Raw genomic sequence first — 115,343 nt, forward strand, 5'->3', positions numbered from 1 at the left:
GATTGGCTGAATAGGGTAAACCCAGCAAGGCCTTGAGGTGCGCCTCGACTCCACGCCCCAACGTTTCCAGGTTATAGCCGCCTTCGAGTACCGATACCAGGCGGTTATCCGCATAAAGCGTGGCAATTTCCATGGCCAGGTGGGTTATCCAGTGAAAATCCTCGTCTTCAAGACAGATATCAGCCATTGGATCATCCTTGTGCGCATCAAACCCAGCCGAGATCATCACCAGGTCGGGCTTGAATGCATGTAGGGCCGGTAGCCAATGCCGCTCTATGATCCGCCGGAAAGCGGCACTGTCCGTGCCGACTTCAAGCGGCGTGTTGACGACGTTCTGCCATTCGCTGCGCAGGTAACGCCATGGGTAGAAGGGGTATTGAAAGCTGGTACATATAAGAATATTCGGATCATTCTTGAAAATATCGATTGTCCCATTACATTGATGGACATCGAAATCCAATATGGCGATCCGCCTTGCCCCATACTTATCACGCGCGTGTGCCGCGCCCACTGCAACATTGTTATAAAAGCAGAAACCCATGGCATCAGCCGCTTCGGCGTGATGGCCCGGCGGGCGAACGGCACAGAAGACGTTATCCGCCTGGCGTTTGAAGACCTGGTCTACCCCTTTGACGACAGCACCGGCAGCGACGCGGGCTGCCTGTAAACTGTCTGGATTCATCATGGTGTCGCTGTCCAGCGTCACGATACCTTCTTCAGGCACGCATTTATCTAATGCTTGCAAATGACGCCATGGATGAACCCGGGCCAATGCCTCTTGACTTGCTTCCTTGGCATCAAACTGCATGGTTTGCTGCAATACCCCAGCAAGTGACAAACGAGCACGAATAGCCTCTAGACGCAACGGGCTTTCAGGATGTTCCGGCCCCATATGATGCCGCTGGCAATCAGGGTGGGTAAGGTAAGCGGTGATCATTCAAAGGCTCCATTATGACTAAAGTCACCTTAATCGGGATACGCCCTTGCGCGACACTGGCAATAAGTCTTACATAGACATATATATTTTAGGGAGAAATCCACGTGAGCACCCGTTTTCTACATCATTTCTTTGAACCACGTACCGTGGCTGTGTTCGGCGCCTCCGAAAAACCTAATTCTCTTGGTGGCCTGGTATTACGCAATCTACAGGAAGGTGGCTTTAAAGGAGAGGTGTGGGCGGTCAATTTAAAAGGTTACGACAGTGTCTTGGGTCACGTCTGTGTCAAAAGTGTTTCTCAACTGCCGGAAATTCCGGATCTCGCCGTGGTTTGCTCGCCTATCGGAGGGGTTCCCAAGCTGATTAGTCAGCTTGGCCATTTTGGCATCAAGGCGGCGCTAGTGCTTTCCGGGGGAGCCTATCTTGATCGCGATAGCGACAATAAAGGTTCTATTCGGGCGCGCATGCTGAGTGCCGCGCGCGAGTCAGGCATCCGGGTGCTGGGGCCTGAATGCATGGGGTTGATCGTTCCCGGAAAACATCTCAATGCATCCTACTCCAGCCAGCCTGTGAAAGCCGGGCGCGTGGCGTACCTGGGCCAGTCAGGCATGCTGGCCAATGCCATGATCGACTGGGCGGCAGGGAGGGGCGTCGGCTTTTCCCATTTGGTCACCGTGGGTGACAGTGTCGATGTACTGCTTCCCGATATCATCGACTACGTCAATCAATTCTCTCCCGCCAAAGCTATCTTGCTGCATCTGGAACGGGTCAATGATGCCCAGCATTTCATGACCGCGGTGCGTGATGCCTCACGCAATCGCCTGGTGGTGGCGATCAAGAGTGGACGTACACAGGAATCGGATATTTCCGGCATGGCGCCTACGCCGGGTATTGCCAATCGTGACACGGTGTTCGATGCGGCTTTTTCGCGTGCCGGGGTGGTCCGTGTCAATGATTCCGACGAGTTGTTCGATGCACTCGAAACACTGTCGCGCGTAAAGCCGCTACGTGGTGATCGCCTGGCCGTCGTGTCCAACGGTCTGGGGCCGGCCATGCTGGCGATTGATAAATTGATCAGTGCTGGAGGGAAGCTTGCCGAGTTCAGCATTGAAACACGCGATGCCCTGCGCGAAAGCAATGTGGACATGAGCAAGCCCGGTGAAAACCCCGTTGATCTTGGCGGCAACGCCACCCCTGAGCTGTTTGTCGATACGCTGGAAGTGGTGGCGGCCGATCCTAATGTGGATGCGGTGCTTGTCGTTCACGCGCCCACTCGTTTGGCTCCTTCCAAAATCACCGCTGAAGCGCTGATAACCCATCGCAAGCGTTTTCGGCGCAATTTATTGATCAGCTGGATGGGGTTGCAAGAAGCACTGAAGGCACGTCACGAGTGTAATGTGGCAGGTATTCCTACCTATATTTCTCCGGAAAAGGCCGTGAAAGCCTTCATGCATATGGTGGACTATCAACGGGTTCAGGCCTTGTTGCACGAGATTCCCCCCAGCTTGACGTTTACGACCAGCCAGGAAATTCGGGCACGCTGTCGTATATTGATCGAGCGCGCCAAAGAGCAAGGTCGCCAGACATTGACACACTCGGAAACCGCGCAGGTGCTGGAAGCCTACGGCATTCCTGTGGCTCCCAGCCATTATGTTGCCACGCCGGAGGAAGGGCGAAGTGCTGCGGAGAAACTTCCCGGACCAAAAGCGCTAAAAGTAGTGCATGCCGGCAATTGTCGTCCTTATCGTTATCGCAAGCACCCTCACAAGATTTCCGCTGGTTTATTGCAGGATCTGGAAACCCCCGAACAGGTAGCCGATGCAGTGCGTCAGCTAGGCGAGAAGGTGAAAGAAAAGTTTCCCGAGTATGAAATACGCGAATACTGTCTGCAGCCCATGCAACGAGGCAAGCATTCAATGCAGATCTGTGCGGGCATTACCTGTGACCCGGTGTTCGGCCCCCTGATTGTATTTGGTATTGGCGGTTACAAGGTCAATATCCTGGCGGACCGGCAAGTGGCATTACCACCGCTCAACATGAGCCTGGCAGCGGATATGGTAGGACGAACTCACGCATCGTCGTTGATTCGTGAACATTCCGCCGACCCTCAGCGTGACATCGAACGCTTATGCCAGCTGCTGGTCAAGCTGTCGCAGATGTCTTCGGACCTGAGAGAGTTACGTGGGCTTGAGATCAATCCACTGTTGCTGAATCATGACGGTATTCTGGCAGTTGATTTTGCTATGGATTTAGGCACGCCAGCCCGCTTTGCCATCATGCCGTACCCGGAAGACTTGAGAGAGTGGGTCACACTGAAAAATGGCTGGCAAGTGGAGGCGCGGCCTATTCGGGCGGAAGATGCACCGCTGATCACCAATTTTCACCGCCAGCTGTCGGAAGAAAGCATCCGGTTCCGTTACTTTCACAACAAGTCGAATTTGACTCAGCGAGATCTATCGGTACTCTCTCACATCAATTATGACCGCCAGATGGCATTTATTGCTGAGCATCAACGTGATGATGGCAGCAAGGAGATGCTCGGGGTGGTCAGGGTGTGGAATGATCCAGACAATATTCGTACTGAGTTTTCCGTGATCATTCGCGATGACCTTCAAGGGCTGGGTATCGGCAGCCTGTTGATGAAGAAAATGATCGCCTATTGCACCAGCATCGGCACCTTGGAAATGATCGGCAAGATCATGGTGGATAACCATCCCATGCGCGCGCTAATGAAACATCTCGGCTTTCGTTGTCGCTATAACATGGAAGAGCAGGTGATCGATGCCGTGATGCGGTTGAATGAGCCGGAAAGCGAGTGGCAACGCCATCGCTTAGAAAGCCTGCCGGACTGAAAATCCGGCTCATCACGTTTTCAGGGGGCGAGACGAAACCGGTGCCAGGCGCCGGCATCGCGTCTTTCGTAGCGTATGCGGTCGTGCAACCGACTGGGTTGGCCTTGCCAGAATTCGATCATATCCGGGACGACACGATAACCACCCCAATGGATAGGGCGTGGAATGACTTGGCCGTCATAAGCACGCTCGAAACGTTTCTGGCGTTCTTCAATCCAGTTCCTGTCCGGAATCACTACGCTTTGCGTGGCGATCCAGGCTCCTAACTGGCTGGCACGTGGTCGGCTGCTGAAGTATTCATCCGACTCTTCAGCACTAATCGGCTCTACGCTGCCCTCGATTCGTACCTGGCGTGATAACGAAGGCCACCAGAACGTTAGTGCGGCGAAGGGCACGTTCATCAGTTCACTGCCCTTGTGACTATGGTAGTTGGTAAAAAACACCACGCCCTGTTCATCGAAGCCTTTGAGGAGCACCACTCGTGCATGGGGCCTCCCTTGGCTATCTACGCTGGCTAACGTCATGACGTTAGCATCCTGACCCTCGCTTTCCAGCGCCAAGGTAAACCACTCATCGAACAGAATGAATGGATCCTGCGGCATTTTGCCTTCTTCTAGTTGCCCGCCCTCATAATCACGCCTGATATCGGCAATATTGCGAGTCATCAGCTTGTTCTCCTTGACGTTTTCAGTCATGTTCGCCTGTAGGCAAGTAAAGCTCAACCAGTATACGGGGTTGTTTATCCTCGATGGAATCAGCCTGGCTACACTGTCCAACTCAGTTGCACCATCGTCATGTAAGCACCGGTACCTGACATGATGGATAGCAGTGCGTTACGCCGCCAGAGGTGAAATATTGCCACAAGCCCCGCGGCTAGAAACATGGGAAAACCGGTTTCTCCCATGTTTAGTTGCCAATCGACCAAAGGACGAAAATCACGCAAAGCGTAGATGACCAATATCATCATCACCGCCGGAGGAAGGTAGCGTCCCAGATGGAGGACCAGCGGATGCTCTGCCTGCTCGGAAAAAGCAACAAAGGGTAACGCTCGCGTGGCGAAAGTGGCCAATGCACAGGTAATGATCAATAGCCACAAGGGGTCAGTTAGCATGCTCATGAGGCCTCCTGCTTGCCAAATGATAATGTACCAAAAGCAGTAGACTCGCAGAGCCGATGGCGCCTAGTAATAGGTGCTGTTCCGGCAACCATAAAAGTGCACCAAAGCCGGTTCCCAAAGCGATTATAAACGGCAAGGCTTGACGTAAGCGTCTAGCCTGTTCAAGCGTGAGAACAATGAATAATGCCGTCAAGGCAAACTCGATCCCCTGGCTATCGAAAAGCTTGGCCGACCCGATGGCAGCCCCAAGTAAAGTACCTAGTACCCACCATAATTGATTGAGTAGACCTATCCGAAACGCCAGGGCGTGATTAGTCGCATTAGAGCCGCTCTGGCTGGTCAATAAAGAGTAAGTCTCATCGGTGAGAGCGAAAATTAGATAGGGTTTTCGCCAGCCAGCTCCCTGGAAGCGCTTGAGCAAGGAAAGACCGTAGAATACGTGACGGGAGTTGAGCATCAGGGTGGCGACAGTAACTTCTATCATCCCGGCACCTGACGCTAACAGAGCGATAGCCAGAAACTGGCCCGCGCCGGCATAAATCAGTAATGACATTGCCATAGCGGCGTACCAGGGTATTTCCATTTCGACGGCAAGGATCCCGAATGCCGCCCCCAAGGGCAAATAGCCGAACATAACCGGGAGTGTTTGAAGACCCGCTTCACGCCATGCCTGGCTTATCAAGACAGTACTCCTGCGTTCAGCTTTGCTGACGCTGTTGGCGGCTACGAAAACGCGCGTATCCCGTGCAACCAACGAACAAGGCTAACGACACGATGGCTTCTGTCGCTCCCCGCATTCCTTGGCCGGGCAGGGTGGCGACCATGACGCCTTGCATGAAATACAATAAGCTGACAAATGCCAGCCAGGCATGCCCACGTGGTCGGCGACTGATGATGGAGGGTGAAAACAGCAGCAGCGGCAACACAAAGACCAGCATCGGAGCTACATTGATTGTGTCGCTTTGAACGGCAAAACCGCGGTAGACCATCAAGAGGATCAAGGCAACGAAACTGCCCAGCACTAGTTGCCGTGAACGCCAGGTCAATTTATCAAGTCCCTGCTCGGCTTCCAGACCATCCAGCCACTTTCTCATGAAGCCTCCTTGCGCATGCCGTCCAAAGCCAGAGCCAGGCGTGCCAAACGACGTCCTTGAGCGTAGGCAAGTTCATTTTCTTTCTCATCTAGCAAACGGTCACTGCGTTGCCCGGCAAGGTGAGTTGCGCCATAGGGCGTGCCGCCACTTTGTGTCGTAAACAGGGCCGTTTCGCTATAGGGCAGCCCTGCGTAAACCATTCCATGATGCAGCAGTGGGACCAGCATGGTGAGCAGGGTGATTTCCTGCCCACCGTGCAAACTGGACGTTGACGTAAAAGCACCGGCCGGCTTGTCGATCAGCGCTCCATTCATCCATAGATTGCTGGTGGTATCGAGAAAATGCTTGAGCGGTGCAGCCATGTTACCGAAGCGTGTGGGGCTGCCCAAGGCTAGAGCGCTGCAATGGCGCAGATCTTCAAGGTCGGCATACACCGCGCCTTCCTCGGGAATTTCTGGATCCACCGCTTCGCAAGTAGGGGATACCGGCGGCACGGTACGCAAACGTGCCTGAACCCCGGATACGCTTTCCACTCCTTTAGCTAGCTGCCGAGCCATCGAAGCAGTGGCACCAAAGCGTGAGTAATACAGAACAAGTACGTAGGGCGTCGAATCGCTCATTGGCTTTCCTGGCGTCTGGATAAATTTCGCCTATGGTAACTTTTTCCCGTGCTAACTTCTCTCTGTCTTAACTTCTCTCAGTCCTGACGTCTCACAAGCGCAATTGAGCTAGCGGCCACTTGAGTTGATGAAGCGCACTGGTTTCATGTTCAGGAAAGCGGCGATAGACCCACGCCGAAGTACCGTCCTCCAGTTTGAGTTTGTCTCTCTGATAGCGAATACCCAGGCGTTCGTAGCGGTCCAATCGACGCAGCTCATCAGCGGAGACTTCCAGACGTAGTCCTTCGACCTGGGCGTCGTCATCCGCTTTCAAATCCAGCCCTTCGCGACGATAACCTTCCAATACGGCGGGTTCCGGGGTGCCAGTGCTGCCAATGACCAGCCAGCGCACCGGAGCAAAGCGCAATGTGCCATAGACAAAGACGTTATGTTGCCGATTCTCGATGGGCGCCAACGATTCCGGTCGGTCGTAAAACCAGGGGCTGAGCATCGACAGCCATAGCCAGCCGGCCACACCCACTGCCACGAGACCCAGGATTATCAACCCATTTATCCACCAGACGCTTTTTATTGCGTGGTTTTTTCTTTGCTGGTTTTTGATACCCACCTCCATTCATCCACTTTTCGCCCCATTCTGTGGGCCTCGTCATAAGAAAGAAAGGGTTAACCTGGCGGAACGCAGAACAACTGGCCATGTCTGAAATGTCGATAAGCGCGCGCAGTTTTCAGGCTAAACCTCGAAGCGCTTAAGCTATATCGCTGGCTTTGCTAGAATGCCAGTATTCGTCAGCCGGGAGGAATCCGCCATGAACCAACCGCTTCGTGATGACATGGACTTTCGCGCCCTGGTGGGAGAAGTCAAACCGCTGCCCTCGGGCAATCGTGCCGATACGGGCAAGAAACACAGCACACCTTCGGAGGCGCAGCTCGCTCGCCGGGAATGGGCCGAAGAAAATCACGCTGAGAGCAATTTTCTCTCGGATGATTTTGTCGAACTTATTCCACCCTTCGATCCCATGCAGTACTCCCGTAACGGCATTCAGCAAGAGGTGCTCGACCGTTTGCGCCATGGCGGCTATAGCGTCCAGGCACAATTGCACCTGTTGCGCCGCCCGCTGACAGAGTGCAGGCGGCAACTTTTCCCGTTTATTCAGGAGGCTTACGCCCATGACCTGCGCTCGGTGATGATCATCCATGGCCGTGGCAAGGAGATCGATAGCCCTGCTAATGTGTTGCGCTCGTACCTCGCCAAATGGTTGGCTCAATTTGACGAAGTACAAGCGTATACGTCCGCGCAGCCGTCGGAAGGTGGATTGGGCGCCACTTGGGTGATGCTGAAAAAAAGCGAAAGAGCTAAAGCCAATAACCGCGAGCGCCAGCAGAAGCGTCGCGGTTAGGCTGGGTATAGAAGGTCTGGACTTAAGAAGATTCAGTGGCTTTTCAGACGCCGTTCAAACAACGCAGTGCGCTCTTCGACATCGGGTTGATAGCGCACGCTGAAAGCACTCAAGGCGCGTAACGCATCTTCCGGATCCTGATCGTCACGCAGCGCCATCGCATCGAAACCACAGCGACGCATGTAGTCCAGCTGGTCGACCAGCACATCGCCTACCGCGCGAATTTCCCCCTGATAGCCGAAGCGTTCCCGTAATAGCCTTGCTAGGGTGTAACCGCGCCCATCGGTAAAGGCGGGGAAATCCACCGCCAACCTCGGGCTTTGCTTGAGTTGCGCTACAAGCTCAGCCGTCAGTTCCGCATCACTGGTAAGCAAGGGAGCCAGTTCGCTGTCTTCACGATTTTCCTGCCATAGGGTAAGCGGCACGAAAGCGGGAAGTTGCTCGGGCGGTAGCGCCTCAGGGTCATACGATACGGCCCAGGCATTTTCGTCGGCAAGCTCACCCTGACGAATCAGGTGGTGTGCATGGATCAGAGATTCAGGCATAGACACGCTCCTTGAACGGTTTGAGGCCGATACGGCGATAGGTATCCAGGAAGCGTTCTTCTTCATGACGCTGTTCGACGTACACTTTCAGTACCTTGTCGATAACGTCCGGCACGTCTTCGCGGAAAAACGAGGGACCCAGAATCTTGCCAAGGGAGGCATCGTCGGTGGAATTACCCCCGATCGAGATCTGGTAATATTCCTCGCCTTTCTTGTCGACGCCCAGAATGCCGATATGGCCTACGTGGTGGTGGCCACAGGCGTTCATACAACCCGAGATATTGAGATCCAGCGGACCAAGGTCATACAGGAAGTCGAGGTCTTCGAAACGCTCCTGCAATGCCTGAGCGATCGGTATCGACACGGCATTGGCCAGGCCACAGTAATCCCCACCTGGGCAACAGATAATGTCGTTGAGCGTGCCGACGGTGGGGTTGGCCATGCCCAATGCTTCCAGTTCCTTCCAAAGGGCTTCCAGCTCATCCACGGGGACATCAGAGAGCACCAGGTTCTGCTCATGGGTCACACGCACTTCACTGAAACTGTAACGATCGGCCAGGTCAGCCACGGCATTCAGCTGATCGGCGGTGACATCTCCCGGGGCATGCTCCCGACGCTTCAATGACAGCGTGACCGCCTTGTAACCCGGCACCTTATGCTCGGTGACGTTGTTGGTCATGAAGCGGGCAAAGGCCCGGTTTTCGCTGCGCAGGCGAACGCACTCGGCGATGGCTTTTTCTGCCACCGGGCGCCGCGGCGGCTCGGGAAAATGTGATTTAGCGGCTTCCACCGCAGCCTGGTTGAGCGTCTGAGCACCATCCTTGAGATGCACCCATTCTTCTTCCACCCGCCGGCGAAACTCTTCGATTCCCAGCGCCTTGACCAGAATCTTGATGCGCGCCTTAAACTTGTTGTCGCGGCGGCCGAACTGGTTGTAAACCCGCACGCAGGCTTCGAGGTAAGTGAGCAGGTGCTGCCAGGGCAGGTCTTCCTTGACGACATCGCCAATCATGGGTGTGCGACCCAGGCCGCCACCGGCGAGTACCTTGATGCGCAACTCGCCTTGGGCGTTATGCCACAGGCGCAGTCCGATATCGTGAACCTGGATTGCCGCACGGTCTTGCGCTGCCCCGCTCACCGCAATCTTGAATTTGCGTGGCAGATAAGCGAATTCCGGGTGCAGGGTCGACCACTGGCGAATCAGCTCACACCAGGGACGCGGGTCTTCCACTTCATCCTGGGCGATGCCGGCAAACTGGTCGCTGGTGGTATTGCGAATGCAGTTGCCGCTGGTCTGGATCGCATGCATCTGCACCTTGGCCAGGTCGGCCAGAATTTCCGGTACGTCGTCGAGTTCCGGCCAGTTGAGCTGCAGATTCTGACGTGTCGTAAAATGACCATAACCACGGTCGTAGCGCTGGGTGATTTCGGCCAAGGCGCGCAACTGGTAACCGGCTAACATCCCGTAGGGGATCGCAATACGCAGCATGGGCGCATGCTTTTGAATGTACAGACCGTTTTGCAAACGCAGTGGCCGGAATTCTTCTTCACCCAGGCGCCCGGCACGATAACGCGCCATCTGATCGCGAAACTGGGCAACGCGTTCATCAACCAAGGTTTGATCGTGATTGTCGTAACGGTACATTAGGCACGGTCCTGCAAAAACGAAGTGATCGCGTCCAAACGGGACATCGAGGTTCCCATTACTGTAACGCGGGGTTTATATTCTACAAAAGAATATATAATTATTTTTTTATTTCTAATTTGTCTTTAGGCCAGAATTGCTCATCCATCGCTGACTCTGCCAGGCCCATATAAAACCGCTAGAGTTCAATACACGATAAGCTAGCTGAACCCACCAGATACCCAACAGGCCATAGCCCAGTACAACGCCTACCCACCAGGCCAAGGGCAGAAAGATCAGCCACTGCATTCCCAACGTCAGCAGCATGACAGTGCGTTGAGCGCCGGCACCCAGAAGGGCCTGGGCCAGTACCAGGGCGGCTGCATCGAGCACGATCATGACGCCGGTCAACTGCAAGGGCAGGCGCCCCATTTCAATTAGCGCGGCGGAATCGAGAAACAACCCCAGTACCCATTCCGGGATCAGCAACATGGGCAATGCCATCGCTGCAAGGCTCATCCAGGCAACGCGCAGCGCATCCCACCCCCAGCGGTGAGCGTCTTCCCCGGCATCGCGTCCCAGGGCTTCGCCCACCAGACTCATGGCGGCAATGCCTAGCCCGACGCCTGGCAGGATCAGCAGCAAAGAAAGATTCACCAGTATATGGCCCACCGCAACGCTTGCAGTGTCGAGTTGCCCGAGCAACCAGAACAACACCGCATACCCACCTGCGAACCACAGCTGCTGAAAGGAATGCGGCAAGGCTAGCGAAAGCGTTTTCCTTAAGCTGGCTGGTGAGGGTAAGTTCGAAAGAAAGCCATCCTGGCGAGCGCCACGCGAACTTACCCGAACCCACAAGATAAGTCCCAGCAGTAAGGAAAGAGTAGTACCGGCGCCAGCACCTGCCGCTCCCATCTCGGGTAAACCGGCATGGCCGAAGATCAGCCCGATACTGGCAAGCACATTGAAAGCATGCACCACAATGATGATGCGCAGGTAGACGCCGGTTTGCTGCACGCCATTCCAGTAACCGCGAAAGCACAATGTCATGGCGATCGCGATCAAGGAAAGCATCCGCCAGCGAAAATACTCCACCGCTATCGCCTGAACCTCGGGCGTTTGATTGATCAACCCCAGCAACGCCTGTGCCTGCCATATGCCCAGAATGGTCAGCGGCAGTGCCATGCCCGCCGCTAACAGCAAACCGGCACTGAGAGGCAGGGCGCGAGCATCACGTTGATCAGCACTCTGGCTATTCGCCCCGAAACGTTGAGCGGTCTGGGATTGCACGCCGGAAGACAAGCCGAACACCAGGGCAGTAACCATGAACATGGCGTATCCGCCGACGCCCACGCCTGCCAGCGCCACTTCTCCCAATGACCCCACCAGGGCGGCGTCGACAAGATTGAGCACACTTTGAGAGAGCATGCCGATAATGATCGGCATGGCCAGGCGGATGATCCTGCGATGGCGGGCGGCGGCAGGCAGCACGGTCAACTCGGATCGTAGGAGAGTACCGGTGACAGCCAGCGCTCCAGCTCCTCCATTGTCATGCCTTTGCGTCCAGCCAACACCTCGACTTGGTCGCGGGTGATCTTGCCGGTGGAAAAATACTTCGATTGCGGATGTGAGAAATACCAGCCCGATACCGCCGCCGCCGGCCACATGGCAAAGTTTTCGGTAAGCGCAAGGCCGGTGTTGCGTTCGGCGTCGAGCAAACGGAACAGCGCTGCTTTTTCGGTGTGATCCGGACAGGCGGGGTAACCGGGAGCGGGGCGGATGCCCTGGTATTTCTCACTGATCAGGGCATCGTTATCCAGCGCTTCTTCGGGGACATAGCCCCAGTATTCCTTGCGTACCCGTTCGTGCATGCGCTCTGCAAAGGCTTCGGCCAGGCGATCGGTAAGTGCCTGCACCATGATGGCGTTATAGTCGTCACCGGCGGCTTCATAGGACTTGGCCAATTCATCGACACCATGGCCGGTGGTGACCGCAAAGGCCCCGATCCAGTCCGGCTTGCCGCTGGCCTTGGGTGCGACGAAGTCCGCCAGGCTGTAGCAGATGCCGTCCCGCCCCTTGGTGGTCTGCTGACGAATGTGATGGAGGCGCTCGATGATCTCGCTACGTGACTCGTCGGCATATACCTCGATGATATCGTCATCCACGCTATTGGCCCGCCACAACCCGATGACGCCACGCGCCTGGATCAGATTTTCGTCGAGCAGTTTCTTCAGCATCTGCTGGGCGTCGTCGAAAAGGTTGCGTGCCGCCTCGCCGACCTTTTCATCATTCAATATCTTGGGGTATTTGCCCGCCAGCTGCCAGCTCATGAAAAACGGCGTCCAGTCAATGCGCTCGACCAATTCATCCAGCGGATAGCCTTCGAATACCTTCAGCCCAGTCATCTTGGGCGCCGGTGGGGTGTAGTTCGCCCAATCGGTACGAAAGCGCCGCTTGCAAGCCTGGGCGTAATCCAGATCCGCCGCCTTGGGACGACGCTTGGCGTTACGCTCCCGGACCTTGGCATAGTCTTCGCTAATCTCGTCGACGTAGGCTTGCTTGAGATTCGGCGCCAACAGGCGACTGGCCACACCCACCGCACGCGAGGCATCGGTGACGTAGATCACCAGCTGGTCGTATTGCGGGGCGATCTTCACCGCCGTATGCGCTTTGGAGGTGGTCGCACCGCCAATCAGCAAGGGCAACTCGAATCCCTGACGCTGCATTTCCTTGGCCACATGCACCATTTCATCGAGCGACGGGGTGATCAGGCCGGAAAGTCCGATGATATCGGCATTGACGGCTTTTGCCGTCTGAAGAATCTTCTCGGTGGGCACCATCACGCCGAGATCGATCACTTCGTAGTTGTTGCACTGAAGTACCACGCCGACGATGTTCTTGCCGATGTCGTGGACGTCTCCCTTGACCGTGGCCATGACGATCTTGCCCTTGGCCTGGGTCTCGCCGCTCTTTTCCGCCTCGATATAGGGAATCAGGTAGGCAACGGCCTGTTTCATCACCCGCGCCGACTTGACCACCTGGGGCAGAAACATCTTGCCGTCGCCGAACAGGTCGCCCACCACGTTCATACCGTCCATCAACGGCCCTTCGATGACCTCGATGGGGCGGGGTGCGCGGGCACGAGCCTCTTCGGTGTCTTCTTCAATATAAACGGTGATGCCTTTGACCAGGGCGTGTTGAATACGCTTGTCGACGTCCCAGGAGCGCCACTCCAGGTCTTCCTTCTTGGGACCGCCGCTGCCGTCGCCCTTGTACTTCTCGGCGAGGTCCAGCAAGCGTTCGGTGCTGTCCTCACGCCGGTTGAGCACCACATCCTCGACCGCCTCGCGTAATTCGCTGGGCAGGTCGTCATATACCGCCAGTTGACCGGCGTTGACGATGCCCATGGTCAGGCCGGCACGGATGGCGTAGTAGAGAAATACCGAGTGGATCGCTTCGCGCACCGCATTATTGCCACGAAACGAAAACGACACATTGGAGACGCCACCCGAGATCATGGCGTGAGGCAGGTTTTCGCGAATCCATTGAGTGGCTTCGATGAAGTCCACCGCGTAGTTGTTGTGCTCCTCGATCCCGGTACCGATGGCGAAGATGTTGGGGTCGAAAATGATGTCTTCCGGTGGGAAGCCGATCTCGTCGACCAGCAGGCGATAGGCACGCTCACAGATCTCGGTCTTGCGTGCGAAGGTGTCGGCCTGACCCTGTTCGTCGAAAGCCATGACGATGATCGCAGCGCCGAAGCGGCGACATTTGGTGGCCTGTTCGCGAAAGGCGGCTTCGCCTTCCTTCATCGAGATGGAGTTGACCACCGCCTTGCCCTGAACGCACTTCAGACCAGCTTCGATGATCTCCCACTTGGAGGAATCGATCATGATCGGCACCCGGCAAATATCCGGTTCACCGGCGATCAGGTTCAAAAAGCGCACCATGGCTTCCTGGGACTCGAGCATGCCCTCGTCCATGTTGATGTCGATCACCTGGGCGCCGTTCTCGACCTGTTCCAGGGCGACTTCCAGCGCCGTGGTGAAATCTTCTTCGACGATCAAGCGTTTGAAACGCGCCGAGCCGGTGACATTGGTGCGCTCGCCGACATTGACGAACAGCGAGTCGGCTTGAATATTGAACGGCTCAAGGCCTGAGAGGCGGCAGGCACGCGGACGTTGGGGCACCTCACGGGGTGGCATTTCCTTCACCGCTTCGGCAATCGCCCGAATGTGTTCAGGGGTACTGCCACAACAACCGCCAATGATATTGACCAAGCCGCTCGAGGCGAATTCGGCAACGATCTCGGCCATCTCCTCTGGCGTCTGGTCGTATTCGCCGAATTCGTTGGGCAGACCGGCATTGGGGTGCGCCGAGACGAAGGTGTCGGCCTTGACGGAAAGCTCTTCGAGGTAAGGGCGCAGCTCTTCAGCGCCCAAGGCGCAGTTCAAACCAACCGACAACGGCCGCGCATGACGCACCGAGTTCCAAAACGCTTCGGTGGTCTGACCCGAAAGGGTACGCCCGGAGGCATCGGTGATGGTGCCGGAAATCATGACCGGCAAGCGTTCGCCGCGATCCTCAAACAGCTCTTCAAGGGCGTAGATGGCTGCCTTGGCGTTGAGCGTATCGAAAATGGTCTCGATCATTATCAAATCGGAGCCACCGTCGATCAGTGCTTCGGCGGCCTGGTAATAATTCTCGCGCAACTCGTCGAAAGTAACGTTACGCTTGGCCGGGTCGTTGACATCCGGCGAGAGCGAGGCGGTGCGAGAGGTGGGTCCCAGCACCCCGGCGACATAACGGGGAATGCCGGTCTCTGCGGCGACGTCATCGCACACCTGGCGGGCCAGGCGCGCCGACTCGCGATTGAGCTCCACCACCAACGCTTCCATGCCGTAATCGGATTGAGACAGCTGGGTGCTGTTGAAGGTGTTGGTTTCAATGATGTCGGCACCGGCTTCGAGGTAGTCGCGATGTATCTCGCGGACCAGGCCGGGGCATGTCAGCGCCAAGAGATCATTATTACCCTTGAGATCCGATGGCCAGTCCTGGAAGCGCTCACCGCGGAAATCAGCTTCGTCGAGCTGAGCGTTCTGCAGCATGGTGCCCATGCCGCCATCCAGGATCAGGATGCGTTGAGCGAGGCGTTGGGTCAGAGAAGCAGTCAGAGCACTAGCAGCCATGGTGAGGGTAGATCTCCAGCATGAAAGGGAACATCAAAGGGCTTTTTTAATTCGTCGTTTAACATCTTCATACGTTCGAGCAGCGCTCATGATAGCAAAGCCCGCTACGCGGGGGCAGGTCTATCCGGCGAGGCTCGATGTTCCGGCTGCAAAAAATGCAATAAAACAGCAAAAGAATAGTCTACTAAATTACTCAGGATTGTGTCAGCCCTCAGTTTTGCTTACCATAGGGGCATTAATGTCATGTGAAGTGGCATCGCCACTGACACGGGGAGGAACAATACCTCATGAGCACCACTACAGAACGCAACGAAATCAACATCACCGACAGTGCCCAGGAGTATCTGGCAGAGCTGCTGGAGAAACAGAGCGTCGAAGGCATTGCCGTGCGCATCTTCATTACCCAGCCGGGTACGCCTTATGCGGAAACCTGCCTGGCCTATTGTCGGCCCGGCGAGGAAGAGCCGACCGATGAGCAGCTGACGCTGGAAAAGCTCAATGTGTTTCTCGACAAGAACAGCCTGGCGTTTCTCGAGGATGCAGTGGTCGACTTCAATGCCGACCGCATGGGCGGCCAGCTGACCATCAAGGCGCCTAACGCCAAGATGCCCAAGGTCAACGCCGATAGCCCGCTGGAGGATCGCGTCAACTATATCCTCTACAGCGAGATCAACCCGGGGCTTGCCTCCCATGGTGGCGAAATCAAGCTGGTCGAACTCACCGAAGACAAGCACGCCATTCTGGCGTTTGGCGGGGGTTGCCAGGGCTGCGCCGCTGTGGATCTCACCTTGAAAGATGGGGTCGAGAAAACCCTGATGGAACGCATCCCTGAACTGGGTGGCATCCGTGATGTTACCGACCACACCGACACCACGAACGCCTACTACCGTTAAACGTTTTATTCTCAGGGCTCTGCATCGGCAGGGCTCTGTTCATGTCTAAGTGACTTTATTTCTAAGTAAATTTATTTTCCGGGCCGTTTTCCTCCTCTGAATTTTTCTCGCCCGTACTCTTTTCCAGAGTCCTTTCCTCCATTCTTGCTTGCAGGCCTTCCAGGCTATGCCAGAGTTTGGCTTCCCACCGCTCTTCAATTGCCGTCAGGCGCTTTTCCCGTGCCTCGAGTTCGCATGCCTGAGATTCCAGCTGTGTAGCGAGTTGCTGGTTTTCACGCAGCAGAGCACCGTGCTTTTCCTCCTGACGAGCAAGCGCCAGACGTGCCTCACGGTGCTGAGTTTGCTCTTCGTTCATGGCGGCTTGTTGCTGAGCCTGTTGTTGAGATAGGGCTGCCTGCAAGGAAGACGCTCGCTGTTCAAGCTGCTGGTAGCGTGCCTGGTAGCTTTTTTGTGCGCTGAGCTGTTCCTGGCGATTGGTATCCAGCAAGCCCATCAATCGCGCTTCCGCCGCTTCATGGCGTTTTTCCTCCTGCTCCAGGCGTTGCTGGTATTCCTGCTGTTGCACCGTTTGAATCCGGCGGTGTTGCTCTGCCTGGTGTTCAAGTTTCTGGAACGCTTCGTCTCGTTGCCGGGCAAGGGCGGCGAGCTTGCGTTTATCCGCCTCCGCTTTGGTTTGTTCCTGGCGACGCTGGGTTTCACTTTGCGCAAGTTCGCTACTCAGCTCTTCAAGGCGCTGTTCGGTATGGCGCAGATGTTCCGCCAGGGCGCGCTCGCGCTGCTCGGCATCGGCTGCTTGTCGGCTAGCTTCCTGTGCCTGTTGCTGGGCCTTTTCCACCTGCTGATTGGCATCTTCCCGATAGTGGGCAAGGGTGTCATTGGCCGTCTGCTGTGCTTCGCGCCACATCCCGGTGGCCAGCTCCACAATGACCTCCGGCACTCCCTTGGGCGGCGGCACATCACGATTCAGTTCTCGTTCGCTGCGCCAGTGGCGCAAATGCTCGCTGATAGTGGTGAAACTGCCGGTGCCCAATACTTCGCGGATGCGCTGCACGCTTGGGGTGTCTCCGCGTACAAGCAGGGTATCGATGGCTTCTTGTACATCGGGATATTGAATGCCGTTGCGTGCCATGCGGCTGAGCTCCTTGTTAATCCTGATATGAATGAAGGCTATTTTCGGGCTTTTGCTCAAAATAGGCAATAATTACGTAAAACATAATACGTAATTTTATTTATGAAATAGCTAATAAATTCAAGATTACCCGCCTTATCTTGAGTTTTTAGCCACTACAGGCCAAACTAGGCAAGTTGAATTCAACGAGTGCTGTCATGGCTGAATTTCCCTTGGTATTACCTGAATTTCCGCAACCAGCGCCCCGATCGTCGGCACCGTCCGCATTGCCGAGCCAACCGTCTAACCTGCATATCCGCGCGGCCAGTGATACCGAGGCGGTCATCCAGTGGCTGGAGGAGTACCGCGCCAGCCCGCAGACCCTGCGCAGTTATCGGCGTGAAGCGGAGCGCTTGCTGTTGTGGCTACATGCTCAGAACATGGTGCTTGCGGACATGAATCGAGAGGTCTTGTCGCACTTCGAAGGGTTTCTCAGCGACCCTCAGCCCCGCTCGCAATGGGTGGGGCCTTCAAGGCCACGCCAGCACCCCGAATGGCGGCCTTTTCGAGGCTCGCTGGGGGCGGCCAGCCGACGCCAGAGCCTGGTTATTCTGCAGGGTCTGTTCAGCTGGCTGGTGGAAGCAGGGTGGTTGGCTCACAATCCCTTTCGCTTGATGCGCGACAAATCACGCCGCCTGAACAATCAGGCGCCCGGTATCGAGCGCTACCTGGAGCGCGAGCTGTGGCAATGGTTGTGGCAATGGCTGAATGAGCCTTTGTTAGAACAGGCGACGCCGCGCGAACGCTACCAACAAGCTCGACGGGTATTTCTGTTCGGCTTTGCCTACCTGCTTGCCCCGCGTATAAGCGAAATGGCCAACGCTCGCATGCAGGATTTCCAGCGAACAGAAGGGCGCTGGTGGTGGCACGTGGTTGGAAAGGGGGCTAAGACCGCCCGCATTCCTGTGCCGGATGACATGCTGTACTTCTTGAAGCATTGGCGCGCAGCACTCGGCTTGGCGCCGTTCCCCGAGCACGACGATGACACACCGCTGTTGCGCGCCTTGGATGGAAGGCGTGAGGTGGGGGAAAATCAGCTTTATCGTGTGATTCGAGCCACCTTTCAACAGGCGGCCCAGGCGCTTGAAGATGCCGAGGGTGAGCGTCGCCATATAGAGGCATTAAGGCGAGCGACTCCCCATTGGTTGCGCCACACCGCTATCACCCATCAGGCTCAGTCGGGAGTGGAACTTCGCTACCTGGCGGAAAGCGCGCGTCATTCACGCCTGGATACCACGGCGCGCTATCTGCATACCGAGGATGAGGAATGGCACCGTCAGTTGACCAGCCATACCTTGTCTCATGAGTAAAGTCTCGTGAGTAGGGTCTTGTGAGCAGGGAGGACAGACGTGACGGGGTGCAAAAGGTATAATAGAGGCAGTTTATTGAGGAGGTATCATGAGCGCAGAGTTAACCGCCGAACAGGCCCAGCAAGAGCTGGTTGAAGAATTCGAGATATTCGATAACTGGATGGATCGTTATCAGTACATTATTGATATGGGCAAGCAATTACCGGATTTCCCCGACACCTGGAAAACCGACGAGCATAAAATCAAGGGCTGCCAGTCCAATGTCTGGATGCATCATGAGGTCGATGGCGAGCGTTTGCATTTCGAGGCGACCTCCGATGCGGCGATTGTGTCCGGCTTGATTGCCGTACTGCTGCGCATTTACAACGATCGCCCAGCGGAAGAGATCCGTAATACCGAGCCGCATTTTCTCGCTGACCTAGGGCTGGATAACCACCTGTCACCGACGCGTAGCAACGGCCTGCATGCCATGTTGCAGCGGATCTTTCAGGTAGCGGGCAAGCAGTAAGCCGACACAATATCGGCTCAAGGCGAACATTCCGGGTCTTCTCGACAAAGAACTTCACTGGGGCCGCCGGGTACCGGGTCCATGCCACCCGAATGAGCAGGGTTGCACTTGACGATCCGCTTGATGGCCAGCCACGCGCCTTTCAGCGGCCCATGAACCTGGATCGCTTCTACCGCGTAGTTAGAACAGCTCGGCCAGAAGCGACAACGTGGACCCAGCAGGGGGCTGATTACATACTGGTAGACCTTGAGCAGCGCAATCATAATCCCGCTTGCCAGGCGAGCCAGAAAATGCGCTACCACATGAACCCAGCGTGACAGACAAAACATCAGCGCCCCTTGGCGTACAGCTCGGCCGGGGCGATCAACGGCGTGCTGGTGATGCGCGCACGCTGCGATCCCGGCTCCAGCGCCACATAAAAACAACTGCGCCGACCGCTATGACAGGCCGGCCCAGTTTGTTCTACCTGGAGCAGCAGGGTGTCGCCGTCACAATCCAGGGCGGCACTTTTCAAATGTTGTTGCTGTCCTGAGGACTCTCCCTTGCGCCACAATTTACCTCGTGAACGCGAGTAGTAGCACACCCGCCCGGTATGCAAGGTTTCCTTGAGCGCTTCCTGATTCATCCAGGCCATCATCAGCACTTCGCCACTGTCATGCTGTTGGGCAATGGCCGGCAATAGGCCGTCGGCATTGAAGCGCACTGCATCGAGCAGCTCGGTCAATGCCAGTTGGTGGCCTTGTTCAGCACCTTCCAATTGCTTGAACAGGTTTTGGGAGTCATTAGTTTGGCTCATAAAGGCTCGCTCGTGGTAGGGATGCAGGCTTCGCAAAGGCCCAGAAGCTCTATGGTTTGACGCTCCACACGAAAGCCTTGGCTTGTGGCGTGCTTACTTAGTTTTCGGGTAACGTCATCCAAGTGCAGCTCTTCGACATGGCCACAAAACCGACAGATGAGAAACTGAAAACCATGAGCATGCTCGGGGCAGGCGCAGGCCACGTAAGCATTCTGTGACTCAATGCGGTGCACAAGCCCTTGCCCGATCAGAAACTCGAGAGCGCGATATACCGTAGGCGGGCGCGCCGCAGCATGTTCGGTGGTCAACTGGTCGAGAAGGTCATAAGCCTTGAGTCCACCGCCATTTTCGGCGATAAGCTCGAGCACACGGCGGCGCATCGGGGTAAACCGAACCCCGCGTTCCTGACATTGGTGTTCCGCCTGCTTGAGCAGGGTTGGGGCATGCGGCATGGGTCACTCACTCAAGAAGATAGCCCATAGTCTACGCGGTAGACGTAGGCATGTCAGCGGGGAACACGAGTTCGCTATGCCGCGCAAAATGCTGCTGGGCGAACGCTACCCGAGCCGCTGGGCCCTGGTCTTCGGGTTGAGCTTCTATCATGTCCAGACGAGGCCTGAGCCCCTCACCGTTGGTCATCTGAATGGCAAGCCCAGGCCTGGCATTTAACTCAAGCAACATGGGACCATGCCGACGGTCCAACACCATATCTGTTCCCAGGTAACCAAGCCCGGTCATTTCATAGCAGCCGGCAGCCAACAGTAGCAAGGTTTTCCAGTCAGGTACTGCCAGGCTAGCTAAGTCATGCCCGGTATCGGGGTGGGCATAGCAAGGGCGGTCGAATTGCACGCCACGAAGCGCGGTACCCGTCGCAATATCCAACCCCACACCCACTGCGCCCTGATGCAGGTTCGCCTTGCCATCCGAGGCGGCGGTGGACAGGCGCATCATGGCCATTACCGGGTAACCTTTGAAGATGATCACCCTTATATCGGGCACACCTTCATAGGTGTAAGCCATCAGGCTTTCATCAAAATGAATCAAGCTTTCGATCATGGCCACGTCCGGAGAACCGCCCAGAGAGTAAAGCCCCGACAGGATATTGGACACATGCCGTTCGATATCGGTCAGGTTCAGCACGGCGCCGCTGGGTTTGACATAGGCGCCGTCTTTGCTCTGCTCAATCACCAGAATGCCTTTGCCGCCGCTCCCCTTGGCCGGCTTGATGACAAAGCCTGCATGACCGGTGAGCATGTCGAGAATATGCTTTACTCCGAACTGAGTGGTCACCGTGCCGATAAGCGCAGGACTGGTGATACCGTGCTGCTGAGCCAGCAGCTTGGTTTTTAGCTTGTCGTCTACCAAAGGGAACAGCCGGCGATTATTGTAACGGCCGATATAGCGAATATTACGCCGGTTCATGCCGATAATACCCTTGCTTCGCAGCTTTCCAGGGGAGGTCCAGGAAAGCCACTTCATGGGGTTTTCTCCTCATCGGTGATCGGCTGAAAGCGGCGTAATTCCAGGAGCCGGTAGCCGGTGTAATTGCCCAACAACAGAATCAGTGCCATCAAGATCAACTGCACCCCCAGGAAGTTGAACGTGATATGGCGTACCCAAGGATTATTCATGGCGAGATAGGCCAGCACGGCGGTAACCAGGCTACCCCCCCCCTGAATCAAGACTTCCTTGGGGCCTTCTTCCTCCCACAATATCGACATCCGCTCGATGGTCCAGGCGAGAATAATCATGGGAAAGAAAGTAATGGTAAGACCGGCATTGAGACCCAGCTTGTAAGCCATCACTGAAAATATCGAGATGATCGCAATCACGGTGATAATCACCGCCGACACTCTGGCGACCAACAATAGATTCAAATAGGAAAGGTAGTTGCGGATGACCAGACCGACCGCCACCACCAGCAGAAAACCGATCAAGCCAGTCATCAGTGTGGTTTGAATGAACGCCAGGGCAATCAGCACCGGCATGAAGGTACCGGACGTCTTGAAGCCGACCAGAACACGCAAGAAGACCACCATCAGGGCGCCAATCGGAATCAACAGGATGGTCTGGAATAGTGCCTGTTCTTCCAAAGGCAGGCTGTGAATCGAGAAATTCAGCAAAGTATCTTCGGAAATATGGTTACGCACCGCAGCGGAGGCGGGTTGCGAGTGGGTCATCATGGAAAAATTGACCCGAGAATTGGTGCCACCTGCCACTTCCAATACGGCCTGACCGCCGGCCTCCCATAACAAGAGATTATCGGGTTTGCCTTGTTCGCCGCTAAGGGGATTGAACAGCGCCCATTGTTCCTCACTTTCATCAAAGACTTGAATCCACTGAGTCAAACTTTGGCGACGACGCCCATCCTCCAACAACAAACCACTGACTTCCCGCGCATTGACACCGGCATGGTTCAGCAAGCGAACCGCCAAGGGCACCAACTCATATTGAGTAAGCAGTAACCGGGCATTTTCGCCTTGACGCTCGCCGCCCATGTCCAGCATCAGCTCACGGGCAAATGTATAATTATCGGCGCTGCGAGACCAGGCGCGCTCGACAATATGATTGGCTGCGGTGTCATAGGGGCGCTCCCAGACAATATCGACAAGAGGGGGTGGGGGAGTGAGATCGGGCGCTTGAGAGTCCGGCGAGACCAGCATTTGTACGGAATAATACAGCTGCTGACTGCCTGCGGCATCACGAATCGACCATTCCGCGCGACGGCCGAAATCATCAGCTTTAAAAGCAAGACCATAGCCGGAGGAGGCGGTATTTTCAGTCAAGACTCGAAAACCCGCCTGGTGCGATGGCAGGGCCATGTCGACCATTACCGGTCCGTCCTGAGCATTGAAATTGACCAGTGCCTCTATTTCCCAGACTTTACGCTGCTCGCCGGGCACCCAAGGAATTTCAAATTGAACATGGCGCTGAACGCTCATGGCGATACCCGCCAGCATGAGCACGCCGACAATCAGGTAAAAAGGTAACCGTGACATGAAAATCCTTCAGGTAAATGACGACGAGCAAGACGTCTCATTCGTCGTTATCGAGTTGATCATCAAGCTCATCTTCTTGCGCTTGATCGGCCGGCTTGCCGCCTGGGTATTCCGGGCGGGGATGACGATAGGTTTCGGCAACGTCAATAAGAACAATATCCATCATGAAACGCCGTCCTAGAAGCACGGGATAATCCAGGTGAGTACGGTCCGTAAGGGTGAATTCAACGTTTTCGCGAATTGGACCTAATGTCATCAATAAGCTAATGACAGGCCTGGAGTCATCACCGGACGCTTGAACAACACGTACCCGTCTTTTCACGGGTGCTTCAATCCATTCGTCACGCCGACTGTCTACGACCACATCTTCTTCGGTAAGTGCCAATTTGAAACGCACCCAATTTTCACCATCCCGTTCGAAGCGGCTTATTTCTCTCGCGGAAAGCGACGAGGTATTGGCACCGGAATCCACACGGGCCTTTAAATAGGTGCCAATGCCTGGCAATCCGATCCATTCGCTGCGGCCCACGATCGTCTTGGTATCCAGAATGTCATTCGTCTGGCATTCTTCGCGAATGATAACGGGCGTTCCTTCACGCTGTTCCAGCCGCTGGACATCCTGGCGCAGATTGCGCAATAGACTGCCTACTTCTCGAACGTCGGCGTTCAGCGCTTGCTGTTGATTCAGCTGCGCCTGATGCCAGGCAGGGGCTCGGGAACACTGTGATGCCAGGTTAGTTTCCAGCTGATTGATTCGTGTCTCGAATTGAGAGGCCTCCAAAGGCTGTAATTGCTCGGAAGGATCGGGTGAAACAACGGCACAGCCTGTCAGGGAAACAATAAGGCCCATAGCAAGCCACAAAGAACCTTGGCGCATGACACGGTATCCTGAAAAATGGGAGAGGAATAATACGGAGTCGGTTAGGGCATTGTCCATTCTGGTTCCGGACGGCATGTCATGCTTTCACTTTCAAATGGCTTTTTAAACCACCATTTATTTAACATAATATATATTATGCGAACTTATGGTTGAAAGGTAACATGGCCCACTTGAGCGGTAAGATTCGCGGGCTAAATTGAAAAGAACCCCGATGAATTATCATCGGGGTTCTTTTTACCGCTACGCCGTGCTTTTCACTGGCGATACTGCAGCGTTCAACAGCAACAACAACTTACAACGGCTTATCGTCACTTGTTTCAGGCGGCGCATAAGAACCATCTTGACGGTGCACTTCGTTGCCGGTGATCGGCGGTGTGAAAACACATGCCAGATGCATGGTCTTGGAGGCCCGTAGCAAGTGTTCGTCATGCTGATCCAGAATGTAGATATCACCGGGCTTGATCGGCCAGATCTTGCCATCGGCTAATGTTTCGACTTCGCCTTCGCCTTCAATGCAGTACACCGACTCGTAATGATGTTTGTAGTGAATATGTGTCTCGGTTCCCTCGAAAATGCGTGTGATATGAAACGAGAAATTTCCACCGTCGTTGGCCAGCACCAAGCGCGTGCTATCCCAGTTGCCGTTTTCCGCGGTGACCAAGCGATCTGTCTGGCGAGCTTCTTCAATATTGCGAACGATCATGGAATGACTCCTTCAAATGGCAAGTGGCAGTCGGCCCGGGCCGACTGCCGTGAGGTGCCTCAGTGCTGTTTTCTCAAGTGCATCTCAAGTGCTTTCTGACCTATAACAGTCTTGACAGACGCTTCAAGAATGTCCAGACCTTCAAGCAGGTCCTCATCCGTGATGGTCAACGGACACAAGCATTTAACGACCTCCCCGGCCTGACCACTGGTTTCAATGATAAGCCCATGCTCGAAGGCTTTTGCAGTGATCTTGTCAGCGAGGTCACCATCGACGACATCAATACCGCGCATCAACCCACGGCCACGCTCCGTGGCGGGCATGCCGTTTTCGCTGAGCAGTGCGGCGAGTTTCTGGAAGCGTTCTTCGACGATCCGCCCCTTGCGCTGCACATCGCGCTCGAAGGTATCGTTGCTCCAGTATTTACGCATGGCGGCGGTAGCCGTGACCATGGCCAGATTGAAGCCACGGAAGGTACCGTTGTATTGTCCCGGCTTCCATTTGTCGAGCTCAGGACGCATCAGCACATGGGCGAAGGGCAAGCCAAGACCGGAAAGTGATTTGGAGTTGGTGACAATGTCCGGCTTGATATCAGCGTGCTCGAAGCTGAAGAACTTGCCGGTACGTCCGCAACCCGTCTGGATATCGTCAACGATCAATAGAATGTCATTGGCATGACAGATTTTTTCGAGCCGCCTGAGCCATTCGAGGCCGGCCACGTTGATACCGCCCTCGCCTTGTACGGTTTCCACAATAACGCCGGCGGGAACATCCAGGCCACCGGATTTGTCGCCTAGCAGCTTTTCGAAGTAATCCAGGGTGTCGGCGCTTTCGCCCAGGTAACCATCATACGGCAGAAAACTTGCGCCCTGGGTGGGAATGCCGCCCGTGGCTTCGCGGAACTTACGGTTACCGGTAGTGGCAAGCGCCCCCATGGTCACGCCATGAAAGCCATTGGTGAAGGTGACGATGTTATGCCGCCCTTTGACGACGCGTGCCAGACGAATAGCGGCTTCCACCGCATTGGTGCCGGTAGGACCCGGAAGGTGAACCTTGTAATCGAGTCCTCGTGGTTTGAGGATCAGCTCTTCCAATGTTTCCAGGTAATCACGCTTGGCGGCCGTCCACATGTCCAGGCCATGGATAACCCCATCGGTCGCTAGATAATCGATCATGGCCTGTTTGAGATAGTCGTTATTGTGACCGTAGTTCAGAGTTCCCGCGCCGGCCAGAAAGTCGATATATTCGCGACCGTCTTCGTCAGTAAGACGCGCATTTTTTGCCTTGGTGAAAACTACCGGAAACGAACGTGAATAAGTACGAACGTTGGATTCCATGCGTTCCATCGACTGGGTCTGCATTCAGCGAACTCCTTTAGCAATTACTTTTTTGATGATTGGTTAAATCTAAATCTTGGAAATAAAATCAAGCTCAGTGAAACATTAGATCCGATTGGTTTGAAACGGACCAATGCGCACCAGATTCTCGGGGTCGTGCTCGCCTCCGAGTTGTTCGGTGGAAAAATATTCACGACTATTGAGCGGTGCATGCCAGCGTGCTGCGAGGCGGCGGAACAAGCCCCAGGACGCAAGGTTGTCAGGCGTGATGGTGGTTTCCAGATGATGCACATCGGCAAGTTCGGGACGCGACATGATGGCTTCCACCAGACGCCGGGCCAGGCCGGTACCACGGGCTTTCTCCCCTACCGCTACTTGCCACAGAAAGTAGGTATCAGGCGCATTGTCCTTGACATAACCGGACACGAAACCGACTACCTCACCTTCTTCATTGGTCGCCACGGCACAGGTTTCGCGAAATTGTGTCGCCAGCAGGAGGTACGCATAAGCCGAGTTTACATCCAGAGGAGGACAGGACTTGATTAGCTCATAAACACCCCAGCCATCGTCGGCGTTAGGTTTACGTATGAATAAAGGTGTTTCAGCATGTCCGACGACTGTATCGGCGACGGAAGGACGTGCCAGATCGGCGGAAGGCGTAAAAGGCTGGATAGGGGTACTCATATTTTTGCTTCGCTGTAGCGAATTTAACTGCGATTATACCAGTGGCTTATTAGCAATTCAAAAGTTTGGTTATCTTAGCGACTTCTTGTCATAATATTTTGTTATATTAATTATATTTAGCATTGATGAATGACTAGACGTTAGCCGCTTGTAATAGCGGCTAACGTCATTGGCTATCTGCGGGTTGGGGTGCGTAATGTCACGAATTCTTCGGCGCCGGTGGGATGTATGCCTAAGGTCAAATCGAAATCCTTTTTGGTGAGCCCCGCACGCACCGCGATGGCAATCCCTTGGATTACTTCACCGGCATCATCGCCTACCATATGAGCACCGACAACGATGTCCGTGGCATCATCCACCACCAGTTTCATCAAGGTACGTTCCTGGCTGGCGGAAAGCGTATGTTTCATGGCCTTGAAGTCGGTGCGATAAACGCGAATCGCCGCATATTTCTCTCTGGCCTCTTCTTCCGAAAGCCCTACCGTGCCGATGTTGGGATGACAGAACACCGCGGTGGGAATAGCTGCGTAATCCAAGGGTGCCGGCTCGTCCGGGCTGAAATGATGGGCTACCAGCTGCATGGCTTCAGCCAAGGCCACCGGCGTCAATTCCGGCCCGGCAATCAGGTCGCCCAAAGCCAGAATCGAAGGCACTTGGGTTTCAAAGCGCTCATTGACCGGAATCTTGCCTACCTTATCCAGCGAAATGCCCAATGCCTCAAGCCCTAACCCGGCCACATTGGCCTTACGGCCTGTCGCGGAAAGAATGGCATCCACTTCCATTTTTCGCCCGTCGGTCAGGGTTACCGAGTAGGCGTTTCCCACAGGCTCGATAGTTTCAATGTTGGTATTGAAGTGCAAGTTGACCCCCTTACGGGTCATTTCCGTCCGCGTGAAGTCGCGCACTTCATCATCGAAGCCTCTCAAGAATAGGTTGCCGCGATATATTAAGTGGGTTTCACTGCCCAGTCCGTTGAAGATACTGGCAAATTCCACTGAAATATACCCGCCGCCCAGCACCATGAAACGCTCAGGGAAGCATTCCAGATCGAAAACCTGATTGGAATCCAGCGTGTGCTGATGTCCTGGAAAATCAGGCACCCAAGGCCAGCCGCCAGTGGCCAAGAGTATTTTTTCAGCGCTCACCTCTTGGGTATTTCCTTCGGCTGTTTTCAACAGGACGGTATGCGGATCTTTCAAGCTGGCGCGAGCATCAAATAAAGTGACATCGGCATTTTCCAGCATGCGCCGATAGATCTCGTTGAGGCGTTTGATTTCCCCGCTCTTATTATCTCGTAGTGTGGCCCATTCAAAACGTGGCGGCTCGGGCAGATGCCAGCCAAAACCAGCGGCATCATCGAAGGCGTCATGAAAATGTGCAGCATATGAATATAGCTTTTTGGGAACGCAACCCACATTGACGCAGGTTCCCCCCAAGTAGAGATCCTCCGCTATTGCCACATTAGCACCTGCCGCGGCGGCAGTGCGTGCTGTACGTACGCCTCCCGAACCTGCCCCAATCACAAAAAGGTCATACTCAAATTCTGCCACACCATTCTCCTCTATCTTTATTCATTGCATCTATTGAGTTGATTTTATCTACCGCTGTTTCCCTTCCGTCAAGCATGCAATATTGACCCCGTCCACGCAGAAGGTTAAAAAAGCTTGGCTATTTTTTATCTCCCTGACTCATGGAGTCATTATGACCGACCCTATTGCCACGCTGCTGGAGAACAACCGCAGCTGGGCTGAGCGTATGTGTGAGGAAGACCCGGACTATTTTGCCCGGCTCTCACGGCAACAAAACCCCGATTATCTGTGGATCGGTTGTTCGGATAGCCGTGTTCCCGCCAATCAGATCATTGCCCTGCCTCCCGGTGAAGTATTCGTTCACCGCAATGTCGCCAATCTCTTGCACCACACCGACATGAACGCGCTGTCCGTGGTCCAGTATGCAGTGGATGTGCTCAAGGTCAGCCATATCATGATTGTGGGCCATTATGGCTGCGGGGGCATCAGAGCCGCCGTCACCGGTGGTGAATGCGGTGTTGTGGACTATTGGCTGCACTCCGTGCGCGAACTTTACAACCGGCATCGCGAGTCTCTGGCTCACCTCTCTTTTCAAGATCAGATCGACCGCATGTGTGAGCTCAATGTCAAAGCTCAGGTCAATAGCCTGTGCCGCACCAAGATCCTTCAGCTTGCTTGGCAGCGCGGCCAGAGTATTTCAGTTCATGGCTGGGTGTATGGTTTGGACGATGGCCGCGTCAAGGATCTCAAATGTACCGTCAGCGGACTTGATCAAGTCGCCACTCTCTATCGCATTGACCGTTTGCATCCCGACGGTTGAGCCTCTCTATGCTTGTCGAGCGAGAGATTGCTCAATACTCAGCATTCATCTAAAACTAACGTTGGAATATTCATGGCGCAAAAAGCCCGTGTCATCAGGGTACAGCTACAGATCGCGGATATGGATCGCCATTACTATCAGGACCATAACCTGACCTTGGCGCAGCATCCTTCCGAAACCGACGAGCGCTTGCTAGTACGCCTGCTCGCTTTTGCCTTGAACGCCTCGGAGAACTTGGCTTTCTCCAGCAATCTCAGCGATGAAGGCGAGCCTGAGCTTTCTGAAAAGAATCTGCATGGAGACATCGAGTTGTGGGTGGCTTTTGGACAAGGTGATGAAAAATGGCTGCGTAAAGCCAGCCAAAAAGCCAAGCAGGTGAAGGTGTATGCCTATGGTGAACGCAGCGTACCCATCTGGTGGCAGCAAAATGAAAAAGCCCTGAAGCGCTACAAGAACCTGCAAGTCTGGGAAATCCCTGAAGCTGCACTCAAGGAAATGACCCAATTGACGAGTCGTAGCATGCAGTTGCAGTGCACCATCAATGAACAGCAGATATGGCTGTCAGATGGCAGCACCAGTGTCCCGCTGGAGCTTAGGCTTCTTTGTTGAAGAATAGGCGGATGAAACAGGATCAAGCGAGCGGACAGCTAATCCCCGTGCCTTTCAAACCACAATAACCGCCGGGATTTTTATCGAGGTATTGCTGATGGTATCCCTCGGCGTAGTAGAAGCGGTCCAGCATGCCTATTTCAGTGGTAATGTCACCCTTTCCGGCTTTTCCCAAGGCGTCTTGATAAGCTAGCCGGCTGGCTTCGGCCGCTTCCAGCTGGGCCGGTGTGGTCGCATAAATGACGGAGCGATACTGAGAGCCAATATCGTTGCCCTGACGATTGCCTTGGGTGGGGTCATGATTTTCCCAAAACACCTGTAATAAAGTATCAATATCCAGACGTTGAGGATCAAATACCACCAGCACGACTTCAGCATGGCCGGTACGTCCGCTGCAGGTTTCTTGATAAGTGGGGTTGGGTGTCACCCCACCAGCATAGCCCACGGCAGTGACGTAAACGCCGGGCAACTGCCAGAACAGCCGTTCAGCCCCCCAAAAGCAGCCCATGCCCAGGACGATTTCTTCGTGCCCGGCAGGGAACGGTGGCATCAAGGAGTGTCCGTTGACGGTATGCATGGCACTGGTAGTCATAAGGAGCCTCTCTTTTTCAGAAACGTTTTTTCAAATGAATTTTTCAAGTACGTCGGGTGGTGAAGTGTCGTCATCAGTTAACGTTGCTCGAGAATCTCGGGGTCTCCCGAGCGGGAGAAGGTGTAGACCAGATCCACTGCCTGATTGGCGCCGGAAACTACCTGAACATATAAATTACGCCAGAGCGTATAACGTAGTGTCAGCTCGGCAATCGGCGAGAAGATTCCCACCCCGTAGCTAATACTCAAGTCATCGGTCAATTGGCCGCTGACTGCGATCTGGCTTTCTTCTCCGGCACCGGTAGTTTCCAAGGTCAAATCATCCACCCCGAAAGACTCGCCAATCGACCCGATGGCACTGCCTGTGCGGCCCAGCGACATGCCAATCAGTCCTGTCACCAACGCGCCTTCTACACTGCCGCCATCACCTTCCGGGGGGCGCCCCCGAAGCAGGTAGGAAAGCGCTCGCGTTTCATTCATGGCCGGCTCAGAGAAAATCGAAACGTTCGGTTCTTCCGCACTTCCGGAAACACGCAGCCCTGCGATGACATCATCCTGAGTGGTATCCGGGTTGCGAATCGCCTCGAAATCCAGTATAGGAAGATCCGGTGGGCCACTGAACAACAAGGTTCCGCGGCGAATCAGAAGGTCTTGACCAAACGCCTTGAAACGACCATCGACAAGATTGACATCACCGAACAGCTGAAGTGTTCCTCCCTCCTGACGAACTTCCAAGGTCCCCGACAAGCCGGACTCAAGCCCGTAGGCTGAAATCATCATATCCGGCCCCAGGCTCAATGTAATCAATACATCCACCATGATACCTGTCTGTGCCAGTTCCTCGGAGGTGTCGGGACCCTCATTGCGTGTTGCCGCAGCTGCCGCACGCTCCGCTGCCAACTCGGCTTCGCGTTCATCACGTTGAGTAATGATGATCTCATCCTGGCTAGGAGAAATCGCCGAGGCGGGAATATCACCCACCTCCAAGCGTGCCCAGGGAATATCCACATTGCCTCGAACTTGAAGCAGGTCAGAGGTCACCCGAATACGCAGGTCGGGAGCGGCTTCAAGGCGACCGAACTCAGGTAGTACCACCAAGAGCGGAGATTTCACAGCACTCAGGTCCACCCCGATGCGCCATTCATCGCCCCCCGGCCAGTATGCATCACCGGTAATTTCCAGGCGTCCGCGTTCGGCAGCCAAAAATCCGTTGAGATCGCCTCGATCGCCTTCCAGACGTACTTCAATATTGCCATCCTCGACTTCTACCGGAATATCCATGCCACTTGCCTGGATGCCCTGCAAGCGTAGACGTCCCTGTAAATCAGGCGCTGTGGTGGTACCACTGAGCTGAATTTCGCCACCCAGGTTGCCTTCGAGAACATCCATGCCAACGACCAGGCTACGATAAGGCCGTAAGGATATGTCGTCAGCGCTGATCACGCCGCTCAACCGACCTTCACCGATAGGTTCGTCAATGGTGAGATCCAGACCTACTTCACCAGCGTCTGCCAAGGTTAGCGTGGCCTCCACCCTGGCCTGGGTTTGTGTGGCTTCCACCCGTGTGTCAAGCCGCGTGCGGGGTAATGAAACTGGTTGGCCAAAGTCATTCAAAGCGGTAATCACCAATTCGCTTATCAGGCGCCCATCCGCTTGCCACTGCGCCCCACCCTGACCCCAGGTCGCCAGCACATCCGCTGTGGTATCGCCCTCGAGCTGCCAGCCTTCGGGCAACCCCATTTCCAGCATTTTCATCGGAACTTCGCGTAGCGTCAGGCTAGCCTGGCCTTGCTCGGCGGAAGCCTGGAGCGGCTGGTCGAGACACAGCACGCCACCCTGTTGCCGGCGTAGACAAAATGGCGACAGCTGAGCCTGGCCGGTATTGAGGTCGTAATTCACCGCTACTTCACGATCCAGTCGGATATCACCAACCTCGGCATCGACTTCAAGCGAGTTCAAGTTACCTTGATAACGTCCGGCCTGCTGATTGAAACGCCCATCCAAGGCGAGTTGAGCCCTTGAAAAGGCGGCATTGGGGCCACCTTGTGCCTCCAGACGCAGGCGGTGATCCGAAACCCTGCCTTGCAGGCTCAAGGCAAGCATTTCCAAGCGCTGGCCGGCAGCATTCAAGTTCTGGATATCCAGTTGCAGATCAATGTCCGGATCATCCACTCCCTGTATTCGGCCTTCCAAAGCCAGTGTTTCCAGATTGTTTTCGGCAAAGCGCAAGTCACTGCCGCGCAGATCCACCGTTACATTGGGCTGTAACAGGCTACCTTGCGCCTGTACATTGCCCGACAGCAGGCCGGCAAGCTCGGGATGAAGGCTTTCCAGCTGGCGCAGGTCAATATCGGCATCCACATCCATTTGTTGTTCGCTGACCAGTCCTGAGGCCTGCAAGCGATTCTCGCCCTGCGCAAAGTCGAAACGCTCGAGTTGCACCCGTAAGTCACTGTCCGCTTCAAGAACGGCCTGCAGGGAAAGAGGGTAATCCTGTAAGCGTCCATCAATGGAAAGAGTCGGAATTGAAACTGTCCAGTCGTTATCCTGCTGCGCGAAAGCCAGCTCCAGGTCACCGTTCAACCGACCTTCCAATTCCTCGATGAAAAGAGAAGGGTCGAGTTGATCCAGACGCAGCTGGGCTTGCACCTGCAGAGTGTCGAGCCAGTCTATACGTCCATGGCTGACCAGCGAGCCTTCGCCGAGCGTGAGCGACAGAGGCGTCCAGCGAAAATGCTCGAGATCGCCTTCGCCGGTCAAAGCCACACGGGTACGAGGCACTTGCGGCCCTTCGGCAATTAGCGATAACCCGACCCGATAATCGGTCAAACTGCCGTCCAGATTGGCTACCAGCGATTCCACCACGTAAGGTGCGCTTTCAGCAGTGGCTTCATCTTGTTGCAATGGCCATTGCAGGCGTTCGCTTGAAAAATGCAGTTGGAACGGCACCTCAGGGGCGAGAACATCCATCTCCCCACGCAAGGTGGTATTCAGTGCTCCCCTGGTGTCCAGGGCTAGCTGCAGGGCCGACAAGGAGCCATCCAGGTGCAATTCAATCTGCTGGCCTACCAAGGCTGGATAGGCTTCAAGCAGCTGTCCTTCATTGTCGAGTTGCACGTTGAGGGTGGCATTCAGCGGGTAGTTTTCACTCAGGATCGCGGTCGTTTCCAGCGTGGCTTCGGCATCGGGCGTCATGACATTCAGGCGCTGTAATTCTATTTCCTGGCGTCGTGCCACCGCGCTGAGCGCTAGATGGTTCACGGTATACGCCATGGCTCCTTGCATCCGGAAGTCATCGATACTGAATTCTGGAATCTGGATTTCCAAGGGCAAAGTAACTTCGGGCAACGCCAGGCGGGCACGCTTTTCCAGCGTATCTTCGATTTCTTGAAGAGGCGGTTCTTCAGCGATGCTTGCCTCTTCGGGCTGATGCAGCGCGATAGCGGTGTTGATGGATTGGGCGTCAAGGGGCGTGTCGGTGTGTTCCGTCAGCAACACGCCCGGGGATGGCGGCAAGTAAAGCCGGGGTGCAATCAGCTTGGTGGGCAGTAGCCTTAGCTGGTTGTCTTTGGCGATGACGCCGGAAGAAAAACGCTTCCAGCGAAAGCGCTTGCCACCCGCTAAATGCAGCGCAACGTTTTCAAGCTCGAGGACACGCAGCTCGATAGGGAAAGGAAATTCAATGTCGGGAAGCACAATATCGCCAGTTTCTGCTTGAGGCGCTTCCTCAGCATCATCGGTGGGTAGCAGCCGTACATCCGCACCCTCTATATGCAGCCGATCAATACACAGCCGCCCGGAAAGCAGGCAGTCGTCAGCCCACTTTAGTTCAAACCGGGACACATCCACCTGGGCACTGCCGGCTTCCAGAGAAAACCCTTCCAGCACTAGGTGGCTCAATAAATCCCCTTCATGGTGTTCCAGGTTATAAAACCCTCTTTGCTCACCTTGAGACAATAAAAAGCCCGTACCCCATGGAGATAATGCAAGGCCTGATACAAGCATGATTAGCCCGATCAACCACAGCGGAAACACAATAATCAGGCGTAAAAGGCTCCATCCAAATAACACCCAGCGACGCGACGGCGAAAGGGAGTGACGAGTCGTGGTGCTTTGTGAGGCTTGCGTCAACAGAGAGTCTCCTGGGTTCTGTATGAGAAATCGGCGAGGAAAGTCGGCCAGAGCGAGCGCATGCAGTGCCTGACATCAGCGCTAGAATTCCGGCCCGATGGAAAAGTGCAGCCGCCAATCATCTTCATGATCGAAAGGATGGGCGACATCAAGCCGAATAGGCCCGACCGGGGAGACCCAGCGTACACCGAGACCCGCGCCTGTATTAAGTGAATCAGGCGTCCAGTCATCAAAGGCATCGCCAGCATCGACAAAGCCTGCACCCCACCAGTCACCGATAACACGACGCTGATATTCGACACTAGCGGTGAGTTTTTGTTGCCCACCACGCAGGCGCCCTTCCTCATTGACAGGAGATAAACTTTCAAATGAATAACCGCGCACACTGCGGTCACCACCCGCGAAAAAACGCAGTGACGGCGGTAACTGATCAAAATCATCGGTGGCGATGGCACCAAGGCTTGCACGCCCGACAAATCGGTTGTCGTTCCCCAGCATCCGTATCCATTGAGTATCGGCGGTCAGACGGCCGAATTGAGCATCGGAACCCCAGGCTGTATCCGAGTATTCCAGCGATAACTGCTGGCGATCACCCCAACTGGGGAAACGCTGATTGCGTGTACGTGTACGCGACCATTGGATGCCGGGATAAAAGATCCAGACCTGATCTGCTTCTCCACCCTGGGTAAAGTCTTCGAAGGTGGCACGGAAATACAGGGTCTGTACCCAGCGGTTTTCGAATTCCCACCGCCGCGCTACTTCCACGGTGCTTTCCAAGGTGCGGGTGTCATTGTCATCTTCATGACGAATACCATACTGCAAACGGTAATTGTCGCGTACTGGATCTTCCAAGGGAATATTGTAGGTGCCGGTAAAACGTTGCTCCGGCGCGGAAATGTAGAGTTCATGATCAAGGCTATGGCCTAACCGATTGATCCAGGGTTGTCTCCAACCGAGGCCTAGCCGGGGCCCCACATCCGTGGCATAGCCGATGCCCACTTCAAACTGATGGCGATCGGCAGGTTCGACGGTGACATCCAGAGGCAAGCGATTATCTTTCGGTTGGTACAAGGTCATAGCACTGGTGAGCGCTACCATACTCAGCTGTGGCCGTCGCTCCATCTCGCCGGTCGCCTCAATAAACCAGGGGTCGGGGTCAGGCTCGAAGACAAGCAGTTCCTGTGCCGTTTGTAGTCTGGGCCGGACCATGACCGATTCAAACCAGCCGGTTTGCGCTAACCGTTGGTTATAGCGTGCCAACGCCTGAGCCTCATAGGGCTCTCCCGTGGTAAATGGCTGCATTCGCTGCAGTCTTTCCGGTTCGATATGGCTGCCAATAATACGTACATTGCCGAATTGGTAGCGCGAACCGCTATCAAAGTCCATGTACAGGCGGGCACTTTGCTCGAAGGGGCGCACTTCCATACGGCTGTCGGTGAACTCCCAATCGAAATAGCCACGCTCCAACGCCAAGCCGGATAACTGATTACGCAGCCGATCCCAGGGCGAATGAAAAAGAGGATCGCCTACCTCGAGCGGGAACTCATCGACAGCTTCGCTGAAGGGCGGATCATCGGCGGCTTCACCCCGTAAATTGATATCCAATACTTCGATGGTCACCCTGGGGCCTGAAGTAATATCGACCTGAACGCGTTCTTCTTCCAGCTGTTCGATGGCGATTTGCGGCTCGTAATACCCGTATACTCGCATGGCTTCACGGACACGGCGCTGAATCTCGCCTTTCAGCCGGGCCGCGGTATATTGCTCCGCATCCAAGTCACTGAGATACAGACGCACATTTTTTTTCACGTCGCCTTCGACGCCTTCAATCCGAGCATTCAGCGCCCATACCGGAAGGCTGATCAGGACGGCACTTATCAGTAGAAGGAAGGCTTTCCCCCAACGTGATAATCGCTGACGTTGTGTTGGCATAGTGTCATTTTCCCGAAGCAAGGATTGAAGCCCATCTCTAGACAAGCTAGCTCAGCGTAGCATTTCCAGTTGAGCGCTAAAGGCCAGCTGTGCCTGCCGCACCTGCCGTACTTCGGATTCCAGCGCATCGATGCGTTGCTCCAACTCTTCATCCAAGCCGGTATCCATTTCAGCTAACGCCTGGTCGAGTTCATCCAGACGTTGCGTCATGTCCTCTTCGAGCGCTGTTTGCCTTCTCGTCAACGACTCCTGCAGGGCAGCCATTTCTTCTTCGATGAGCTGAGATCGGCTTTCCAGCAACTGCTCCAGGTGCGTCACCTCCTCCATCAAGCTTTGTCTGCCTTCGATACCTGCACGTTCGAGCGCATCGAGTGATACATGGATGGCTGCCAGCTGGCTATCCCGTACCTGGGCATTCTCACGTAAACGCTCGACCTGCTGGTCTAGCGTATCCAGTGATTCGGCCGATACCCGTTCATCGTTATCGGTCAGAAACCCATACAGCTCCTGACGAGTACTCGATATCGTCTGAGCCAACTGTTCCTGTTCTTGGAATAGCGTAACCACTTGGGCCTGAAGAAAGCTCAAGGTGTCCTCGATATCTGCATCGCCCGAATCAAGTCGGGCATGCATGTTGGAAACCTCTCCACTCAAGCGGTTCATTTCCTGTAACAAACGCTCCCGCTCATACCATGCCACCGCTCCCGCACCGGCTACCGCCACCAGCAGCAGACATATCATCAGCCATATTGGCCATAAGCTCGGACCACGGCGAGGCCGTAGATGCCGACCTGTCAGACTTTGATCCACATCCGGAACGATACGCGATGACGTAGCTGAGTCGGGCATTATGCTTCCTCAAGGTTAAGACGGGTCGGCACGACGCCCAATGCCGCGGTAATGTAAGCCACAGCCAGCCACAAAGCTCGGATCGTAGATATTACGCCCATCCAGAAGGAGATTTTCCTTGAGCAAGCCGGCTAACCGGGCCCAATCCGGGTTCCAGTAAAGCTTCCATTCGGTGACCAGCATTAATGCATCCGCACCTTCACATGCCTGATAAGGGTCCTCACTAAAGGTGAGCAGGTCATCCCGCTGACCTACTTCTTCAAGCAATGCGGGAATAGCCGCCGGGTCATGCAGCCGTACGTTAACCCCTTGCGCCCAGAGCGCTTTCAGCAAAGTCAGCACCGGCGCATGCTCGATGCGTGCGGTACCCGGTTTAAAGGCCGCTCCCCAGATGGCGACGGTACGACCGTTCAGATCACCCTGGAAATGCGCCCACAATTTGCGGAATAGGGTTTCCTTTTTCTTTTCATTGATATCCAGTACTTGCTTGAGCAGTTCGGAATAGCGCCCGCTGGACGACTGAACGTCGGCGAGGCGCATCAGGTCACGCGAAAAATTGGGCCCGCCGAAACCACAGCCGGGATAGAGGTATTCAAACCCGATACGGGTATCCGCCCCCATGCCTTGGCGAACGTATTCGACATCCACCCCCAATGTATCAGCCAGGCCGGCTACTTCGTTCATATAGCTGATACGTGTCGCCAGCATGCCGTTGATTGCCAACTTGGTCAGTTCCGCAGCACGGCGCGGCATGCGCTGGAACACTTCACTGCGCCGGTTGAAGGCACGCAGAAGCTCGCGCACCGTGCTTTCTCCGGTGGCCTCGTCGCAACCTAACAGCCAGCGGTTAGGACGCGTAAACATATCCCAGGCACGGCCTTCTTCCAGCATATCTGGCAATGCAACACTGTAATGGGTATTTGTCCCTACCAGAGATGCCAAGCGCTCGGTTTCTCCTACCGGAAAGGTGGAGTTGTTCACCAACACCAGTCCCCCCGGATGGTTGCGCTCCACTTCATGGACCAAGCTATCTGCGGCGTTGCGTTGGGAGGGGGATAACGACAGCCAGAGTACGTCCGGCACCGCGACCGAGCCAACGTCGCTACAAATTTCCAGGGTGCCGTCGTGGCAGCTCCGGTGGATCTGGTCCAGAAGGTGCGGTTCACGCTTTAGCCAGTCGACTTCCCGCAAGTTGGTCCATGGCATATCGGCATGAGGTAGCCATTGCACCTGGTGACCCACCCAGGAAAGCGCGGCGGCGGCAGTGGCGGCGGTAAGTTCGCTTCCATGAATCAAAACCCGCATCGATCATTCTCCCTGATGATAGCGTGCCAGCAATTCTTTGAACCCATCGCCGAGCTGGGGGTGAGCACGCCCGTAAGCCATAATGGCTTCCAGATACCCCAAGGGATGTCCGCAATCGTAGGTTTTGCCTACCATGCGATAGGCCTGTACCCCTTGATGACTACGCAGGGTTTCCAATGCATCAGTCAATTGTATTTCACCACCCGCGCCCGGTGGAGTGTCTGCCAATAGCGCAAAGATACTCCCAGGCAATGCATAGCGGCCGATTACCGCGAGATTGGAAGGCGCCTGGTCGCGGCCGGGTTTTTCCACCATTCCTTTCAAAGGACCTGATTGACCCGGTGAAGGAATCTTGTCGACAGGTTCGACGATGCCATATTTTTCCACCTGCTCCCAAGGCACTTCCTCGACCATCAGCTGAGCACTGCCGGTGGCATCAAAGGCTTCCAGCATACCGGCCAGATCCGCACCTGTACGGGAATTATTGTTTACCAGCACATCCGGCAACAAGACGGCAAAGGGTTCGTCATCGCCGATGATCGGGCGCGCACAGAGTACCGCATGCCCCAGGCCCAGAGGTTCACCTTGGCGAATGCTGATAATATTGACGTCATCCGGCACGATCGAGCGCAGTGAAGAGAGTAATTCATGCTTGCCTTTTTGTTCGAGGCTCGCCTCCAATTCCACCTGTGTATCGAAGTGATTCTCGATAGCTGTTTTACTTGAATGAGTCACTAATATGATGTCGCGGATACCTGCTGCTACCGCTTCTTCCACCACATATTGAATAACGGGCCTATCGACAATCGTGATCATTTCCTTGGGAATGGCTTTGGAGGCAGGCAAACAACGAGTACCCAAGCCCGCCACGGGAAGTACAGCCTTACGAATCATATGGATGTCCTTTTCATCAAATTGCGCGTTCCGCCTCAGGAGTGGTTAGAATGCCATGATACTGAAGGCGCTGAGGGATGCCACCTTGCTCCTTGCGCTGACTCTCACCGACCATGGAGCCTTGCCATGCAAGCGATACCTCAGGATAGCACTGCTGCGCCCCATTCCGACAACGTGGATGCAGCGGAAATCGCCAAATTCGAAGCCTTGGCCAGCCGCTGGTGGGACCCACACAGCGAATTCAAGCCACTGCACGACATCAATCCCTTGCGCCTTGATTTCATTGACGCTCGTGCCGGGCTCGCGGGGAAGAGAGTGTTGGATGTCGGCTGTGGCGGAGGCATCCTCAGTGAGTCTATGGCTCACCGCGGGGCGGAGGTCACCGGCATAGATCTAGGTGAAGCCCCCCTTGCTGTAGCGCGGCTGCATGCCCAGGCCAGCAGCGTGACGATCGACTATCAATGCATCAGTGTCGAAACATTGGCTACTCAGCAACCGGGTGAATTCGATGTCGTCACCTGTATGGAAATGCTGGAGCACGTTCCCGATCCCAGCTCCGTGATTCGTGCCTGCAGCACCTTGGTGCGCCCGGGCGGCTTCGTGTTTTTCTCGACACTCAATCGCACACCCAAGTCGTATGCGTTTGCCATTCTGGGCGCAGAATACGTGCTCCGGCTATTACCCCGGGGAACCCACGATTACGCCAAGTTCATTCGTCCTTCTGAAATGGCGACCTGGAGTCGGGAAAGTGGTCTGGAAGTACGTGAACAAAGTGGCATGACCTACAATCCGCTGACCCGCCGATACCGCCTGGAAGCCAATGATGTTTCGGTCAATTATTTGATGTATTGCCGCAAGGTGGGGGAACAGACTGCATGAGTACCGCGCCCTTGCCGCAAGCCGTATTGTTTGATCTTGACGGCACGCTGGTGGATACCGCCCCGGATCTAGCCAATGCCACCAATATGCTGCGAAGGCATCACGGCCTTGAGGCCTTGCCGTTCGACGTGATTCGTGGCCAGGTATCTAATGGAGGCAGCGCCTTGGTTACCTTGGCGCTGGCATTGGAAATAGATACACCAGGGCATCAAGAAGCACGTGATTTTCTGTTGCAAGCTTATGATCAGGCGGTAGCCACCCATAGCCGGGTGTTTACGCCATTGGATCGCTGGCTGAAAAATTGGCAAGCAGCTGGGCTGCTCTGGGGAATCGTGACCAACAAACCCCGGCGCTTCACGGTAGCCTTGCTCGACGCTCTGGCCTTACACCCGCACGCACTTTTATGTGCCGATGATCTGCCGGTGAAAAAACCTGCACCACAACCCCTCTGGGCGGCAGCCGAGCAGCTGGGTGTCTCTCCTGGCAACTGTTGGTATGTAGGAGATCACCTGCGCGATATCCAGGCGGCACGCGCCGCCGGAATGACCGCGGTGGCGGTAGGTTATGGCTATATCGCTGAAGGGGAAGACTATCGCCAGTGGCCGGCCGATTTATGGTTCGATGGTTGTGAAGCGCTGGTTGAAGCCCTTGAGCCGATCATCAAGCGACACCCGGCCTGAAGGGCTGCTGGGATCAACGCGCTGGCTGGGCGTCGATTTTCTCGCCGTTGGTGCCCTGGCTGTCCGGACCCATCAGCCAGAGATAGGTGGGCATGATCTCGTCTGGGGTGCGCAAGGTAGCCACGTCTTCGCCAGGGAAGGCACTACGCCGCATTTGAGTCCGGGTTGCGCCGGGGTTGAGACTGTTGATCCGGATGTTGGCCTGGTTTTCAAGCTCGTCGGCCAGCACTTCCATGAACCCTTCTGTGGCGAACTTGGAGACCGCATAGGCACCCCAATAGGCTCGCCCTTTGCGCCCGACGCCTGACGAGGTAAAGATCACCGAGGCATCCTTGGAGGCTTGGAGCAGTGGCAGCAATGCCTGGGTCATCCAGATAGGTCCGTTGATATTGACCTGCATGACTTGCTCCCAGAGCTCGGGATTATACTGCTCAAAGGGCGTGATTCTGCCCAGTATGCCGGCGTTGTGAAGAATGCCATCCAGCCGGCCGAATTCCTTGTCCAAGGTTTCTGCCATGTCATGAAAATCTTTCAGCGTAGCGCCTTCCAGGTTCAGTGGAAAAATAGCCGGTTGGGGACCGCCCTGGTTTTCTATTTCGTCATACACGCTTTCAAGTTTGGCGATGGTGCGCCCTAACAGAATCACGGTAGCCCCATGGCGAGCATAATGTAATGCGGCAGCACGTCCGATACCGTCACCTGCGCCGGTCACCAGTACCACCCGATTTTCCAGAATATTCGGTGCGGCCTGATAGTCGATCTTGCAAATCATAGCGATTCCTTGAAAGCGATGTCCTTGAAAACACAGGCCTTGAGATAAAGGGGCAGTAAAGCCAGCCTATTAATCATTGCCTTGACGCAAGAAGTCATTGGCAAGCCCGGCCGCACTGCTTTGTGGGTAATCATCGCGAACTTTTTCCAGCAGCTCACGGCTCGCCTCCGGCTCCCCTTGGCGCGCTTTTACCAACCCCAGTTTATAAAGTGCATCCGGTAGTTTACTGCTGGCGCTGTAATCAGTGATCACACGGTTGAATGCTTGATCAGCTGCGTCCAGATCACCTTCGGCGGCATGCAGTTCCCCTAGCCAATAATACCCGTTGGCGGTCAGGGCAGTATCCGGATAGCTCTCGACAAAGGCATCGAATGCCTGGATGGCATCATCAAAACGACGTGCCTGTACGTGAGCAAAAGCGGCTTGATAGTCAGCTTGTGCTTCGGCGCTGGCGCCACTCACTGAAGGCGTACTTGTCACTTTTTCGGCAGCTTTGGGCTCTACCTCAGGGGTGACTTCTTCAAGCTGGGTTGGCCCACTGCTCATCAGCCGGTCTTCAATGTCCAGGTACTGCTGTTGTGACTGGCGACGCAACTGCTCCAATTGGTGGCGCAGCTCTTCGATTTGTCCACGCAATTGCTGGATTTCTTGCTGGTGCTCTTCTACCTGGTTGAACAGCACCAGATTGCCTGAGGAAGCTTCATTGGTTTGTGCGTGTTGATAGAAGTTGCTGCTGCCGCCCTGTTGCGAGGAAAGGTCTTCCACCACGGGGCGCTGCGCTTGGGCGTGCAAAGGCAATACGGATAGCGGGAGCGCTAAGGCTCCCGCGCCGCACAGCCTCACAAGACAATACTTGAGACTGTGATTCATGAAGGTCTTCCTCAGTAATTGAACACCACACGACGGTTCTGGGAGTACGCCTGTTCGGCTTGTCCTCTGGCTGCCGGCCGTTCTTCACCGTAGCTCACGACACTCATTTGTGATGGTGATACGCCTTGAATGTTCAAGAAACGTTGAACGGCATTGGCACGACGCTCGCCCAACGCCATGTTGTATTCACGCGTTCCGCGCTCATCGGTATGTCCATGCAGGACCACTTGAGCATTGGGATTGCTGCGCAAGTAACGGGCATGCGCCATGACCACCGATTCGTACTCACTCTTGATGCTGTCACGGTCGTAATCGAAATGGATGGTACGTACTTCGGGAATCCGCGAATCCGCTTGTTGTCCGGCACTCGTGCCGCTGGTGCCGGAAGTGGAGCCATATTGGCCACCCGCGCCGGCACCTGTGGTTGAACCGGAACTTGTGCCCGTACCGGCGGCACCCTGAGTACCGTAAGAATCCCCGTCCTGAGTGCCCCCCGTGCTGGAACAGCCCGCGATAACCACCAAGGACAGCGCAATTGCCAAGGAACGGGCAAACGGCTTGAGTTGCATAGTCAGACTCCTTGCCTGAAAAATAGGTGTGATGCCAACATCAATTCAAAAACGGTGACCACGCCGGTTCACGTATATCACCTTGTGGGGAGGGAAGCCTGAATGAGGAGCGCCCATCAGCGGAAACCGCACTCAGCACCCCATTGCCACCCTGTTGGGTAGCGAAGATTACCATGGTCCCATTCGGTGCAACACTAGGAGATTCATCACGCTGTGTTTCACTGATGACCACCAGACGACCACTTTCCAGGTTCTGGCGCGCCACTTGGAATCCTTGGTTTGAACGATGAATCAAGAACAGTTCTTCACCATCAGGAGAAAAGCGGCCACGAGCGTTATAGTCGCCGGTAAACGTCAGTCGCTGTGTCTCGCCGCTACCCAGGGTATAGCGATAAATCTGGGGCGCACCACTGCGGTCGGAAGTAAATAGCAGGCTACGGCCGTCCGGCGCCCAGTCAGGTTCGGTGTCGATACTGTTGCTTTGAGTAAGACGCTCGAATGAACGGTTGGCTATGTCCATGACATAGATGTCAGGCTGGCCATCCTTGGAGAGCGACATGGCCAATTTACGTCCATCCGGCGACCAGGCCGGAGCGCTATTGAGTCCTTCGAACGAAGTGGCTCTAACACGACGACCGCTATCCACTTCCTGGATATAAATCGCCGGTCGCTCGGTTTCAAACGATACATAGGCGAGCTTACGCCCGTCCGGCGACCAGTCCGGTGAAAGTATCGGCTCATCGGAGGTCAACACCTGTTGGCTGTTACGTCCATCGGCATCGGCAACGTACAATCCGAATTGCATGGCATTGCCCACGCCTTCCGCAGTGACATAGGCAATGCGGGTGGAAAATGCGCCCCGAATATCGGTAATGGCTTCAAATATCTGATCGCTGGCGAGATGGGCGGCGCCACGCAGATTGCCACTTTCGGCGGTGATGGTTTCACCTAGCATCTGCCGCTGTCCGCTGACATCCATGAGATCATATTCAATACGATAGCCACCTCCGGTTTCAGTGACTCGTCCTACCACTAGGTAGCGCACATCCAGCGAACGCCAAGTCCCGAACTTTACATCTTCTGCCTGGTCAGGACTTTCAAAAATGGCGTTGCGCTCAAGCGGTGAGAAAAAACCGCTGCGCTCAAGGTTGTCTTGAATAATTTGCGCCACGTCTTCTGAAGGATCCCCTTCCGTGGCAAAGGGCACCACAGCAATCGGTAGAGCTTGGTCGCTGCCACGTGTAATCTCGATAGTCAGATTGGCATGCGCCATAGAACTCATCAGGAGGGCACTTATCAGGATGGTGCTCTTCGAAAGTAACGAAGCCAACCATAGTGCTGACCATGTCCCCTTCCACAAGCCTGTTTTAGTCAACATTTGCATCAGCGAACATCCCCCGGGGTAAACCGCAAATTGAACTGTCGCAAGTCGCGTTGATATTCGCTAGGCATATCACGCAACTCGCCAAAAGGTGCTGCATGTTCGACCGCCTGTATCGCAGAACGATCAAACGTCGTATCGCCACTGGAACGCACGATGGAAATATTCAGGATCTCACCCGATGGGCCAAGTCTGATTTCCAGCATAGCATCCAGCGAATCGCTCGCTCCGGGCGGAATCAACCAAGCCTGTTCCACCGCTCGACGAACAATGGTAGTGAAACTGTTGGCCGCCTGCTGTGCCTGTTGGGCATTGGCGGCAGCTTCCGCCTCTCCTGCCAACTGGCGCTGCATGGCCTGCTCGGCGGCTTCAGCGGCTTCGCGCTGTTGCTGAGCTTCTTCTTCCCGGCGTCGCTGTTCTTCAGCTTCACGCTGCTGCTGGGCTTCGGCTTCACGCTGACGCTCGGCCTCCTCCTCTTTGCGTCGCTGTTCTTCGGCTTCGCGCTGCTCTTGGGCCTCAGCTTCCCGTTGGCGCTGAGCTTCTTCCTCCCGGCGCCGCTGTTCTTCAGCTTCTCGTTCCTGCTTAGCCTCAGCTTCGCGTTGCTGTTGAGTCTCGGCTTCGCGTTGACGCTGAGCTTCGACTTCCTCGGCACGCACGGCCGCTTCTTCTTCGCGTTGTTGCGCTTGTTGCTGTGCCTGCTCGGCTCGGCGTTGAGCTTCTTGCTCGGCTGACAGGAGAGCCGCCTCTCGCTCCGCTTCACGCTGACTATCTTGCGCGGCTTGCTGCTCGGCTTCCTGGGCGGCCGCCTCTTCGGCCTGAGCACGTTGGCGCTGCTGTTCCGCTTGAGTCTCGGCCTCTTGTTCGGTTGCTTGCTGGGCGTTAAGCGCTGCCTGCTGCTCAGAGACTTGCTGTGCCTGGTCAGTGAAAGTTTCAGTACTCACCAGCGTCGCCTGAACCACCGAAGACGTTTCGGATTCAGGGTTCGAAGCAGGCAAACTGATCATACTTATCGCCAACACCAGCAAATGTACCCCCACCGCCAAAAGCGTAGGGAGGACATAGCCGACATCTTGATTATCATGTGGTTTGAAGCCTTTTTTCACGCTGTTTTCAACCTCTTCAGCCATCCTGAGGTGGCTCGGAAATCAACCCCACATTGGCGACACCCGAACGTTGCAGTGTGCTCATCAACACCACAATTTCCCCATAGGCCACGTTGCGGTCTCCGCGAAGCATGACCGGCGCTCCAGGACGACGCTGGAGTATCGCCATCACACGCTGAGCCATCTCATCCAGCGACACCTCCGAGGACTCGTCTCCCAAGGAGAGGTGGTAATTTCCCTCCCGATCAACGGAAATGAGAATCGGCTCGTTGTCTTCCAGCGCTTCGATAGGTTCCGAGGAAACTTGAGGTAGATCGACCTGGACACCTTGGGTCAACATGGGCGCGGTAATCATGAAAATCACCAGCAATACCAGCATGACATCAATGAACGGAACTACGTTGATTTCCGCCATCGGTTTGCGCCGATGGTTACGATTGAAGGGTCCTTGCATGATATGACTCCCTTAGCCCGACGTGGTGTCACGCCCCTGCACGTTACGATGCAGTATGGCGTAGAATTCTTCGGCAAAGGCCTCGTATCTTCCCAACAGGCGAGTGGCTTCACTGGACAGTCGGTTATAGAAAATAACCGCAGGAATAGCGGCAAAAAGCCCCATGGCGGTGGCGATAAGCGCTTCGGCAATCCAAGGAGCGACAGTGGCCAGCGTGGCCTGCTGGGAAAGTGAAAGCGACTGGAATGCACCCATGATCCCCCATACGGTACCGAATAGACCTATATAGGGACTGGCGGATGCTACCGTTGCCAGGAAAACAAGGTGCCGGCTCAGGCGATCCTCTTCCCGCGACCAGGCAACTCGCATGCTGCGTTGAACCCCTTCAAGCACGGCCTGCGGGTTGCGTGTCTTGGGTAACAGGCGATTGAACTCTCGAAAACCGGCCTTGAAAATATGCTCGGCACCACTACGCGGCTCTTCGTCGGGAATATCACGGTAGAGTTCATTGAGATCGACTCCGGACCAAAAGGTTTCTTCGAAGTCGGCGTATTCGCGTTTGGCTTTGCTTAACGCCAGGCTGCGCTGAAAAATTACCACCCAGGAAAGAACTGACCCCACCAGTAGCAGCAGCATGACAACTTGCACAACGGTGCTTGCGCTCATGATCAGGTGGGGTATCGACATGCCGTTATCGTTCACGAATATCCTCATCAATCAAAGCGCCGGCGGTTCCGCCGGCGTGGAAAATATGCTTGGGCACTAATGCTCAGCTACGACAGTTGGTTGGCAGCGTCATTGTACAATATCGTCATTAAACAACATTGCTGGACAACACAGCCTGCATGGTGGAAGGCCATGCCTTGGGGCGCAATCGTTTGGCGCTCAAGCAGGCTATCTCGACTGTTGCGACGCAGAGAAGTTCCTCGTCGCGTAACACTTCCTGCTGAAACGTCATACGACAGGGCTGATGATTTTCGATTCTTGCTGTGATCGTCAATGCATCATCCAGCTGTGCTGGACGACGATACTGGCAATTCAATTGGTGTACCACCAGCTGCGTGTCATTCTCGAGAAGAACACTTTGATTTAAGCCGTGATAGCGAAGCCATTCGCTACGAGCGCGCTCCATGAATTTCAGGTAATTAACGTAGTAGACGATACCACCGGCGTCAGTATCTTCGATATACACCCGAACAGGAAAATGGAAATGGTGCGCTGACTGACTCATGGCCGCACTTCCCCTTCAACATCAGCGGCATCTTCATGAGGCGTCAGCTGGAAATGTTGCCATGCCTGCCGAGTCACGACTCGCCCACGCGCCGTTCGCATCATCATTCCTTGCTGAATCAGGTACGGCTCGATGACATCCTCGATGGTATCGCGCTCTTCACCGATAGCCGCCGACAGGGAATCAACGCCCACCGGCCCACCATCGAATTTTTCGATCATTGCCAGCAGTAACCGACGATCCATGTGATCCAGACCATGATGATCCACATTGAGCATGTTCAGGGCTGCATCGGCAATTGCCGTATCAATATGGCCGCTGCCTTTGATCTGTGCATAATCACGTACCCGGCGGAGCAGACGATTGGCAATCCGCGGCGTACCACGAGAGCGCCGCGCTATTTCTATGCCTCCCTGATGGCTGGTTTCAACCTCAAGCAAACGTGCCGAGCGCCCCACAATCTCGGTAAGCTCCTCCAGATTATAGAATTCCAGCCGTTGAACGATACCGAAGCGATCACGCAGCGGTGAGGTCAAAAGCCCTGCTCGGGTGGTGGCCCCCACCAAGGTAAACTGGGGTAAATCCAGTTTAATCGAGCGTGCCGCAGGGCCTTCACCGATCATGATATCGAGTTGGAAATCCTCCATGGCGGGGTACAATACTTCTTCCACCACCGGGGAAAGGCGGTGAATTTCATCAATGAATAACACATCACCGGGCTCCAGGTTGGTCAGCATTGCCGCCAGATCCCCGGCCCGTTCCAGTACCGGTCCAGAAGTGGACTTGAGACCCACCCCCATTTCGGCGGCAATGATATTAGCCAAGGTGGTCTTGCCCAACCCAGGAGGACCGAACACCAAGGTGTGGTCGAGGCTTTCCTGACGTTTACGCGCGGCCCCGATAAAAATTTCCAATTGCTCGCGCACGCGAGGCTGGCCGATGTAATCCACCAGGCGCTTGGGACGAATCGCATGATCGAAACGCCCTTCCCCCGGCTCTCTTTCCGCGGCGATCAGCCGGTCGTGTTCCAACATAATTCCATCTCTGTTTGCGGCGAGGCATCGCCTAGCCGGCCATGCGGTTACTCAGCGCCGCCTTGATCAAGGCTTCGGTGGACTGATGGCGGTCAAGGTCTGCAAGCATTTTCGCCGCTTCGGTAGGCTTGTAACCCAGGCTTATCAACGCCGCTTCAGCATCGGCAAGGCCGTCTCGTGTTGCATGTACCCCGGCGGTGGCTTCCAGCGGCAAGCTGCCGTCGTTGGATACCTGCCAGTGTGGGAAGCGGTCACGCATCTCGATGACCAGTCGCTCGGCGGTTTTCTTGCCGACGCCCGGCAAGCGGGTCAATGCCTTGCTGTCGTCGTCACGTACGCAGCGCATGAAGGCGTCTTCATCCATTCCTGAAAGAATGGCCAGGGCCAGCTTGGGACCGACACCATTGACCTTTATCAAGGCACGAAACAGTGCTCGCTCTTGCTCGCGCAGGAAACCGTAAAGCAAATGGGCGTCGTCTCTTACCGTCAAATGGGTATACAAGGAAACGGGGTCTCCCACGACCGGCAGTGCCACCAGCGTAGTCATCGAGGCTTCCACCTCGTAACCCACACCGTCGACATCCACTACCAACCAGGGAGGGTGTTTTTCCAGCAAATGGCCGCGTAGACGTCCAATCATGACAAACTCGCTACAGGCAGAAAAAGAAGAATCCGAGGGCTTACTATAAAGCGCCCATGTACAAGTGACCAGTACTCGATCATCGTCTTCTCAAGGCGTGAATTGGCGCCAACTGCTGGTTTTTCGACGACTCCCGACGGCCTCGACACTCACATAACCACTTTGCGAATAGGCATAGGTCAGCGCTGCCGCTAACGCATCGGCAGCATCTTCCTGAGGCGTGGCGCTCAAGCGCAATACGGCGGTGACCATATGCTGCACCTGCACCTTGGCAGCACCTCCCTGACCGGTAACCGCCTGCTTGATCTGGCGAGGTGCATATTCCGCCATCGGCAAGCCATGGTTGGCAATGCACACTATGGCTGCTCCCCGCGCCTGTCCGAGTTTGAGCGCTGAATCGGCGTTTTTTGACATAAAAACGCGCTCTACCGCCACGACATCGGGACGATGCAAGGCAATCAACTCACTGATTCCCGCGTAAATCTGCGCCAAGCGTTGTTCAAGCGCCTCATCACGGGTGCGTACACAGCCGCTGGCCACGTAATGCGGCTTGACCTGAACCAGGTCAATGACGCCGTAGCCGGTAATTCTAGAACCCGGGTCAATTCCCAGAATCCGCATGTGGTTCCCCGGTTTTTTCTTTCTCAATCAAAAACACCGACGCCCTTGGGCGTCGGTGTTACGTCATTAATCATTCATCCAACCCGTATCTAACAGGTTATCATTCGCTGACGGCTTCAGCCTTGGCTTTCTGGCGCAACCGAATGCTGAGCTCCTTGAGCTGGTCGCCACTGACCTCGCCCGGCGCATCCGTCATCAGGCACGCCGCACTCTGGGTCTTGGGGAAAGCGATGACTTCACGAATGGTACGTGCGCCGGCCATCAGCATCACCAAGCGATCCAGACCGAAGGCCAAACCACCGTGCGGGGGTGCACCATACTGCAATGCATCGAGCAGGAAGCCGAATTTCTCTTGGGCTTCTTCTTCGCCGATTCCTAGAATCTCGAAAACTGTGTTTTGCATGGCCTGGTCGTGGATACGGATCGAACCACCACCCAACTCCGTACCATTGAGCACCATGTCGTAGGCGCGAGACAGAGCACTGGCAGGGTCGGTCTTCAAGGCTTCCGGGCTACAGGAAGGCGCGGTAAAGGGGTGATGCAAGGGGCTCAGGCGCCCCGTGTTATCGGCTTCGAACATGGGGAAATCAACCACCCACAGCGGCGCCCATTCCTGGGTGTAAAGCTCAAGGTCGGCACCCAGCTTGACCCGTAGCGCACCGATTGCTTCATTGACGATGCGTGCCTTGTCGGCACCAAAGAAGATGATGTCGCCGTCTTCAGCATCGACGCGGTCGAGCAGTTCTTCGACCACATTTTCCATGAACTTGACGATGGGTGACTGCAAGCCGTCCAGGCCCTTGGCACGTTCATTGACCTTGATCCAGGCCAGGCCCTTGGCGCCGTAGATACCCACGAACTTGGTATATTCGTCGATTTCCTTGCGTGAAAGCTTGGCGCCGCCAGTGACTTTCAATGCCGCCACACGGCCGTCTTCCGCCTTTGCCGGGCCGGAAAAGACCTTGAAATCCACCTGTTGCATCAGGTCGTCGATATCGGTCAACTCGAGCGGAATGCGCAGGTCCGGCTTGTCGGAGCCGAAACGGTTCATCGCTTCCGCCCATGTCATGCGCGGAAATTCCGGCAGCTCGACACTGAGAACATCCTGGAACAGCTGACGAATCATGGCTTCGGTGATGCCCATGATATCGTCTTCTTCCACAAACGATGCTTCGATGTCGATCTGGGTGAATTCCGGCTGACGGTCGGCACGTAGATCTTCGTCACGAAAACACTTGGCAATCTGGTAGTAGCGATCAAACCCCGCCACCATCAGCAGTTGCTTGAACAGCTGAGGAGATTGCGGCAAAGCAAAGAAGCTGCCTGCATGGGTACGGCTCGGCACCAGATAATCACGTGCCCCTTCGGGAGTGGCACGGGTCAATACCGGTGTTTCAATGTCCAGAAAACCCTGGTTTTCCAGAAACGCCCGCACATTGTGAGAAATGCGTGAACGCAGGCGCAGTTTTTCGATCATCTCCGGGCGGCGCAGATCGATATAGCGATATTTCAAGCGAACTTCTTCACCCACCTTGCCATGCTCATCGAGCTGGAACGGCGGGGTAGCAGCGGTATTGAGCACCTCCACTTCCTTGGCCAATACCTCGATCAAGCCGGTGGGCATGGTGTCATTCTGGGTGCCTTCTGGACGCAGGCGTACGTGCCCGGTAATGCGCAGCACGTATTCATTACGTGCGCGGTCGGCATTAGCGAAAGCCTCGGCGGTGTCCGGGTCGACCACGAACTGGGCGATACCATCACGGTCTCGCATATCGAGGAAAATCACCCCACCGTGGTCACGGCGGCGATGTACCCATCCGCATACGGTGACCGTCTGGTCCACCAAAGTCTCGTTCAGCTGGCCGCAATAATGGCTGCGCATGTCAAATCCTGTTCTGTTGCGTGGCTATAAAGAGAGTAACGGGCCTTACGACCCTGGCATTCGCGGTCAGGCCGCGCTGCCCTTGTGTTTGGGGTTACCGCTGGTATCGCTTTTCTGTGTAGCGCTTGTCTTGGCATCACTTTTCACATCACTGCTTTGGGTAGCCGGCGCCTTTTTATCGCCCTCTCCACCTGCGACAAGATTTTTCTTGCTGCCGGTCTTGAAATCGGTTTCATACCAGCCGCCGCCAGCCAGGCGAAACCCTGCCGCCGATACCAGGCGTACAAGCTCTTCACGTGCGCAGGCAGGACATTCGGTCAAGGGGTCCGCGCTGATCTTCTGTAGTTTTTCCAACCGCTGACCACAGGCCTTGCACTCATATTCATAGATGGGCATGTTGATCACTCCTGAGAAAGCTCACCCCATACAGGACAATGGCGGGCATAAGCCCAACCCAAATGCCCTAGGTGGCGGGCCGGGACCAAAACTCCAAGCCTGCCGTCAAAGCCGGACATTATACCCTTTTGTGACCCCTGCCGAGCAAGGCCCGTCAGCTTGTCGGCACGAAATGGAGATATCTGATGCCTAATGCCGTTTTGCTGGATGCTCAAAGCCTGGGACCGGGAATCGACCTGTCGGTTATAGAGCGTTGTGTCGATCATCTGGACGTGCACGAACAAAGCACCTCCGAGCAGGCCCAGGAGCGGCTAAAAAGTGTAGACATCGCGCTCGTCAACAAGGTAGTCCTCGATGCGAAAACCTTGGCGATGCTGCCACGCCTCAAGCTGATTTGCGTATTAGCCACAGGCCTTAACAACATTGATCTCGATGCCGCCCGACAACAAGGCATTCAGGTCATGAACGTCGCTGCTTATGGCACCGCCAGCGTGTCCCAACATACCTTGATGCTGATATTGACGCTGGCCAATCGCTTGCCGCGCTACCAGCAAGACCTCGTCCAGGGCAAATGGCAAACAAGTCCGTTCTTCTGTCTTCAGGACCACCCCACCCTGCAGCTGGCGGGTAAACAGCTGGTTATTGTCGGCCAAGGTGAGCTGGGATCTGAGGTGGCGCGCCTTGCCGAAGCTTTTGGCATGAAAGTCACTTTTGCGGCTCGGCCCGGCAATGAAACCGGCGACTCACGTTCATCGTTGGATGATTTGCTGCCCGAGGCGGATGTCATCAGCCTGCACTGTCCACTGAATGAGGATACACGCCACCTGATCAATGCCGAGCGATTGGCCAAGGCCAAACCCGAACTACTGCTGATCAACTGTGCTCGAGGCGGCGTCATTGATGAATTGGCCGCACTGGACGCCTTGCGCGCAGGCAAGCTGGGTGGGCTCGGGGTCGATGTGCTCCCAACCGAACCCCCAAAAGAGGGCCATCCGCTGCTGGATGCCTTGCATGAATCACTTAATCTGGTGGTGACCCCGCATAACGCCTGGATCACCCCGGAAGCCCGTCAGAATATTGTCAATCTGACCGCTGACAATATTCACGCCTGGCAAACGCAAACAACTTAACGGGTCGAAAAATGATCCGGCACATGAGTGGCTTCAAGAACCTCGAATTCCACATGAGTCACATGGGCTTTTTCCGGCCCTTGCCATAGCCATTCACTCAGTTCACGCACTGCCCCGGGTTGGCCACACATCAGTACCTCAACTCGACCATCGGGCAGGTTCTTGGCGTAACCCGTAATGCCACGTTGCAGTGCTTGTTCCTGTGTCGCATTGCGAAACCAGACGCCCTGCACCTTGCCCGTCACCCAAGCACGGGTACAGCACTGTTCTGTTCTTGACGAATTGGCACTTGACTGACTCATGAATGACTTCCTTTTCTGGTCCTTGTGAAGATCAAGTAGTGGTAAAGCGTTTAAAAAAATTCCCGCCTCACCGCCACGGCAGTATTGCGTGGGATCAATTTACGCCCGCGTCGCAACAGCAATGAACGGGTGAATGCAGCTCCGAAAAGTAGAATAAGCGACGAGTAATAAACCCACAGCAAAATCATGACCACAGAACCTGCCGCCCCATAAGTAGAAGCGGTAGCAGTATAGGCAAGATAAACTGCAATCAGGTTTCTGCCGATAGTGAAGAGCACTGCGGTCACTAACGCCCCTATAAAGACATCCTGCCAGCTCAGCACGACATCCGGCAACACCTTGAAAATCGCAGCGAAAAGCAACGTCACCATGGCCAATGAAATAAGCGACTCCAACGCCGTTGTCAGCAGGCCCGCATAGGGCAAAAGGTTGTCGGCGACGTTTAACATGCTGCGTAACACCACCCCTACCACAAGCGATACCAGCAAGATAAAACCGATAGACAACACCACCGTCAATGACAACAATCGAGTCTTGAGAAAGATGAACAAACTATTAGAAGTGGGTTTGGCGGTCACTCCCCAGATGGTATTCAATGAAAACTGCATCTGAGCAAATACTGTGGTCGCCCCTACCAACAAGGCGAGAACCCCTAGTAAAGTGGGCAACAGTCCTGATTCCTCGATTCTGGATTGTGCCACGGCCTGTTCGATAGCCATGGCAGCATCAGTCCCTAATGTTCCCTGTAACTGGGAGACAATTTGTCCTTGAGCGGCGTCTTCGCCCAAGACAACACCAATTACCGTGACGGCAATAATTATCGTGGGGGCCAACGAGAATAAGGTGTAGAAGGCCAAAGAACCGGCGTAACTGAATGCATTACGCTCGAGCCACAAAGAGACAGCATCTTGAAAGACTTGACTCCAGAATTTGACGGTATCCTTGATCATTTTTGCTTCACTCCCTAAAGACATTCTGCTGGTAGCAATTATTTTCGATACACTACTTATCCGTTGCGAGTTCGTCCATTTACTATTCGTCCACTCAGTATTCATAGGGAAGCCAGGATGCCTCTAGAGTCACTCACATTGCCCGCGGCTCCTGAATTCGATTGCCTGGTGTTCATTGGACGCTTTCAGCCTCCTCATCTGGGACACTTGGCAGTGATACGCGAAGCATTGAAACAGGCTCGCCAGGTAATCGTACTGGTGGGCTCTGCCTGGCAGGCTCGCTCATTGCGCAATCCATGGCGATTCGAGGAGCGGCAGGCAATGTTGCGCACCGGCTTTGATGAAGCTGAAAACGAACGTCTTGAAATCGCCCCTCTGCTGGACGCCCTTTACAATGATGACGTGTGGGTAAGGGATGTTCAGCGCAAGGTGCGCGATATCGCCTCCCCGACCCATGCACGCTTGCCTCGCATAGGACTCATCGGGGCCAGCCGTGGACAGTCCAGTTACTATTTATCGCTGTTTCCGCAGTGGGAATCGGTCAGTGTGCCGCTGGTTGACGGTATTTCGGCGAGCCAGATCCGCGAGCGATTGTTCCGCTCACCGGATGCATCAAACGACTACTTGAGCACCGGTGCTTCGCATGATTTACCACCGGGCGTTGTCGACCGCGTGGCACAGTTCTGTCAAGGCGAGGTATACCATCAGTTACTCGAAGAACAGCAGTTGCTCGATCAGTATAGGAAAGCTTGGGCACAAGCACCCTACCCACCTATTTTCGTTACCGTGAACGCCGTTGTAGTGCAATCCGGTCATGTATTGCTGGTGCGCCGCACAGCTGCACCCGGCAAAGGCTTGTTTGCTCTTCCCGGAGGATTTATCAACCCTCATGAGCGCCTGTTGGATGCATGCCTGAGAGAGTTACGGGAGCGTTTACGCTTGAAAGTGCCTGAGCCAGTGCTGAAAGGCTCCTTGCGTGGCCAGCGTCTTTTTGATGAACCCCATCGTAGTTGGCGGGGCCGGACCCTGGCAGAAGCCTTTTACTTCGCACTTCGTCCTGAACAACAACTTCCCCGACTAAAACCCGTCAAGGGAGGCGACCATGCTCGCTGGGTGGCTTTGGCAGATCTTGAGCCAGACAGTCTGTTCGAAGATCACTTTTTCATTATTCAAAACTTTCTTGGCCTGCCGGCCGATCTTGGCAGCCCATAACTGGTTATCAGGAACTGGCTATCAAGCTTCGAGAAAATCACGTGGTAAACGCATCATTTGCCGCCATAATTTTTCCACACCGGGTTTATGCACCAAAGAACAGCGATATAGACGGATTTCCAGGGGAATGTCCCATTTTTCATCACCGGCACGGACAAGTCGCCCGCTGTTCAATTCTTCTCGAATACAGAAATCGGGGATCCAAGCTACGCCAATCCCTTGAAGTACCATGCCTTTCAATCCTTCAGCCATGGCAGTTTCATACACAGTACGTAACTTCATGCGCAATGGGTCATTTTTCAACAACATACGTACACTGCGCCCCAGGAAAGCGCCTTGCGTATAAGACAGGTACGGCAAAGACTCGTCTTGATTAAAGGCAAAAAGAGGCTTGCCTTCGGAATCCGGCAAGGTGACCGGCAACATATTCACTTTACCGATTGAAAATGAGGGGAAAACCTCTGCATCTAGCTGCATGGTGGCAAAAGGGTCGTAATATGCCAGCATGAGATCGCAATTGCCCTCACGTAATACATGGATGGCCTCACCCACATTCATGGCAGCAAGGCGTGTCGGTAACTCCCCTAGCCCTTTTTGTAAACGTGAAATCCAGGGGGGATAGAAGCTCAATGCCAATGAATGTGCCGCCACGATATCCAGGGCTTCGTTGGCGATGGATAGCCCACGCAAATGGCCCAGTGATTCATTGAGCTGCTCCACCAGGTTGCGAGCTGTTACCAGAAACAATTGGCCTTCGGAGGTTAAATCTACCGGCGTGGTGGAACGATCTACCAAGGTTACGCCTACCGCCTGTTCTAGGGCTCGAATACGCCGACTGAAAGCCGGCTGGGTAACATGACGTTGACGAGCGGATGCCGAAAAGCTTCGGGTACTGGCTAATGTGACGAAATCTTCCAGCCATTTCGTTTCAAGATTCAACGTAGACTCCTGCCACCTATATGTTTAATAAGTATTACCGTCAATGCTGCGCTTCAATGCCGGCTAGAAAAATGTTTTCATAAAACTGGAGCCAATAGATAGGCAGCTCGTGAAATCAAGTGTTTCCACAAGGGTCTTGCATTCATCTCTTCGATTTTTACCTCACGGCATTGAGCAAAATCTTCTTCCAGCATTGAATGTACCTGGCTTGCAAATTTTGAATCAGGGATAAAAGCTGTAATTTCAAAATTAAGTCTGAATGAACGATTATCCAGATTAATTGTGCCTATTGTGGCAATTTCATTATCAATTAACATAACTTTTTGATGCATGAACCCTGGGAGATAACGGTATATTTTTACACCTGCACGTAACATATCCGGGAGAAAGGCGAAGGCAGACAGAAATATCAGTAGATGATCTGGGCGTTCCGGCATCATCACTCGAACATCGACACCTCGCATGGCGGCAAGACGTAACGCATCCTGCACGCCTTGGTCAGGAACAAAATAGGGACTTGTCACCCAGAAGCTAGTTCGCGCGCTATGAATAGCATGCTGTACCAGCAGACTGGCGGTTTCCTGCGGGTCCGCCGGTCCTGAGGGGACGATCACCACATCCTGGTTCTCTGCGCAGATCGATTTAGGCTGCCAAGCCAGGCTGATGACCTCTCCTCTCGCCCAATGCCAATCCTCCCAGAAGGCTTCTTGCAAGCCGAGCACACTGGGCCCTTCCAGCTTAAGGTGAGTGTCACGCCAGGCTCCATGGCGGTGATGCTGTCCCAGGTATTCGACGCCCACATTGAAACCTCCCAGCCACCCCTGCCGGCCATCCATGACGGCAATCTTGCGGTGGTTGCGAAAATTCAGCTGAAAACGGTGCTTGAAGCCCCGCGATGACCGGAAGGAACTGACTTCCACTCCGGCGGCTGACAGGTCACGCAGATAACTTTCGTTGAGTTTATGACTACCGACCTCGTCGTAGAGAAAATAAACTCTTACGCCACGCTCGGCAGCTTTCTGTAAATGGCGCTTGAGTTTGAGCCCCAAAGCATCATCACGCACGATAAAAAACTGCAACAGGACATAATCCTGAGCATTATCGATACCACTGAACAGGCTGGCGAAGGTGGCATCTCCATCAATCAATAACTCCGCCCGGTTGCCGCGTGTCAGAGGCATCATGGCCAATTGCTCAACGACGCTTATGGCAGGACTATGTGTAGAAGATCCCAAGTAGGGAGTCGAATGCTTGCGGTAGCGTGTCAGGACACGGCGCAGAATGGTATCGCGCTCACCGCGTGCCGATACATAGCCATAAAAACGCGGTCGTCCAAAAAACCAATATGCCGGTACTGCCACGTAAGGAATGGTCAGCAAGGAAATAATCCAGGCAATAGCACCTTGAGACGTGCGGCTCGACATCAAGGCCAGCAAGGCGGAAAAAATGCCCAGCAGGTAGACCAGCATGATGCCCATCCCCAATAACCAGGATGTCATGGCAACTCCACGTAAACGTTCAAAATATAAGGCGTCATGCCTCGAACAATCGAGGCTCGATTATATCAGCTTTAGTTACACAAAGGCCCCGCTCTTGGCGGGGCCTTTGTCATTCATTCTGGTTATTAGGGCGGGTTAATAAACAGAGTTTATTGCCTCAGGCGGTCTGTGCAATGATTTCCTTCCATTTGGCCGGGCCGGTCTGGTGCACGGAGGTGCCTTGGCTATCTACCGCCACGGTCACCGGCATGTCTTCGACCTCGAACTCATAAATTGCCTCCATGCCCAGGTCTTCAAATCCGACCACTCGGGATTTCTTGATCGCTTGGGCGACCAGGTACGCGGAGCCGCCTACCGCCATCAGATAGACGGCTTCATTGTCGCGAATGGCATCAATTGCCGTCTGGCCGCGCTCCGCTTTGCCGACCATGCCCAGCAAGCCGGTTTCTTCCAGCATGGTACGGGTGAACTTGTCCATGCGAGTGGCCGTAGTGGGGCCTGCGGGGCCGACCACTTCATCTCTCACGGGGTCCACCGGACCCACGTAATAGATGAAACGCCCTTTCATGTCGACCGGCAAGGGTTCGCCCTTGGCGATCATGTCGACCATGCGCTTGTGCGCCGCATCGCGCCCGGTAAGCAACTTACCGTTAAGCAGGAGGGTATCGCCGGGCTGCCAGGTCTTGACCTCTTCCGGTGTCACGCTGTCCAGATTGACGCGCTTGACGTTCTCTCCTGCTTCTCGGGTAATTTCCGGCCAGTCTTCCAGTTTGGGCACCGGCAATGAAGCGGCACCGGAACCGTCCAAAGTAAAATGGGCGTGTCGCGTGGCCGCGCAATTGGGAATAATCGCCACCGGTTTGTTGGCCGCATGGGTCGGGTAATCCTTGACCTTGATATCCAGCACTGTGGTCAAGCCCCCCAGGCCCTGCGCGCCAATACCACTCTTGTTAACCTTGTCGAACAGCTCGAGACGTAGCTCTTCGGTACGATTGCTCGCCCCCCGGGCTTGAAGGTCTTGAATGTCGATCGGGTCGAGTAGCGCTTCCTTGGCGATCTGCATGGCTTTTTCGGCAGTACCGCCAATGCCGATACCCAGCATACCCGGCGGACACCAGCCGGCGCCCATCTTGGGCAACTGTTCCATGACCCAATCAACCACGCTATCTGAAGGATTGAGCATCGCGAACTTGGACTTGGCTTCACTGCCACCGCCCTTGGCCGCCACATGAACCTCGACGGTATCGCCCGGTACAATCTTGTGATGAATGATGGCCGGCGTGTTGTCCTTGGTATTTTCGCGCTTGCCGTCCGGGTCGGCGAGAACGGAGGCACGCAGGACGTTATCCGGTAACTTGTAGGCGCGGCGCACGCCCTCGTTGATCATGTCGTCTAGGCTCATTTCCGTTTCCCAACGCACATTCATACCCACATGCACGAAAACGGTGACGATGCCGGTGTCCTGGCAAATCGGCCGGTGCCCCATTGCGCACATCCGCGAGTTGATCAGAATCTGCGCGATGGCATCTTTTGCCGCCGGGTTTTCTTCCCGCTCATAGGCAGCCGCCATGGCATCGATGAAGTCTTTGGGATGGTAATAGGAAATATACTGCAAGGCGTCGGCGACACTTTGAATCAAGTCGTCCTGATGGATCACGGTCATGAACAAGAAGCTCCCGGGTTATCGTCCTGTGCTCCAATATCAACTAGCACAAGCGTTATAATCGTGGTGACGAGTATAACGTATCGCCCAATGGGACGGCAGTCTCGTCCCTGTTCATGAAGATTCTTTTAGTCGAAGTTATTGATTAATATAACGGTATAAATATTCGCAGCAAGCTTCTCTTTTTGTCGACCATCAACCCAACGCTAGCTGGCGCTCCTTGAGTTGATGCAGTTGATCACGCAAACGCGCCGCTTCCTCAAACTCCAGGTTATGCGCCGCTTCGAACATCTCATCTTCGAGTTTGTTGATCGCAGTTTTTAGCTCAGGCGCATGCATCGATGCAATATCGTACGCCCCTGCTTTTTCCGCTACCTTACGCTCATCTTTACGCCGGCTCCCCTTCTTGCCCGGTGTTTGCGCCGATTCCAGGATGTCGGCCACCGAACGCGTCACCGTGGTGGGCGTAATGCCATGTTCCAGGTTATGTTCGATCTGCTTGGCACGCCGGCGCTCGGTTTCGTCCATCGCTCGGCGCATGGAATCGGTGATCCGATCACCGTACAGAATTGCTTTTCCTTGAGAATTCCGCGCTGCCCGGCCGATGGTCTGGATCAAGGAGCGTTCCGAGCGCAGAAACCCTTCCTTGTCGGCATCCAGAATCGCTACCAGTGAAACTTCGGGGATATCCAGGCCTTCCCGCAACAAGTTGATGCCTACCAGCACATCGAACTTGCCCAGACGCAAGTCTCGAATGATTTCGACCCGTTCCACGGTATCGATGTCCGAATGCAGGTAGCGTACCCGTATGCCATGCTCGTCCAGGTATTCGGTCAGGTCTTCCGACATACGCTTGGTCAGGGTGGTCACCAGTACGCGCTCGCCTACCGCCGTGCGCAACCCTATCTGGGACAAGAGGTCATCCACTTGGGTGCTGGCCGGCCGTACTTCGATTTCCGGGTCGAGCAAACCGGTGGGACGCACTACCTGCTCAACCACTTGGCCTGCGTGTTCCGCTTCATATTTACCCGGCGTCGCCGAGACGAATATTGCCTGAGGACAGATCGACTCCCATTCCTCGAACTTCATCGGACGGTTATCCAGTGCCGAAGGTAAGCGAAAGCCATACTCGACCAGGGTTTCCTTGCGCGAACGATCGCCCTTGTACATCCCGCCTACCTGGGGAACGCTGACATGCGATTCATCGATGAATAGCAGCGCATCATCCGGCAGATAGTCGAAAAAGGTGGGTGGCGGATCGCCCGGCGTGCGCCCGGAAAGATAGCGCGAGTAGTTTTCAATGCCGTTGCAATAGCCCAATTCCAGCATCATTTCGATGTCGTACAGAGTGCGTTGTTCAAGCCGCTGGGCTTCCACCAGACGGTCATGGTTGCGCAGCCAGTCGAGCCGTTCCACCAACTCGGCCTTGATCGACTCGATAGCCTCGAGAATGGTTTCGCGCGGCGTAACGTAGTGAGATTTCGGATAGACGGTCATGCGTGGCACATGGCCCCGTACTTCGCCGGTCAGGGGATCGAATAACCGGATCGAGTCGATTTCATTATCGAAAAGCTCTACCCGCACAGCTTCTTCCTCGGCATCAGCGGGGAAGATATCAATTACATCGCCACGCACCCGGTAGGTGCCTCGGCGAAAATCCATGTCATTGCGTGTGTACTGCAATTCCGCCAAGCGGCGCAGGAAAGCACGCTGATCAATCAACTCACCCCGGCTGAAATGCAAGCGCATCTTCAGGTACTGATCGGGGTCACCCAGACCATAGATCGCCGAGACCGACACCACGATCAACGCATCCCGCCGCTCCAACAGTGCCTTGGTGGCGGAAAGGCGCATCTGCTCGATGTGATCGTTGATCGAAGCGTCCTTTTCGATAAAAGTATCCGAGGAAGGCACATAGGCTTCAGGCTGATAGTAGTCGTAGTAGGAGACGAAATACTCTACGGCGTTATCCGGGAAAAACGACTTGAACTCACCGTACAGTTGAGCGGCAAGGGTCTTGTTGGGCGCCATGACGATGGTCGGACGCTGCAAGCGTTCGACGACATTGGCCATGGTAAAGGTTTTGCCCGAGCCGGTTACCCCCAGCAACGTCTGGTGGGCAAGCCCCGCCTCCAACCCGCTGACCAGGCTGCTGATAGCATTGGGCTGATCACCTGCAGGCTGGAATTTCGATTGCAGACGAAACGCTTTGCTCATTCCGGCTCCTTTATGAAAAGTGTGTTTGGTATTAAAATAACGGTATAAAAATCTAGACTGCTCGAGTGGTTATTTCTACGGCAGCTTGTGTCATCAGGCGTTGAATGGGACAGCGATGGCTGATGTCTTCCAGCTTGGCGCGCTGATCCGGGTCTTCAATGCCATGCAAGAAAAGCTCCACATCCAGCTTATAAAGCCCCTTGGTTTCCTGGCTGTCATCACGTTTGACCTTGACGCTAATGCCTTCAAGCGGCCATCGTTTGCGCTTGGCATACATCTGCACGGTGATTGCCTTACAGGTTCCCAGGGCAATATCGAAGTAATCATGCGGATCGGGGGCGCTTCCCTCACCACCGAATGCTTGAGGTACATCCGCATAGAGGTCTTCCAGGCCCTCAAGTTCCACACGTTGGCGAAAAACATGGTTACGTTCGCTGATGATTTCAATCGGCACGCGCATCAGGTTACCTCTATTCCTAGTTTGAGAGATTTGATCGCCTCAATCAGTGCCTGAGGTTTCACCCGGCCTTCTACTTCTGCACCATGACGGCCAACTTCGACGCTCTCCACCCCATCGAGCATCATCAATACCGTGGTAATACGGTTGACCTGCTCGGTTGTTTCTACGCCGTTAAAACTCAACGAGTAATGCGTCATCACGCCTCCTGTGCAAGACTGGCAAAAGCACCGCCGAGTCTAGCACGGGTCCAATGCCTTGCAATTAGCCGCTCATGCCCTCATTTGAGAGATAACAGCCTATTTCGCCGCCTTTTGATTGCCTTTCAGGTGCTGATGAATGGCCAATGATCACTCGGAGTTTTTGTACATGTCTGATCCCCTCGCACCGCCTGACTTTGTCTCCCTTTCCCATCTGGGCATTCTGGAGCTCAAAGGAAAGGGCGCCGAAACGCTGCTCCAAGGGCAGACAAGCGCCCAAGTGGCTCATGCCAACGGTAACTTCGCTCCCCTGACCTGCTTTTGCACCGCCAAGGGCCGGGTACTGGCAAATGCGCAGCTATGGAAAGTGGCAGAAGATCATTATCGCCTGATGCTTTCCCATGATTTGCTGGATTCTTTACTCGCCCATTTAAAGAAATTCGCCGCTTTCTACAAAGTGGAGTTACGCATTGCGCAAGAAATTTCTCTTATCGGCGTGATCGGTGAACATGCCGGACATCAAATGGCTCAAGCACTCGAAGCGTCGCTACCTGACATTTCCTGGCATCAGGCGCAGTCCGCTTCACAGGATGCTCAATTGCTACGCCACCCTGGTCCCCAACCGCGCTGGCTGGCCTGTATCCCTCAAACTGGTATAGCCACTTTGGACGCCATCCCCCAAGCGAGTGTTTCCCAAGATGAAAGTCCTTGGAAGCTACTGGATATCCAGGCCGGTATTGCCTGGGTCACCTCAGCACAGCAGGATCAGTTCCTGCCACAAATGCTCAATTGGGAAGCTCTTGGGGGCATCAGTTTCAAGAAAGGCTGCTACATGGGCCAGGAAGTAGTCGCTCGAGCGCACTTTCGTGGTCAGGTCAAAAAACGCTTGGCCCGGGCCAAAGTGACCACGAACACCTCTATCGAGCCGGGTACGCCTGTATACGATGAAGCAGGTAAATCACGTGGCGAGGCTGTGGTCACGGCAGCGGATGCTCAAGGTAATATCGAGTTCCTGGCCGTACTGGCCACCAATGCGATAGAAGAGCTTTCTCTGAACGTTGAAGGCTATCCAGTTAGCTTGCTTGCCTTGCCCTACCCGATCGAACGCCTCGACCCGGAAACGCTGGTGGCTCACGAATAACTACTCTTCACCCTGACAAGTACTTTTAAAAACCACCAAATGAACGTAACTTTTACATCGTCGCTCATTTGAACTATTCTTTCCTCATGGATGAGGAGGGTTCGGTCATGTCTCTACAACAAATGAGCACAGATAAACGCAAGGGAATGGCGGCGGCGGCCATGCGCACCTACCCCGGCATTTCCAAGGCTTGGGGGCTCAAGGAGCACGAGGCAGCCATTCTGTTAGGTGTCCCTGACTCCACTTACCGCCGTTGGAAAAACGACCCTCAAAGCGCACGGCTCGATGTCAATCATCTTGAACGCGTGTCGCTGATTCTGGGTATTTACAAAGCACTGCACATCTTGCTGCCCAATCAACAAGCTGCCGACACCTGGCTACAGCGTCCCAACCACAATCCCCTCTTTGCGGACCACACACCTATCGAACGTCTGCTCAATGGCCAGGTATCCGATCTTTACATCGTGCGCCAGCACCTGGATGCAGCGCGCGGTGGGGGCCATGCATGAGCTTTGCGCTGAGAGCGGTCAAGTGGCATCCCAGCTACCGCATCATTGCCTCACGCTTTCCTCCCATCGACTTGTTCGAGTCGGTCAACGACTCGCCTGACGACTGGGTATTGCTCAACGAGCTGGAAGGCGAGACCTCAGCGCGACTGCGCGAAGAAGCTGGAGCCATCCACCTAGTACGCGAGAAAGACCGTCGCTACGGCCAGGGTTGGACACCGGTGATGGCGGCATTTTGTCATTTCCCCATGACTGGCTCGCGGTTCACGGATGGTACTTTCGGGGCTTATTACTGTGCCTCGACGGAAACCACGGCCATTGCGGAAACCCGTTATCACGCCGAGCATTTCATGCGGGAATCTTGCGAGCCTCCCATGATGCTGCAGCAGCGTGTCTATCTTTCCAACCTGTCAGGCAATTTGCTCGACCTGCATGATGCAGTAGACGCTCAACCGCTGTTGGCTCCCGACGACTGGTCAGCTGCACAGGCATTCGGCCGCCAGGCACGGGAAGACCGGCATGACGGGATTCTCTACCCAAGTGTGCGAGACACAGGCGGGACCTGTGCCGCCGTGCTACGCCCCCCGGTTCTTTCCGCCACCTGGCAGGGCCGGCATCTGGGCTACGAGTGGGACGGGAAATGCATACGCAATGTTTTCGAGCTGACGATTCTTGGCTGAACGAGCACCAAACAACGGGCTGAGTGGGCAAAAGCAAAAGCGTTCAATCAGCAAACCCCTGAAGGCGAAACAGTTTTTTCGTGGTCGTCGTGGCAGTACTGGCCACTTCCTCTACCGTCTGGCCTCTGAGCTCGGCGACGGCCCGACACACCTTGGCCACCCGTGCCGGCTCGTTACGCTTACCTTGATAGCCGCAAAGCGGCATATCGGGGCTATCGGTTTCCAGCACATAGGCGTCGTCGGGAAGCGATTTCACCGCTCGATGCAGGCGTTTGGCGCGCTCATAGGTGGTAGCACCCCCTAACCCCAGCACAAACCCCAGGTCCACAAACTTGGCTGCCTGCTCGGGCGACCCGGCAAAGGCGTGAATCAGCCCTCCGGCGGGGAGTTTCAGCTCGCGCAGGCGTTTTCCCACCTGGTCATTGGCATGCACGCAGTGAATCACAACCGGCAGGTCACGGTCCTTGGCGATGCGTAACTGGGCATTGAAATACTTCCATTGCGCGTCCCAGCTCTCCTTGAAACGCGCATCGATTCCGCACTCACCTATCGCGACAACCTCAGGCGCCAGACCTTCGAGATGCTTATCCAAAGCATGTTCCAGCGCCTCGATATCCTCATTCCGGTGTTCCTCCATGAAATAAGGGTGTAATCCGAGACTTATGCTGACATCGTCTCGCTTGCCCAATGCCAGCACTTTCTCCCAACGCGCCCTAGTGGTGCCAGGTACCATGAAATGCACTACTCCCGCCGCTTTCGCCCTTTCGAACATCGTCTCACGGTCGCTATCGAAATCGGGAAAATCCAGGTGGCAGTGGGCATCGATCATTTCCGCGCTCCTTTGCTCTCTGGCTTACGCTTGCTTAATGCTCCCGCGTCGGCTGGAAGCGGATTTCCGGCCAACGTTCCTGAGTCATCTGCAAATTGACCCTTGTAGGAGCAATGTAGGTCAGGTAGCCGCCACCGTCGATGGCCAGGTTGGTACTCGCCTTGCGCTTGAATTCCTCAAGCTTCTTGGCATCCTCGCTATACACCCAACGAGCAGTATTGACGTTGATGCCTTCATACAAACAATCGACCTTGTATTCTTCTTTCAGCCGATGGGCCACCACATCGAACTGCAGCGTACCGACCGCGCCCAGTATCAGGTCGTTATTATCTATCGGCATGAAGACCTGCGTCGCCCCTTCTTCGGAAAGCTGTTGCAGGCCCTTGTGCAGCGCTTTCATCTTGAGCGGATCTTTCAACCGCACACGCTTGAACAATTCAGGGGCAAAGTGCGGAATACCGGTAAAGCGCATGTCTTCGCCGACGGTAAAGGTATCGCCGATCTGGATCGTGCCATGGTTATGCAGGCCGATAATATCGCCGGGCCAGGCTTCTTCAACATGGGCACGATCGGACGCCATGAAGGTCAGAGCATCGGCGATCTTGACGTCCTTCTTGATTCGCACATGGCGCATCTTCATGTTCTTGTCGTATTTGCCCGAGCAGACCCGTAGGAAGGCAATGCGGTCGCGGTGATTGGGATCCATGTTGGCCTGAATCTTGAACACAAACCCGGTGAAGCGCTCATCATCGGGCTCGACGACACGCACATCGGTCTCATGGGGCTGAGGTGCCGGTGCATACTCGACAAAGCCATCGAGCATTTCACGCACCCCGAAGTTACCCATGGCGGTACCGAAATACACCGGGCTCAGGTCGCCACGCAGGTAGGCATCGTGATCGAAGCGATGAGCGGCGCCACGCACCAGTTCCACTTCCATGCGCAGCTCTTCCGCCTGGTCTTCGCCGAGCACGGCATCCACCTCAGGGTTGTCCAACCCTTCGATACGCCGGTCCTCGGGAATTCGGCTGCCCTGCCCTTGGGTATAGAGATGAATCACATCATTATAAAGGTGATAGACACCTTTGAATGCACGCCCCATGCCGATCGGCCAAGTCATCGGTGCACACTGAATATTGAGCACTTCTTCGACTTCGTCCATCACCTCTATGGGGTCGCGCGTCTCACGGTCCATCTTGTTGATGAAGGTAAGGATCGGCGTGGTGCGCAAGCGACACACTTCCATCAGTTTGATGGTACGTGCCTCGACACCCTTGGCGCAGTCTATCACCATCAGCGCTGAGTCCACCGCGGTCAGAGTGCGGTAGGTATCTTCCGAGAAGTCTTCGTGCCCCGGCGTATCCAGCAGGTTGACCATGCGCCCCCCATAGGGGAACTGCATCACCGAGGTTGTCACCGAGATGCCGCGCTCCTGCTCCATTTTCATCCAGTCGGAGGTGGCGTGACGGTCGTTGCGCTTGCTCTTCACCGAACCGGCCAATTGGATGGCATTGCCGAACAACAGCATCTTTTCAGTGATAGTGGTCTTGCCCGCATCCGGGTGCGAAATGATGGCAAAGGTGCGCCGAAGCGCGGTCTGGCGGGCCAAATTGGTGTCTGTCATCTTGCCTCTTCAGTAATTTGTACTCAGCCTTGTACTTGCTTTGCAATTTACACGGCTAGACGCTTACGTTAATGAAGGCATTGTACCGCCGCAGCCCATTGGGTGCTACGCATGAGATAAGAGAGAACTTCGAAGAAACCTTCACGCAAAGAAGCACCACCCACCCTCTTTCAGCCCCGCTAAGCACATTGCCGGACCGAGCATCATGGATTCGATTTGCTGGATATCGAACTGTTTGGGGGGTCACCTACGCTCCGTTTCAGTGCAACAATAGTATTGCTTTTTGTGCATTAGAAAAGCTCATCGAGGCAGGTTCTGGCAATGCAGGTAAATCGGGTCGAATTGCGAAAATTGCTTCAATCGCTCCCAGTCGAGAATCGTCAAACGTTTCTTTTCCAGCGACACCAAGCCCTCATGGCGCAGCTTTTGAAGAGCCCGGTTGGTATGTACCGGTGTTAGCCCCATCGACTCGCCGAGTTCCGCCTGGGTCAGTGGAAACTCAAAACTGTTATCTTCAGCACAGCCGGCAATCTGTGAACGTATCAGCATTTCACAAAAGACATGCGCCAGTCGTGCCGCGGCCGGCCGAGTCCCCATGTTGACCAACCATTCTCGCAAAACGGCTTCATCCACTAGGATGGACCAGAAAAGCGCTCGCGCCAGGCGATGATGATTTTCCATGATGTTACGCATTTCATCTGCTGGAAACTTGCGCAGTGTCATTGGCGTAAGCGCACGTATCGAGTGATCCATCACCTCAAGGATGGTGATGTGCACATCGCATGGATCTCCCGGGATCAGGTAGGCCATGATGTGCACCTCTCCGTTTTTCAGAAGTTTGTAGCGACATGCCCATCCCTTTTCTATGAGGTAGACGTACTCAGGTCGCTCGCCCTCTTCGATGATGATCTCACCTTTGTCCACATGAAAGATTTGGGTAGCCGCATTCATCAGCAACTGTTTTTCTTCGTTGGAGAGAGTCATGTAGTAACTCAGCTTATTAATTAGTGGCTCAATCACTGCCTCTCTCCTCTGTTTGGTTTTGGTTTATAGCTACCGCTTATATAGATAAAGTTAGTGTGACAGGCATGGAAGAGCGAAAAAGAATTTTTTCAACAAAAAACTGGGTTAGGTTGTAATGCTTAAATTAGGGCTGTTGACGGCTGCCTTGAGCGCCTGCATGTCGCGCGGGGCAACCCCCAAGTCGCACCAGTCTTCCGGATGGCAGCTGAATAGCAGCACCTGATGGCGCTCTGCGGCATCGAATAGAATCCGTTTCATCTGCTCCAGACGCTGGGCGTCGCTGTGCACCAAGGCGTCGTCAAGAATGATAAGCGTAGGACGCCCTGCCTCACGCAGCAAATCTGCGTAGGCCAGACGACTGATCAAACCCATCTGCTCGCGCGCACCGAAACTCAGTGCTTCCAGGCCACCATGCTCAACTCCAAAAGTTTGCGTACGGGTTAACTGAGCGGGAATCAAATTTTCATCGACGCTCAGGCTGGCCTGAGGAAACAACAGCGCCAGGTAGTGGTTGAGATGCCGCTGTAACGGGGCCTGCAGGCGCTGAGTCAATGCCTGGCGTTTTTCCTTGAGCAACGTATGTAACAAGGAAAGCGCCGCCACTCGCCGTTGCATCTCAGCGTAACGACGTTCGAGTTGCTCGCAAACCAGCAAGCATTCTGTGCGTTGCTCTTCCAGCCCTTCGGCACTATGTGCCTCAAGACGGCTATGTAGCTCGGTCAGCGCCAGCTCGCGATCATGGACGGTCTTTTCAAGCTGCTCGGCGCTACGCGCAAAGCGCTGCACATCCTGCTGTAGCAATACAGGCTGTGCAGCGTTGATACGCTGTTGTCGATTGGCAATGCGCTGTTCAAGCGAGGCATGCTCAGCGCGCTGCTCCACTAACTGCTGACTGAGTTCGCGTTCGCGCTGTTGACGATCTGATGCCGAGAGCTCAGCCTGTAAACGCTGCAACTCTGCATCATTATTGACCGCATCCCGGCGGGCGCCGTTCAATGCCAGCTGGTGATCGCTCTGGCGCTTTTCGGCCATTTTAAGCGCCTGTTCGGCTACTGTGCGTTGCGCTTCGGCATCAACCAGGTTCGGCGCTTCCTCAGCTAGCACCGTCGAGTTGCGACATTGCGCGGAAAGCGTCTCGCATTGCTGTTTGCAGCTCTCGCATGCCTGGCTCAACAAGTCGATACCTTCCGGTGCCAAGCTGCTTAATAGCCGCTCGTTGGCCTGAATTTCGATATACAAACGTTGATAGACTTCCATGCGCTGTTCGGCTTCGGCCAGGGAAGTGAGCTCAAGTTGCTCGAACAGAGCCTTGAGTGCCTCTTCCAGCTGCCTATGCCGACGTGACAGCTCACCGATATCTTCTCCGCCTGGAATGATACGCAGACGCCCCACGCCGGGGATCATCATTTCGCCCGTCTCGAGCAGTAACGTCTCCCCCTGCATGGTCAATGCCTGACCATCGAGTTCGACTGCCTGGTCCGGCAATATATCGTATTGCACACGTGTAGCGACGCTTTGCAGCCAAATGCTCAGGTCGTCGCATTGTTTGTGTTGCTTGCGTAACTTGTCCAAGGTCGGCTCATCGATTCTCCGGCATGGCAAAGCCCGGCGCTGCTTCAACAACTCAGCCTGGACGCGGTAGGCTTTTTCGAGCCTGTCATCCAGAGCGACACGCTCCCGAGACAGACGTTCCAACTCCTGCCGCAAGCGACCTGCCTGCTCTTGCTGTCGAGCTTGCTGCGCGATATGGCATGCCTGCCGGTAGCTTTTTTCCGCTCGCTGATGCTCGGCATTGATATCAGCATTCCCCTCATTCAGCGCCTGCAGAGTTTGCTGGGCGTGCTGGGCAGCACTCTGGCGCTGCAGCAGCGTCTGTTGCTGACGCTGGAAAGCTTCGAGCTGCTCACGCAGAAGAATCAGGGTATTCTGACAGCTTTGTAACGCTTGCTGATCCACTGCCTGGGCCTGTTGAAGGGTCTCGACGTCGGTCAACGCTTTTTCGGCGGCCTGTTGTTGCTGGCGTAGCATTTGCCAGGGTTTTTCCCGAGCATCCATTGCATGCTGCTTACGCAGTTCGGACAGTCGGTCGACCTCTTGGCGATAGTTGGCAATACGCGCTTCCAGACCGACAAGCTCTTCTCGCTGCTGAGCAATCTGGACGGGGAGTTTGGCGAATTCGCCTCGCGGCTTTCCGGTAGCAGTGAGAAACACGGCCTTCTGGGTGGCCACCGCCTGGATAATTTCATCTCCCCCGCTGCTGGTCACCTCTCCCAGACCGGCCCCCAAGGCCGATTGCAAATGATCGGCCGCATGTTCCACCGCTGGCCGCAGCTCATGCCCGGCGCCCTGCTCGATCCACAGAAGTCCGGGAATCCCCCAATGCTCTGCCTTGCTGGCCCCGCGTGCGGGATGTTGAAAGCCCAGCAGATCAGCCAACTGCTCTTCGGCGTCATATCCACTGTAATGCACGCCGGCAATCTCCAAGTCACAGCGTTTGCGTCCTAGAAACCGTTTTTCCAACCGCCAATGCCGATCCTGCCAGTCGAACTCAAGCGTCACCTGAGGCGTAGCCGAGGAATCGCCCCAAGGTTGCAGGTCGCTGACACTGCTGGAACGGTGACGCTCGAAAAAGGCAGCACGGATGGCGCTGGCAATGGTGCTCTTGCCGGATTCGTTAGGGCCGGTAAAAACATTGATCCCGGGCTGGAGATTATCCACCACCAAGGGATGCTGAAACTGGCGTAGCTGCTCGATGCGTATTCGCTTGAGTTTCATGCGTTATCTTCCCGTTCCAGCGTGCCCATACCCAATGCCGATTCCTCGGCACTCGATGCAGCCTGGGGCAAGCGCTCACGCAGCAGGCCCGCCAGTAGCACCAGGGCATCGCGGGAGGCTTCATCATCCTGCAAGGACTGTTGCGCACGCAGCTCATCGATCACATCCCCTAGATAGCCATCGGCATCAAGAGCGGCAACATCGGCATCGGTAGGCTGCAGGCGTAGTGCCGAGAGATCGTACTGCACGCTGCGATGCCGGGCCTCGGCTTCAGCCAACGCTTGGATGAGCCGCTGATGACCCGCAAGGTCGGTATCTCCCGCAAGGTTCAAGGCCAGTACCGCCGGTGCGAGTAATGCTTCCAGACGCTCGATCAAGCGGTCGATGTCGGAGTCGACCCCTAAGGTTTCCTGCCATTGATGCCATTGAAACTCTCCCACCTGATGGGCAGTCACCCGCGGCGGTTGACCAGATTGTTCGAAGTCTACGATCAGGGCCTGACCGGCACCGTTATTCTTGAAACGTTCCTGCTCGGGCGTCCCGCTATACCAGGTGCGTTCATCAATCCGTTTGAGACCATGCCAATCACCTAATGCCAGGTAATCCAGCCGGGCGCGTGCGGCCCGCTCGGCGGCGATGGGATTAGGTGAATCGATATCATCCGCCAGCTGGCCCTGTACGCTGCCATGCGCCAGCCCAAGGCGTAATAGCCCCTCGGGGCTTTCGGCGTTATCGAACCAGGCGGTGAGATCTGCAGATGTCTGGCGCTGGGTCAATGGAGCCGCCAATACAGCGATACCTGACTGGGGAAAGGCATAGATACCGGGTTCAAGCAGCACCTCGACATGAGCAGGAATTGCCCCCAGCCGCTTGGCTCGGTGCCAGACGCTCTCCGCCAAAGCGGCATCGTGGTTGCCTGGGATCAATATCCAAGGCCCTGCAAAACCTTGCATGGCATTGAATAAACGCCGAATCGTGCGATCCGAGACAGTCTGTGCATCGAATACATCCCCAGCCACGAGCACCGCCGCCACAGCTTGCTCAGTAGCCAGGCGCGCCAACCGTTCGACAGTGCTGAACCGGGCTTCCGCCAAGGCGAGAGCATCCTCCGGTGCAAAGCGGCCGTATTGGCGTCCGATCTGCCAGTCAGCGGTATGCAGTAATCGCACCCTTTGGGTCTCCTTTCCTGATTAGTTGATTACGTTAGAAATCATGACAGTTATACCATGCGAAAAAAAACAGCGATGGCAAGAACATCTGTGGTAGAAAATATGGAGTCCAACGTCTTTGGCGCCTAAGCTAGAAGAACGCTGAACACAGGTAACCCTCAAGAGAAGGACATATAATAATGAACCTGCACCGTGCGTATCTTCTATTTGCGGCTATTTACAGTCTTTTGATTATTGTAGGGGTAGTGGCCCTTTTGCTGGGAGGGGGCAACCTTTTCTCCCTGATTCAGCTGGGCATCGGTATGTTGGCGGTGCTCGGTTTATGGGGCTATAGCTTGGGGAAAAGCGTCATGAACCAAAGAACCTGGCGACCGTTGGCACTAGTGTTAGCGATAGGATCACTAGGGCAACTACTGATGGCCATTACCCTGCCGCTTTCTCCAACACAACTGACCTGGATGCTTGCCGGCGCTATCTTTTTCATGCCCCTGGCAATGATTCTCTATCAATATGGCGACCGTGACCAGGCGCTCTGGGCGACCCCTGAAGAGCGCGACGACGCCAACCACTTGAAAGTATTACTCGATACACAGCCAGAATTGGTGGTGGAAAAACAAGAAGCTGATAGGCGTGCACGCGTACGGATTGCCAAACTTAAAAATGGCTATTGCGCCAATGTCAATCGGCGCCTCGCGGGGACCGAGGAGCAATTCGAAGAGCGCTTTTCCTGTCTTTCAACTCTAGTGTTTTTCGTCGAGAAGTTCACTTGCCTCACCACCCTGGATATCCAAAAGGCTTACGCCCACCTTCCTTCAAAAACTCACTCAAATGTTGAAAGGTGAGCTCTTTGATTAGCGGAAGCGCTCAGCACGGAAAGGAGCCATGTCGATGGGTGGCGTATCGCCTTCTATCATGTCAGCCAATAGACGACCGGTTGCCGGCCCCAAGGTAAATCCCTGATGCCCATGGCCGAACGCTAGCCATAATCCCTTGTGACGAGGCGCCGGACCAATCACCGGCTTCATATCCGGCAGGCAAGGGCGAGCGCCCTTCCAGGCGGTTTGGTCGCACCGTTCCCCCAAGGGAAAAAGCTTACGCGCCATTGTCTCGGCTGCCTTGAGCTGGCTTTCATGGGCAGGAGCTTCCAGCCGGTCAAGCTCCGCCCCCGTGGTCAAACGCACGCCGGCATGCATGGGTGCCAGCAAGTAACCGACTTCGGCATCCATCACCCAGTGATGCAGTTTCGCTTTTGGGGCAAGCCCGTAATGCATGTGATAACCGCGTTTGACGAAAGTGGGAAAATCATAGCCCAGTCCCTTCAGCCAGCTTCCCGCCCATGGGCCCAGCGCGACCACCAGGGTATCGGCCTCCAGGTCACCTTCGCTGGTGTGGACCACCCAGCCTTGCTCCTGCTGGGTTACTTCCTGAATGTCCGCCTGCAAGAGTTCCCCGCCGGCCTTCTGGAACGCCTGAGCATAAGCTTCCACCAGGGCGCCGGGGTCCGCCACCGTCCAAGGATCAAGCCAATGGATGGCACCTATGATGTCTTCACTGAGGTCAGGCTCCTTGACTGCCAGAGCCAAGCCATCCAGCAATTCGAACTGAACGCCGAAATGATCGCGCGCCTCTTCGGCTTCTTTCAGGCGGTTGTTCAATTTGCTCGGCGTTCGATACAGCTCAAGCCAGCCATCCTTGCACACCAAGGCCTCGGCGCCAGCCGCCTCGATCATGGGGGCATGTTCCTGCAATGAAAGCTGAATCAGAGAGGCATATTCCGGTACGATTTTCTTGTAGATGGCGGGTGCCGAATTCAGCCAATAGCGTAACAGCGGAGAAGCCGCTTGAAACATGCCGCCTGGTCGGTAGCGAATGTCTACCCGCCGATTTGGGACTACCTTTAGCAAGGTTTTCAAGTCTCGAGGGAAGGGGTACGGCCGTACCGCTTCTCGCTGAATAATGCCCGCATTACCGAAGGAGGTTTCGCGCCCTGGCTTAAGCCGGTCCACCAAGGTTACATCATGTCCCCGCTGAACAAGGTGCCAGGCAATACTGACGCCTACCATGCCCGCTCCCAACACCACTGTTTGCCGCGACATTGCTACCTTCCTTTTGGTTAATTGCTTATAAGGCCAACGCTACAAAATGCTAACCGTCCAAGACTAGAAAATAACACCAATACAGCATGGCTTTATATAGCTTAAAAAACTTTAATCTATTTCTATAGCAGTGTTTAAAACTAATCCCTAGCCATTAGCCGAAAGAAACGCTCATTCTTTTTCACTTGACCACCACAAGCTGACTACGTGGAGCAGAAGGCCTAGGGTAGCGCCGTGTGATAACAGGACTTGCCAGCTAATCCAGTCAGTAAAGAGCCAGTGCCATAGGCCCATCAACAGCGACCCCACTACTAGCATGCCCACCAATCGCTTGAGCAAGGCAGGTAAGCGAACCCTGCCCTCTTGCGGCAAAATGCGCCATTGCATGAACGTTGCCAGCGCCACCACCCCAAGAGCGATCAGGATAAGTGTCTGGCGGGTTTCATGGCCCCCCGCCAGATAACGCGGCAAGGTGGCGAGCATTACCGCACACAGGCCGAGCGCCACACTCAAACGCCCGGCTGTGGGAGAAGGTCGTTGCATATCAGGCCGCCTTCAACTGCTGGGAGTCAATCCACTGCTCGACCCATGGCACAGCTTCATCGTCAGCCATGAAGGTTTCCATGGCATCGATTTCCAATCGTTCTCCCAGCCGGGTGGCACCATGGTCTTCCAATAGCGCATCCAGCGCTCGTCCGGCACCACAGAACGTTTCTCCGTAAGAACTATCACCCAACGCAATCAGGCCATAGCGCAATTCAGACAAGGCCGGGCTTTGCTCATGAAAAGCGCGCACAAAAGGTACGAAATTACCCGGAAAATCCCCGCTACCGGTAGTCGAAACACAAAACAGCGCTACGTCAGTCTTATGCTGGATGAGGTCTTCAAGCATGGGCTGCTCAAAAATAGTCACGTCAAAGCCCGCCTGTTCAAACAGTGGCTTGACCTGTTCAGCCACATCCAACGCACCACCGTACATAGTGCCCACAAAGATATTCAGCTTCGGCATTATAGTTTTACCCCTGTCAAAGTGTCACAGCACTACTCTAGTAGTCGACAAATACCCGATGATTTTGGTCAAATATTAACAGGTGAAGAAATACCTGCAATAGGAGCCCTCATGCAGCAGACGTTCGAAGCTTGGATCACTCCAGTAATGATCGGCGGATTGATTGTATTCATGTGCTTTATCATCTGGGATCTAGCCAAACAGTCCAACGCGGGGCGTTTCGGCACCCTCATGCTGTTTATCGTTCTTGGCGCTGGTATGCTCGGCTATGTATTCAAAGTCATCATTACCTGGTGGCTCGAAGGAGGTGCTGGATAACGGGGAGACGTATCTATAGCCCACACATGAGAAGGTGCCGCCCTTACGAGCAGCACCTTCCCATGCTAGCTTTTCATTTAGTGTCAGCTAAGTACCAGCATTAACACTATGAAGCGGGATAAGACTCTACCTGCTGCTTGAGCTTTTGGCCTGGACGAAAGGTAACGACACGCCGTGCGGAAATCGGAATTTCCTCACCGGTCTTAGGGTTACGTCCCGGCCGTTCGCGCTTGTCCCGCAGGTCGAAGTTACCGAAACCGGAAAGCTTCACCTGCTCGTTTTCCCTCAGACATGCCCTTATTTCCTCGAAGAAGGCTTCCACCATTGCCTTGGCCTCTCGTTTGGACAACCCCAGCTCGGCATGCAGATGTTCCGCCAGTTCCGCTTTGGTCAACGCACTCATAATGGCTATCCTCCTTGCAGCGAACGCATCGCCAGGAATGTTATGGGCGTACCGTCGCCGTATCGCTTTTGCCACATAGCTACCGTTCTCAGCCGCGCAGTTTTACACCCAGCTCAGCACGCACCTGGATCACAACCGTATCCACCAACTGATTGATTTCCTCATCATTCAGCGTGCGTGATGGATGCTGCCAGGTCAAGCCCAAGGCGATACTCTTGTGGCCTTCCGGCACGCCTTTACCCGCATACACATCAAATAATTTGATGCTTGTCAGACAATCGCCGGCATGCCTTTCCACGCTATCGAGCAATACCTGAACCGGCACTTCCTCGTCTAGAAGCAATGCCAGATCCCGACGCACCTCGGGAAAGCGTGAAAGCGGCTCAAAGGCGGGTATACGGCCTTCGCTCAAGGCATCCAGGCGCACCTCAAACAGCACCGCATCCATTTTCAGCCCGAGCTTGGCGCGAACGCGAGGATGCAATGTACCGATCCACCCTGCTTCCTGACCCTGGTAGAGGATACGTGCGCTCTGTCCTGGATGCAGAGCAGGATGCTCGCCGGGCTCGAAACGCCAGTTGGAAGCATTTCCTCCAAGGCCCAGCACGCTTTCCAGATCACCCTTGAGATCGTAAAAATCCACGGCGTCGCGGTTAGCTGCCCACCCCTCGGCGTCACGCGGACCGCAAGCCAGAGCACCCAGCATGGGCACCTGGGACAAGCCATCCAGTTCACCGTTGAAGACCAAGCCAGTCTCGAACAAGCGAATGCGGCTTTGCTGGCGGTTGAGGTTGTGCTCCATGGCGCGAATCAAGCCGGGGAATAGGCTCGCCCGCATTACCGAAAGATCGGCGGAAATAGGATTCGCAAGCTTGGGTGAAACCGCATCAGGCAATATCGTTGCCTGCAATTCCGGGGCCACGAAGCTGTAGGTCACCGCTTCTTGATAGCCTCTTGCCACCATCTGATGGCGTAGCTGCGATTCACTCAGGCGCGCTTCGTTGGATGAACGCAATGCCAAGCGTGCAGAGGGGCGACGCGACGGCAAATTATTGTAACCGTGTATCCGAGCAACTTCTTCGATCAAGTCCTCTTCGATGGCAATATCAAACCGCCAACTGGGCGCCTGAACCTGCCAGCCGTTGTCATCGGCAAGTACCTGCATACCCAGCCGCTGCAAAATATCGGTTACCTCATCCGCAGCCAGGTCCTTGTCCAGCGCCTGGGCCAAACGCTGCGCTCGCAGGGTAATATGCGCTGAATCAGGCAGATGAGCCTCGCTGACTGCCTCAACCAAGGGGCCGGGACGTCCGCCACATATCTCGAGCAAAAGCTGAGTGGCGCGTTCGACGGCCAATGCGGTCAGGCCCGGGTCAACTCCCCGCTCGAATCGATGGGAAGCATCGGTATGCAGGCCATAGGAGCGCGCTTGCCCCGCAATCGCCAGCGGGGTGAAAAATGCCGATTCCAGAAAAATGGTGCGGGTTTTTGCGCTGACGCCCGAATGTTCTCCCCCCATGACCCCGGCCATGGCCAAGGGGCCGTTTTCATCGGCAATCACCAGCGTTTCAGGACGCAAGGCGATGCGCTGACCATCGAGCAACGTCAGCATTTCGTCTTGCTTGGCCATACGCACCACAATGCCGCCCTGCAAGTTTTCCCGATCAAAGGCATGCAGCGGCTGCCCTAACTCCAGCATGACGTAGTTGGTGACATCAACCACAGGATCGATCGAGCGCACACCACTCCGGCGCAGGCATTCCACCATCCACAGCGGCGTTTCGACAGTCGGATTGACCTCGGAAATCAAGCGACCGATATAACGCGGGCAGTTCTCAGGCGCCTCTAGCGTTACCGCAAAGGTTTCATCATGAGCAGCCTCGATCGTTGCCATCTCGGGCCCTGTTACGGCCAACCGATTGAGTACCCCCACTTCTCGTGCCATGCCCTTGATGCTCAAGCAATCGCCACGATTCGGCGTGAGATCCACTTCAATGGTGTGATCATCGAGGCCCATGTAGTCGCGAAAGCTCTCTCCTACAGGGGCGCTATCGGGCAATACCAGGATGCCGGGAGACGTCTCTTCCTCCAACCCCAACTCGGAGGCCGAGCAGATCATGCCGAAGGACTCTTCACCGCGCAGCTTGGCTTTCTTGATCCTGAAGTCGCCCGGCAATAGCCCACCAACCTGCGCAAAAGGCACTTTCTGCCCCACTGCGACGTTGGGTGCCCCGCATACCACCTGGACAGGATCACCGCTGCCATCATCCACGCTGCATACGTTGAGCTTGTCGGCATTCGGGTGCTGGGTCTTGCTGAGTACTTCAGCCACCACCACCCCGCCGAATGCAGCCGCTACAGGGGCGACAGCATCCACTTCCAGACCCGCCATGGTAATTTGGTCGGCCATGGCTTGCGTATCCAGCTGCGGTGACACCCAGTCACGCAACCATTTTTCAGAGAATTTCATGGTGATTCCTGTGTTTGGTGGCGGTATCAGGCGAACTGGCGAAGAAAGCGCAGGTCGTTCTCGAAGAACAGGCGCAAGTCATTGACACCATAGCGCAACATGGCCAAGCGCTCGGCTCCCATACCGAAGGCGAAACCAGTGAAACGCTCGCTATCGATACCACTGTGGCGGAACACTTCGGGGTGCACCATGCCGCAACCCATCACTTCCAGCCAACCACTGTTTGAACACACACGGCATCCTTCACCGCTGCACATCACGCACTGAATATCCACCTCGGCGGAGGGTTCGGTAAAGGGAAAATAGGAAGGCCGGAAGCGAACGGAAAGATCATCACGTTCGAAAAACGCATGCAGGAAATCTTCTATGGTGCCTTTGAGATCGGCAAAACTGACATCCTCGTCCACCAACAACCCTTCCACCTGATGAAACATCGGGGTGTGGGTCAGGTCGGAGTCGCTGCGATATACGCGCCCGGGGCAGACGATGCGTATTGGCGGCTTTTCAGCCTTCATGGTGCGCACTTGCACAGGCGACGTATGGGTACGCAACAGCCTGGTGGCGTCAAAATAAAAAGTATCCGCCATTCCGCGCGCCGGGTGGTGAGCCGGAATATTCAGCGCTTCAAAGTTATGGTAATCGTCTTCGATTTCCGGCCCCACCGCCACGTCAAAGCCAATCCGGGTAAACAGTTCCTCGATACGCTCAAGCGTGCGTGTGACCGGATGCAACCCGCCGTTTGGCTGTCCACGCCCCGGCAAGGTGACATCGATACGCTCGGCCGACAGGCGCGCCTGCAAGGCGACATCTTCCAGCTGCTGGCGTTGCGTATCGATTTCCTGGGCCAGTGCCTGCTTTGCCTGATTGATCTGCTCACCAGCAGCAGGTCGCTCTTCGGGCGGCAACTTGCCCAAGCCCTTGAGCAAGGCCGTCACTTCGCCTTTCTTGCCGAGATAGCTGACACGAATTTCTTCCAGTGCGACAACACTATCCGCTGCCTGGATGGCATGGCGAGCTTCAGACACCAGAGTGGGAAGGTGTTCCATCCGATTAACTCCGAATTAGGCGGCCCCAAGTTCAGCATTGGGGAGGCAACAATAGGGTGACAAAAAAACAGGGGAAGAGCGGCTGCTCTTCCCCTGGATGGGTCACACTGAAATGACCACGGACATATCATGCAGTACAGTTGTGCAACTCTTCAGTTGCCCGGCATGTATGCCTTTACTGGGCAGCCTTGGCTTTTTCCACGATAGCGGCAAATGCTGCCTTCTCGTGAACGGCCAGATCAGCCAGTACCTTGCGATCAATCTCGATACCGGCTTTCTTCAGACCACCGACAAAACGGCTGTAGGACATGCCGTTCTGACGAGCACCAGCGTTGATACGCTGAATCCACAACGCACGGAACTGACGCTTGCGGTTACGGCGGTCGCGATAGGCATACTGACCAGCTTTGATGACAGCCTGCTTGGCTACACGGAAAACGCGTGACCGCGCACCATAGTAACCTTTAGCTTGCTTAAGAATCTTCTTGTGACGACGACGGGCGACAACGCCACGTTTGACACGGGCCATAACACACTCCTGACTTTATAGCTGATGCCGAGTATTCACGGCATCCAGAGAAAACGACAACGTAACCTTAGAGGTTGGGCAGCATACGCTGAATCAGCGCCTTATCGGCATCGTGAATCAGCTTCGTACCCCGCAGGTGACGCTTACGCTTGCTCGACTTCTTGGTCAGAATGTGGCTACGGAAAGACTGCTTGTGCTTGAAGCCGCTAGCTGTCTTCTTGAAGCGCTTCGCAGCACCACTGTTGCTCTTGATTTTCGGCATGAGAGTAACTCCGCTCAAGTTTTTTAGAAAATCCAGGGCCGACCACCGCAACAGCGGTGGCCCGTTGAAAACGCCGTTGGATCACTTTTTCTTCGGGGCAATGATCATGACCATCTGGCGTCCTTCCATTTTAGGAAAGGACTCCACGGCTCCGATCTCTTCCAGGTCGTTGGCTATCCGTTCCATCAGCCGGCGGCCGATATCCTGGTGTGCCATTTCCCGCCCACGGAAGCGCAATGTGACCTTGCCTTTGTCACCACCTTCCAGAAAGCGTGTCAGGTTTTTCAGCTTGACCTGATAATCGCCTTCATCGGTGCCAGGACGGAATTTGACTTCCTTCACCTGGATTTGCTTTGTCTTCTTCTTTTGAGCCGCTTTCTGCTTTTTCTGCTCAAAGACGAATTTGCCGTAATCCATGATCTTACACACGATCGGATCGGCATTTGATATTTGCACGAGATCCATACCGGCAGCTTCAGCACGCTCGAGGGCTTCGGTAGTGGGCACTACGCCCAACTGCTCACCGTCGCTATCAATCAGGCGTACTTCTTCGTCGGTAATTCTCTCGTTCATTGGGGGGCGCTTGTCTTGAGGGCGCCCGCGCTGGCTGCTTCGCTTGATCGTTCCGTCTCCTTAGGCAATTGTCGATATCGCTAGAGCTTCTCGCTCCGCATCCGCTCGTTTGATGAATTCATCAACCGTCATGGTGCCGAGATTTTCGCCTGTACGCGTACGCACGGCAACTGAGTCAGCTTCGACTTCCTTATCTCCTACCACCAGGAGATAGGGAACTTTCTGCAACGTATGCTCGCGGATTTTAAAGCCGATTTTCTCGTTCCTCAAGTCCGCCTTGGCTCGCAAGCCATTTTTCTGCAAACGTTTCTCTAGCGCAAGGGCATAATCCCGCTGAGCATCAGTAATCGTCATGACCACTACCTGCTGGGGAGCAAGCCACAATGGCATGGCACCGGCATAATGTTCAATCAGTATTCCCAGAAAGCGTTCGAAGGAACCGAGAATCGCCCTGTGTAACATGACTGGCGTTTTTCGGCTGCCATCTTCATCCACAAACTGAGCGCCCAACCTGCCCGGCAAGTTAAAATCGAGCTGTAGCGTACCACATTGCCACACACGATTGAGACAATCGCGCAAAGAAAATTCAATTTTCGGGCCATAAAATGCCCCCTCGCCCGGCTGTAGGGTCCATTCCAGCCCTGTGGAGTCAAGTGCTGCTTCAAGGCCGGCTTCCGCTTGATCCCAGAGGTGAGACTCACCCATGAAATCTTCCGGACGAGTCGAGAGCTTAAGCTCCACTTCATCAAACCCGAGCGCTTCATATACCTGAAGGGTCAAGGCGATAAACGCTTCGGCCTCTGCCTGAATCTGCCCTTCCGTACAAAATATATGCGCATCATCCTGGGTAAAACTACGCACACGCATCAGGCCGTGCAAGGAACCGGAAGGCTCGTTACGGTGGCAGCTGCCGAATTCCGCCAAACGCAGCGGCAGGTCACGGTAGCTTTTCAGTCCTTGATTGAATACCTGCACATGGCACGGGCAGTTCATCGGCTTTACCGCATACTCGCGCTTTTCTGATTCCGTGGTGAACATCAGCTCGCTGTAGTGGCCCCAATGGCCTGATTTTTTCCACAAGGATAAATCGACCACTTGGGGTGTCCGGATTTCCTGGTAGCCATGTTCGCGTTGGATGCGACGCATGTAATCTTCCAACGCCTGATACATCGTCCAGCCATTGGGATGCCAGAACACCATGCCCGGCGCTTCTTCCTGCAGATGAAATAGATCCATCTTGCGCGCCAGCTTACGGTGATCGCGCTTTTCGGCTTCTTCAAGACGCTTCAGGTAGGCATTGAGCTGCTTTTTATCACTCCAGGCCGTTCCATAAAGGCGGGTCAGCATGGGTTTGGAAGCATCGCCACGCCAGTAGGCACCGGCCAGCTTGGTCAATTTAAAAGCTTTCAAGTGTCGGGTGTTGGGCACATGGGGACCGCGACACATATCAGTGTATTCTTCATGGTGATACAGCCGGATCGAAGCACCTTCCGGTATCTCGCGAATAATTTCCTGCTTATAAGGCTCATCGCGATGCAAGAAAGTCAGCATCGCCTTGTCACGGTCAACGTACTCACGCACTACATCGTATTCGCGCTCGATCAACGCTTTCATGCGTTTTTCGATCGTGTCCATATCATCTGGGGTGACAGGGGCCCCAAAATCGATATCGTAATAGAAACCGTCATCGATTGTCGGACCAATAGCCATCTTGGCATCAGGAAAAAGCTGTTTGACCGCATGGCCGATCAAGTGAGCACAGGAATGGCGGATAATTTCCAGCCCTTCTGGATCACGTGCCGTCACGATCGCCACATTGGCATCGTGTTCAATGAGATCAGCGGCATCTACCAGATTGCCATCAATCTTGCCTGCCACACAGGCCTTGGCCAAACCAGGGCCAATGGACGCTGCAAGCTGCATGATGGAAACAGGGGCATCAAACGTTTTCTGGCTACCATCCGGCAGCGTTACGATGGGCATTCGATAATTCCTTGAGCGCAGTGGTGATCCATACCAAGGATCACATTTCGCTATCAATGGTCGTTAAGAGGATAAAGCGGTGCTAAATAGCGCTGGCTAGCCTAACAGATGCGCGTAACGGGAAAAACTGAGAGACACAAAAAAGGAGGCCGTTCGGCCTCCTTTTTCATGTACCGCATGAACAGCAATACTCAACCTGCTATTGCATACGAAAGCGGCTTGCTTAGTTCCACTCATCCAGTTCAACGCGACGGTTGCGTGCACGGCCTTCATCGGTCTCGTTGGTTGCGATCGGACGCTCTTCACCATAACCGACCGCCATCATGCGATCTTCGCTGATGCCACGCTGAGCCATATAGTTAGCGACAGATTCAGCACGACGCTGCGAGAGGTCCTTGTTGTATTCGGCAGAACCCATGGAGTCAGTGTGCCCTTCGATACGCACGCGCACACCGGGATTGTTAGCCAGACGCTCAGCGACATCATCAAGCACTTCACGTGCATTAAGTGTCAGCTGGGCGGAATCAAATTCGAAATTCACGTCTTCCAGCACAACGCTTTCCGGGCAACCCAATGCGTTCACTTCTACACCGGCCGGGGTATTCGGGCACTGGTCACGATAATCCGCCACGCCGTCGTTGTCGGAATCCAGCGGGCAACCCTGAGCATTCACCTCAACGCCGGCAGGAGTACCCGGGCACTGGTCACGATAATCGGGCACACCGTCATTGTCGGAATCTAGCGGACAGCCTTCTGCATCCACTGCCACGCCTGCGGGCACTTCGCCGTAGCTCGGGCATTGCGGGGCAACTGCTACAGGCGTGCTGTCAGCACACAACATAGCGCCGATGGTAGCACCAGCGGTGGCACCGATAGCAGCACCACTGTCTTCATCTGACGTGCTGCTAGTGGCATAACCAATACCACCACCGATCACACTACCCGCCAGACCACATACCATGGGATGTTGGTACCAGCTACGGTCACTGCTAGCACCCGCTGCACCTTGGCCAGACGCCTGAGTACCCGTATTGGCACAGCCGGAAAGGCCGACAACCAAAGCGGAACCGAGTAGCAAGCCAGTTGTTGATTTTTTCATGTATAAAACTCCTTCTTCGTTTAATGCTGACATGACCGACAGGGAAAATTACAGCCATCCAGTATGTATGCTAAGAACCCAGCTCTTCTAAACAAAAGCTATTTGGAACGGAACCTGTGGTTCAAGTTCATAGTCTACATGGGAAACCATGGATTGCGGTACTGAATCGAAAAACAACCCACATTTTCGAAGCTTTCTTGCAGGTGCTGTTTGGGGCTCAGCCTAGAAAATTAAATTTAATTGATTATTAAAATGATTCCCTCCTCAGGCTCTTTACCAAACTTATAGGTAACATTAACTTTCAATGCAAGGCGTTTGGCCCTTCCTGACGCCATTTTTTAACCGCTGCTGCTGCTGCCAGCACTCTTGGACGCATTTCGTTTTCGATTTCCAATCTTTGCTTGTCTTCTTGCATACGTTCACGCGGTGTTAGCTGTTTGCGGGCTGAATGCGTCTTGAGATGATGAGTTCGGTTGTACATTTCCGCAAAGGCGCGGAATCTTTCCTGTTCGGCCAAGTTTGGATCGATGATTTCCAGGAGGACCTTACACCGCCAAGCTCCTTCAGTGATTTCTACCTGTTCTTGCAACAGCGCACTGATCACCCAATCGAGATTTTCCAGGCTATTTTCCTGAGCTCGGCGCTCCTCCTCCTGGCGATACCTATCACGGCGCATTACTTCTCGGCGTAGGGTAAAGGCATAGGCGGCCAGGCCGATCACTATCACCAGACCAAGCCCGAGTAATATCAGCATAACGGTTGTATTCATTGGAATATCGTTCCTCCAGCGGCAGCGTGAAATTGCAAACCAACAATTGCTTGACGACAATTGTACACACCACCTAGATAGTTACCAAATCCCAATAAGTTTTAGTTACCACGCCATCACCGCAGCGTAATGATCCAATAGCAACACGCCAAACACCCCAAGCAAGTAACGGATCGAGAACCAGAAAGCCGCCATCGGTGCTTGTGGATCATGGCCTCGCCATACTTTCCAGTTCCAGTACATGAAGCGGCCATTCAACAGCGCAATGCCCGCTAGGTAAAGTTCCCCACTCATGCCAATGACAAATGGCAACAACGTGACTCCCACTGTCAACCAGCCATATAACCACACCTGCAAACGAGTGAAAGCCAGCCCGTGGGTTACCGGCAACATGGGAATGCCTGCCCGGGCATAGTCATCGCACTTATGTATCGCCAAGGCCCAGAAATGCGGCGGTGTCCAGGCAAAAATGATCAGCAGGAGCAATAACGGTTCAGGCCCAAGCTGGTCGGTAATAGCGGTCCACCCAAGTAGTGGCGGTGCAGCACCGGCAACGCCTCCGATAACAATATTCTGGGGTGTGGCACGCTTGAGAAAAGCGGTGTAGATCAGCGCATAGCCAATCAAGGAGGCAAACGTCAGCACCGCCGTCAAGGCATTGACCTGCCAAGCCAACAGGCCCACGCCCGCGCCAGAAAGGATTATTGCCCAAGTGAGCCCGACGCTTACTGGAAGTCTTTTACTCGCCATTGGCCGATGCGAGGTACGTGACATCAAGGCATCCAAGCGCCGGTCGACAATATGATTGAAGGCAGCGGCTCCACAGGAGGTAAGCCCGATGCCGATCAAGCCGAACACAACATTGCTGATAGGCGGAATTCCCGGTGTTGCCAATGCCATACCCACCAAGGCACAGACCAACATGACCACCACCACCCGAAGCTTGCACAACCCCAGCAAGTCTCGCCATCCCCATGCCGTCGCCGAAAACGCCGACGATTGCAGTGTCATTGCCCCATTACGCATTGGCATGGCTTGCCTCCTTGATTACGGTTATATCTTCTTCCCATCCAGTGGAATGGCGCCACGTCCAGAACGCCGTCACTAGACCTAACGTCAACGCTATGGCGCCGGCGGTATGTAACAGCGCCAGCCATAGCGGCAGCCCAAGCAGCACATTGGCCACGCCTAGCCCACCTTGAACGAAATAAACCGCCACGACACCAGACAGCACAGCGCGCAAAGAGGCTTGCTGTCGATAACGCAACCAGAGCGTCAAAAGGGCAATTCCCGACAGCACAGCACCTAACCGATGCGCAATGTGGATTGCCGTACGTGCATCAGCATGTAATTGGCCATAGAGATAGTTCGGCCCTACCGTCTGAGTCAGATGAAAGCCTTCGCTAACATCCATTTCCGGCCACCACTGGCCATTGCAGGCTGGAAATCCTTGGCAGGCAATACCCGCATAATTGCTTGAGACCCACCCTCCCAGCGCCAGCTGCATGACCAGTATCGCCGCGGCTCCCAGCCACAAGGCATTCAGCCGCCTGGGTGATGAATATGGACGCCCTGCCGCAAATCGTCGCAACCTCAAGTGTAGCCAAAGAAAAATGATTAACACACTCAAGCCGCCCAGCAGATGCAACGTCACCACCTGGGGCCATAACTGCAATGTCACTGTGAATGCGCCAAAAGCGCCTTGAAGGAGGATCACTACCAGCAACGCGATACTCAGCCGCCATGGATATTGTCGTGCGTGTCGTAAACGCCATCCAAGCGCGACCACTCCCAGGACCGCGACCCCCAAGAGTGTCGCGATATAGCGATGAATCATTTCCATCCAGGCCTTGAAAGGTTCCAGTGGAGACTCTGGATGGCGCAAGGCAGCATAGCCAGTGTCAGGCACCACCAGTCTTCCATAACATCCCGGCCAGTCCGGGCAACCTAGACCGGCATCGACCAAACGTGTCCATGCGCCAACCAGTATCACGATGGCGGTAAAGACCGTCCCCGCCAATGTCAGCCGCAGAAGCCATCTCAAACGAGACTCTAGAAGGTGACTTGCCATTGAGTATTCGTCCTTTTGCCGCCGCCCATGGATTTTGTTCAATAGTCTGGATTCACGCGCAACAAATGCTTGATGTCCTTGAGTACGTCAGCCGCTTGTGTGCCGCCACTGAATGCCAAAACCGGGCGACCTTGGGGGTCGAGAATCCATATATCCCCCTCCTTTACCCAGCCGGGACGTGCTTGCCAGTCTCCCACTTTTTCACCAGGCAATGCCTCGATAGCACCTCCAATCCGCAGGCGACTGACACGAACAGCTTCGCGTCCCAGCGCCCGATGCAGACGCCACCACTGGTCCGCCTGGGCAGTGCAATCTTCCTTGCAGTCAAATGCCAATATCCAAGTCTCGGAGACTTGCCCTTCTGGAGCTTCAGTCGCTGGACTTTCTAGGGCATTTTTTTCAAGGGCCGTGCCTTCAGGGACTGTTTCTTGCGTTTTCGAATACGCTACGTCTTCTAGAGGCCAATCTGAAAGCGGTGGAATTTCCGGATTCAGAATCCCGTGTGCGGTGCGTTGCTCGGGTATACCCAGTCGCCATTCCACCATGCCCCAGGCCGCCACCATGGGTAACAGAAACACGCTGATCAAAAGCACGAGCTTGAGTTTTTGGCGTCCCGCTCTGCTCAAATATTTCATGAAGCCCGCTCCTTTTATTGTGTTTATTCATCCCGCCTATCGCGGTGCAAACGACGCCCCCCGAGGAGCATGACAACCGCCGCGGCCAGCGCCAACCCCCACCATTGGACGGCATAGCCGAAATGCCGACTGGGTGGCATTACGTTAGGTTTCCACCAGCTATCCAGCACACCGGGACCTTCTTCCAGATGCAACCAGCCCGGATAGGCAAATTCACCCCGTATGGACCATGCTTCAAGGCGAATCTGCTGTAGCCGTTGTTGTTCGGCATTGGGGCCGAATAAAGGCCCTCGATCGCCCGCTTCTTGCCAACGACCTCGAACTTCTACAGGGCCGCTGGGTGTCGTCGTTTCTGGCGTCGCTCGGCTAGGACCGGTTTCCAGAAACCCCCGTTGCATCAGCCAGAGGCGTCCCTGTTCATCACGTAAAGGCGTCAGTACCGCGACACCCAGGCGCCGGCCAAGAATCCGGTTATCCAGGAACAGGGTATGCTCTGCCAGATAGTCGCCCGTTACAGTGACCCAGGCGCCGTCACTGGGTGAAGTGTCGGGATTGACCAGTGCGGGGGCAGCCTCTCGCTGCGCTATTGCATTTTGCTTGTCAATGGCTCTTTCCCACTGCCATAGTCCCAGAGCTATTCCCGTTATCACAATCAATGACCAGAAAATGCACCATCCCCCTAGACGCCAGCCAGTTTTCGAGGAAACCGCCATGTTACTCAAAGTATCCATTGCTCTTGTCTTTTTCGCCATGGTGATCAGCCTAGGTGCAGGTGCGGGCTTTTTATTACGTGATGACTCAGCCTCTCGACGCTTGTTGTCCTCATTGAAATGGCGTATCGGCCTTGGATGCCTATTGATGGGCCTGCTGCTATACGGCTTCCTGTCGGGTCAACTAGGTTAGGCGCTAGATGACGTACACGAAAATGAACAACCCGATCCATACCACATCCACGAAATGCCAGTACCAGGAGGCGGCTTCGAAAGCGAAGTGGTTTTCCTTTGCAAAATGGCCCTGATGCACACGGACAAGCATTACCGTCAGGATGATCGTTCCCACTATTACGTGGACCCCATGAAATCCGGTGAGAATGAAAAAGGTAGCACCGAAAATGCCGGCTTCAAGGGTGATACCGTAATGTGCATAGGCTTCGTAATACTCAAGTCCCTGAATCAGAATAAAACACAGACCAAGTAGTACCGTACCTGTCAGCCAGTTACGGCATATCTTGCGATGGCCTTCCTTCAGCGCCTCATGCGCTACGGTCAAGGTAATACTGGATGTTACCAGTATCAGCGTATTGACCAACGGCAACTGCCACGGGCTGAAGATTCCTCTTGGACCCACGACAGCTTCATCCGGGGGATTCATCAACGGCCATTGGGGCACGAAATCAGGCCATAGCAAGGCGGAAATGCCTTTTTCCCCTTCGCCGCCAAGCCAAGGCACCGCAAAGGTACGTATATAGAACAAGGCACCGAAAAAGGCCGCGAAAAACATCGCCTCGGAAAAGATGAACCACCCCATACCCCAGCGAAACGAACGGTCCATCTGGGCATCGTAGAGCCCCCCGCGCGATTCTCGCACTACATCGCGAAACCAGAATCCCATGACCGAAAGTATGCCTACCAAGCCTACTAGCATGATGATACTACTGGCGTCATAGACCAACTGCATGCCGATACCGAACATCATTATTCCCAGCGCAACTGAGCCCAATATGGGCCACCGGCTGGTTGCAGGAACGTAATAAGTGCCACCGCTCATATCGTGCCTCCCGCATGCTGCGTTTGCTGGCTGGATAACTGGCTAACCCTATTCTTGACCGGGTACAGGGTGTAAACCAGCGTGATAGTGGAGATCTCCTCGGGCAGTTCATGAGTGAGCTGGAATACCAACGGTATCGTCAATTTCTCACCGGCTTGGAGTTGCTGTTCGGCAAAGCAGAAGCAGCTCATCTTGCGTAAGTGCGGTGATGCTTCTGAAGGCGAGACACTGGGTACCGCTCGCCCCCAGTTGGACTGGTCACTTTGATTGCTGAACGTGAAATCCACTTCCGTCGGCTGGCCAGGGTGAACGCGAACTTGTTGGGTTTCCACGTCCATTTTCCACGGCAAGCCCGCACTTCCGCGGGTAATGAATTGCACGGTGACATAACGCGATTCGTCCACGTTTTCATGCACAAATGCCTGCGCCGTGGTATCCACCTTGCCGTTAATCCCGGTAAGGCGACAAAAAGCGTCATACAGCGGTACCAGTGCAAACGCAAAGGCAAACATGCCCACTAGCGCTGCAATGCTTCTCCCTACCGTTCGCCGAATGCCTACCCTCTGCTCGAAAATTTCTTGTTGTTGATTGTTCATATCGCCACCTCATACCTATAGGTTTGGCCATGATTCAGGGGGTCGGGCGCTTGAACACAGGCGGTGTTTCAAAGGTGTGCAAGGGAGCCGGACTGGGCACCGTCCATTCGAGATCCCATGCGCCTTCCCATGCTTGAGCGGGGGCCTTCTTGCCTCCACGAACGCAAAGCACTACACCCAGTACAAACAACAGCTGAGAAAAGCCGAAAAGAAAGGCCCCAAGGCTGGAAAGCATATTAAAGTCGGCAAACTGCAGGGCATAGTCCGGAATTCGCCGGGGCATGCCGGCAAGCCCAGAAAAGTGCATGGGAAAGAACGTCAGGTTGACCCCGATCACGGAAAGCCAGAAGTGCCATTGTGCTAAACGCTCATTAGGGTAATGGCCCGTCCACTTGGGCAGCCAGTAATAAACCGCCGCCATGATCGCAAACACCGCCCCAGGTACTAGTACGTAATGAAAGTGCGCCACCACAAAGTAGGTGTCGTGATATTGAAAATCTGCAGGAGAAATAGCCAGCATCAAGCCGGAAAATCCCCCAATGGTAAATAACACCACAAATGCCAATGAGAACAACATGGGCGATTCAAAACTGATCGAGCCGCGAAATAAAGTGGTGATCCAGTTGAATATCTTCACCCCGGTGGGAACGGCGATCAGCATGGTGGAGTACATGAAAAACAGTTCGGCCGCCAGCGGCAGCCCCACCACGAACATATGATGTGCCCACACCATGAATGACAGCAATGCGATCGAGGCAGTCGCATACACCATCGAGGGATAGCCGAACAGCGGTTTGCGCGCGAAGGTCGGAATAATCACCGAGACGATACCGAAGGCCGGCAGAATCATTATGTACACTTCGGGATGGCCGAAAAACCAGAAGAGGTGCTGGAAAAGCACTGGGTCACCGCCACCCGCCGCACTAAAAAAACTGGTCCCGAAGTTGATGTCCATCAGCATCATGGTGATGACCCCCGCCAATACCGGCATGACGGCAATCAATAGAAAGGCGGTAATCAGCCAGGTCCACACGAACAGCGGCATGTCCATCATGCGCATGCCCGGTGCACGCATATTCAGGATGGTGGCGATAATGTTGATCGCTCCCAGTATCGAACTGATACCGGCAATATGTAGCGCTAGAATGAAGAAGGTCGTCGAGGGCGGTGCATAGGTGGTGGAAAGCGGCGCATAAAACGTCCAGCCGAAATTCGGACCGCCGCCAGGCATGAAAAGTGTGGAAAGCAACAAGGTGAAGGCTACCGGCAACAACCAGAAACTGAAGTTATTCAGTCGCGGCAATGCCATGTCCGGCGCTCCGATCTGCAGCGGAATCATCCAGTTAGCCAGGCCGGTAAAGGCCGGCATTACCGCAGCGAACACCATGATCAACCCATGCATGGTGGTCATCTGGTTGAAAAACTCAGGGTTGACCAATTGCAGGCCTGGCTGGAATAGCTCCGCTCGTATCACCAGTGCGAAAATTCCGCCGATGAAGAACATGATCAAGGAAAAGATCAAATACAGGGAACCAATCTCTTTATGATTGGTGGTCAATAACCAGCGCAGAATACCGCGTGGCGGCGCATGATGCGTTGGAGCCTGGCTCCCAGCCGCAGTGGTCGCACTGTGCTCAAGAGGATAGGTCGGAGGTAACTTAGGCGCCATGAAACTCTCCAGAAATTGTGTTTTTTGAAATAGAGAAAGCTCGTCATCACGAAACGTTATTGAGCAAGACGCCTGGCTATATCAGCGGGTTGCACGCTGTCACCCGTATCGTTACCCCAGGCATTACGCGTATAGGTCACCACAGATGCCAACTCCACCGGATTCAGCGTATTGCGAAATGCTGGCATGGCCGCACCGGAAACCCCATTGATCACGGTCTGGATATGCCATTCACGATCCTCGATCAATCTTGCGTTACCGGCCAATGCCGGAAATGCCGGAGGCGCGCCTTGGCCTTCACTTTGGTGGCAAGCGGCGCATATCGACTCGAAGACAGTCTCGCCTCGTGCCATCAGTTCCTGCATTTCCCATTCACGATCGACCCCTAAGGCTTCCTGCTCCATGGCTTCCTTGCGCTCCACCATCCATGCGTCGAATTCCGCTTCCTCCATGGCGTGCACGACAATCGGCATGAACGCATGGTCGATGCCACATAATTCCGCGCACTGCCCCCGATAAATCCCCGGTTCATTGATATTCACCCAGTTTTCGTTAATGAACCCGGGAATAGTATCTTGCTTGACGGCCAGTTCCGGTACCCACCAGGAATGGATGACATCATCTGAGGTCATCAGAAAACGTACCTTGCGATTGATCGGCAACACGAGCGGCTCATCCACTTCTCTAAGATAATGCTCACCGAAGCCCTCTTCACCCGAGATCTGAGCCCTTGGCGTACTCATGTTGGAAGTGAAAGCCACTTCTTCGCCTAGGTACTCATAGCGCCAGCGCCATTGCTGGCCGATGATCATGACATCCAGATCAGCCTCGGAAGCATCGTACATCTTGGTCAATGTCGCCGTGGCTGGCACAGCCATACCCACCAGAATCAGCAAAGGAATGGTCGTCCAGAAGATTTCAACGGTGGTGTGCTCATGGAAATTGGCTGACTTGGCTCCCTTGGAATGCCGATAGCGAAACAAGGAATAGAACATCGCCCCAAAGACGACAGCGCCGATGACCACACATATCCAGAAGATGGTCATATGCAAGCCGTAAATTTCGCCACTGACGTCGGTGACGCCCCGCGGCATGTTCCAGCCGTTGGCATGCACCGACGTGATGCTCAGGAAAACGCTGCTACTGACGATCCAACGCCACAGTGATCGCATGGATACCTCCGCAGTTATTGTTGTTATTACTCACTTTTAAATCAGGTCAGGGTTATTATGAGTTAATAGCAGTATAGAAACCCTAAGCTATTCGTCACCTTCAACATAGGTTTCGCTCTCAACGCTTTTCAGCGCGCCACCCATATCGCCAACCCAGCCAGGCCTACCACGAAGATTATCGCCAGAATGACCGCCGTAATAATGAAGCCCCATGGGCTCGAGGCACTAAAATCCTTACGTCGCTGTTCTTCCTTTTGCACCCCTAGAAAAGCTGCCAGTACAGATTTTATTAAGCCCCACATAAATTTCTCCTTATATTGCACTCACATAAATTTCAATTTGTTACAAACGCCCTTTATTTTCATCAAAATAACCGCTATAGCGCTTTATTCATCGCATGCGTTGGCTATACTGATTAAAAGACCCTTTTCTAGAATAAGCACACACTTTTTAATGAAGCTAAATAACAAGGAGTCTCAAGATGGGCACCCAAAAGCCTGAAAAGAAGCTCGATACTCTCTTCACGGGGTTTCCCACTACTCAGCCAGGTATGGAGTGGTGGAGCCAGCAAATGCTGCAAGGCTTCGTCCCAGTGATAAAAATGCAAGAGGCATGGCTGAAAAACCTCACCCAAGCCATGCAGATGGAAGCGCAGTTTCTGCATACCTTGGCGGAAAGTGGCGAAAAGCTCTCACAGTGTTTCACTGCTGATGACGGACCGCCATCCCAGGAGGCGATAGCTAGCTGCTATCAGGACATGATCAACACCATGACGGAGGCCCACTACAGTCGAATGAACAAGGTTGCCGAATTAACCACCGATTTTCGGCGTCAACTGTGGGATGAAATCTAACCAGAAACCCAAAGCTTCAAACCTGGATTCATAGAATAACCGCCACCTGACTGGATCCTTGGCGGCGGTTTCTTGCGATGCCTACCAAGGCAGCGGCTCACCATTGCTGTGCCAGAAACCCCCGGTGGTCTCAAGGCTCAATGCCTCGATACGTTCGGCAATCCCGGCTGCCGCCTCTTCCGGGGTAATCATGCCGCCGAAATTGACCATGCGAGTCTTCACGTAGCCTGGATGCAACTGTGCCACGGCAATGCCCTGAGGAGCGAGGTCTACCGCCAACGACTTGCCAAAGGCATTCAATGCGGCTTTTGAGGCACGGTAGCCATAGCGCCCACCGGAATCATTGTCGGCCATCGACCCCATGCGGCTGGTAATATTGGCGATTTTAGCCCCATCTCCTAAGCATGACAGCAAGGCCTCGGTCACCCGTAACGGTGCATAGGCATTGACCTCCATCTGCTCGCGGATACTGTCGAAATCAATTGACCCCAGGGATTCGTCATGTAGCAGCCCGGCATTGTTGATCAACAGGTCGAGCGAGACGCCGTTAAGCTTTTCGGCCAGTCGCGCTACATCCTGGGCCTGGGTGACATCGATGTTATCGATGACTTGCCGGGCAGCTTCAGCGAGTTCCTGTGAAGTGCTGCGACAAACCCCGATGACATCCCAACCGGCCTGCTGATAATGCTGCGCCAACGCCAAACCGACACCACGATTGGCACCGGTGATCAAGACCGTGGAAGACATAACACCTCCTGTGAAATACAAAAATGGCAGCCATGACTATGAGCCTAGTCGACGCCGGTTTCAAAGCGATAGTTGATCGCGAAAAGTTCACCTTACAATTCGACGGTGACGATCTTTCTCACCGATATCGGTCTGGACACGGAAATTGCCGGGAAACGTCGGGAAATCGAGTGCAACGGACGGCGCTGCGCTATCGAACCGGCGCTCTATGCCGACTTCGCCTTGGTTCACGCCGAACAGGCGGACCGGCAACCTCATCTATCGCGCTACCGCCATCAATTTCAACCCTCTGATGGCCATGGCCACCGAATCCGCCATCGTCCAGTGCTACAACGTCGAAGAACCCGGCGCCTTGCCACCTGCCAGTACCCACACCCCCTGTGCCTTCGTCAGCTATCTTGTGCATGTCACGGCGACCAGCAATAACCCGGGAGGACGCGTCCATGTCAGCTGATCAGCAACGTATCCTGGCGCGTGCCGTCCGCGAAGTGGAGTCCGGCCAGATCGTCAATCTGGGTATCGGTCTACTCACCCGACTATTCTACTCACCCGACTATTTCACTATCTACCCCCGGAAATGCAAGTAGAGATTAGTGAGCAAGATTTCGGTCGGGATATTTCCTTGTAGAATGCCTTCCACTGCCGCTTAACTGCATCCCTTCGTCAGCCAGGCGAGCGCGGCTAGCCTGGCTGAACTGTTTATACTGTTGAATACATTGCTGTGCTGAATGAACGTGGAATCATGCCAATGTGGATTGACGGCATACTCGCTAGACTTGTCTTCAAGGGGGTTTTCCAGACAGACCCAACCCCGTCAATTCAATGATGCCCCACGCGATCCATGCGTTCGACTCCCATATCGACAAGACTGGAGCAGCTCCGATGAAGACACCTCTCGCCATTGCCATTGCCACAGCGGCATTCGCCGCCACCCACGCCTTCGCTCAAGAGCCTCAATCCGGCGGTGTGATCGACACTGTCATTCACCCGGAACCCCCCGGCCTGGTGCTAGGCATGATCCAGAATGCTCCGACCCGCACCGTGGCGGGCAATATCTATGAAGGGCTACTGCGCTATTCAACGGACCTGGAACCCATGCCGCAACTCGCTGAGTCCTGGGAGAAAAGCGATGACGGCCTGACCTATACCTTCCATTTGCGCGAAGGCGTGACCTGGCATGATGGCGAACCTTTCACCGCTGATGATGTGGTGTTTTCCGCCGATGTTTTCCATCGTGAGCTTAATCCCAGTGCCCGTGCAGTACTGAAACACATCGAAACTATCGAAGCCACCGATGAGCATACCGTTGTCTTTACTCTCAAGGACCCCTTCGGTCCCTTCATGATTTCCTTTGAAGCGGGCACCTTCACCATGGTGCCCAAGCATATCTATGAAGGAACCGACTTCCGCGATAACGAGGCCAACAATCACCCTATCGGTACCGGCCCGTTCAAGTTCGGAAGCTGGGATCGCGGTACCGTGATTCAACTGGTCAAGAACGAAGATTATTACGAAAAAGGCTTACCCTACCTGAATGGTATCAACTGGCACATTATCCCCGACGGCGCCTCAAGGGCCGTGGCCTACGAAAACGGTACGCTGGACGTGTTGCCCTACGGCACCGTGGAGAACTTCGATATTCCGCGTCTATCGGGGATGGAAGATACCTGTATCACTGACCAGGGCAGCGAATACTTCAGTCCTTTCGCCATGCTATGGATGAATAATCGCGAAGGCCCCACCGCCGACAAACGTTTTCGCCAGGCGGTAATGTATGCCATGGACCGTGAGTTCGCACGCGAAGTATTGTGGAATGGTTTGGGCAACGTGCCACTGGGTGCCTTTGGTTCCAATGCCAAGTTTCAGAACGAAGACCTCGAGCCTTACGACCACGACCCGGAGCGAGCCCGCGAACTGTTAGACGAAATGGGGTATGACGGTGAAGAAGTCGAACTGCTGCCGCTGCCTTATGGCGAAACCTGGACACGCTGGGCCGAAGCCGTACAACAGAACCTCAAGGAAGTCGGCATCAACGTAAAGACCGAAGCCACCGATGTAGGCGGTTGGAACCAGCGCCTTGGCGACTGGGACTATGATCTAGCCTTTACCTACCTTTATCAATACGGTGACCCGGCATTGGGTATTTCACGCACCTATCTTTCCACCAATATCGAAAAAGGTTCACCCTGGAATAATGTGGCGGGTTACGAGAATGAACGGGTAGACGAATTGTTCAACGAAGCGGCTACCGCCTACCCGGAAGAAGAACGCGAGGCGCTCTACCATGAAGTCCAGGAGATTCTGCAGGAAGACGTGCCGGTGGGCTGGCTGCTGGAATTGGGCTTCCCGACCATCTATCGCTGTGACGTCAAAGACCTGGTGACCTCCGCCGTAGGCGTCAATGACGGTTTCAAGGATGCCTGGCTCGACCGCTGACAGCCATTTTCGGCGGCATGCCCAAGGGCGGTAATTGTTTGCCGCTCTTCCTAGCCGCTCTTCTCGTCATCTGAATTGGCAGAGGCCTTCGCATGCTTTATGCCCGACTGATCGTGATGCGGCTATTGAAGGCCGTGATCGTGCTGTTCCTGATCATCATCTTCAACTTTTTCCTGATCCAGATGGCGCCTGGTGACCCCGCCGCCATCCTCGCTGGCGAAGCCGGCGCCACCGACCAAGAGTTCCTGCGCCAGCTACGCGAACGTTTCGGCCTCGACCAGCCCCTCTACGTTCAGTTATGGCGCTATGTGTCAGGTGTCGCCACGCTCGACTTCGGTTATTCCTACCGACAGCAGATGCCGGTACTCGACCTGATATTGGCACGACTGCCCGCCACCCTTCTGCTCACCGGTACCGCCTTCTTTCTCTCACTGGGCCTGGGCATATTCGCCGGGTCACTTGCCGCCGCTCGGGTCAAGAAAATATCCGGTTCGATCATCATGGCGCTCGCCTTGGTGTTCTACGCAACGCCGCTGTTCTGGGTCGCGCTGATGTCGGTGGTGCTGTTTTCGGTCTATCTCGACTGGCTACCCGCCTACGGCATGTACACCGTGGGGGCCGGACATACCGGTTTGGCTTATATTCTCGATGTAGCCAAGCATCTGGTGCTGCCCGCCACGACCCTGGCGCTGTTTTTCATGGCTATCTATACCCGCATGACGCGCGCCTCGATGCTCGAGGCCAGCCAGCAGGATTACGTCAAGACCGCGCGTGCCAAGGGACTCGCCCCCAGGCTAATCCAGCGGCGTCACGTTCTGCGCAATGCGCTGCTACCGATCATTACTCTGGCCGGGTTGCAGGCCGGTCAGATGGTGGGAGGCGCCATTCTCACTGAAACGGTATTCGCCTGGCCCGGCATCGGGCGCTTGATGTACGAGGCCTTGATGCAGCGCGACTACAACCTGCTGCTGGGCATTTTCTTTTTCTCGGCGGCTCTGGTGATCGTCTTCAACATCATTACCGACCTGGTCTACAGCCTGGCCGACCCGCGTATCAAGGAGGCTTCATGAGCTTCTTCGCACGTTTCGCCCAGAACCGTGGCGCCCTGATCGGCCTGATCATCCTGACGATGATCATATTGATGGCGCTGCTGGCGCCGATACTCTATCCCGAATCACCCTGGCGCATGGTCCAGCGTCCTTTTCTCTCTCCTCTGGAAGCCGAAGGTTTCCTCCTGGGCACCGACACCATGGGTCGCGACGTGGCGGCGGGATTAATGCACGGGGCCTGGGTGTCGCTATTGATCGGCTTGGTCTCCACTGTGGTGGCCCTGGCCATCGGCGTTCCTTTAGGTGCCATCGCCGGTTATTACGGCGGCCTGGTGGATGACGCCCTGATGCGCTTCACGGAGTTCTTTCAGACCATTCCCAACTTTGCTCTGGCGATCGTGCTGGTAGCCATCATGCAGCCTAGCGTGACCTCCATCGTACTAGCCATCGCCATCGTCAGTTGGCCACCGGTGGCTCGCCTTGTGCGGGCGCAATTCATGTCGTTGCGTCATCGTGAGTACGTCGAGGCTGCGCGCCTGGTGGGACAGAGCAACGTCACCATCATCTTGCGTCAAATTCTGCCCAACACCCTCTCGCCAATCATCGTGCTGGCCTCGCTGATGGTGGCCACGGCGATCCTGCTGGAATCGGCGCTTTCGTTTCTGGGGCTGGGCGACCCCAACGTGATGTCCTGAGGTTACATGATCGGGGCGGCGCGCACGGTAATTCGCCAGGCATGGTGGCTGAGCTTCTTCCCGGGGCTCGCCATTTTGCTGACGGTACTGGCGCTGAACCTGGTGGGTGAAGGACTCGACGATGCCCTCAACCCCAAACTTGCTCGCGAACGCTAGGAGTTCTTTTTCATGAATGAGCCTGTATTGAGCATTCGCGACCTGACCATCGCTCTACCCGCCAGCGCCGACCGCACCCATGCCGTGGAAGAGGTCAGCTATGACGTAGAGCGCGGTGAAATCATGTGCGTGGTGGGTGAGTCCGGCTCCGGCAAGTCCATGGCCGCCAATGCCGTCATGGGCTTGCTGCCCAAGGGTGTGCGTGCCACCAGTGGCGAAGCGATCTTCGATGGTCAGAACCTGCTTATGCTCAACGAAAGGCAACATCGTAAGCTGCGGGGCCTGCGTATCGGCATGATCTTCCAGGAGCCGATGACCGCTCTGAACCCCTTGATGCGAGTCGGTGCCCAGATCGGTGAGGTATTCGAAGCTCACGGCAAGCTCAACTCGGCACAGCGTCGTGATCGCGCCCTGGAACTGTTGATCGAGGTAGGGCTTCCTCAGCCCGAGAAAGCGATTCGCGCCTATCCCTTCGAACTCTCCGGAGGCCAGCGTCAACGGGTGATGATTGCCATGGCATTGACACTTGAACCGGAACTACTGATTGCCGACGAACCCACTACGGCACTGGACGTCACCACCCAAGCACAGATACTCGAACTGATCGCCGACTTACAGAGGCGTCGGGGCATGGCGGTAATGTTCATTACCCATGACTTCGGCGTGGTGGCCGAGATCGCTACCCGCGTCTGTGTGATGCGCGAGGGACGTATCGTCGAGCTGGGCAGCGCCCATGCGATTCTAGAAAATCCTCAACATCCCTATACGCGTGCCCTGATCGAGGCAATTCCCAGCAATGCGATGCCGGCCGCACGCGCAGCTAGCGAAAGTCGGCCACTTCTGGAGGTCAAGCAACTCAACAAGGTGTTTCGTTCACGCGGGGGTCTCTTCAAATCCTCCCGCGAAGTACATGCCCTCAAGGATGTCTCCTTTTCCATGGCGCGGGGCGAGACAGTGGGCGTTGTCGGCGAATCAGGCTCGGGGAAATCGACCCTGGGGCGCTGCGTGGTGCGCCTGGAGCGTCCGGATAGCGGCGTACTGCGGTTGGAAGGCGTCGATCTCTCCAGCCTCAAAGGCGAGGCGCTGCGACGTGAACGCAAGCGGGTGCAGATGATCTTTCAGGACCCTTACGCCTCATTGAATCCGCGCACCCGGATAGGCATGGCCATCGCCCAAGGACCGATAGCCAACGGTGTTTCCAAAGTCCAGGCACTCAAGGAAGCCGGTGCATTGCTTGAGCTTGTCGGCCTTGGCGCCGGGGTTGCCGACCGTTTTCCCCATGAATTCTCCGGGGGCCAACGTCAGCGCATCGGCATAGCGCGGGCTCTGGCGCTGAACCCCGAACTCATCGTCGCCGACGAAGCGGTCTCGGCGCTGGATGTGTCGATCCAGGCGCAGATACTCGAACTGTTGGAAGACCTGAAGCATAAGCTTTCGCTGTCGCTTTTGTTCATTACCCATGACCTGCGTGTCGCCGCTCAGATCTGCGATCACATCATCGTCATGCAGCACGGACGAATCGTCGAGCAGGGTACCGCCGAGGCGGTCTTTCTCTCGCCCAGGGAGGCCTACACCCGTGAGCTGCTCGATGCCATTCCCGGCCGCAGCCAAGAACTCGCCAGCGTCTGAAACTTATGTCTGCCTGATTTTCGGTTAAACAAAGGATCCAAGTTTGCAAACACTTCTCACTGACATCGAAGCTATCGTCGGCCCCGGCAATGTGCTCACCGGTGCTGATGTCAGCGCACGCAGTGTCGACTGGTTGACCAGTACGCCCTGCCAGGCCGGAGCCATCGTGCGTCCCGCCACTACCGAGGAGCTGGCTCGCGTCATGCGCCTGTGCCATGGAGTCCGCCAACCGGTGGTTACCCACGGCGGACTGACAGGGCTGGTACATGGCGCCGAGGCAGGCCCGGAGGAGCTAGTGATTTCTCTGGAGCGCCTGAGCCATATCGAGGAAGTCGACCGGATTGGCAGTACGCTTGTCGCCCAGGCAGGCGCGCCATTGCAGAAGGTACATGAGGCGGCGTCCGAGGCAGGCCTGCAGTTCCCGCTGGACCTGGGCGCGCGCGGCTCCTGCACCATTGGCGGCAATATCGCTACCAACGCCGGCGGTATTCGGGTGATTCGCTACGGCATGATGCGCCAGCAGGTGCTGGGGCTGGAAGCAGTACTCGCCGACGGCACAGTGGTAAGTTCGATGAACCGCATGCTCAAGAACAACGCCGGCTTCGATCTCAAGCAACTGTTCATCGGTAGCGAAGGAACTCTGGGCATCGTCACTCGAGCGGTACTCAGGTTGCAACCTCTCACTCCAGACGAACAAACGGCGCTAGTAGCCTGCCCATCCTTCGATGCCATGACCGGTTTACTGGCGCACATGGGTGCCGCCTTGGGCGGCAGCCTCGGTGCTTTCGAGGCCATGTGGCATAGCCATTATCACCTGCTTACTCAGGAAAGCGGACGCCACAAGCCACCATTGCTTACCGACGCCCCCTTCTATGTAATTGTGGAGTCGCTGGGCACTGATTCACAAAGCCATGCGACGCTGTTCTCGAAGGCATTGGAAAGCGCTCTTGAACAGCAGTTGATCGTTGATGCCGCGCTCGCTCATTCCACTGCTCAGCGCCGGGATATCTGGGCGATCCGCGAGGATATCGAAGGCTTGATACAAAACCTTACCCCCCTTTTCACTTTCGATATCAGTCTGCCGATTCCCGACATGGCGGCCTACGTCGAAGCACTTGAACAGGCTCTTGCACGGGAGTGGCCCAAGGGCCGCATGGTCACTTTCGGTCATCTTGGTGATGGCAACCTGCATATTTCGATCACGGTGGGCAGTGCCGATCCCGCCGCTCGTCGCGCCGTGGAAAGCCTGGTGTATACGCCACTGGCCGACTTGGGAGGTTCGGTCTCTGCCGAACACGGCATCGGTCTGGAAAAACGCGACTATTTACATTTTTCACGGACTCCCGAGGAAGTCGTCCTGATGCGTACCCTCAAGCAGGCACTTGACCCCTTCAATCTGCTCAACCGCCATAAAGTGCTGAGCCCCGAGGGCTAAGCATGCTTTCGCGCCTCGCACAGCGCCTTATGACGCCACCGCTATCGTCTACGCTGCTAGTGATAGCTATCGGCTTGTTCTGGGGCGGCAACTGGCCGGCAGTGCGCTTCATCCTGATGGATTTGCCGCCATTCACTCTACGTGCCCTGGGCTTCAGCGTCGGCGCCATGATGTTGCTGGGCTGGGCGCTGCTGCGCAAACTGCCGATTGCGGTGACTCGTGAAGAATGGCCCTGGCTGGTGGCGGCGGGAACTTTCACGATTCTCGGCTTTAACCTGGGTACCGCCTTCGCCCAGCTCAACATGGCCACCTCACAGGCTGCCATTATCGCCTTCACCATGCCCTGCTGGGCTTTGTTGATGGCCCTCGGCCTGCTTGGCGAAACAATCAGCAGGCGCCAATGGCTGGGCCTGGGCCTCGGCCAACTGGGCTTGGCGGTATTGCTCGGCCCGGCTGCTTGGGAGGCTGGTCTCGATGGCTTCATCGGGCCGTTGTTCGTGCTCGGCGCGGCGTTTTCCTGGGCGCTGGGAACGGTACTGATCAAGCGTCGCGGCAAGTGGCAGGGGCATCCGGTGGTGATTACCGCCTGGCAGTTCGCTATCTGCGCCGTGCCGATGATCTTGCTCGCGGTTGGATTCGATACGCCGCCTTCCCCACCGGCATGGCGTGACACCACTTGGCTGGCGCTAGGCTTTCATTTGATATTCGCTATCTGTCTTGCTCAGATGCTGTGGTTTCGTAACGTCAATCGCTTGACCATCGGTCAATCCACCATCAGTACCTTGATCATTCCGGTAGTGGGTGTTTCCAGCGCCGTCGTTTTACTTGATGAGCCTTTCACGCTGGCGTTGCTGGTCGCCCTTATTTTGATATTGGCCGCCGTGGCCATCGTTCTGACCCAGAAGTCAGCATCGCCATGATTAAACCGGGGTCAGCCAGTCACGAAATGCCTGTGGCTCATCTTCCGTATCGAGCATGATCGTCTCCATCGAAACCGGCCTTGACGGCAGTGTTGAGCGCTAGCATCGATGACATAATGGCTTTTTGTGTTTGGCGTACGTTCGTACGTTGCACCTTTCTGGCGCACTGGACAGAGAAAGCTGTCGTGAGCCAAGCTTGACGTACCAAACGCAAGCAGCCCGGCACATGGTCGGGCTGCTTGGCTGTGATATAGGTGGAGAAAGAATCAGCTCATTTGACACCCTCCCCCACCTTCAGAGCTAGCGCGCTTGTGGAAGGGGATTCCCAGGTCGTCACCTTCCTGATTCCTGCTTCGTTGTCCGTCGCCCCAATGCCTTGGCATTGCCGGTCTTACACAAACTCCACAGGCGTATATTCCCGAGTGCCCCTCGGTAGTGCTTCAACTCTCAGCACCGGCTAACAGCGCGGTGCCGGCTTGTAGAATGTTACGGGCTGCATTCACATCGCGGTCGATGCCTTGGGTGCCGCAGCCGGGGCAGTCCCAGGTGCGAACATCGAGCGGCAAGGATTCGACTACAAACCCGCAGCCATGGCAGCGCTTGCTGCTGGGGTACCAACGGTCGATCTGGACGAACTGACGCCCCGCCCATTCTGCCTTGTACTCAAGCTGGCGCACCAGCTCCCCCCAGCCAACATCGCTGATGGCCTTGGCCAGCGTGCGGTTTTTCAGCATGTTTTTGACCTGCAAACTCTCGGCAGCGATAACTTGGTTCTCGTTGATGATCTGCCGGGTGAGTTTGTGAAGGTGGTCAAGCCGGGCATCGGCGATTTTCGCGTGGCGCCGGGCCACCGTATGCCGCGCCTTGGCGCAGTTGTTGGAACCTTTTTGCTTACGCGATAGCTGGCGCTGTGCCCGTGCCAGTTTACGAGCGTGACGCGCCGTATGGCGGGGGTTATTGACGCGCTCGCCGTCACTGGTCACGAATAGGTCTTTCAGCCCGAGATCGATACCCACCATCTTGGGGGTAATGGACAGTGATTCGGCGTCCACTTTGCACAAGCAGCTAATGAAATAGCGACCGGCGCGGTCTTGGGACACGGTAACGGTGCTGGGGGCTGACGGAAGCTCGCGGCTCCAGCGAATGTTGAGGGATTCCTTGCACTTGGCCAGCGTGATCTGGCCGTTGCGATACGCAAATGCTGAACTGGCAAAGGTGGCGGACTGCCGCTGCTTCTTTGACTTGAATCGCGGGTATCGAGCGCGCTTGGCAAAGAAGTGCTTGAAGGCCGATTGTTGATGGCGCAGGCATTGCTGCAAGGGCACCGAACTGACCTCGGCGAGGAACGCGGTGTCAGGCTGTTTTTTCAGTTGCGTCAAGAACGCACTGGCATCGTTGTAGCCGACCTTTTCCTGACGCTGATAGAACGCATCGGTGCGATAGCGCAGCACCGCGTTCCAGACAAACCGCACGCACCCAAACGTCCGCGCCAGCAGGATTTCCTGCTCGGGCGTCGGGTAGAATCGGTACTTGTAGGCGCGTTCGGTTTTCATGACTTACAGCTTAATATAATTTTTTGTAAGTACGCAAGGCGTCCTCTCGGATGCCGCGCTTGTATCCCCTCCCCATTCGCGCTACTCGTCTCAGGAAGAGGTATTACGCGCTTTTAGATAAAAGTCTCGATACCAATCAACGAAGTTGGTCACGCCCTCCTTCACCGGCGTGGCAGGCTTATAGCCCACGGCCTTCTCCAACTCGCTGCAATCGGCATAAGTGGCAGCCACGTCACCCGGCTGCAGCGGCAGTAATTCCTTTATGGCTTTCTTGTCCAACGCCTCCTCGATCGCTTCAATATAGGCGGAGAGCTGTACCGGATCGTTGTTACCGATGTTGAAGATGCGATATGGCGCGTTGCTGGTAGCCGGGTCGGGGCTGTTGCTGTTCCAATCGGGATTGGGCTCGGCGATATCATCATTAGCGCGGATCACGCCTTCGACGATGTCATCGATGTAAGTGAAATCCCGGGTATGGTTGCCGTGGTTGAATACTTGGATCGGCTCTCCCGCCAGTATCGCCTTGGTGAACAGGAACAACGCCATGTCCGGACGTCCCCAGGGACCATACACGGTGAAGAAGCGCAGCCCCGTGGTGGGCAGGCGAAACAAATGGCTATAGCTGTGTGCCATCAGCTCATTGGCCTTCTTGGTGGCGGCGTAGAACTGCAGCGGATGATTGACGCTTTCGTGCTCCGAGAAAGGCATATTGGTGTTAGCGCCGTATACGCTGCTGGTGCTGGCGTAGGTCAGGTGCTGCACCTGGTGACGCCGGCAGGCCTCAAGGATATTGGTGAAAGCCACCACGTTACTCTGCACATAGGCGTGGGGGTTCTCGAGCGAGTAGCGCACCCCGGCCTGGGCGGCCAGGTGGATCACCCGCTCGGGAGCGTGTCCGTGGAAGGCATCGTTCAGCGCCTGTTGATCGGCCAGGTCGTTCCTCACGAACTGGTACTCGCTACCGGTACGCGCCGCCGTCTCTTCCAGAATCTTGAGCCGCGCTTCCTTGATGGCGGGATCGTAGTAGTCGTTGACCACATCGAAGCCAATCACGCTGTCGCCGCGCTCCAGCAAGCGCTTGGCCACGTGGAAACCGATAAAGCCGGCATTGCCGGTCACGAGTATCTTCATGGTGATATCAACTTTTGGGAAAAACGGCAGGTTCACAGCGTTCCATGAGGAAGAAGTGAGAAAGATATGGGATAAGGATGGCGCAACATCCACCGCTTATTACAGACGCAGGTCGACGGATTCTTTCGGCAGCACAAATTTGAGGTCGTAGAGCACATGTTCGGACCTTCCCCATGCCCGAATGTCTCCAACCCTGAGCTCGCGGAACTCCCGGTGGGCAACAGCCAGGATGATGGCGTCATAGGCATCGTTCTCCGGCCATTCGACCAAGCGTATGCCATATTCTCGCTCGGCTTCTGCCTTGTTCACTTGGGGGTCGTAGACCTCCGCCACCACACCGTAATCGCCAAGTTCCGCCAGGATATCCACCACGCGTGTGTTACGCAGGTCCGGGCAGTTCTCCTTGAAGGTAAGGCCCAGCACCAGAACCCGAGCGCCTTGCACTTGTAGCCGACGCTTGATCATCTGCTTGATCAACTGCCCAGCCACATAAGCACCCATCCCGTCATTGATGCGCCGCCCGGAGAGAATCACCTCGGGGTGATAGCCCACCTGCTGAGCACGGTGGGTCAGGTAGTAGGGGTCCACACCGATGCAGTGCCCACCCACCAGGCCCGGGCGAAACGGCAGGAAGTTCCACTTGCTGCCGGCCGCCTCCAGCACTTCCTCGGTATCGATCCCTAGCCGGTTGAAGATCACCGCCAACTCGTTGATCAGGGCAATGTTAAGGTCGCGCTGGGTGTTCTCGATCACCTTGGCGGCCTCAGCAACCTGGATGGAGCTGGCAAGATGGGTACCGGCGATGATCACCCGGCGGTAAAGAGAATCCACGAACTCCGCTACTTCCGGCGTGGAACCCGAGGTGACTTTCTTGATGAAAGCGATCCGGTGCTCCTTGTCACCCGGGTTGATACGTTCGGGACTGTAACCGGCAAAGAAATCCCGATTGAAGACCAGGCCCGAGACCCGCTCGATGACCGGAATGCAATCCATCTCGGTGGCGCCGGGATAGACGGTCGATTCATAGATCACCACATCTCCCACGCCCACCACCTGACCCACCGTTTCGCTGGCCTTTATCAAGCAGGTAAGATCCGGACATCGGGACGCATCGATGGGCGTAGGCACGGTAACGATATAGACGTTGCAGTCGCACAGTGCCTCGATGTCATTCGAAAAGCGCAGCTGTGTGGCCGCGGCCAGCAGCGCCGGCTCTACCTCCTGGGTGAGGTCGGTACCGTTGCGTAAATCGCCAATTCGCTGGGTGTTGATATCGAAGCCAACCGTCGGCAGTATCTTTCCGAACTCCACGGCCAGGGGCAGCCCGACATAGCCCAGGCCGATCACCCCCAGGCGCACATTCTCTATCTTCAGCATCGTCTCATTCCTTGCATGACAATGGATTGGCTCGGTTCAGGTCATGAATTTCATGCAAGCAGCCAAGCGCCGCCTCAATCACGATGCGTTCATCGAACTCCTCCTCGATGCGCACTCGCGCTGCCTTGCCTGCTGCCTGAAGTTCCGCCCGGGGCATGGCCATGCATGTCGCCATGCACTGGGCCAATGAATCAGCACTCTTCACCTCGCACAGCCAACCAGTCTTGCTGGCCACTACCGCCTGTCTGCACCCCGGGACATCGGACACGATGGCAGGCCGTCCCATGGCGGCGGCTTCCAGCACGGTCCTCGGCATCCCCTCCCGATAGGAAGGCAGCACCAGCACATGCGACTGCTCGAGGAAAGGCCGAACGTCGCCCTGCTCGCCAAGCACCTCAATCACGCCCTCTGCCTGCCAGTGCTGTACCTCGGCTTCGGTAATCGCGGTACAGTTGCTGGCCCCATGGGGGCCGATCAGCAAGAAGCGACAATCGGGGTAAGCGGCACGCACCTGTCCCGCCGCCTGCACAAACTCGCGCACGCCCTTGTCGCCCAGCAGGCGAGCGATCATAACGAAGGTAAAGGGGACGGGGACCGGCAGCGGCGAGAAAGTAAAGCGGGTAATATCCATTCCCGAGCCCGGCAGCACGGTGGTGGGGGGGCCGCACAGCAGGCCATGGCTCTGGAACAGGTCATGATCTTCCTGGTTCTGGAAGAACACCCGCTGCGCCCCGCGATTGGCAACGCCATAGAGCGCGCGCACTCGACGAAACAGCCAGCAGTCATGCAGGAAGGCGGTTCCCAAGCCGGAGACGTTATTGGCATAGGGGATGCCCAGCGCCTGGCAGGCCAGGCCCGAATAGATATTGGCCTTCACGGTAAAATTGAACACGAAGGCCGGCTTCAGTCGGTGCAGCGCATTGGTAAGTGCCAGCAGGCTTCTGCCCTCGCCCAGCAACTGGGTGCCCTTGCCCTCCATGGGCAGCGCCAGGTGCGTGATACCGAGCTCCTCCACCAAGCAGTGGGAGTAATCATCCTCCGGCGCCAGTGCCACCACGCGATAGCCCGCCCCCTGCAGCGCCACAATCGTGCCACGGCGGAAATTGTAGAGGTACCAGGAAGTATTGGAGACCAAGACTACCGTCTTCTTGTACGTCAACTTTCGTCCCTGCTTGTTATTGATCATTCTCTGAGACTCCGCTGGGTGAAGTGATCCCTGAAATTGGATCAGGCACACACCTACCGTTACACCAACCCCCAACTGATAAGGTAACCATTTACCGGCGTGAGCCACATACATGAGTTACATAAACAATAACGCCGCTTAGTAGGAGGCCACACTAACGACAACGACGATCAGCGGTTTCTCAAAGCCCTTAATAACCTGCCAATACCAAATGCCCTTGGGTCAAAAAAATGTGATAACGATGTCAGCCGAACGCTTGATGCGCCCAAGGAAACAGCCTTATTTGCGTGCAATGTCGTTCGGCCTAGAAACAACAAAGGACACTGATCAGAAAACAGCTCGACCTCACATTCACGAGCCTTTATCATCCTCATCATCGCGCGCCTACTCGAATACCTCTTGAAATATATCTTTCCAAAAATATTTTCAATTTCTGTCTTAGGCATTCTTCTGGCATTAGGTATGAACAAAAACTCACCAACTTCTTCACCCAACAAAGAAGTTGGAATTATTAACGGAATTACAAGAGTAAACAAATGAGAATCAAAATGGGCTCTATACTTCTCTACACCATTCCCTGGATAGACAAATCGCGAAACATGATATTGATTATCCACACTTCCTTTGTAACAGAACTGTTCTCTAGCAAATTCAAACAAGATAGGAGCCAAAAGGGATTTTACACCCAAGTCATCAAGAAGTTTATTTTGCGCAGGCACTGACTCGACAAAGGCTTTACCACTACACTCACTCAGAATATCCACAGCATAACTTTCAATATCTATCAACTCAGACAGCGCGGGGAACTTAACAAACCCCAACTCAAGAATTTTATCTTGCATTTCATAGAAGCCACTCCAGTATTTTGATAGTTCCGGGATGGTCAGGCTCATGGGCGGCGACATCTTCTTGAAAATAGCTTCCTTACGCTCTGCGGGAGTAACGCACGTTGATCACCTCTCAATCCATTTAGGTAACAACTACGTTGACAAATAGGGACAGGCATCGCTGTGACCTCGAGGATTAGCGGGGACTTTCTTCACCAGATATCACACCAGCCACACCAGCTGATACGGCAACCAGGCATGGGAGTGTGCAGCGAACACGAGCCACACCAGCAACACCGCCGCATAGTAGGCCACCACGCTGAGTACAATCACTGTCGACCAGCGTGCATCCGAGCTAATCAGCGGAAGCCGTGCGAACACGAAGATTTGGAGGGGGATCAGATAAAGGGCGACACGGTCGGTGGCGGTGGAGGACATTATCACCAGCGGGATGCAGGCGATGGCCAGCACTGAGAGCCACCACCACAGGCGTCGCTCATCTTCATTGAGTTGCAAATATCGGTGCAGCACCAGATAAAGCCCTGCGGGTACGGCATTCATCATTACGCGGATCAGCCCACCCTCGGACTGATAATCGGCCTCGACGTAATTGGCCCAGAGCTGGTCGGCGGAATCTAGCAGGAACAGGTAACCGCCAATCAACGTGGCCGTTCCCGCCCAGGCCACGGAAATGAGCCGGCTCTGGCTGGCCGCCAGCCCCGCCACCGGCAGCATCAGCACCGCGGACTTGTGGAAAGCCGCGCCGATCAGCACCCAGAGTACGAAAATGCGAACCCTGCCATTGCTGAGGGCCACCAGGCCGAGCAGGATGAACCCCAATGCCACCGCTTGGCGGGTGTAGCCCATGGCCACCACGATGATCAGGTAGGGTACCGCCACCATCAGCGCCAGCCAGGGCAGCGGCTGGTAACGTGCAAAGGCGACTACCCCAGTCATCACGATGGCGCCACAGACCAGGTTCACCCAGTAGATGTTGCCGCCCAGGTTCACCGCCAGCCAGTTGAGCAGATAATAGCCGGGGTCTTCGCGTAACAACACCTCAAGCAGTGTCATGGCGGAGACGTGGTCCAGATACCTCAGGTACGCCCCCCAATCGCCACCGACCTGGAAACGCAACCCAATGGCCAGGGCAAACAGGCTACCGACCAGCCACCAGATCGCGGGGCGGGAGGCCGGGGTCAGGCGGTATGGCACCAGAACGCCTACCGCGGGAATCAGGAAAAGAATCCAGTAAGGCAACATGGCAACCGCGTATGCAGTGAGTCGTTATTTAATGAGCCGTACCGCGAAGGCACGCGTCTGAGACACAGATCAGGTATCAGGAATTAGAAACCAGAGGCCAGAAACCAGAGATCAGGGAAGCTCAGGCTTCCACCACCGCTGCCAGGCCAGTAACTGCAGCACCGCCCAGAGCTGCTGGGCGTGGTGCCCCTGTCCCTTCAGGTGGGCTTGCCATAGCGACTGAGTCTGGCGGGTATCGAGCAGCGGTAGTTCTTTCAAGCTGGCGGAAGAGAGCAGATCCTCGGCCCATGGTCTGAGGGGGCCTCGCAGCCAGGCATCCAACGGCACGGCGAAGCCCATCTTGGGACGTTCCACTAACTCACGAGGCACATGGCGATAGAGCAGCTGACGCAGCACCCACTTGCCCTGCCCGTCACGCAATCGGATATGGGTCGGGATACGCCAGGCAGTGTGGAAGACGTCGGGATCCAGAAAAGGCACGCGCACTTCCAGGCTGCTGGCCATGCTGGCGCGGTCGACCTTCACCAGCACGTCATCGACCAAGTAGTGCAGCGTGTCCATCAGCAGCATCCACTCTGTGCTGTTGAACTGCTGGAGAACTGGGAACAGGATATCCGGCGTCCTACCCCATCCTTGCCCAACCAGCAGCGCGGCGGGCTGACGGTTCATCGCGGCCACCCCAGCGAACAGCGCCTGCTCACTGGGGCTGGACAATACTCCCGCCAGCTTGTGCAACTTCTCACCGAAGGTACGCAGGCGCAGGGCCGGCAGCACCCCACCTCCCAGCCGCATCAGCTGGTCGTAACGATGCGAGGGAATCGCCTTGAGCGACACTGCCAGGGCCCGGCGTGCCGGCAGCGGTAGACGCTTGAGTTTGTGCCAGACCCGCGGGACCCAGAGGTGACGGTTGTAGCCACCGAACAGCTCATCGCCGGCATCGCCGGAAAGCGCCACCGTGACGTGCTCGCGAGTCAATCGAGAGATCAGCGCAGTGGGTAGTTGGGAAGAATCCGCAAAAGGCTCATCGAAGAGTTCGGGCAGGCGGGGCACCAGGTCGAGTGCCATGCCCGGAGTGGCGTTTAGCGTCAGGTGATCGGTGCCCAGGTGGGCCGCCACTGCCGCGGCATGAGTGGACTCGTCGTAGCGGGCATCATCGAAGCCCACCGAGAAGGTACGCACCGGCCGGTCGGCCTGTTGCTGCATCAACGACACAATCAGCGAGCTGTCGATACCACCGGAGAGAAAGGCCCCTAGCGGCACATCGGCCAGCATTTGGCGGCGTACCGACTGGCCCAGCGCATGTTCCACCGCTGAAACGGCGGCCTCGGAGTCCTCGATGCGCCCGGCCTGCATGGCATCACGCGCGGCCTGCTCCGCTGACCACCAGATCGTCGAACTTGGCAGCACACCGGCCAGCACATCGGCAGCCGACACCTTCAGTAGTCCTCCCGGGGGCAGCTTGGCGATACCCTGGAAGATACTGGTTTCGCCACCCACACAGCCGAAGCGCAAGTAGCCTTCCAAGGCGTCGGTCGCCAGTGTGCCCTGCCACTCGGGGTGGGCCATCAAGGCCTTGAGCTCGGAGCCGAAAAGCAACGGGCCGGTGCCGGTGACGCTCTCCACCTCGCCCGTCACATCGCTTCGGGCAAAGCCGCCGCCCTGAGCGAAACCATAGTAGAGCGGCTTTTCACCGAAGCGGTCGCGCGCCAGGGTCAGGGTACGGGTTTGCCGATCCCATAGCGCAATGGCGAACATGCCCACGCAGCGCTTCAGTGTCGCCTCGATACCCCAGAGCGCGAATGCCGCCAGCAAGGTTTCGGTATCTGAATGCCCGCGCCAGTTGTGACGCTCCCATCGTCCTTCCCTTTCCAATTCCGTTCTTAGTTGTTGATGGTTATAAATTTCGCCGTTGAAGCTGAGTACATAGCGTTTGCAGGATGAATGCATGGGCTGGTGGCCAGCCGGTGAGAGATCCAGAATGGAGAGCCGACGGTGCCCCAATGCCACGCCAGCGTCGCCTTCGACCCAAACACCCGCGTCATCGGGGCCACGATGCAGAAGGGTGTCGGCCATCCGCTTGACGGAATTCTCCAACTCAGCCAGCGGGGGCGAGGCGCCTGTCAGGAAACCGGTGCAGCCACACATGTCATCTCCCCGTCCATGAATGCGAAACGCGTGCCAGGATGCCGCCGACGTTGTTCTCGAAGTAAGCCATATGGCCGGCGCCTTCGGTCGCCAGTATTTTCATTCCGCTCCTTGCAAGGCTCGTTGGTCATTCAGGTCAATGCCTTGATAGGCGGCCAGATAGCGTTCGGCGGTGGCTTCCAAGGAAAAGCGCTCTATCACCCGCTGGCGTGCCTGGCGACCAAGCCGCTCGCCTTCGTCAGAACTGAGCTCCAGCGCCTGTTGTAACGCCTCGGCCAGTGCCTCGCTGTCACGCGGAGGAACGAGATAACCGACCTCACCCACCACTTCCCGCACCCCGCCGCAATCCGTGGCCACGGTCACACGCCGGCAGGCCATGGCTTCCGCGACCACCAGACCGAAGCCCTCCCAGGCCGACGAGAGCACGTATAGGTCACAGGCAGACATCAACGCCGGCACATCGTGTCGAACACCGAGAAAGCTCACACGGCCGGCCACCCCCAGCGAGTCGACCAGCGCTCCCAGTTCAGCATGCAAGGGTCCAACACCGACAATCACCAACCGCGGCAATACCGGTGCGGGTGCCAGCCAAGCGAAGGCCCGCAGCAGGTTGGGGTAGTCCTTCGGCTCCCATAGGCGACCCACCGCCAGCAGCAGCGGCGTAGCCTCATCGACGCCCAGTTCCTCGCGCACCTGTTGCCGAGCAGCTTCGTCAAAGGCGAAGCTGTCGATGTTGATGCCGTTGTAAATAGCGAACATGCGCCCGGGTCGCAGTGCACGCTGCTGCTCGAATGCCTCCACCGCCCTCACTGACACATTGGTGGAGATATCCGCCAGCCGGTCCGTCAGCCGATAGGCCAGCATGCGCCCAAGGCCTTCCTCGTTGGTATTGTGTGCGCTAGAGACCAGCCTCGGCATGGGTGTGACAAGCCGCAACAACCGAGTGAGAATATTGGCATGCACTAAGTGGCTATTAACCACGTCGGGGCGGAACGACCGTACCAGGCGATGCAAGCGCCAAATTCCGGCCAGCACAGCCAACGGGCTACGTCGCATCTGCAAATTCACTAACTGCACGCGCGCATCATAAGGACGCAACTCAGCCTCGCCGTGAAAGCTGGCCAGCAGCACCTCGTGCCCCGCCGAAACGAAATAATCTGCAAGATTCGTTAGCAAACGCTCGGCACCGCCGACGCCTAGACTTGTAATGACAAGCAATATTTTCACATTACAGCTCTTGATAGATTAACTAAAAGTGAATAGGCATAGAAGAATCGCATCTCTTTTTCATGGAATACAGTCCATATAAATAAACTTCCAGCAATGGCTTATATTAACGGACTAGCATCCTGAAGTTTTAGGATTCCCGCCAAGGCGCCATTCTTGCTTACCACTAGCAGGGCGGTAACCTTAGACTTCAACATGAAGCTCTCAGCATTAGCGAACATTTCTAATTCATTGATGGTAAGTGGGTTATAAGACATGATGTCGCCGGCAACCAAACCATCAAATTGCTGATGATTTAACAAAGCACGCCGAAGGTCGCCATCGGTGATAACCCCATAGATCTTCCCATTGTCTATGACTACCGCCACCCCTAGCCCCCCCTCGGTGATCGTCATGATCACTTCCTTGAAGTCGTTCTCGGGAGTTACAGTGGGTAAATTCGTATGCATCACATCCTTGACACGAGTCAAAAGCCTGCGTCCAAGACTCCCCCCCGGATGAAATACGGCAAAATCCTTGGGCTTGAATCCACGCCTTTCAATCAATGCAACGGCTAGAGCATCACCCATAGCCAAGGTAACGGTGGTTGATGTGGTCGGAGCTAGATTGTTCGGGCAAGCTTCACGCTCCACTGAAACGTCAAGCACCAGATCGGAATTTCGGCCCAAGGTCGATTCGAGGTTACCAACCATAGCTATGGTCTTTACACCGAAGTGGTGCAGTGAGGGAATCAATCGAATCACTTCATCGGTTTCCCCGCTATAGGAAATGAGAACGGCTACGTCGCCTCGGGTAAACATGCCCAGATCACCGTGGTAAGCTTCAGCGGGGTGCACCGCAAAACTCGGGGTACCGGTAGAAGCCAAGGTGGCCGCGATCTTGTTACCTACAATTCCCGACTTTCCCATACCCGACACGATCACTCGTCCCGACGTATCTAGAATCATGCCAACGGCCTGATCAAAGGAGGTTCCCAGCCGGTTAGCCGTGGCCTGCAAGGCATCGGCCTCGACTTTGAAAACTTGCTGACCAACCTGAATACTCGATATAAGTATCGTTTTCCTGGTTGCTCGATTCATTGCGTCGCATCCTTTTCCATACTTTGGAAACTCTTAGTTATGCATGATCACTTAACATGTCGTCTCATTCAGCTCTGCGGATATCACCTTTCAAATCAAACGCCCGTGCCGGGCATACTGCAGCAAAAGCTTCAGAGAAGGCGTCGCTGTAAGCATCGCATCCATCAAGACTTTCAAGAAGCTGTGCCAAGGCTACCGGCTCGACCGTCACCTGGGGCAGGCCGGCAAGAGCGGTGTCGAGGACACTGCCTTGGGGGTCCAACACCACGCTGAGATACCCCGCCTGGAGCAGATCGAGCGACACGGTCGAGGGGCTGGCCAGAACCCAGCGACAGTTAGCTGCGACGCTGACCAGATCCGCCTCAGCAGGCAACTCGGTAAACCCCTCATGCAGCGCAGCGGTACGCAGGGTAGTACGCATTTCTTCCGGTAGTCCCCCTATCACGGGGTGGGGCTTCCATAGCAGCGGATGGGCCGCAGCACCGAGCCGACGCGCCGCGCTTCCCACACAGGCCAACAGCGCGAGCTCATCCTGCAGCGGCTGACGACGAAAGTCGGGATTCATCGGATGGGCAAGATTGCTCAGCAACAGCAAACCAGCCGAACCGCGCATTGGCCTCGGTGGGGACCCGGTCTGCACCTCGCAGCGTCCATAACAGCCAAGTCGCGAATAGGCCGCTGCATCGTGCCTGCTGCGAAACAGCGCCAAGTTCGAGATACCTGCGAAATTCGGCCCCGTCGCCTGACCATGCAGGACATGAAGGGTGCACCCACCCGTCTGTTGGATAGCATCCTCCAGCAAGGTGGTATCGGCGGTACCGGTAATGGCGAAGAGCACCTCGGCCCCCGTCGCCCCGCTCTCTTTCCACCATCTAGCGGCAACAGCACCGAGTACTACCCTGAAAGAGATCGCTACCTGGTCGCGAAACGGGAGTGCCAACGGCATATGCGATGAAGATGCGATACCTTCGCGTAACAGCCTCGGCAGGTCGCCCAGTGCCCACAAGCACGCCCGTGGGGACATGGG

113 protein-coding genes (2 of these 113 running past the window's edge) are annotated in these 115,343 nt (G+C 55.3%); 27 read left to right on the forward strand and 86 right to left on the reverse strand.

The features are described 5' to 3' along the window. Positions 1-937: the 5' portion of a histone deacetylase family protein gene (locus tag LG290_RS08515; protein ID WP_499834469.1), read on the reverse strand. 20 nt of this gene lie to the left of the window's left edge; the window shows 937 of its 957 coding nt (coding positions 1-937); the start codon lies at positions 935-937; its stop codon lies beyond the left edge, outside the window. A 104-nt stretch (positions 938-1,041) separates the two neighbouring features. On the opposite strand from LG290_RS08515, the gene LG290_RS08520 reads away from it, so the two are divergent. Next, a complete protein-coding gene (locus LG290_RS08520; RefSeq protein WP_499834470.1) occupies positions 1,042-3,789 on the forward strand; it encodes a bifunctional acetate--CoA ligase family protein/GNAT family N-acetyltransferase in 2,748 nt (915 codons plus the stop codon). Between the two features lie 20 nt (positions 3,790-3,809). Here the strand turns inward: LG290_RS08520 and pdxH are convergent, their stop codons facing one another. From pdxH to LG290_RS08550, 6 genes are all read right to left on the reverse strand, one after another. Further along, on the reverse strand, positions 3,810-4,454 hold the full coding sequence (gene pdxH, locus LG290_RS08525) for a pyridoxamine 5'-phosphate oxidase (protein WP_160418547.1): 645 nt from the start codon (positions 4,452-4,454) through the stop codon (positions 3,810-3,812). A 98-nt stretch (positions 4,455-4,552) separates the two neighbouring features. Further along, the gene (locus LG290_RS08530; protein WP_499834471.1) at positions 4,553-4,906 is read right to left on the reverse strand and encodes a branched-chain amino acid transporter permease; all 354 of its coding nucleotides are present in this window, start codon (positions 4,904-4,906) and stop codon (positions 4,553-4,555) included. Then, complete coding sequence (locus LG290_RS08535; protein WP_499834472.1) at positions 4,890-5,588, reverse strand: AzlC family ABC transporter permease; 699 nt, start codon at positions 5,586-5,588, stop codon at positions 4,890-4,892. The genes LG290_RS08530 and LG290_RS08535 overlap by 17 nt, the downstream gene beginning before the upstream one ends. Before the next feature lie 16 nt (positions 5,589-5,604). After that, the gene (locus LG290_RS08540) at positions 5,605-6,000 is read right to left on the reverse strand and encodes a DUF2069 domain-containing protein (RefSeq protein WP_499834473.1); all 396 of its coding nucleotides are present in this window, start codon (positions 5,998-6,000) and stop codon (positions 5,605-5,607) included. Further along, on the reverse strand, positions 5,997-6,620 hold the full coding sequence (gene wrbA / locus LG290_RS08545) for an NAD(P)H:quinone oxidoreductase (RefSeq protein ID WP_499834475.1): 624 nt from the start codon (positions 6,618-6,620) through the stop codon (positions 5,997-5,999). The genes LG290_RS08540 and wrbA overlap by 4 nt, the downstream gene beginning before the upstream one ends. A 91-nt stretch (positions 6,621-6,711) precedes the next feature. Then, a complete protein-coding gene (locus tag LG290_RS08550) occupies positions 6,712-7,164 on the reverse strand; it encodes a gamma-glutamylcyclotransferase family protein (protein WP_499834476.1) in 453 nt (150 codons plus the stop codon). 262 nt (positions 7,165-7,426) lie between these two features. On the opposite strand from LG290_RS08550, the gene smrA reads away from it, so the two are divergent. After that, positions 7,427-8,017 carry a DNA endonuclease SmrA gene (smrA, locus tag LG290_RS08555; RefSeq protein WP_499834477.1) on the forward strand — a complete coding sequence of 197 codons (591 nt, stop codon included), beginning with the start codon at positions 7,427-7,429 and terminating at the stop codon, positions 8,015-8,017. Positions 8,018-8,049: 32 nt separating this feature from the next. On the opposite strand, the gene LG290_RS08560 is transcribed toward smrA, so the two are convergent. The 4 genes from LG290_RS08560 to metH form a co-directional block, all read right to left on the reverse strand. Beyond that, a complete protein-coding gene (locus LG290_RS08560; protein ID WP_499834478.1) occupies positions 8,050-8,562 on the reverse strand; it encodes a DUF934 domain-containing protein in 513 nt (170 codons plus the stop codon). Beyond that, on the reverse strand, positions 8,555-10,207 hold the full coding sequence (locus LG290_RS08565) for a nitrite/sulfite reductase (protein ID WP_499834479.1): 1,653 nt from the start codon (positions 10,205-10,207) through the stop codon (positions 8,555-8,557). The genes LG290_RS08560 and LG290_RS08565 overlap by 8 nt, the downstream gene beginning before the upstream one ends. Positions 10,208-10,321: 114 nt before the next feature. After that, complete coding sequence (locus LG290_RS08570) at positions 10,322-11,677, reverse strand: MATE family efflux transporter (RefSeq protein WP_499834480.1); 1,356 nt, start codon at positions 11,675-11,677, stop codon at positions 10,322-10,324. Positions 11,678-11,679: 2 nt separating this feature from the next. Next, positions 11,680-15,375: a methionine synthase gene (gene metH / locus LG290_RS08575; protein WP_499834481.1), complete on the reverse strand. Its 3,696-nt coding sequence runs from the start codon at positions 15,373-15,375 to the stop codon at positions 11,680-11,682. 287 nt (positions 15,376-15,662) lie between these two features. Between metH and nfuA the strand changes: the two genes are divergently transcribed. Continuing rightward, positions 15,663-16,268 carry a Fe-S biogenesis protein NfuA gene (nfuA, locus tag LG290_RS08580; RefSeq protein ID WP_114486712.1) on the forward strand — a complete coding sequence of 202 codons (606 nt, stop codon included), beginning with the start codon at positions 15,663-15,665 and terminating at the stop codon, positions 16,266-16,268. Between the two features lie 61 nt (positions 16,269-16,329). On the opposite strand, the gene LG290_RS08585 is transcribed toward nfuA, so the two are convergent. Continuing rightward, a complete protein-coding gene (locus LG290_RS08585; protein ID WP_499834482.1) occupies positions 16,330-17,397 on the reverse strand; it encodes a DNA-binding protein in 1,068 nt (355 codons plus the stop codon). Between the two features lie 197 nt (positions 17,398-17,594). Between LG290_RS08585 and LG290_RS08590 the strand changes: the two genes are divergently transcribed. Then, positions 17,595-18,746 (forward strand): tyrosine-type recombinase/integrase, encoded by a 1,152-nt coding sequence (locus LG290_RS08590; protein WP_499834483.1) that lies wholly within the window; start codon positions 17,595-17,597, stop codon positions 18,744-18,746. 88 nt (positions 18,747-18,834) lie between these two features. After that, on the forward strand, positions 18,835-19,254 hold the full coding sequence (locus LG290_RS08595) for a SufE family protein (protein WP_499834485.1): 420 nt from the start codon (positions 18,835-18,837) through the stop codon (positions 19,252-19,254). A gap of 17 nt (positions 19,255-19,271) precedes the next feature. Here LG290_RS08595 and yidD read toward each other — a convergent pair whose 3' ends face one another. The 10 genes from yidD to gorA all read right to left on the reverse strand — a co-directional run bounded on the left by yidD (position 19,272) and on the right by gorA (position 28,203). After that, on the reverse strand, positions 19,272-19,517 hold the full coding sequence (yidD, locus tag LG290_RS08600; RefSeq protein WP_499837064.1) for a membrane protein insertion efficiency factor YidD: 246 nt from the start codon (positions 19,515-19,517) through the stop codon (positions 19,272-19,274). Positions 19,518-19,582: 65 nt separating this feature from the next. Continuing rightward, positions 19,583-20,050, reverse strand: coding sequence for a phosphoribosyl-AMP cyclohydrolase (hisI, locus tag LG290_RS08605; protein WP_160418560.1), 468 nt, complete (start codon positions 20,048-20,050; stop codon positions 19,583-19,585). Then, complete coding sequence (locus LG290_RS08610; protein ID WP_160418561.1) at positions 20,047-20,502, reverse strand: transcriptional repressor; 456 nt, start codon at positions 20,500-20,502, stop codon at positions 20,047-20,049. The genes hisI and LG290_RS08610 overlap by 4 nt, the downstream gene beginning before the upstream one ends. A gap of 31 nt (positions 20,503-20,533) precedes the next feature. Next, positions 20,534-21,529 carry an alpha-L-glutamate ligase-like protein gene (locus LG290_RS08615; RefSeq protein WP_499834486.1) on the reverse strand — a complete coding sequence of 332 codons (996 nt, stop codon included), beginning with the start codon at positions 21,527-21,529 and terminating at the stop codon, positions 20,534-20,536. Then, positions 21,526-23,049, reverse strand: coding sequence for an inactive transglutaminase family protein (locus tag LG290_RS08620; RefSeq protein ID WP_499834487.1), 1,524 nt, complete (start codon positions 23,047-23,049; stop codon positions 21,526-21,528). The genes LG290_RS08615 and LG290_RS08620 overlap by 4 nt, the downstream gene beginning before the upstream one ends. A gap of 37 nt (positions 23,050-23,086) precedes the next feature. Next, positions 23,087-23,926 carry an ATP-dependent zinc protease family protein gene (locus LG290_RS08625; protein WP_499837065.1) on the reverse strand — a complete coding sequence of 280 codons (840 nt, stop codon included), beginning with the start codon at positions 23,924-23,926 and terminating at the stop codon, positions 23,087-23,089. A 295-nt stretch (positions 23,927-24,221) separates the two neighbouring features. Further along, a complete protein-coding gene (locus tag LG290_RS08630; protein ID WP_114486702.1) occupies positions 24,222-24,632 on the reverse strand; it encodes an ectoine synthase in 411 nt (136 codons plus the stop codon). A 59-nt stretch (positions 24,633-24,691) separates the two neighbouring features. After that, complete coding sequence (gene ectB / locus LG290_RS08635; RefSeq protein ID WP_499834488.1) at positions 24,692-25,993, reverse strand: diaminobutyrate--2-oxoglutarate transaminase; 1,302 nt, start codon at positions 25,991-25,993, stop codon at positions 24,692-24,694. Between the two features lie 81 nt (positions 25,994-26,074). Continuing rightward, a complete protein-coding gene (gene ectA / locus LG290_RS08640) occupies positions 26,075-26,653 on the reverse strand; it encodes a diaminobutyrate acetyltransferase (RefSeq protein WP_499834489.1) in 579 nt (192 codons plus the stop codon). A 173-nt stretch (positions 26,654-26,826) separates the two neighbouring features. After that, the gene (gorA, locus tag LG290_RS08645) at positions 26,827-28,203 is read right to left on the reverse strand and encodes a glutathione-disulfide reductase (RefSeq protein WP_499834490.1); all 1,377 of its coding nucleotides are present in this window, start codon (positions 28,201-28,203) and stop codon (positions 26,827-26,829) included. 151 nt (positions 28,204-28,354) lie between these two features. Here gorA and can point away from each other — a divergent pair, with 151 nt between their 5' ends. Both can and LG290_RS08655 read left to right on the forward strand, forming a co-directional pair. Continuing rightward, the gene (can, locus tag LG290_RS08650) at positions 28,355-29,002 is read left to right on the forward strand and encodes a carbonate dehydratase (protein WP_499834491.1); all 648 of its coding nucleotides are present in this window, start codon (positions 28,355-28,357) and stop codon (positions 29,000-29,002) included. A 72-nt stretch (positions 29,003-29,074) separates the two neighbouring features. Beyond that, the gene (locus tag LG290_RS08655; RefSeq protein WP_160418568.1) at positions 29,075-29,611 is read left to right on the forward strand and encodes a YaeQ family protein; all 537 of its coding nucleotides are present in this window, start codon (positions 29,075-29,077) and stop codon (positions 29,609-29,611) included. Positions 29,612-29,633: 22 nt separating this feature from the next. Here the strand turns inward: LG290_RS08655 and msrA are convergent, their stop codons facing one another. From msrA to galU, 6 genes are all read right to left on the reverse strand, one after another. Further along, positions 29,634-30,203 carry a peptide-methionine (S)-S-oxide reductase MsrA gene (gene msrA / locus LG290_RS08660; RefSeq protein ID WP_499834492.1) on the reverse strand — a complete coding sequence of 190 codons (570 nt, stop codon included), beginning with the start codon at positions 30,201-30,203 and terminating at the stop codon, positions 29,634-29,636. A gap of 77 nt (positions 30,204-30,280) precedes the next feature. After that, on the reverse strand, positions 30,281-34,207 hold the full coding sequence (gene tamB / locus LG290_RS08665; RefSeq protein ID WP_499837066.1) for an autotransporter assembly complex protein TamB: 3,927 nt from the start codon (positions 34,205-34,207) through the stop codon (positions 30,281-30,283). A gap of 207 nt (positions 34,208-34,414) precedes the next feature. Next, positions 34,415-36,265 carry an autotransporter assembly complex protein TamA gene (tamA, locus tag LG290_RS08670; protein ID WP_499834493.1) on the reverse strand — a complete coding sequence of 617 codons (1,851 nt, stop codon included), beginning with the start codon at positions 36,263-36,265 and terminating at the stop codon, positions 34,415-34,417. A gap of 51 nt (positions 36,266-36,316) precedes the next feature. After that, a complete protein-coding gene (locus LG290_RS08675) occupies positions 36,317-37,114 on the reverse strand; it encodes a hypothetical protein (RefSeq protein ID WP_499834494.1) in 798 nt (265 codons plus the stop codon). Positions 37,115-37,129: 15 nt separating this feature from the next. Next, positions 37,130-38,419, reverse strand: coding sequence for a nucleotide sugar dehydrogenase (locus LG290_RS08680; RefSeq protein WP_499834495.1), 1,290 nt, complete (start codon positions 38,417-38,419; stop codon positions 37,130-37,132). A gap of 3 nt (positions 38,420-38,422) precedes the next feature. Beyond that, on the reverse strand, positions 38,423-39,313 hold the full coding sequence (gene galU / locus LG290_RS08685; protein WP_499834496.1) for a UTP--glucose-1-phosphate uridylyltransferase GalU: 891 nt from the start codon (positions 39,311-39,313) through the stop codon (positions 38,423-38,425). Between the two features lie 126 nt (positions 39,314-39,439). Between galU and ubiG the strand changes: the two genes are divergently transcribed. Further along, the gene (gene ubiG, locus LG290_RS08690; protein ID WP_499834497.1) at positions 39,440-40,192 is read left to right on the forward strand and encodes a bifunctional 2-polyprenyl-6-hydroxyphenol methylase/3-demethylubiquinol 3-O-methyltransferase UbiG; all 753 of its coding nucleotides are present in this window, start codon (positions 39,440-39,442) and stop codon (positions 40,190-40,192) included. Beyond that, the gene (locus LG290_RS08695; RefSeq protein WP_499834498.1) at positions 40,189-40,872 is read left to right on the forward strand and encodes an HAD-IA family hydrolase; all 684 of its coding nucleotides are present in this window, start codon (positions 40,189-40,191) and stop codon (positions 40,870-40,872) included. Before ubiG ends, LG290_RS08695 begins: the two co-directional genes overlap by 4 nt. Positions 40,873-40,885: 13 nt before the next feature. Here LG290_RS08695 and LG290_RS08700 read toward each other — a convergent pair whose 3' ends face one another. The 13 genes from LG290_RS08700 to LG290_RS08760 all read right to left on the reverse strand — a co-directional run bounded on the left by LG290_RS08700 (position 40,886) and on the right by LG290_RS08760 (position 51,825). After that, positions 40,886-41,644, reverse strand: a complete 759-nt coding sequence (locus tag LG290_RS08700) for a YciK family oxidoreductase (RefSeq protein ID WP_499834499.1) — start codon at positions 41,642-41,644, stop codon at positions 40,886-40,888. A 69-nt stretch (positions 41,645-41,713) separates the two neighbouring features. Continuing rightward, entirely contained in the window at positions 41,714-42,514 is an 801-nt protein-coding gene (ybgF, locus tag LG290_RS08705) for a tol-pal system protein YbgF (protein WP_499834500.1), read from the reverse strand. A gap of 11 nt (positions 42,515-42,525) precedes the next feature. Then, positions 42,526-43,083, reverse strand: coding sequence for a peptidoglycan-associated lipoprotein Pal (pal, locus tag LG290_RS08710; protein ID WP_160418578.1), 558 nt, complete (start codon positions 43,081-43,083; stop codon positions 42,526-42,528). Between the two features lie 40 nt (positions 43,084-43,123). Further along, the gene (gene tolB / locus LG290_RS08715; protein ID WP_499834501.1) at positions 43,124-44,365 is read right to left on the reverse strand and encodes a Tol-Pal system beta propeller repeat protein TolB; all 1,242 of its coding nucleotides are present in this window, start codon (positions 44,363-44,365) and stop codon (positions 43,124-43,126) included. A gap of 101 nt (positions 44,366-44,466) precedes the next feature. Continuing rightward, entirely contained in the window at positions 44,467-45,591 is a 1,125-nt protein-coding gene (gene tolA, locus LG290_RS08720) for a cell envelope integrity protein TolA (RefSeq protein WP_499834502.1), read from the reverse strand. Continuing rightward, positions 45,584-46,021, reverse strand: coding sequence for a protein TolR (gene tolR / locus LG290_RS08725; RefSeq protein WP_160418580.1), 438 nt, complete (start codon positions 46,019-46,021; stop codon positions 45,584-45,586). The genes tolA and tolR overlap by 8 nt, the downstream gene beginning before the upstream one ends. Before the next feature lie 12 nt (positions 46,022-46,033). After that, positions 46,034-46,723: a protein TolQ gene (tolQ, locus tag LG290_RS08730; RefSeq protein ID WP_160418581.1), complete on the reverse strand. Its 690-nt coding sequence runs from the start codon at positions 46,721-46,723 to the stop codon at positions 46,034-46,036. A 112-nt stretch (positions 46,724-46,835) separates the two neighbouring features. Next, a complete protein-coding gene (gene ybgC / locus LG290_RS08735; RefSeq protein WP_499834503.1) occupies positions 46,836-47,252 on the reverse strand; it encodes a tol-pal system-associated acyl-CoA thioesterase in 417 nt (138 codons plus the stop codon). Continuing rightward, positions 47,249-48,286 (reverse strand): Holliday junction branch migration DNA helicase RuvB, encoded by a 1,038-nt coding sequence (gene ruvB / locus LG290_RS08740; protein ID WP_160418583.1) that lies wholly within the window; start codon positions 48,284-48,286, stop codon positions 47,249-47,251. Before ruvB ends, ybgC begins: the two co-directional genes overlap by 4 nt. Positions 48,287-48,317: 31 nt before the next feature. Beyond that, positions 48,318-48,926: a Holliday junction branch migration protein RuvA gene (ruvA, locus tag LG290_RS08745; RefSeq protein WP_160418584.1), complete on the reverse strand. Its 609-nt coding sequence runs from the start codon at positions 48,924-48,926 to the stop codon at positions 48,318-48,320. Positions 48,927-49,016: 90 nt separating this feature from the next. Next, the gene (ruvC, locus tag LG290_RS08750; protein WP_499834504.1) at positions 49,017-49,547 is read right to left on the reverse strand and encodes a crossover junction endodeoxyribonuclease RuvC; all 531 of its coding nucleotides are present in this window, start codon (positions 49,545-49,547) and stop codon (positions 49,017-49,019) included. Positions 49,548-49,647: 100 nt separating this feature from the next. Then, on the reverse strand, positions 49,648-51,429 hold the full coding sequence (aspS, locus tag LG290_RS08755) for an aspartate--tRNA ligase (protein ID WP_499834505.1): 1,782 nt from the start codon (positions 51,427-51,429) through the stop codon (positions 49,648-49,650). Positions 51,430-51,495: 66 nt separating this feature from the next. Beyond that, positions 51,496-51,825 (reverse strand): FmdB family zinc ribbon protein, encoded by a 330-nt coding sequence (locus LG290_RS08760; protein WP_499834506.1) that lies wholly within the window; start codon positions 51,823-51,825, stop codon positions 51,496-51,498. A gap of 185 nt (positions 51,826-52,010) precedes the next feature. Here LG290_RS08760 and LG290_RS08765 point away from each other — a divergent pair, with 185 nt between their 5' ends. Next, positions 52,011-52,955, forward strand: a complete 945-nt coding sequence (locus tag LG290_RS08765; protein WP_499834507.1) for a D-2-hydroxyacid dehydrogenase — start codon at positions 52,011-52,013, stop codon at positions 52,953-52,955. On the opposite strand, the gene yccX is transcribed toward LG290_RS08765, so the two are convergent. Then, a complete protein-coding gene (gene yccX / locus LG290_RS08770; RefSeq protein ID WP_160418588.1) occupies positions 52,952-53,257 on the reverse strand; it encodes an acylphosphatase in 306 nt (101 codons plus the stop codon). The genes LG290_RS08765 and yccX overlap by 4 nt on opposite strands. Positions 53,258-53,307: 50 nt before the next feature. After that, positions 53,308-54,207, reverse strand: a complete 900-nt coding sequence (locus LG290_RS08775) for a YihY/virulence factor BrkB family protein (protein WP_499834508.1) — start codon at positions 54,205-54,207, stop codon at positions 53,308-53,310. Between the two features lie 117 nt (positions 54,208-54,324). On the opposite strand from LG290_RS08775, the gene LG290_RS08780 reads away from it, so the two are divergent. After that, positions 54,325-55,419 carry a bifunctional nicotinamide-nucleotide adenylyltransferase/Nudix hydroxylase gene (locus tag LG290_RS08780; protein WP_160418590.1) on the forward strand — a complete coding sequence of 365 codons (1,095 nt, stop codon included), beginning with the start codon at positions 54,325-54,327 and terminating at the stop codon, positions 55,417-55,419. 21 nt (positions 55,420-55,440) lie between these two features. On the opposite strand, the gene LG290_RS08785 is transcribed toward LG290_RS08780, so the two are convergent. The 6 genes from LG290_RS08785 to LG290_RS08810 form a co-directional block, all read right to left on the reverse strand. Beyond that, positions 55,441-56,358, reverse strand: a complete 918-nt coding sequence (locus LG290_RS08785; RefSeq protein ID WP_160418591.1) for a LysR substrate-binding domain-containing protein — start codon at positions 56,356-56,358, stop codon at positions 55,441-55,443. A 77-nt stretch (positions 56,359-56,435) separates the two neighbouring features. Further along, positions 56,436-57,857 (reverse strand): cardiolipin synthase, encoded by a 1,422-nt coding sequence (gene cls, locus LG290_RS08790; RefSeq protein ID WP_499834509.1) that lies wholly within the window; start codon positions 57,855-57,857, stop codon positions 56,436-56,438. A 157-nt stretch (positions 57,858-58,014) separates the two neighbouring features. Continuing rightward, a complete protein-coding gene (locus LG290_RS08795; RefSeq protein ID WP_499834510.1) occupies positions 58,015-59,520 on the reverse strand; it encodes a fumarate hydratase in 1,506 nt (501 codons plus the stop codon). Positions 59,521-59,715: 195 nt separating this feature from the next. Next, positions 59,716-61,737, reverse strand: coding sequence for an excinuclease ABC subunit UvrB (uvrB, locus tag LG290_RS08800; protein WP_499834511.1), 2,022 nt, complete (start codon positions 61,735-61,737; stop codon positions 59,716-59,718). 52 nt (positions 61,738-61,789) lie between these two features. After that, entirely contained in the window at positions 61,790-62,197 is a 408-nt protein-coding gene (locus LG290_RS08805) for an OsmC family protein (RefSeq protein WP_499834512.1), read from the reverse strand. After that, on the reverse strand, positions 62,197-62,394 hold the full coding sequence (locus LG290_RS08810; RefSeq protein ID WP_499834513.1) for a hypothetical protein: 198 nt from the start codon (positions 62,392-62,394) through the stop codon (positions 62,197-62,199). The genes LG290_RS08805 and LG290_RS08810 overlap by 1 nt, the downstream gene beginning before the upstream one ends. Before the next feature lie 169 nt (positions 62,395-62,563). Here LG290_RS08810 and ygfZ point away from each other — a divergent pair, with 169 nt between their 5' ends. The 3 genes from ygfZ to LG290_RS08825 all read left to right on the forward strand — a co-directional run bounded on the left by ygfZ (position 62,564) and on the right by LG290_RS08825 (position 64,721). Then, the gene (gene ygfZ, locus LG290_RS08815; RefSeq protein ID WP_499834514.1) at positions 62,564-63,535 is read left to right on the forward strand and encodes a CAF17-like 4Fe-4S cluster assembly/insertion protein YgfZ; all 972 of its coding nucleotides are present in this window, start codon (positions 62,564-62,566) and stop codon (positions 63,533-63,535) included. Between the two features lie 107 nt (positions 63,536-63,642). Next, complete coding sequence (locus LG290_RS08820; RefSeq protein ID WP_499834515.1) at positions 63,643-64,044, forward strand: antitoxin Xre/MbcA/ParS toxin-binding domain-containing protein; 402 nt, start codon at positions 63,643-63,645, stop codon at positions 64,042-64,044. Continuing rightward, complete coding sequence (locus tag LG290_RS08825) at positions 64,041-64,721, forward strand: RES family NAD+ phosphorylase (protein WP_499834516.1); 681 nt, start codon at positions 64,041-64,043, stop codon at positions 64,719-64,721. Before LG290_RS08820 ends, LG290_RS08825 begins: the two co-directional genes overlap by 4 nt. 43 nt (positions 64,722-64,764) lie before the next feature. On the opposite strand, the gene LG290_RS08830 is transcribed toward LG290_RS08825, so the two are convergent. The 5 genes from LG290_RS08830 to LG290_RS08850 form a co-directional block, all read right to left on the reverse strand. Further along, positions 64,765-65,550 carry a TatD family hydrolase gene (locus LG290_RS08830; protein WP_499834517.1) on the reverse strand — a complete coding sequence of 262 codons (786 nt, stop codon included), beginning with the start codon at positions 65,548-65,550 and terminating at the stop codon, positions 64,765-64,767. 34 nt (positions 65,551-65,584) lie between these two features. Then, on the reverse strand, positions 65,585-67,174 hold the full coding sequence (locus LG290_RS08835; RefSeq protein ID WP_499834518.1) for a peptide chain release factor 3: 1,590 nt from the start codon (positions 67,172-67,174) through the stop codon (positions 65,585-65,587). Positions 67,175-67,474: 300 nt separating this feature from the next. After that, the gene (locus LG290_RS08840) at positions 67,475-68,194 is read right to left on the reverse strand and encodes a Crp/Fnr family transcriptional regulator (protein WP_499834519.1); all 720 of its coding nucleotides are present in this window, start codon (positions 68,192-68,194) and stop codon (positions 67,475-67,477) included. 108 nt (positions 68,195-68,302) lie between these two features. Beyond that, positions 68,303-70,972, reverse strand: coding sequence for an AAA family ATPase (locus LG290_RS08845; RefSeq protein WP_499834520.1), 2,670 nt, complete (start codon positions 70,970-70,972; stop codon positions 68,303-68,305). Then, positions 70,969-72,141: a metallophosphoesterase family protein gene (locus LG290_RS08850; protein ID WP_499834521.1), complete on the reverse strand. Its 1,173-nt coding sequence runs from the start codon at positions 72,139-72,141 to the stop codon at positions 70,969-70,971. The genes LG290_RS08845 and LG290_RS08850 overlap by 4 nt, the downstream gene beginning before the upstream one ends. Before the next feature lie 179 nt (positions 72,142-72,320). On the opposite strand from LG290_RS08850, the gene LG290_RS08855 reads away from it, so the two are divergent. Beyond that, positions 72,321-72,983 carry a hypothetical protein gene (locus tag LG290_RS08855; RefSeq protein ID WP_499834522.1) on the forward strand — a complete coding sequence of 221 codons (663 nt, stop codon included), beginning with the start codon at positions 72,321-72,323 and terminating at the stop codon, positions 72,981-72,983. Between the two features lie 9 nt (positions 72,984-72,992). On the opposite strand, the gene LG290_RS08860 is transcribed toward LG290_RS08855, so the two are convergent. The 3 genes from LG290_RS08860 to LG290_RS08870 form a co-directional block, all read right to left on the reverse strand. Continuing rightward, positions 72,993-74,237 carry an NAD(P)/FAD-dependent oxidoreductase gene (locus tag LG290_RS08860; RefSeq protein ID WP_499834523.1) on the reverse strand — a complete coding sequence of 415 codons (1,245 nt, stop codon included), beginning with the start codon at positions 74,235-74,237 and terminating at the stop codon, positions 72,993-72,995. Positions 74,238-74,408: 171 nt separating this feature from the next. Beyond that, positions 74,409-74,780 (reverse strand): hypothetical protein, encoded by a 372-nt coding sequence (locus LG290_RS08865; RefSeq protein ID WP_499834524.1) that lies wholly within the window; start codon positions 74,778-74,780, stop codon positions 74,409-74,411. Between the two features lies 1 nt (position 74,781). Further along, complete coding sequence (locus tag LG290_RS08870) at positions 74,782-75,246, reverse strand: flavodoxin (protein WP_499834525.1); 465 nt, start codon at positions 75,244-75,246, stop codon at positions 74,782-74,784. A gap of 111 nt (positions 75,247-75,357) precedes the next feature. Here LG290_RS08870 and LG290_RS08875 point away from each other — a divergent pair, with 111 nt between their 5' ends. Continuing rightward, positions 75,358-75,564 carry a DUF2788 domain-containing protein gene (locus LG290_RS08875; RefSeq protein WP_160418608.1) on the forward strand — a complete coding sequence of 69 codons (207 nt, stop codon included), beginning with the start codon at positions 75,358-75,360 and terminating at the stop codon, positions 75,562-75,564. A 106-nt stretch (positions 75,565-75,670) separates the two neighbouring features. Here LG290_RS08875 and LG290_RS08880 read toward each other — a convergent pair whose 3' ends face one another. From LG290_RS08880 to LG290_RS08940, 13 genes are all read right to left on the reverse strand, one after another. After that, positions 75,671-75,967: an integration host factor subunit alpha gene (locus LG290_RS08880; RefSeq protein WP_160418609.1), complete on the reverse strand. Its 297-nt coding sequence runs from the start codon at positions 75,965-75,967 to the stop codon at positions 75,671-75,673. A gap of 88 nt (positions 75,968-76,055) precedes the next feature. Further along, positions 76,056-78,437 carry a phenylalanine--tRNA ligase subunit beta gene (gene pheT, locus LG290_RS08885; protein WP_499834526.1) on the reverse strand — a complete coding sequence of 794 codons (2,382 nt, stop codon included), beginning with the start codon at positions 78,435-78,437 and terminating at the stop codon, positions 76,056-76,058. Between the two features lie 26 nt (positions 78,438-78,463). Beyond that, on the reverse strand, positions 78,464-79,483 hold the full coding sequence (gene pheS / locus LG290_RS08890; RefSeq protein ID WP_499834527.1) for a phenylalanine--tRNA ligase subunit alpha: 1,020 nt from the start codon (positions 79,481-79,483) through the stop codon (positions 78,464-78,466). A 175-nt stretch (positions 79,484-79,658) separates the two neighbouring features. Continuing rightward, on the reverse strand, positions 79,659-80,012 hold the full coding sequence (gene rplT, locus LG290_RS08895) for a 50S ribosomal protein L20 (RefSeq protein ID WP_114487050.1): 354 nt from the start codon (positions 80,010-80,012) through the stop codon (positions 79,659-79,661). Positions 80,013-80,079: 67 nt separating this feature from the next. Then, positions 80,080-80,274, reverse strand: coding sequence for a 50S ribosomal protein L35 (rpmI, locus tag LG290_RS08900; protein WP_160418612.1), 195 nt, complete (start codon positions 80,272-80,274; stop codon positions 80,080-80,082). An 81-nt stretch (positions 80,275-80,355) separates the two neighbouring features. After that, the gene (gene infC, locus LG290_RS08905) at positions 80,356-80,847 is read right to left on the reverse strand and encodes a translation initiation factor IF-3 (protein ID WP_114487052.1); all 492 of its coding nucleotides are present in this window, start codon (positions 80,845-80,847) and stop codon (positions 80,356-80,358) included. A 60-nt stretch (positions 80,848-80,907) separates the two neighbouring features. After that, a complete protein-coding gene (gene thrS / locus LG290_RS08910) occupies positions 80,908-82,830 on the reverse strand; it encodes a threonine--tRNA ligase (protein WP_499834528.1) in 1,923 nt (640 codons plus the stop codon). Positions 82,831-83,053: 223 nt separating this feature from the next. Further along, a complete protein-coding gene (locus tag LG290_RS08915; RefSeq protein ID WP_499834529.1) occupies positions 83,054-83,929 on the reverse strand; it encodes an OmpA family protein in 876 nt (291 codons plus the stop codon). A gap of 301 nt (positions 83,930-84,230) precedes the next feature. Continuing rightward, positions 84,231-84,698, reverse strand: coding sequence for a DUF2489 domain-containing protein (locus tag LG290_RS08920; RefSeq protein WP_499834530.1), 468 nt, complete (start codon positions 84,696-84,698; stop codon positions 84,231-84,233). 105 nt (positions 84,699-84,803) lie between these two features. Beyond that, positions 84,804-85,724 (reverse strand): heme o synthase, encoded by a 921-nt coding sequence (gene cyoE / locus LG290_RS08925; protein WP_499837067.1) that lies wholly within the window; start codon positions 85,722-85,724, stop codon positions 84,804-84,806. Continuing rightward, on the reverse strand, positions 85,717-86,769 hold the full coding sequence (locus LG290_RS08930) for a COX15/CtaA family protein (RefSeq protein WP_160418616.1): 1,053 nt from the start codon (positions 86,767-86,769) through the stop codon (positions 85,717-85,719). The genes cyoE and LG290_RS08930 overlap by 8 nt, the downstream gene beginning before the upstream one ends. Positions 86,770-86,807: 38 nt before the next feature. Further along, on the reverse strand, positions 86,808-87,404 hold the full coding sequence (locus LG290_RS08935; protein WP_499834531.1) for a redox-active disulfide-containing membrane protein: 597 nt from the start codon (positions 87,402-87,404) through the stop codon (positions 86,808-86,810). Between the two features lie 23 nt (positions 87,405-87,427). Then, on the reverse strand, positions 87,428-88,135 hold the full coding sequence (locus tag LG290_RS08940) for an SURF1 family protein (protein ID WP_499834532.1): 708 nt from the start codon (positions 88,133-88,135) through the stop codon (positions 87,428-87,430). Between LG290_RS08940 and LG290_RS08945 the strand changes: the two genes are divergently transcribed. Beyond that, positions 88,116-88,307 carry a DUF2909 family protein gene (locus LG290_RS08945; RefSeq protein ID WP_499834533.1) on the forward strand — a complete coding sequence of 64 codons (192 nt, stop codon included), beginning with the start codon at positions 88,116-88,118 and terminating at the stop codon, positions 88,305-88,307. The two genes, LG290_RS08940 and LG290_RS08945, sit on opposite strands and share 20 nt — an antisense overlap. 3 nt (positions 88,308-88,310) lie before the next feature. Here LG290_RS08945 and LG290_RS08950 read toward each other — a convergent pair whose 3' ends face one another. The 5 genes from LG290_RS08950 to LG290_RS08970 form a co-directional block, all read right to left on the reverse strand. Next, positions 88,311-89,171 carry a cytochrome c oxidase subunit 3 gene (locus LG290_RS08950; RefSeq protein ID WP_499834534.1) on the reverse strand — a complete coding sequence of 287 codons (861 nt, stop codon included), beginning with the start codon at positions 89,169-89,171 and terminating at the stop codon, positions 88,311-88,313. Beyond that, positions 89,168-89,767: a cytochrome c oxidase assembly protein gene (locus LG290_RS08955; protein WP_499834535.1), complete on the reverse strand. Its 600-nt coding sequence runs from the start codon at positions 89,765-89,767 to the stop codon at positions 89,168-89,170. The genes LG290_RS08950 and LG290_RS08955 overlap by 4 nt, the downstream gene beginning before the upstream one ends. Before the next feature lie 34 nt (positions 89,768-89,801). Next, positions 89,802-91,436, reverse strand: a complete 1,635-nt coding sequence (gene ctaD, locus LG290_RS08960; RefSeq protein ID WP_499834536.1) for a cytochrome c oxidase subunit I — start codon at positions 91,434-91,436, stop codon at positions 89,802-89,804. Positions 91,437-91,492: 56 nt separating this feature from the next. Then, a complete protein-coding gene (coxB, locus tag LG290_RS08965) occupies positions 91,493-92,608 on the reverse strand; it encodes a cytochrome c oxidase subunit II (protein WP_499834537.1) in 1,116 nt (371 codons plus the stop codon). 128 nt (positions 92,609-92,736) lie between these two features. Further along, on the reverse strand, positions 92,737-92,910 hold the full coding sequence (locus tag LG290_RS08970; RefSeq protein WP_114487064.1) for a DUF2970 domain-containing protein: 174 nt from the start codon (positions 92,908-92,910) through the stop codon (positions 92,737-92,739). A gap of 179 nt (positions 92,911-93,089) precedes the next feature. Here LG290_RS08970 and LG290_RS08975 point away from each other — a divergent pair, with 179 nt between their 5' ends. Then, positions 93,090-93,461, forward strand: a complete 372-nt coding sequence (locus LG290_RS08975) for a hypothetical protein (RefSeq protein WP_499834538.1) — start codon at positions 93,090-93,092, stop codon at positions 93,459-93,461. 81 nt (positions 93,462-93,542) lie between these two features. Here the strand turns inward: LG290_RS08975 and LG290_RS08980 are convergent, their stop codons facing one another. After that, on the reverse strand, positions 93,543-94,208 hold the full coding sequence (locus tag LG290_RS08980) for an SDR family oxidoreductase (RefSeq protein WP_499834539.1): 666 nt from the start codon (positions 94,206-94,208) through the stop codon (positions 93,543-93,545). 208 nt (positions 94,209-94,416) lie between these two features. Here LG290_RS08980 and LG290_RS08985 point away from each other — a divergent pair, with 208 nt between their 5' ends. From LG290_RS08985 to LG290_RS09025, 9 genes are all read left to right on the forward strand, one after another. After that, positions 94,417-94,662, forward strand: a complete 246-nt coding sequence (locus LG290_RS08985) for a CoA-transferase (RefSeq protein WP_499834540.1) — start codon at positions 94,417-94,419, stop codon at positions 94,660-94,662. After that, positions 94,652-94,795, forward strand: a complete 144-nt coding sequence (locus LG290_RS08990) for a hypothetical protein (RefSeq protein ID WP_499834541.1) — start codon at positions 94,652-94,654, stop codon at positions 94,793-94,795. The genes LG290_RS08985 and LG290_RS08990 overlap by 11 nt, the downstream gene beginning before the upstream one ends. 295 nt (positions 94,796-95,090) lie before the next feature. Continuing rightward, positions 95,091-96,644, forward strand: coding sequence for an ABC transporter substrate-binding protein (locus LG290_RS08995; protein ID WP_499834542.1), 1,554 nt, complete (start codon positions 95,091-95,093; stop codon positions 96,642-96,644). A 92-nt stretch (positions 96,645-96,736) separates the two neighbouring features. After that, the gene (locus LG290_RS09000) at positions 96,737-97,714 is read left to right on the forward strand and encodes an ABC transporter permease (protein WP_499834543.1); all 978 of its coding nucleotides are present in this window, start codon (positions 96,737-96,739) and stop codon (positions 97,712-97,714) included. Beyond that, positions 97,711-98,388, forward strand: a complete 678-nt coding sequence (locus tag LG290_RS09005; RefSeq protein ID WP_499834544.1) for an ABC transporter permease — start codon at positions 97,711-97,713, stop codon at positions 98,386-98,388. Before LG290_RS09000 ends, LG290_RS09005 begins: the two co-directional genes overlap by 4 nt. Positions 98,389-98,394: 6 nt before the next feature. Continuing rightward, positions 98,395-98,544: a hypothetical protein gene (locus LG290_RS09010; protein ID WP_499834545.1), complete on the forward strand. Its 150-nt coding sequence runs from the start codon at positions 98,395-98,397 to the stop codon at positions 98,542-98,544. Positions 98,545-98,556: 12 nt separating this feature from the next. Then, positions 98,557-100,173 carry an ABC transporter ATP-binding protein gene (locus tag LG290_RS09015; protein ID WP_499834546.1) on the forward strand — a complete coding sequence of 539 codons (1,617 nt, stop codon included), beginning with the start codon at positions 98,557-98,559 and terminating at the stop codon, positions 100,171-100,173. A gap of 43 nt (positions 100,174-100,216) precedes the next feature. Next, positions 100,217-101,608 carry an FAD-binding oxidoreductase gene (locus tag LG290_RS09020; protein ID WP_499834547.1) on the forward strand — a complete coding sequence of 464 codons (1,392 nt, stop codon included), beginning with the start codon at positions 100,217-100,219 and terminating at the stop codon, positions 101,606-101,608. A gap of 2 nt (positions 101,609-101,610) precedes the next feature. Next, positions 101,611-102,528 (forward strand): DMT family transporter, encoded by a 918-nt coding sequence (locus tag LG290_RS09025; RefSeq protein ID WP_499834548.1) that lies wholly within the window; start codon positions 101,611-101,613, stop codon positions 102,526-102,528. Positions 102,529-102,968: 440 nt separating this feature from the next. On the opposite strand, the gene LG290_RS09030 is transcribed toward LG290_RS09025, so the two are convergent. The 10 genes from LG290_RS09030 to LG290_RS09075 all read right to left on the reverse strand — a co-directional run. Then, positions 102,969-104,081 (reverse strand): RNA-guided endonuclease InsQ/TnpB family protein, encoded by a 1,113-nt coding sequence (locus LG290_RS09030; RefSeq protein ID WP_499834549.1) that lies wholly within the window; start codon positions 104,079-104,081, stop codon positions 102,969-102,971. A gap of 90 nt (positions 104,082-104,171) precedes the next feature. Beyond that, a complete protein-coding gene (locus LG290_RS09035) occupies positions 104,172-105,212 on the reverse strand; it encodes an NAD-dependent epimerase (RefSeq protein WP_499834550.1) in 1,041 nt (346 codons plus the stop codon). A 99-nt stretch (positions 105,213-105,311) separates the two neighbouring features. Further along, a complete protein-coding gene (gene tviB / locus LG290_RS09040) occupies positions 105,312-106,589 on the reverse strand; it encodes a Vi polysaccharide biosynthesis UDP-N-acetylglucosamine C-6 dehydrogenase TviB (RefSeq protein ID WP_499834551.1) in 1,278 nt (425 codons plus the stop codon). A 4-nt stretch (positions 106,590-106,593) separates the two neighbouring features. Then, entirely contained in the window at positions 106,594-107,775 is a 1,182-nt protein-coding gene (locus tag LG290_RS09045) for a glycosyltransferase family 4 protein (RefSeq protein ID WP_499834552.1), read from the reverse strand. 170 nt (positions 107,776-107,945) lie between these two features. Beyond that, positions 107,946-108,668: a hypothetical protein gene (locus LG290_RS09050; RefSeq protein WP_499834553.1), complete on the reverse strand. Its 723-nt coding sequence runs from the start codon at positions 108,666-108,668 to the stop codon at positions 107,946-107,948. 156 nt (positions 108,669-108,824) lie between these two features. Beyond that, complete coding sequence (locus LG290_RS09055; RefSeq protein ID WP_499834554.1) at positions 108,825-109,865, reverse strand: EpsG family protein; 1,041 nt, start codon at positions 109,863-109,865, stop codon at positions 108,825-108,827. A gap of 111 nt (positions 109,866-109,976) precedes the next feature. Beyond that, a complete protein-coding gene (gene asnB / locus LG290_RS09060) occupies positions 109,977-112,010 on the reverse strand; it encodes an asparagine synthase (glutamine-hydrolyzing) (protein ID WP_499834555.1) in 2,034 nt (677 codons plus the stop codon). Between the two features lie 99 nt (positions 112,011-112,109). Then, on the reverse strand, positions 112,110-113,237 hold the full coding sequence (locus LG290_RS09065) for a glycosyltransferase (RefSeq protein ID WP_499834556.1): 1,128 nt from the start codon (positions 113,235-113,237) through the stop codon (positions 112,110-112,112). A gap of 101 nt (positions 113,238-113,338) precedes the next feature. Then, on the reverse strand, positions 113,339-114,316 hold the full coding sequence (locus tag LG290_RS09070; protein WP_499834557.1) for a KpsF/GutQ family sugar-phosphate isomerase: 978 nt from the start codon (positions 114,314-114,316) through the stop codon (positions 113,339-113,341). 64 nt (positions 114,317-114,380) lie between these two features. Next, positions 114,381-115,343, reverse strand: partial view of a hypothetical protein gene (locus tag LG290_RS09075; protein ID WP_499834558.1) — the 3' portion only. The gene runs 507 nt beyond the window's last position; the window shows 963 of its 1,470 coding nt (coding positions 508-1,470); its start codon lies beyond the right edge, outside the window; its stop codon occupies positions 114,381-114,383.

The organism is Halomonas sediminis (assembly GCF_044871105.1).
Lineage (GTDB): Bacteria > Pseudomonadota > Gammaproteobacteria > Pseudomonadales > Halomonadaceae > Vreelandella > Vreelandella zhuhanensis.

Bases quoted from the DNA above. Each gene is read 5' to 3' on its own strand.
- LG290_RS08615 (WP_499834486.1), bottom strand. From the start codon at position 21,529: ATGAAGTGGCTTTCCTGGACCTCCCCTGGAAAGCTGCGAAGCAAGGGT.
- LG290_RS08595 (WP_499834485.1), top strand. From the start codon at position 18,835: ATGAGCGCAGAGTTAACCGCCGAACAGGCCCAGCAAGAGCTGGTTGAA.
- LG290_RS08835 (WP_499834518.1), bottom strand. From the start codon at position 67,174: ATGACAGACACCAATTTGGCCCGCCAGACCGCGCTTCGGCGCACCTTT.
- LG290_RS09045 (WP_499834552.1), bottom strand. From the start codon at position 107,775: ATGATCAATAACAAGCAGGGACGAAAGTTGACGTACAAGAAGACGGTA.
- ybgC (WP_499834503.1), bottom strand. From the start codon at position 47,252: ATGAGTCAGTCAGCGCACCATTTCCATTTTCCTGTTCGGGTGTATATC.
- LG290_RS08805 (WP_499834512.1), bottom strand. From the start codon at position 62,197: ATGCGCGTGCCGATTGAAATCATCAGCGAACGTAACCATGTTTTTCGC.
- LG290_RS08860 (WP_499834523.1), bottom strand. From the start codon at position 74,237: ATGTCGCGGCAAACAGTGGTGTTGGGAGCGGGCATGGTAGGCGTCAGT.
- LG290_RS09035 (WP_499834550.1), bottom strand. From the start codon at position 105,212: ATGAAGATACTCGTGACCGGCAATGCCGGCTTTATCGGTTTCCACGTG.
- LG290_RS09030 (WP_499834549.1), bottom strand. From the start codon at position 104,081: ATGAAAACCGAACGCGCCTACAAGTACCGATTCTACCCGACGCCCGAG.
- cls (WP_499834509.1), bottom strand. From the start codon at position 57,857: ATGACATCCTGGTTATTGGGGATGGGCATCATGCTGGTCTACCTGCTG.
- ectA (WP_499834489.1), bottom strand. From the start codon at position 26,653: ATGAGTACCCCTATCCAGCCTTTTACGCCTTCCGCCGATCTGGCACGT.
- tamB (WP_499837066.1), bottom strand. From the start codon at position 34,207: ATGCTTGTATCAGGCCTTGCATTATCTCCATGGGGTACGGGCTTTTTA.
- thrS (WP_499834528.1), bottom strand. From the start codon at position 82,830: ATGCCCATCGTAACGCTGCCGGATGGTAGCCAGAAAACGTTTGATGCC.
- ubiG (WP_499834497.1), top strand. From the start codon at position 39,440: ATGCAAGCGATACCTCAGGATAGCACTGCTGCGCCCCATTCCGACAAC.
- LG290_RS09055 (WP_499834554.1), bottom strand. From the start codon at position 109,865: ATGTTGCCTTACTGGATTCTTTTCCTGATTCCCGCGGTAGGCGTTCTG.
- LG290_RS08955 (WP_499834535.1), bottom strand. From the start codon at position 89,767: ATGAACAATCAACAACAAGAAATTTTCGAGCAGAGGGTAGGCATTCGG.
- galU (WP_499834496.1), bottom strand. From the start codon at position 39,313: ATGATTCGTAAGGCTGTACTTCCCGTGGCGGGCTTGGGTACTCGTTGT.
- rplT (WP_114487050.1), bottom strand. From the start codon at position 80,012: ATGGCCCGTGTCAAACGTGGCGTTGTCGCCCGTCGTCGTCACAAGAAG.
- tamA (WP_499834493.1), bottom strand. From the start codon at position 36,265: ATGCCAACACAACGTCAGCGATTATCACGTTGGGGGAAAGCCTTCCTT.
- LG290_RS08845 (WP_499834520.1), bottom strand. From the start codon at position 70,972: ATGAAACTCAAGCGAATACGCATCGAGCAGCTACGCCAGTTTCAGCAT.
- LG290_RS08560 (WP_499834478.1), bottom strand. From the start codon at position 8,562: ATGCCTGAATCTCTGATCCATGCACACCACCTGATTCGTCAGGGTGAG.
- smrA (WP_499834477.1), top strand. From the start codon at position 7,427: ATGAACCAACCGCTTCGTGATGACATGGACTTTCGCGCCCTGGTGGGA.
- asnB (WP_499834555.1), bottom strand. From the start codon at position 112,010: ATGTGTGGCTGCACCGGTTTCCTGACAGGCGCCTCGCCCCCGCTGGCT.
- LG290_RS08975 (WP_499834538.1), top strand. From the start codon at position 93,090: ATGGGCACCCAAAAGCCTGAAAAGAAGCTCGATACTCTCTTCACGGGG.
- LG290_RS08695 (WP_499834498.1), top strand. From the start codon at position 40,189: ATGAGTACCGCGCCCTTGCCGCAAGCCGTATTGTTTGATCTTGACGGC.
- LG290_RS08820 (WP_499834515.1), top strand. From the start codon at position 63,643: ATGTCTCTACAACAAATGAGCACAGATAAACGCAAGGGAATGGCGGCG.
- LG290_RS08680 (WP_499834495.1), bottom strand. From the start codon at position 38,419: ATGCGGGTTTTGATTCATGGAAGCGAACTTACCGCCGCCACTGCCGCC.
- LG290_RS08825 (WP_499834516.1), top strand. From the start codon at position 64,041: ATGAGCTTTGCGCTGAGAGCGGTCAAGTGGCATCCCAGCTACCGCATC.
- LG290_RS09070 (WP_499834557.1), bottom strand. From the start codon at position 114,316: ATGAATCGAGCAACCAGGAAAACGATACTTATATCGAGTATTCAGGTT.
- LG290_RS08775 (WP_499834508.1), bottom strand. From the start codon at position 54,207: ATGATCAAGGATACCGTCAAATTCTGGAGTCAAGTCTTTCAAGATGCT.
- metH (WP_499834481.1), bottom strand. From the start codon at position 15,375: ATGGCTGCTAGTGCTCTGACTGCTTCTCTGACCCAACGCCTCGCTCAA.
- LG290_RS08585 (WP_499834482.1), bottom strand. From the start codon at position 17,397: ATGGCACGCAACGGCATTCAATATCCCGATGTACAAGAAGCCATCGAT.
- LG290_RS08810 (WP_499834513.1), bottom strand. From the start codon at position 62,394: ATGACGCATTACTCGTTGAGTTTTAACGGCGTAGAAACAACCGAGCAG.
- LG290_RS08760 (WP_499834506.1), bottom strand. From the start codon at position 51,825: ATGCCCATCTATGAATATGAGTGCAAGGCCTGTGGTCAGCGGTTGGAA.
- tolB (WP_499834501.1), bottom strand. From the start codon at position 44,365: ATGAGTTCTATGGCGCATGCCAATCTGACTATCGAGATTACACGTGGC.
- hisI (WP_160418560.1), bottom strand. From the start codon at position 20,050: ATGAGCCAAACTAATGACTCCCAAAACCTGTTCAAGCAATTGGAAGGT.
- tolR (WP_160418580.1), bottom strand. From the start codon at position 46,021: ATGCAAGGACCCTTCAATCGTAACCATCGGCGCAAACCGATGGCGGAA.
- tviB (WP_499834551.1), bottom strand. From the start codon at position 106,589: ATGCTGAAGATAGAGAATGTGCGCCTGGGGGTGATCGGCCTGGGCTAT.
- LG290_RS09010 (WP_499834545.1), top strand. From the start codon at position 98,395: ATGATCGGGGCGGCGCGCACGGTAATTCGCCAGGCATGGTGGCTGAGC.
- ygfZ (WP_499834514.1), top strand. From the start codon at position 62,564: ATGTCTGATCCCCTCGCACCGCCTGACTTTGTCTCCCTTTCCCATCTG.
- pheS (WP_499834527.1), bottom strand. From the start codon at position 79,483: ATGGAACACCTTCCCACTCTGGTGTCTGAAGCTCGCCATGCCATCCAG.
- LG290_RS08940 (WP_499834532.1), bottom strand. From the start codon at position 88,135: ATGGATACTTTGAGTAACATGGCGGTTTCCTCGAAAACTGGCTGGCGT.
- LG290_RS09025 (WP_499834548.1), top strand. From the start codon at position 101,611: ATGCTTTCGCGCCTCGCACAGCGCCTTATGACGCCACCGCTATCGTCT.
- ectB (WP_499834488.1), bottom strand. From the start codon at position 25,993: ATGCAGACCCAGTCGATGGAACGCATGGAATCCAACGTTCGTACTTAT.
- rpmI (WP_160418612.1), bottom strand. From the start codon at position 80,274: ATGCCGAAAATCAAGAGCAACAGTGGTGCTGCGAAGCGCTTCAAGAAG.
- yccX (WP_160418588.1), bottom strand. From the start codon at position 53,257: ATGAGTCAGTCAAGTGCCAATTCGTCAAGAACAGAACAGTGCTGTACC.
- pdxH (WP_160418547.1), bottom strand. From the start codon at position 4,454: ATGACTCGCAATATTGCCGATATCAGGCGTGATTATGAGGGCGGGCAA.
- infC (WP_114487052.1), bottom strand. From the start codon at position 80,847: ATGAACGAGAGAATTACCGACGAAGAAGTACGCCTGATTGATAGCGAC.
- LG290_RS08630 (WP_114486702.1), bottom strand. From the start codon at position 24,632: ATGATCGTTCGCAATATTGAAGAAGCTCGCCAGACAGATCGCTTGGTC.
- LG290_RS08795 (WP_499834510.1), bottom strand. From the start codon at position 59,520: ATGACCGTGATCCATCAGGACGACTTGATTCAAAGTGTCGCCGACGCC.
- LG290_RS09000 (WP_499834543.1), top strand. From the start codon at position 96,737: ATGCTTTATGCCCGACTGATCGTGATGCGGCTATTGAAGGCCGTGATC.
- LG290_RS08990 (WP_499834541.1), top strand. From the start codon at position 94,652: ATGTCAGCTGATCAGCAACGTATCCTGGCGCGTGCCGTCCGCGAAGTG.
- pal (WP_160418578.1), bottom strand. From the start codon at position 43,083: ATGCAACTCAAGCCGTTTGCCCGTTCCTTGGCAATTGCGCTGTCCTTG.
- can (WP_499834491.1), top strand. From the start codon at position 28,355: ATGACCGACCCTATTGCCACGCTGCTGGAGAACAACCGCAGCTGGGCT.
- msrA (WP_499834492.1), bottom strand. From the start codon at position 30,203: ATGACTACCAGTGCCATGCATACCGTCAACGGACACTCCTTGATGCCA.
- ybgF (WP_499834500.1), bottom strand. From the start codon at position 42,514: ATGAATCACAGTCTCAAGTATTGTCTTGTGAGGCTGTGCGGCGCGGGA.
- tolA (WP_499834502.1), bottom strand. From the start codon at position 45,591: ATGGCTGAAGAGGTTGAAAACAGCGTGAAAAAAGGCTTCAAACCACAT.
- aspS (WP_499834505.1), bottom strand. From the start codon at position 51,429: ATGCGCAGCCATTATTGCGGCCAGCTGAACGAGACTTTGGTGGACCAG.
- nfuA (WP_114486712.1), top strand. From the start codon at position 15,663: ATGAGCACCACTACAGAACGCAACGAAATCAACATCACCGACAGTGCC.
- LG290_RS08700 (WP_499834499.1), bottom strand. From the start codon at position 41,644: ATGATTTGCAAGATCGACTATCAGGCCGCACCGAATATTCTGGAAAAT.
- LG290_RS08540 (WP_499834473.1), bottom strand. From the start codon at position 6,000: ATGAGAAAGTGGCTGGATGGTCTGGAAGCCGAGCAGGGACTTGATAAA.
- uvrB (WP_499834511.1), bottom strand. From the start codon at position 61,737: ATGAGCAAAGCGTTTCGTCTGCAATCGAAATTCCAGCCTGCAGGTGAT.
- LG290_RS08915 (WP_499834529.1), bottom strand. From the start codon at position 83,929: ATGAAAAAATCAACAACTGGCTTGCTACTCGGTTCCGCTTTGGTTGTC.
- LG290_RS08870 (WP_499834525.1), bottom strand. From the start codon at position 75,246: ATGCCGAAGCTGAATATCTTTGTGGGCACTATGTACGGTGGTGCGTTG.
- coxB (WP_499834537.1), bottom strand. From the start codon at position 92,608: ATGCGATCACTGTGGCGTTGGATCGTCAGTAGCAGCGTTTTCCTGAGC.
- ruvA (WP_160418584.1), bottom strand. From the start codon at position 48,926: ATGATTGGACGTCTACGCGGCCATTTGCTGGAAAAACACCCTCCCTGG.
- LG290_RS09005 (WP_499834544.1), top strand. From the start codon at position 97,711: ATGAGCTTCTTCGCACGTTTCGCCCAGAACCGTGGCGCCCTGATCGGC.
- LG290_RS08530 (WP_499834471.1), bottom strand. From the start codon at position 4,906: ATGAGCATGCTAACTGACCCCTTGTGGCTATTGATCATTACCTGTGCA.
- LG290_RS08920 (WP_499834530.1), bottom strand. From the start codon at position 84,698: ATGAATACAACCGTTATGCTGATATTACTCGGGCTTGGTCTGGTGATA.
- LG290_RS08625 (WP_499837065.1), bottom strand. From the start codon at position 23,926: ATGCGCCAAGGTTCTTTGTGGCTTGCTATGGGCCTTATTGTTTCCCTG.
- LG290_RS08875 (WP_160418608.1), top strand. From the start codon at position 75,358: ATGCAGCAGACGTTCGAAGCTTGGATCACTCCAGTAATGATCGGCGGA.
- LG290_RS08675 (WP_499834494.1), bottom strand. From the start codon at position 37,114: ATGCCCGACTCAGCTACGTCATCGCGTATCGTTCCGGATGTGGATCAA.
- LG290_RS08565 (WP_499834479.1), bottom strand. From the start codon at position 10,207: ATGTACCGTTACGACAATCACGATCAAACCTTGGTTGATGAACGCGTT.
- LG290_RS08620 (WP_499834487.1), bottom strand. From the start codon at position 23,049: ATGTCACGGTTACCTTTTTACCTGATTGTCGGCGTGCTCATGCTGGCG.
- LG290_RS08855 (WP_499834522.1), top strand. From the start codon at position 72,321: ATGAACCTGCACCGTGCGTATCTTCTATTTGCGGCTATTTACAGTCTT.
- LG290_RS08950 (WP_499834534.1), bottom strand. From the start codon at position 89,171: ATGAGCGGTGGCACTTATTACGTTCCTGCAACCAGCCGGTGGCCCATA.
- LG290_RS09050 (WP_499834553.1), bottom strand. From the start codon at position 108,668: ATGAGCCTGACCATCCCGGAACTATCAAAATACTGGAGTGGCTTCTAT.
- LG290_RS09015 (WP_499834546.1), top strand. From the start codon at position 98,557: ATGAATGAGCCTGTATTGAGCATTCGCGACCTGACCATCGCTCTACCC.
- LG290_RS08880 (WP_160418609.1), bottom strand. From the start codon at position 75,967: ATGAGTGCGTTGACCAAAGCGGAACTGGCGGAACATCTGCATGCCGAG.
- LG290_RS08935 (WP_499834531.1), bottom strand. From the start codon at position 87,404: ATGAAATATTTGAGCAGAGCGGGACGCCAAAAACTCAAGCTCGTGCTT.
- ctaD (WP_499834536.1), bottom strand. From the start codon at position 91,436: ATGGCGCCTAAGTTACCTCCGACCTATCCTCTTGAGCACAGTGCGACC.
- LG290_RS08945 (WP_499834533.1), top strand. From the start codon at position 88,116: ATGTTACTCAAAGTATCCATTGCTCTTGTCTTTTTCGCCATGGTGATC.
- wrbA (WP_499834475.1), bottom strand. From the start codon at position 6,620: ATGAGCGATTCGACGCCCTACGTACTTGTTCTGTATTACTCACGCTTT.
- LG290_RS08930 (WP_160418616.1), bottom strand. From the start codon at position 86,769: ATGGCAAGTCACCTTCTAGAGTCTCGTTTGAGATGGCTTCTGCGGCTG.
- LG290_RS08655 (WP_160418568.1), top strand. From the start codon at position 29,075: ATGGCGCAAAAAGCCCGTGTCATCAGGGTACAGCTACAGATCGCGGAT.
- LG290_RS08865 (WP_499834524.1), bottom strand. From the start codon at position 74,780: ATGCAACGACCTTCTCCCACAGCCGGGCGTTTGAGTGTGGCGCTCGGC.
- LG290_RS08765 (WP_499834507.1), top strand. From the start codon at position 52,011: ATGCCTAATGCCGTTTTGCTGGATGCTCAAAGCCTGGGACCGGGAATC.
- yidD (WP_499837064.1), bottom strand. From the start codon at position 19,517: ATGATTGCGCTGCTCAAGGTCTACCAGTATGTAATCAGCCCCCTGCTG.
- LG290_RS08970 (WP_114487064.1), bottom strand. From the start codon at position 92,910: ATGTGGGGCTTAATAAAATCTGTACTGGCAGCTTTTCTAGGGGTGCAA.
- LG290_RS08610 (WP_160418561.1), bottom strand. From the start codon at position 20,502: ATGCCGCATGCCCCAACCCTGCTCAAGCAGGCGGAACACCAATGTCAG.
- LG290_RS08980 (WP_499834539.1), bottom strand. From the start codon at position 94,208: ATGTCTTCCACGGTCTTGATCACCGGTGCCAATCGTGGTGTCGGTTTG.
- cyoE (WP_499837067.1), bottom strand. From the start codon at position 85,724: ATGCGTAATGGGGCAATGACACTGCAATCGTCGGCGTTTTCGGCGACG.
- LG290_RS08985 (WP_499834540.1), top strand. From the start codon at position 94,417: ATGCCGACTTCGCCTTGGTTCACGCCGAACAGGCGGACCGGCAACCTC.
- pheT (WP_499834526.1), bottom strand. From the start codon at position 78,437: ATGAAATTCTCTGAAAAATGGTTGCGTGACTGGGTGTCACCGCAGCTG.
- LG290_RS08590 (WP_499834483.1), top strand. From the start codon at position 17,595: ATGGCTGAATTTCCCTTGGTATTACCTGAATTTCCGCAACCAGCGCCC.
- LG290_RS08830 (WP_499834517.1), bottom strand. From the start codon at position 65,550: ATGATCGATGCCCACTGCCACCTGGATTTTCCCGATTTCGATAGCGAC.
- LG290_RS08995 (WP_499834542.1), top strand. From the start codon at position 95,091: ATGAAGACACCTCTCGCCATTGCCATTGCCACAGCGGCATTCGCCGCC.
- ruvB (WP_160418583.1), bottom strand. From the start codon at position 48,286: ATGTTGGAACACGACCGGCTGATCGCCGCGGAAAGAGAGCCGGGGGAA.
- LG290_RS08780 (WP_160418590.1), top strand. From the start codon at position 54,325: ATGCCTCTAGAGTCACTCACATTGCCCGCGGCTCCTGAATTCGATTGC.
- ruvC (WP_499834504.1), bottom strand. From the start codon at position 49,547: ATGCGGATTCTGGGAATTGACCCGGGTTCTAGAATTACCGGCTACGGC.